This is a genomic window from Novosphingobium aquae (genome assembly GCF_037572715.1).
GTDB lineage: Bacteria > Pseudomonadota > Alphaproteobacteria > Sphingomonadales > Sphingomonadaceae > Novosphingobium > Novosphingobium aquae.
In genome coordinates this window covers 1-115,343 of sequence record NZ_JBBHJY010000011.1, presented here as the reverse complement: position 1 = coordinate 115,343, position 115,343 = coordinate 1, and the positions used below count along the sequence as shown (strand labels likewise).

The 115,343-nt window shown below is 63.9% G+C and carries 101 protein-coding genes, 1 pseudogene and 1 riboswitch (1 of these 103 running past the window's edge); of the genes and pseudogenes, 39 read left to right on the top strand and 63 right to left on the bottom strand.

What is annotated here, in order from left to right:
* The 3 genes in view from WG900_RS18545 to WG900_RS18535 are tightly spaced (at most 19 nt apart) and all read left to right on the top strand, a layout consistent with a single transcriptional unit that may run on beyond the window.
* On the top strand, positions 1–1,446 hold the 3' portion of the coding sequence (locus WG900_RS18545) for a class I adenylate-forming enzyme family protein (protein ID WP_339969595.1). Its footprint begins 111 nt before the window's first position; the window shows 1,446 of its 1,557 coding nt (coding positions 112–1,557); its start codon lies beyond the left edge, outside the window; its stop codon occupies positions 1,444–1,446.
* A 19-nt stretch (positions 1,447–1,465) separates the two neighbouring features.
* Positions 1,466–2,704 carry a thiolase family protein gene (locus tag WG900_RS18540; protein WP_339969593.1) on the top strand — a complete coding sequence of 413 codons (1,239 nt, stop codon included), beginning with the start codon at positions 1,466–1,468 and terminating at the stop codon, positions 2,702–2,704.
* A 5-nt stretch (positions 2,705–2,709) separates the two neighbouring features.
* The gene (locus WG900_RS18535) at positions 2,710–3,588 is read left to right on the top strand and encodes an SMP-30/gluconolactonase/LRE family protein (RefSeq protein WP_339969624.1); all 879 of its coding nucleotides are present in this window, start codon (positions 2,710–2,712) and stop codon (positions 3,586–3,588) included.
* A gap of 97 nt (positions 3,589–3,685) precedes the next feature.
* Here WG900_RS18535 and WG900_RS18530 read toward each other — a convergent pair whose 3' ends face one another.
* The 6 genes from WG900_RS18530 to WG900_RS18505 form a co-directional block, all read right to left on the bottom strand.
* Positions 3,686–3,838, bottom strand: a complete 153-nt coding sequence (locus WG900_RS18530) for a hypothetical protein (protein WP_339969591.1) — start codon at positions 3,836–3,838, stop codon at positions 3,686–3,688.
* A gap of 60 nt (positions 3,839–3,898) precedes the next feature.
* Positions 3,899–5,290, bottom strand: a complete 1,392-nt coding sequence (locus tag WG900_RS18525) for an alkaline phosphatase PhoX (protein ID WP_339969589.1) — start codon at positions 5,288–5,290, stop codon at positions 3,899–3,901.
* Positions 5,287–6,324, bottom strand: coding sequence for a phytase (locus WG900_RS18520; protein WP_339969587.1), 1,038 nt, complete (start codon positions 6,322–6,324; stop codon positions 5,287–5,289). The genes WG900_RS18525 and WG900_RS18520 overlap by 4 nt, the downstream gene beginning before the upstream one ends.
* A complete protein-coding gene (locus WG900_RS18515; protein WP_339969585.1) occupies positions 6,324–9,119 on the bottom strand; it encodes a TonB-dependent receptor in 2,796 nt (931 codons plus the stop codon). Before WG900_RS18515 ends, WG900_RS18520 begins: the two co-directional genes overlap by 1 nt.
* Before the next feature lie 297 nt (positions 9,120–9,416).
* Positions 9,417–10,637 carry an esterase-like activity of phytase family protein gene (locus WG900_RS18510; protein ID WP_339969583.1) on the bottom strand — a complete coding sequence of 407 codons (1,221 nt, stop codon included), beginning with the start codon at positions 10,635–10,637 and terminating at the stop codon, positions 9,417–9,419.
* A gap of 148 nt (positions 10,638–10,785) precedes the next feature.
* A complete protein-coding gene (locus WG900_RS18505; protein ID WP_339969581.1) occupies positions 10,786–12,102 on the bottom strand; it encodes a cytochrome P450 in 1,317 nt (438 codons plus the stop codon).
* A gap of 136 nt (positions 12,103–12,238) precedes the next feature.
* On the opposite strand from WG900_RS18505, the gene manD reads away from it, so the two are divergent.
* Positions 12,239–13,447: a D-mannonate dehydratase ManD gene (manD, locus tag WG900_RS18500; protein ID WP_339969579.1), complete on the top strand. Its 1,209-nt coding sequence runs from the start codon at positions 12,239–12,241 to the stop codon at positions 13,445–13,447.
* A gap of 33 nt (positions 13,448–13,480) precedes the next feature.
* Here the strand turns inward: manD and WG900_RS18495 are convergent, their stop codons facing one another.
* Positions 13,481–15,007: a class I adenylate-forming enzyme family protein gene (locus WG900_RS18495; protein WP_339969577.1), complete on the bottom strand. Its 1,527-nt coding sequence runs from the start codon at positions 15,005–15,007 to the stop codon at positions 13,481–13,483.
* Between the two features lie 213 nt (positions 15,008–15,220).
* On the opposite strand from WG900_RS18495, the gene WG900_RS18490 reads away from it, so the two are divergent.
* Genes WG900_RS18490 through WG900_RS18480 form a run of 3 tightly spaced genes read left to right on the top strand, consistent with a single transcriptional unit; the run spans position 15,221 to position 18,976 of the window.
* On the top strand, positions 15,221–17,338 hold the full coding sequence (locus WG900_RS18490) for a PQQ-dependent dehydrogenase, methanol/ethanol family (RefSeq protein ID WP_339969575.1): 2,118 nt from the start codon (positions 15,221–15,223) through the stop codon (positions 17,336–17,338).
* Positions 17,339–17,366: 28 nt separating this feature from the next.
* A complete protein-coding gene (locus WG900_RS18485) occupies positions 17,367–18,239 on the top strand; it encodes an amidohydrolase family protein (protein ID WP_339969573.1) in 873 nt (290 codons plus the stop codon).
* The gene (locus tag WG900_RS18480; protein WP_339969571.1) at positions 18,239–18,976 is read left to right on the top strand and encodes an alpha/beta fold hydrolase; all 738 of its coding nucleotides are present in this window, start codon (positions 18,239–18,241) and stop codon (positions 18,974–18,976) included. The genes WG900_RS18485 and WG900_RS18480 overlap by 1 nt, the downstream gene beginning before the upstream one ends.
* Positions 18,977–19,052: 76 nt before the next feature.
* On the opposite strand, the gene WG900_RS18475 is transcribed toward WG900_RS18480, so the two are convergent.
* The gene (locus WG900_RS18475) at positions 19,053–19,352 is read right to left on the bottom strand and encodes a hypothetical protein (protein WP_339969569.1); all 300 of its coding nucleotides are present in this window, start codon (positions 19,350–19,352) and stop codon (positions 19,053–19,055) included.
* Between the two features lie 56 nt (positions 19,353–19,408).
* On the bottom strand, positions 19,409–22,309 hold the full coding sequence (locus tag WG900_RS18470) for a M16 family metallopeptidase (protein ID WP_339969568.1): 2,901 nt from the start codon (positions 22,307–22,309) through the stop codon (positions 19,409–19,411).
* Positions 22,310–22,522: 213 nt separating this feature from the next.
* On the opposite strand from WG900_RS18470, the gene WG900_RS18465 reads away from it, so the two are divergent.
* Complete coding sequence (locus tag WG900_RS18465) at positions 22,523–23,224, top strand: DUF4197 domain-containing protein (protein ID WP_339969566.1); 702 nt, start codon at positions 22,523–22,525, stop codon at positions 23,222–23,224.
* Between the two features lie 99 nt (positions 23,225–23,323).
* On the opposite strand, the gene WG900_RS18460 is transcribed toward WG900_RS18465, so the two are convergent.
* Positions 23,324–24,901 (bottom strand): DUF4139 domain-containing protein, encoded by a 1,578-nt coding sequence (locus WG900_RS18460; protein ID WP_339969564.1) that lies wholly within the window; start codon positions 24,899–24,901, stop codon positions 23,324–23,326.
* Positions 24,902–24,908: 7 nt separating this feature from the next.
* Positions 24,909–26,420: a DUF4139 domain-containing protein gene (locus WG900_RS18455; protein ID WP_339969623.1), complete on the bottom strand. Its 1,512-nt coding sequence runs from the start codon at positions 26,418–26,420 to the stop codon at positions 24,909–24,911.
* Positions 26,421–26,563: 143 nt separating this feature from the next.
* On the opposite strand from WG900_RS18455, the gene WG900_RS18450 reads away from it, so the two are divergent.
* Together WG900_RS18450 and clpB are read left to right on the top strand one after the other, a co-directional pair.
* Complete coding sequence (locus tag WG900_RS18450; RefSeq protein WP_339969562.1) at positions 26,564–26,707, top strand: hypothetical protein; 144 nt, start codon at positions 26,564–26,566, stop codon at positions 26,705–26,707.
* Between the two features lie 117 nt (positions 26,708–26,824).
* The gene (gene clpB, locus WG900_RS18445; protein WP_339969560.1) at positions 26,825–29,404 is read left to right on the top strand and encodes an ATP-dependent chaperone ClpB; all 2,580 of its coding nucleotides are present in this window, start codon (positions 26,825–26,827) and stop codon (positions 29,402–29,404) included.
* Here clpB and WG900_RS18440 read toward each other — a convergent pair.
* The gene (locus WG900_RS18440) at positions 29,401–30,366 is read right to left on the bottom strand and encodes a TauD/TfdA family dioxygenase (RefSeq protein ID WP_339969558.1); all 966 of its coding nucleotides are present in this window, start codon (positions 30,364–30,366) and stop codon (positions 29,401–29,403) included. The genes clpB and WG900_RS18440 overlap by 4 nt on opposite strands.
* A gap of 50 nt (positions 30,367–30,416) precedes the next feature.
* Between WG900_RS18440 and WG900_RS18435 the strand changes: the two genes are divergently transcribed.
* On the top strand, positions 30,417–31,391 hold the full coding sequence (locus tag WG900_RS18435; RefSeq protein ID WP_339969556.1) for a hypothetical protein: 975 nt from the start codon (positions 30,417–30,419) through the stop codon (positions 31,389–31,391).
* A gap of 78 nt (positions 31,392–31,469) precedes the next feature.
* Here WG900_RS18435 and WG900_RS18430 read toward each other — a convergent pair whose 3' ends face one another.
* Positions 31,470–34,622, bottom strand: coding sequence for a TonB-dependent receptor domain-containing protein (locus WG900_RS18430; RefSeq protein ID WP_339969554.1), 3,153 nt, complete (start codon positions 34,620–34,622; stop codon positions 31,470–31,472).
* 325 nt (positions 34,623–34,947) lie between these two features.
* On the opposite strand from WG900_RS18430, the gene WG900_RS18425 reads away from it, so the two are divergent.
* From WG900_RS18425 to WG900_RS18400, 6 genes are all read left to right on the top strand, one after another.
* Positions 34,948–35,733, top strand: a complete 786-nt coding sequence (locus tag WG900_RS18425) for an SDR family NAD(P)-dependent oxidoreductase (RefSeq protein ID WP_339969552.1) — start codon at positions 34,948–34,950, stop codon at positions 35,731–35,733.
* A gap of 13 nt (positions 35,734–35,746) precedes the next feature.
* Complete coding sequence (locus WG900_RS18420; RefSeq protein WP_417598511.1) at positions 35,747–36,385, top strand: TetR family transcriptional regulator; 639 nt, start codon at positions 35,747–35,749, stop codon at positions 36,383–36,385.
* A complete protein-coding gene (gene mtnP / locus WG900_RS18415; RefSeq protein ID WP_339969548.1) occupies positions 36,382–37,242 on the top strand; it encodes an S-methyl-5'-thioadenosine phosphorylase in 861 nt (286 codons plus the stop codon). Before WG900_RS18420 ends, mtnP begins: the two co-directional genes overlap by 4 nt.
* Positions 37,242–37,871, top strand: coding sequence for a maleylacetoacetate isomerase (gene maiA / locus WG900_RS18410; protein WP_339969546.1), 630 nt, complete (start codon positions 37,242–37,244; stop codon positions 37,869–37,871). Before mtnP ends, maiA begins: the two co-directional genes overlap by 1 nt.
* A gap of 108 nt (positions 37,872–37,979) precedes the next feature.
* Positions 37,980–38,438 carry a MarR family winged helix-turn-helix transcriptional regulator gene (locus WG900_RS18405; protein ID WP_339969544.1) on the top strand — a complete coding sequence of 153 codons (459 nt, stop codon included), beginning with the start codon at positions 37,980–37,982 and terminating at the stop codon, positions 38,436–38,438.
* On the top strand, positions 38,435–39,445 hold the full coding sequence (locus WG900_RS18400; RefSeq protein WP_339969542.1) for a fumarylacetoacetate hydrolase family protein: 1,011 nt from the start codon (positions 38,435–38,437) through the stop codon (positions 39,443–39,445). Before WG900_RS18405 ends, WG900_RS18400 begins: the two co-directional genes overlap by 4 nt.
* A gap of 78 nt (positions 39,446–39,523) precedes the next feature.
* On the opposite strand, the gene WG900_RS18395 is transcribed toward WG900_RS18400, so the two are convergent.
* From WG900_RS18395 to WG900_RS18365, 7 genes are all read right to left on the bottom strand, one after another.
* Positions 39,524–40,528: a type II secretion system F family protein gene (locus WG900_RS18395; protein WP_339969540.1), complete on the bottom strand. Its 1,005-nt coding sequence runs from the start codon at positions 40,526–40,528 to the stop codon at positions 39,524–39,526.
* A gap of 19 nt (positions 40,529–40,547) precedes the next feature.
* Positions 40,548–41,519: a type II secretion system F family protein gene (locus WG900_RS18390; protein ID WP_339969538.1), complete on the bottom strand. Its 972-nt coding sequence runs from the start codon at positions 41,517–41,519 to the stop codon at positions 40,548–40,550.
* A 67-nt stretch (positions 41,520–41,586) separates the two neighbouring features.
* Positions 41,587–42,885 (bottom strand): pilus assembly protein CpaE, encoded by a 1,299-nt coding sequence (locus WG900_RS18385; RefSeq protein WP_339969536.1) that lies wholly within the window; start codon positions 42,883–42,885, stop codon positions 41,587–41,589.
* A gap of 6 nt (positions 42,886–42,891) precedes the next feature.
* Positions 42,892–43,548 carry a CpaD family pilus assembly protein gene (locus WG900_RS18380; RefSeq protein WP_339969534.1) on the bottom strand — a complete coding sequence of 219 codons (657 nt, stop codon included), beginning with the start codon at positions 43,546–43,548 and terminating at the stop codon, positions 42,892–42,894.
* 13 nt (positions 43,549–43,561) lie between these two features.
* Positions 43,562–45,130 carry a type II and III secretion system protein family protein gene (locus tag WG900_RS18375; RefSeq protein WP_339969532.1) on the bottom strand — a complete coding sequence of 523 codons (1,569 nt, stop codon included), beginning with the start codon at positions 45,128–45,130 and terminating at the stop codon, positions 43,562–43,564.
* A gap of 3 nt (positions 45,131–45,133) precedes the next feature.
* Positions 45,134–46,153 carry a Flp pilus assembly protein CpaB gene (gene cpaB, locus WG900_RS18370; protein WP_339969530.1) on the bottom strand — a complete coding sequence of 340 codons (1,020 nt, stop codon included), beginning with the start codon at positions 46,151–46,153 and terminating at the stop codon, positions 45,134–45,136.
* Between the two features lie 71 nt (positions 46,154–46,224).
* Positions 46,225–46,713: an A24 family peptidase gene (locus WG900_RS18365; RefSeq protein WP_339969528.1), complete on the bottom strand. Its 489-nt coding sequence runs from the start codon at positions 46,711–46,713 to the stop codon at positions 46,225–46,227.
* A gap of 114 nt (positions 46,714–46,827) precedes the next feature.
* On the opposite strand from WG900_RS18365, the gene WG900_RS18360 reads away from it, so the two are divergent.
* The 4 genes from WG900_RS18360 to WG900_RS18345 all read left to right on the top strand — a co-directional run bounded on the left by WG900_RS18360 (position 46,828) and on the right by WG900_RS18345 (position 49,885).
* Positions 46,828–47,790, top strand: coding sequence for an alpha/beta hydrolase (locus tag WG900_RS18360; protein ID WP_339969526.1), 963 nt, complete (start codon positions 46,828–46,830; stop codon positions 47,788–47,790).
* Between the two features lie 7 nt (positions 47,791–47,797).
* Positions 47,798–48,886, top strand: a complete 1,089-nt coding sequence (locus WG900_RS18355; RefSeq protein WP_339969524.1) for an NAD(P)/FAD-dependent oxidoreductase — start codon at positions 47,798–47,800, stop codon at positions 48,884–48,886.
* A gap of 57 nt (positions 48,887–48,943) precedes the next feature.
* Positions 48,944–49,120 (top strand): YegP family protein, encoded by a 177-nt coding sequence (locus WG900_RS18350; RefSeq protein WP_339969522.1) that lies wholly within the window; start codon positions 48,944–48,946, stop codon positions 49,118–49,120.
* A 132-nt stretch (positions 49,121–49,252) separates the two neighbouring features.
* Positions 49,253–49,885 carry a hypothetical protein gene (locus tag WG900_RS18345; RefSeq protein WP_339969520.1) on the top strand — a complete coding sequence of 211 codons (633 nt, stop codon included), beginning with the start codon at positions 49,253–49,255 and terminating at the stop codon, positions 49,883–49,885.
* Positions 49,886–49,905: 20 nt separating this feature from the next.
* On the opposite strand, the gene WG900_RS18340 is transcribed toward WG900_RS18345, so the two are convergent.
* Together WG900_RS18340 and WG900_RS18335 are read right to left on the bottom strand one after the other, a co-directional pair.
* Positions 49,906–50,538 (bottom strand): trimeric intracellular cation channel family protein, encoded by a 633-nt coding sequence (locus WG900_RS18340; RefSeq protein WP_339969518.1) that lies wholly within the window; start codon positions 50,536–50,538, stop codon positions 49,906–49,908.
* Positions 50,535–50,996 carry a hypothetical protein gene (locus tag WG900_RS18335; protein ID WP_339969516.1) on the bottom strand — a complete coding sequence of 154 codons (462 nt, stop codon included), beginning with the start codon at positions 50,994–50,996 and terminating at the stop codon, positions 50,535–50,537. The genes WG900_RS18340 and WG900_RS18335 overlap by 4 nt, the downstream gene beginning before the upstream one ends.
* Positions 50,997–51,151: 155 nt before the next feature.
* Here WG900_RS18335 and WG900_RS18330 point away from each other — a divergent pair, with 155 nt between their 5' ends.
* Together WG900_RS18330 and WG900_RS18325 are read left to right on the top strand one after the other, a co-directional pair.
* Entirely contained in the window at positions 51,152–52,468 is a 1,317-nt protein-coding gene (locus tag WG900_RS18330; RefSeq protein WP_339969515.1) for a cytochrome P450, read from the top strand.
* 12 nt (positions 52,469–52,480) lie between these two features.
* Positions 52,481–53,764, top strand: coding sequence for a cytochrome P450 (locus WG900_RS18325; RefSeq protein ID WP_339969513.1), 1,284 nt, complete (start codon positions 52,481–52,483; stop codon positions 53,762–53,764).
* On the opposite strand, the gene WG900_RS18320 is transcribed toward WG900_RS18325, so the two are convergent.
* From WG900_RS18320 to WG900_RS18270, 11 genes are all read right to left on the bottom strand, one after another.
* Positions 53,765–54,439 carry a PepSY domain-containing protein gene (locus tag WG900_RS18320; protein ID WP_339969511.1) on the bottom strand — a complete coding sequence of 225 codons (675 nt, stop codon included), beginning with the start codon at positions 54,437–54,439 and terminating at the stop codon, positions 53,765–53,767. It abuts the gene before it with no gap.
* A gap of 24 nt (positions 54,440–54,463) precedes the next feature.
* Positions 54,464–54,670 (bottom strand): hypothetical protein, encoded by a 207-nt coding sequence (locus WG900_RS18315; protein WP_310530889.1) that lies wholly within the window; start codon positions 54,668–54,670, stop codon positions 54,464–54,466.
* Between the two features lie 90 nt (positions 54,671–54,760).
* On the bottom strand, positions 54,761–56,248 hold the full coding sequence (locus WG900_RS18310) for a DUF4403 family protein (protein ID WP_339969508.1): 1,488 nt from the start codon (positions 56,246–56,248) through the stop codon (positions 54,761–54,763).
* 74 nt (positions 56,249–56,322) lie between these two features.
* Positions 56,323–57,132, bottom strand: a complete 810-nt coding sequence (locus WG900_RS18305; protein WP_339969506.1) for a hypothetical protein — start codon at positions 57,130–57,132, stop codon at positions 56,323–56,325.
* Positions 57,133–57,137: 5 nt separating this feature from the next.
* A complete protein-coding gene (gene lpdA, locus WG900_RS18300) occupies positions 57,138–58,535 on the bottom strand; it encodes a dihydrolipoyl dehydrogenase (RefSeq protein WP_339969505.1) in 1,398 nt (465 codons plus the stop codon).
* 95 nt (positions 58,536–58,630) lie between these two features.
* Positions 58,631–59,857: a 2-oxoglutarate dehydrogenase complex dihydrolipoyllysine-residue succinyltransferase gene (odhB, locus tag WG900_RS18295; protein WP_339969503.1), complete on the bottom strand. Its 1,227-nt coding sequence runs from the start codon at positions 59,855–59,857 to the stop codon at positions 58,631–58,633.
* Positions 59,858–59,866: 9 nt separating this feature from the next.
* Complete coding sequence (locus WG900_RS18290) at positions 59,867–62,692, bottom strand: 2-oxoglutarate dehydrogenase E1 component (protein WP_339969501.1); 2,826 nt, start codon at positions 62,690–62,692, stop codon at positions 59,867–59,869.
* Positions 62,693–62,829: 137 nt separating this feature from the next.
* On the bottom strand, positions 62,830–63,720 hold the full coding sequence (gene sucD, locus WG900_RS18285) for a succinate--CoA ligase subunit alpha (protein ID WP_339969499.1): 891 nt from the start codon (positions 63,718–63,720) through the stop codon (positions 62,830–62,832).
* 69 nt (positions 63,721–63,789) lie between these two features.
* Positions 63,790–64,749 carry a malate dehydrogenase gene (gene mdh, locus WG900_RS18280; RefSeq protein ID WP_339969497.1) on the bottom strand — a complete coding sequence of 320 codons (960 nt, stop codon included), beginning with the start codon at positions 64,747–64,749 and terminating at the stop codon, positions 63,790–63,792.
* 260 nt (positions 64,750–65,009) lie between these two features.
* The gene (locus WG900_RS18275) at positions 65,010–65,324 is read right to left on the bottom strand and encodes a hypothetical protein (protein WP_339969495.1); all 315 of its coding nucleotides are present in this window, start codon (positions 65,322–65,324) and stop codon (positions 65,010–65,012) included.
* A 126-nt stretch (positions 65,325–65,450) separates the two neighbouring features.
* Positions 65,451–66,596, bottom strand: coding sequence for a cell wall hydrolase (locus tag WG900_RS18270; protein WP_339969493.1), 1,146 nt, complete (start codon positions 66,594–66,596; stop codon positions 65,451–65,453).
* 172 nt (positions 66,597–66,768) lie between these two features.
* A riboswitch (cobalamin riboswitch) is annotated at positions 66,769–66,958 on the top strand.
* Positions 66,959–67,054: 96 nt separating this feature from the next.
* On the opposite strand from WG900_RS18270, the gene WG900_RS18265 reads away from it, so the two are divergent.
* The 4 genes from WG900_RS18265 to WG900_RS18250 are packed head-to-tail and all read left to right on the top strand — an operon-like array spanning position 67,055 to position 71,386.
* The gene (locus WG900_RS18265; RefSeq protein ID WP_339969492.1) at positions 67,055–68,863 is read left to right on the top strand and encodes a TonB-dependent receptor plug domain-containing protein; all 1,809 of its coding nucleotides are present in this window, start codon (positions 67,055–67,057) and stop codon (positions 68,861–68,863) included.
* The gene (locus WG900_RS18260; protein WP_339969490.1) at positions 68,863–69,690 is read left to right on the top strand and encodes an ABC transporter substrate-binding protein; all 828 of its coding nucleotides are present in this window, start codon (positions 68,863–68,865) and stop codon (positions 69,688–69,690) included. The genes WG900_RS18265 and WG900_RS18260 overlap by 1 nt, the downstream gene beginning before the upstream one ends.
* Entirely contained in the window at positions 69,687–70,667 is a 981-nt protein-coding gene (locus WG900_RS18255) for a FecCD family ABC transporter permease (protein ID WP_339969488.1), read from the top strand. Before WG900_RS18260 ends, WG900_RS18255 begins: the two co-directional genes overlap by 4 nt.
* The gene (locus WG900_RS18250) at positions 70,664–71,386 is read left to right on the top strand and encodes an ABC transporter ATP-binding protein (RefSeq protein WP_339969486.1); all 723 of its coding nucleotides are present in this window, start codon (positions 70,664–70,666) and stop codon (positions 71,384–71,386) included. Before WG900_RS18255 ends, WG900_RS18250 begins: the two co-directional genes overlap by 4 nt.
* Before the next feature lie 146 nt (positions 71,387–71,532).
* Here the strand turns inward: WG900_RS18250 and WG900_RS18245 are convergent, their stop codons facing one another.
* From WG900_RS18245 to ccoN, 18 genes are all read right to left on the bottom strand, one after another.
* Positions 71,533–72,660, bottom strand: a complete 1,128-nt coding sequence (locus WG900_RS18245; protein ID WP_339969484.1) for a ThuA domain-containing protein — start codon at positions 72,658–72,660, stop codon at positions 71,533–71,535.
* Positions 72,660–74,351, bottom strand: coding sequence for a GMC family oxidoreductase (locus WG900_RS18240; protein ID WP_339969482.1), 1,692 nt, complete (start codon positions 74,349–74,351; stop codon positions 72,660–72,662). The genes WG900_RS18245 and WG900_RS18240 overlap by 1 nt, the downstream gene beginning before the upstream one ends.
* A gap of 15 nt (positions 74,352–74,366) precedes the next feature.
* Entirely contained in the window at positions 74,367–75,005 is a 639-nt protein-coding gene (locus WG900_RS18235) for a gluconate 2-dehydrogenase subunit 3 family protein (RefSeq protein ID WP_339969480.1), read from the bottom strand.
* Positions 75,005–75,862: a sugar phosphate isomerase/epimerase family protein gene (locus WG900_RS18230; protein WP_339969478.1), complete on the bottom strand. Its 858-nt coding sequence runs from the start codon at positions 75,860–75,862 to the stop codon at positions 75,005–75,007. Before WG900_RS18230 ends, WG900_RS18235 begins: the two co-directional genes overlap by 1 nt.
* Complete coding sequence (locus tag WG900_RS18225) at positions 75,859–77,157, bottom strand: MFS transporter (RefSeq protein WP_339969476.1); 1,299 nt, start codon at positions 77,155–77,157, stop codon at positions 75,859–75,861. The genes WG900_RS18230 and WG900_RS18225 overlap by 4 nt, the downstream gene beginning before the upstream one ends.
* A 26-nt stretch (positions 77,158–77,183) precedes the next feature.
* Positions 77,184–78,230, bottom strand: coding sequence for a sugar phosphate isomerase/epimerase family protein (locus WG900_RS18220; protein WP_339969475.1), 1,047 nt, complete (start codon positions 78,228–78,230; stop codon positions 77,184–77,186).
* A 13-nt stretch (positions 78,231–78,243) separates the two neighbouring features.
* On the bottom strand, positions 78,244–79,377 hold the full coding sequence (locus WG900_RS18215; protein ID WP_339969473.1) for a Gfo/Idh/MocA family protein: 1,134 nt from the start codon (positions 79,375–79,377) through the stop codon (positions 78,244–78,246).
* The gene (locus WG900_RS18210; protein WP_339969471.1) at positions 79,374–80,294 is read right to left on the bottom strand and encodes a ThuA domain-containing protein; all 921 of its coding nucleotides are present in this window, start codon (positions 80,292–80,294) and stop codon (positions 79,374–79,376) included. Before WG900_RS18210 ends, WG900_RS18215 begins: the two co-directional genes overlap by 4 nt.
* Before the next feature lie 133 nt (positions 80,295–80,427).
* Entirely contained in the window at positions 80,428–81,741 is a 1,314-nt protein-coding gene (gene hemN / locus WG900_RS18205; RefSeq protein WP_339969469.1) for an oxygen-independent coproporphyrinogen III oxidase, read from the bottom strand.
* A 31-nt stretch (positions 81,742–81,772) separates the two neighbouring features.
* Positions 81,773–82,006, bottom strand: coding sequence for a hypothetical protein (locus tag WG900_RS18200; RefSeq protein WP_339969467.1), 234 nt, complete (start codon positions 82,004–82,006; stop codon positions 81,773–81,775).
* Complete coding sequence (gene ccoS, locus WG900_RS18195; protein WP_339969465.1) at positions 82,003–82,155, bottom strand: cbb3-type cytochrome oxidase assembly protein CcoS; 153 nt, start codon at positions 82,153–82,155, stop codon at positions 82,003–82,005. Before ccoS ends, WG900_RS18200 begins: the two co-directional genes overlap by 4 nt.
* A complete protein-coding gene (locus tag WG900_RS18190) occupies positions 82,152–84,287 on the bottom strand; it encodes a heavy metal translocating P-type ATPase (RefSeq protein ID WP_339969463.1) in 2,136 nt (711 codons plus the stop codon). Before WG900_RS18190 ends, ccoS begins: the two co-directional genes overlap by 4 nt.
* Positions 84,284–84,769: a FixH family protein gene (locus WG900_RS18185; protein ID WP_339969461.1), complete on the bottom strand. Its 486-nt coding sequence runs from the start codon at positions 84,767–84,769 to the stop codon at positions 84,284–84,286. Before WG900_RS18185 ends, WG900_RS18190 begins: the two co-directional genes overlap by 4 nt.
* A 2-nt stretch (positions 84,770–84,771) precedes the next feature.
* Positions 84,772–86,205 (bottom strand): cytochrome c oxidase accessory protein CcoG, encoded by a 1,434-nt coding sequence (gene ccoG, locus WG900_RS18180; RefSeq protein ID WP_339969459.1) that lies wholly within the window; start codon positions 86,203–86,205, stop codon positions 84,772–84,774.
* 11 nt (positions 86,206–86,216) lie between these two features.
* Positions 86,217–87,158, bottom strand: a complete 942-nt coding sequence (gene ccoP, locus WG900_RS18175; RefSeq protein ID WP_339969457.1) for a cytochrome-c oxidase, cbb3-type subunit III — start codon at positions 87,156–87,158, stop codon at positions 86,217–86,219.
* Positions 87,151–87,321, bottom strand: coding sequence for a cbb3-type cytochrome oxidase subunit 3 (locus tag WG900_RS18170; RefSeq protein ID WP_339969621.1), 171 nt, complete (start codon positions 87,319–87,321; stop codon positions 87,151–87,153). The genes ccoP and WG900_RS18170 overlap by 8 nt, the downstream gene beginning before the upstream one ends.
* Positions 87,321–88,097 (bottom strand): cytochrome-c oxidase, cbb3-type subunit II, encoded by a 777-nt coding sequence (gene ccoO / locus WG900_RS18165; RefSeq protein WP_339969455.1) that lies wholly within the window; start codon positions 88,095–88,097, stop codon positions 87,321–87,323. Before ccoO ends, WG900_RS18170 begins: the two co-directional genes overlap by 1 nt.
* Before the next feature lie 14 nt (positions 88,098–88,111).
* Positions 88,112–89,767 carry a cytochrome-c oxidase, cbb3-type subunit I gene (gene ccoN / locus WG900_RS18160; protein WP_339969453.1) on the bottom strand — a complete coding sequence of 552 codons (1,656 nt, stop codon included), beginning with the start codon at positions 89,765–89,767 and terminating at the stop codon, positions 88,112–88,114.
* Positions 89,768–90,053: 286 nt separating this feature from the next.
* Here ccoN and WG900_RS18155 point away from each other — a divergent pair, with 286 nt between their 5' ends.
* The 6 genes from WG900_RS18155 to WG900_RS18130 all read left to right on the top strand — a co-directional run bounded on the left by WG900_RS18155 (position 90,054) and on the right by WG900_RS18130 (position 98,135).
* The gene (locus WG900_RS18155; RefSeq protein WP_339969451.1) at positions 90,054–90,728 is read left to right on the top strand and encodes an OmpW/AlkL family protein; all 675 of its coding nucleotides are present in this window, start codon (positions 90,054–90,056) and stop codon (positions 90,726–90,728) included.
* A gap of 170 nt (positions 90,729–90,898) precedes the next feature.
* On the top strand, positions 90,899–92,293 hold the full coding sequence (locus WG900_RS18150) for an aromatic ring-hydroxylating oxygenase subunit alpha (protein ID WP_339969450.1): 1,395 nt from the start codon (positions 90,899–90,901) through the stop codon (positions 92,291–92,293).
* A gap of 258 nt (positions 92,294–92,551) precedes the next feature.
* A complete protein-coding gene (locus WG900_RS18145) occupies positions 92,552–94,408 on the top strand; it encodes a flavin-containing monooxygenase (protein ID WP_339969448.1) in 1,857 nt (618 codons plus the stop codon).
* Between the two features lie 13 nt (positions 94,409–94,421).
* Positions 94,422–95,828 carry an aromatic ring-hydroxylating oxygenase subunit alpha gene (locus WG900_RS18140; RefSeq protein ID WP_339969446.1) on the top strand — a complete coding sequence of 469 codons (1,407 nt, stop codon included), beginning with the start codon at positions 94,422–94,424 and terminating at the stop codon, positions 95,826–95,828.
* A gap of 104 nt (positions 95,829–95,932) precedes the next feature.
* Positions 95,933–97,354, top strand: coding sequence for an aromatic ring-hydroxylating oxygenase subunit alpha (locus WG900_RS18135; RefSeq protein ID WP_339969444.1), 1,422 nt, complete (start codon positions 95,933–95,935; stop codon positions 97,352–97,354).
* An 85-nt stretch (positions 97,355–97,439) separates the two neighbouring features.
* The gene (locus WG900_RS18130; RefSeq protein WP_339969442.1) at positions 97,440–98,135 is read left to right on the top strand and encodes a Crp/Fnr family transcriptional regulator; all 696 of its coding nucleotides are present in this window, start codon (positions 97,440–97,442) and stop codon (positions 98,133–98,135) included.
* Between the two features lie 114 nt (positions 98,136–98,249).
* Here the strand turns inward: WG900_RS18130 and WG900_RS18125 are convergent, their stop codons facing one another.
* From WG900_RS18125 to secB, 5 genes are all read right to left on the bottom strand, one after another.
* Positions 98,250–98,687: a hypothetical protein gene (locus WG900_RS18125; protein WP_339969440.1), complete on the bottom strand. Its 438-nt coding sequence runs from the start codon at positions 98,685–98,687 to the stop codon at positions 98,250–98,252.
* Positions 98,688–98,812: 125 nt separating this feature from the next.
* A complete protein-coding gene (locus tag WG900_RS18120) occupies positions 98,813–99,490 on the bottom strand; it encodes a DUF4136 domain-containing protein (RefSeq protein ID WP_339969438.1) in 678 nt (225 codons plus the stop codon).
* Positions 99,491–99,635: 145 nt separating this feature from the next.
* Positions 99,636–100,652 (bottom strand): tryptophan--tRNA ligase, encoded by a 1,017-nt coding sequence (trpS, locus tag WG900_RS18115; protein WP_339969436.1) that lies wholly within the window; start codon positions 100,650–100,652, stop codon positions 99,636–99,638.
* Between the two features lie 5 nt (positions 100,653–100,657).
* Positions 100,658–102,277, bottom strand: coding sequence for a murein biosynthesis integral membrane protein MurJ (murJ, locus tag WG900_RS18110; RefSeq protein WP_339969434.1), 1,620 nt, complete (start codon positions 102,275–102,277; stop codon positions 100,658–100,660).
* Between the two features lie 25 nt (positions 102,278–102,302).
* A complete protein-coding gene (gene secB, locus WG900_RS18105) occupies positions 102,303–102,821 on the bottom strand; it encodes a protein-export chaperone SecB (protein WP_339969432.1) in 519 nt (172 codons plus the stop codon).
* Between the two features lie 246 nt (positions 102,822–103,067).
* Between secB and WG900_RS18100 the strand changes: the two genes are divergently transcribed.
* The 3 genes from WG900_RS18100 to WG900_RS18090 are packed head-to-tail and all read left to right on the top strand — an operon-like array spanning position 103,068 to position 105,540.
* Positions 103,068–103,736 carry a Tim44/TimA family putative adaptor protein gene (locus WG900_RS18100; protein ID WP_339969430.1) on the top strand — a complete coding sequence of 223 codons (669 nt, stop codon included), beginning with the start codon at positions 103,068–103,070 and terminating at the stop codon, positions 103,734–103,736.
* 10 nt (positions 103,737–103,746) lie between these two features.
* On the top strand, positions 103,747–104,952 hold the full coding sequence (gene mltA, locus WG900_RS18095) for a murein transglycosylase A (RefSeq protein WP_339969428.1): 1,206 nt from the start codon (positions 103,747–103,749) through the stop codon (positions 104,950–104,952).
* Complete coding sequence (locus WG900_RS18090; protein WP_339969426.1) at positions 104,953–105,540, top strand: Smr/MutS family protein; 588 nt, start codon at positions 104,953–104,955, stop codon at positions 105,538–105,540.
* Between the two features lie 17 nt (positions 105,541–105,557).
* On the opposite strand, the gene WG900_RS18085 is transcribed toward WG900_RS18090, so the two are convergent.
* Positions 105,558–106,952 carry a serine hydrolase domain-containing protein gene (locus tag WG900_RS18085; RefSeq protein ID WP_339969424.1) on the bottom strand — a complete coding sequence of 465 codons (1,395 nt, stop codon included), beginning with the start codon at positions 106,950–106,952 and terminating at the stop codon, positions 105,558–105,560.
* Positions 106,953–107,110: 158 nt separating this feature from the next.
* Here WG900_RS18085 and WG900_RS18080 point away from each other — a divergent pair, with 158 nt between their 5' ends.
* Positions 107,111–107,761, top strand: coding sequence for a DUF47 domain-containing protein (locus WG900_RS18080; protein WP_339969422.1), 651 nt, complete (start codon positions 107,111–107,113; stop codon positions 107,759–107,761).
* A gap of 24 nt (positions 107,762–107,785) precedes the next feature.
* Entirely contained in the window at positions 107,786–108,784 is a 999-nt protein-coding gene (locus WG900_RS18075; RefSeq protein ID WP_339969420.1) for an inorganic phosphate transporter, read from the top strand.
* A 223-nt stretch (positions 108,785–109,007) separates the two neighbouring features.
* On the opposite strand, the gene rimO is transcribed toward WG900_RS18075, so the two are convergent.
* Positions 109,008–110,390, bottom strand: a complete 1,383-nt coding sequence (gene rimO, locus WG900_RS18070; protein ID WP_339969418.1) for a 30S ribosomal protein S12 methylthiotransferase RimO — start codon at positions 110,388–110,390, stop codon at positions 109,008–109,010.
* A gap of 71 nt (positions 110,391–110,461) precedes the next feature.
* Here rimO and WG900_RS18065 point away from each other — a divergent pair, with 71 nt between their 5' ends.
* Positions 110,462–110,878, top strand: a complete 417-nt coding sequence (locus WG900_RS18065; protein ID WP_339969416.1) for a DUF1761 domain-containing protein — start codon at positions 110,462–110,464, stop codon at positions 110,876–110,878.
* Between the two features lie 11 nt (positions 110,879–110,889).
* On the opposite strand, the gene WG900_RS18060 is transcribed toward WG900_RS18065, so the two are convergent.
* The 5 genes and pseudogenes from WG900_RS18060 to WG900_RS18040 all read right to left on the bottom strand — a co-directional run.
* Positions 110,890–111,729, bottom strand: a complete 840-nt coding sequence (locus WG900_RS18060) for a M23 family metallopeptidase (RefSeq protein WP_339969414.1) — start codon at positions 111,727–111,729, stop codon at positions 110,890–110,892.
* On the bottom strand, positions 111,726–112,487 hold the full coding sequence (surE, locus tag WG900_RS18055) for a 5'/3'-nucleotidase SurE (RefSeq protein ID WP_339969412.1): 762 nt from the start codon (positions 112,485–112,487) through the stop codon (positions 111,726–111,728). The genes WG900_RS18060 and surE overlap by 4 nt, the downstream gene beginning before the upstream one ends.
* Positions 112,487–113,764 (bottom strand): serine--tRNA ligase, encoded by a 1,278-nt coding sequence (serS, locus tag WG900_RS18050; RefSeq protein ID WP_339969410.1) that lies wholly within the window; start codon positions 113,762–113,764, stop codon positions 112,487–112,489. The genes surE and serS overlap by 1 nt, the downstream gene beginning before the upstream one ends.
* A gap of 62 nt (positions 113,765–113,826) precedes the next feature.
* Positions 113,827–114,033, bottom strand: coding sequence for a YgaP family membrane protein (locus tag WG900_RS18045; protein WP_339969408.1), 207 nt, complete (start codon positions 114,031–114,033; stop codon positions 113,827–113,829).
* Between the two features lie 473 nt (positions 114,034–114,506).
* Positions 114,507–114,689, bottom strand: a pseudogene (locus tag WG900_RS18040) (transposase); the annotation flags it as partial.
* Between the last annotated feature and the right edge of the window lie 654 nt (positions 114,690–115,343).

Here is a 115,343-nt window from a genome sequence, read left to right as displayed (position 1 = left end):
CGGGTCGCCCATGCCTTGCTGGCGCTCGGCCTGCCAAAGGAAACCAAGGGGGCCGTCTGGTCGGGCAACGATGTCACCGCATGGGCCTGTTCGCTGGGCCTGTGGCGGGCGAACATGACCTGGATCCCAATCAATGCGCGCAATGCGGCGGAGGACAACCGCTTCCTCCTCGATGCCTTCGATTGCGAGGTGCTGTTCTTCCAGCAGGCCTTCGCCGATATCATCGCCGAGATCCGTCCCAGCCTGCCCAAGGTGCGACACTGGGTCTGCATCGACAGCGACACGGCCGATGCACCGTCGCTGGAAAGCTGGTGCGGCGGTCAGCCCGCGGCCAAGCCCGATGTCGCCTATGACATGGACGACGTGTTCGTTATCATGCCCACCGGCGGCACCACGGGCGCGCCCAAGGGGGTGATGAACACCCACCGCGCGGCGCAGACCTCATTCGTCCATGTCATGCTGACCTGCACCTATCGCGATGGCAGCCTGCCGGTGAACCTTGCCGCCGCACCGATGACCCATACGGCGGGTCTGCTCTCCTTGCCCTGCACGGCGCAGGGCGGGACGGTTGTGGTCCTGTCGAAGCCCGAACCGGCGCTGCTGATCCAGGCCATCGTCCGCCACCGCGTCACCGAATTCTTCCTGCCGCCGACCGTGATCTATGCGCTGCTCGAAGCGCCGGGGATCGAGAAGGTCGATTTCTCATCCGTGCGCTACCTGCTTTACGGCGCGGCACCGATGTCGGTCGACAAGCTGAAGAAGGCTATCGCGCTTTGGGGCCCGGTCCTTGCCGGCGGCTATGGCCAGAGCGAGGCCATGGGCACCATCTGCAACCTGCGCCCCGACGAGCACCTGATAGGCGGGCAGCTTGCATCAGACGAGCGCCTGTCCTCGGTCGGACGGCCCAACCCGCTGGTCCGGGTCAAGATTATGGATGACGCCAACTGCCCTCTCCCGCGCGGCGAAACAGGCGAGATCTGCGTGCGCGGCGATCTCATCATGAAGGGCTATTACAAGGCCCCGGACAAGACCGCCGAGACCATCGTAGATGGCTGGCTGCATACCGGCGACATCGGCCACATCGATGCCGAAGGCTATGTCCACATTACCGACCGCAAGAAGGACATGATCATCACCGGCGGCTTCAACGTCTATCCCAGCGAAGTCGAACAAGTGATCTGGAGCCATCCGGCGGTGCAGGACTGCGCGGTGATCGGCGTCCCCGATGCGAAATGGGGCGAGGCGGTCAAGGCCGTGGTCGAGCTGAACCCCGGGCAATCGGCAAGTGTCGAGGACATTATCGCCCTGTGCAAGGACAAGCTGGGCAGCGTGATGGCGCCCAAGTCCGTCGATTTCATCGATCGTCTGCCGCGCAGCCCGGTCGGCAAGGTGCTCAAGAAAGACCTGCGCGCCACCTACTGGGCCGGACGCTCCACTAAAATCTGATTTTTGCAAGGATATTCCCATGACCGACATCTACATCGCCGGCATCGCCATGACTGTGTTCGGGCGTCATCTGGAACGCAGCCTCGAAGACCTCGCGCGCGAAGCATTGGACGGGGCGCTGAAGGATGCCGGCTGCGCCGTCGGTGACATTGGCGCAGCCTTCTATGCCGGGATCACCAATGGTCCGCTGCAAGGGCAGTTTGCCATCCCCGGACAAGTGGTGCTGAGCCGTCTCGGGGTGGAAGGCGTGCCGGTCTACAACGTCGATAACGGCTGCGCGGCAGGCAGCTCGGCCTTCAACCTTGCGGTGCAGAGCCTGAAGGCCGGCACCACCGACGTGGCGCTGGCCATCGGCGCGGAAAAGATGAACGTCGCCGACAAGCTGATGGTCCTCAAGCTGATGGAAGCTGGCTGGGACGTTGGCCGCGCTGACGAGAACTATGCCCGGTTGGTCACCATGGGCGATGGCATCACGCCGCCGGAAGGCTCGGAATCGGACAAGCCCTACAGCAAGTTCATGTCGATCTACGCCGCGCTGTGCCGCAATCACATGAAGAAGCACGGCACCACCCAACGCCAGATCGCGGCGGTATCGGCCAAGAACCACGGCCACTCGGTTCACAACCCCTGGTCGCAGTTCCGCAAGCCCTTCTCGATCGACGACGTGCTGGCCGCTCCGCCGATCACCTATCCGCTGACCCTGCCAATGTGCGCGCCGGTGTCCGACGGCTCGGCCGCCGCCATCGTCTGCACCGAGGAGGGCCTGAAGCGCATCGGCGCGGACCGCAGCCGCTGCATCAAGGTGGCGGCAAGCGTGATCCGTTCTGCCACGAGCCGCACGATCGACCAGCCCGAACGCAACCTCGCCCGCCTCGCTGCCAATCAGGCTTACGAGATCGCCGGACTCGGCCCGCAGGACATGCACGTTGCCGAAGTCCACGATGCTGCCGCCATGGGCGAGATCATCCAGGTCGAAAACCTCGGCTTCGTCGAACATGGCCAGGGCGGCCCGGCGGTCGAGCGCGGTGAATTCACCATTGGCGGGCGCTTGCCGGTCAATCCTTCGGGCGGGCTCGAATCCAAGGGGCATCCGCTAGGCGCAACCGGCATCGGCCAGCTCTATGAACTGGTCACGCAGCTGCGCGGCGAAGCCGGCGAGCGCCAGGTCGAAGGCGCGCGCAACGCCATCCAGGAAAACGGCGGCGGCATGATCGGAATCGAGGAAGCGGCGGTCGCCATCCACATTCTTACCAAGTGAGCGAGATGCAGACCACGGCATCGCCAAGACCAGACGTTCTCGTCGAAACAGGCCGCGGGCTTCGCTTCACCGAGAGTCCGCGGTGGCACAAGAACCGCCTGTGGTTCCTCGACATCCACGATTCGGCGATCAAGGCGGTCGACCTGTCGGGAGCCCTCGAAACGATTGTCGCGTTGCCGTTCAAGCCTAATGGCTTTGGTTTTCTGCCCGATGGATCCGTGCTGGTGGGCGATGCGCTCAACCTGCAGGTCATGCATTGGGACGGCGCGGACCTGCGCCTCCATGCCGATCTGAGGGATACTGCCGTGTTCTGCCTGAGCGACGGCGTGGTCGATGCGCGCGGACGGATCTATGTCGGGGATATCGGCTACAACTTCTGGGACCTGGCAGCCGCGCCGGTCAACAGCTGCGTGATTGCGCGGATCGATCCCGATGGCACCGTGCACAAGGTGGCCAGCGGACTGTCCTTCCCTAACGGCATGGTGATCACTCCGGACGGCAAGACCCTGATCGTTGCCGAGACCAATGCCCACCGGCTGACGGCCTATACGATCGCTGAAGAGGGGAGCCTGACCGACCGGCGGGTCTTCGCGCAGTTCGATCAATCTGTGCAGCCCGACGGTATCTGCCTCGATGCGGAAGGCGCGGTATGGCTGGCCAACCCGGCCGGGCAGCCCAGCCTGCTTCGCGTGCGCCAAGGTGGCGAAGTGACTGACCGCATCGCGCTCGAAATCCATGCCTATGCGGTGATGCTGGGCGGGCCCGAACGCCGCCATCTGTTCATCTGCACATCCGCTTCACACGATCCCGCACAGATTGCGCAAGATCCAAGCGCCGCCCTGTTGGTCATGGACGTGGCTGTGCCGGGCGCTGGAATTCCCTGATCTGACTTCAGCTCGCAACGCAGCATGTACCTGGGCGGATTGCCAAGGTCCTGCCGTGATCACCGCAAGCAGCGTGCCTGACCGGTTGATCATGTCATTACGATAAGATCGCATCGGCGGAGCTGTACAAACCGAAAAGGCCGAAACCGCAGACCGGTTTGAGTTTGCCCGCGGCTTCTAAACCGGCCGAACAAACCGCACCAACAATCTGCAGCACCGAAGGGCTGCCCTTGTCGGCCGGCTTGATCAACTGGATGGCAAGCGCGGCAGTGCGCCGATCAGTGGCGCCCCGTCGCAATCAGTGTCGCTATCACGTGACGAATTTGCGCCATGGTCCGGTGATCGCCAGCGTCCGCCCCGGCTTGTAGACATTGACGAACAGCGTCGTGCCATCTGGGGAGAAACAGGCTCCGGCAAGCTCCGTATCGGCATTGAGCCGCGCCAGAGCATAGACCTTCCCCTCTGGCGTGACACCGCGCAGATGATTGATCTTGCTGCCGGCCCGGTCCTCGCAGACGATGAGGTGCCCCCAGGGGGCGACGGTAATGTTGTCGGCATAGTCCATGACCAACGGGTCGGTGGATTCCACGAAGAGGTCGAGCCGTCCGGGTTCGTCTCCCTCACGCGCGGTGCCTTCGAAGCGCGAGGGTTCATAGCGCATGATCTGGCCGCATTGGCCCGCACCACCCGAGGTGCAGGTGAAGAACATCTGCCGCCGGCGATCGCGCGTCCAGCCCAGATGAATGCCTTCGCCGCGGGCGAACTGGACGCCGCCGGCAGCCAGACCCCGCAGCCGTAGATCGTCCGCCGGGCTTTCGACATTGTCGAGATCGATCCAGCGCGCCTTGCGTGACTGGCCGGCCACCATGTCTGCCGATAACCAGTTACGGCTGTCCGTGCCGCCATCGACAAAGGCGAGTGCCTGTAATTTTCCGCCCTTGGCCAGCTGCCCGCGCACCATGGGGATGAAGCGATAGAACAGGCCGTCCGGCATGTCCTCGGTCAGATAGACGATGCCGGTGGCGGGATCGACCGCTGCGGCTTCGTGGCGGAACCGACCCATGGCTTTCAACGGCTGCGCCGCAACAAGGCCCTTTGCGCCGGCAGGAACTTCGAAGATCCAGCCATGGCTCTGCCCGGTGTTGGGCGCGGAAACCAGCGTTTCCTCGCAGGTCAGCCAGGTCCCCCACGGCGTTGCTCCCCCGGCGCAATTGGTCGAGGTGCCGGCGAGCGAGAGGTGCTGCGACACGACAGTCGGCGTCTTGGAGTCCAGGACCAGAGTCGACGTTCCGCCCGGCAGGACCCGGCCATTCGCGCCCTTGTCGAAATGGGCCGCCGCCGCGAGACGCGCCTGCAGGGCCGCGTCATCGCGCGCTGGGCCCAGATGATGGTCGGCAAAGCCCAGTTCGTGGTTGCGCACCAGCGCGATCCGCCCGCCGCCCAGTTGCAGGCAGCCCATGCCGTCGAACTTGTCCGGAGTGAAGAACCCGTCGTCCATGCGGTCACCCGCGCGCGACAGTACCGAATAGGAGAAGCCTTCAGGTAGGTCGAACAGGCCTTCGGGATCGCGGCGCAGCGGGCCATAACCGGGAGCTTCGCTGTGATCGGAACCGCTTTCCTGAGTACGCGCTAGTCGCGCGCATCCACCGAAAGCAGTGATGACTGCTGCAGAGGCCGCAAACGTACGCCGGTCGAGAATCATCGAGGTTTCGCCTTCTGCCCGTACTTCAGCTGCTTCATCACGTCGCGCCATGATACCAGCTTGAAATTTTGCGCGGCCGGCGCGTTGTGGCCGTCCTGCGCGATGAACAATCCGCCGGGATAGTGCCGCCCGAAACTGCCTTTGGCCAGTTCGATGCCATCGGTTTCTTCGGTGGCACCGAACATTCCGGCAGCGATGCGGAAACGCCCTGCCGGCTCCATCCCGGGCAGGCGGTAAAGCGCGTAGGCATTGTCACCCTGGCTCGATGCCACCAGCCAGCCGCCGCGCTTGCCTTGCGGCCAGAGCGCGAGGCCCTCGACATCGGCGACGAGGTGCTGCCCATCGACGGGGCCGACGAGCCGGCCTTTGTTGCTTCCGGATTCACGCGCATCGAAGGCCCAGATACCGCGATCTTCCTCACCGACATAAAGCATGGCGCTGCGGGGATCGACCACGCAGCCTTCTGTCTGGGTGGCGAGCTTGAGGGTGCGGAGCCAGCGCGCTTGCAGCTTGCCGTTCGTCAATGTGATCCATGTGTGGACGATGCTACCGTCCTTCAGCACCGAGAACGCATCGAAGCCGCGCCCGCGGCGCAGCAGGCAGACTCCGTAAGCCTCTCCAGCGCCGCCATCGACATCGCCCAGCGGCACCAGCAGCGCGCGGCGCGTGTCGAGGCGGTAGAGTTGCAGGCGGGCCGCAGCCACATTGTTACGGTCGCTCGCCACGACGATAACGCCGCTGCGCCCGAGATCGACTAGCGCGACATTGTTGACCCGGCCGGCGGGGATGAAGCTGCGCACCTTGCCGTCAAAGCCATAGACATAGAGTCCTGCCTTCTTGTCGGTTGCGACGATCAGGCTCTGCGATGGCCTTGCCGCATTGCGCCAGACCGCCGGATCGTCCGCAGCATCATCGTTTGCCGTCCCCACGGGCGCGGTCTCCCCGCGTGCGGTGACAGAGACGGTTTGCGCCTGCGCGGCACCCCCCGCCAGGCAGAGCGCCAGTGCAGGGAATGCCAGCCAGTTGCGCGGCATCAGAAGTTGACCCGGATGCCGCCCGAATAGCGGCGGCCAAAGCGTTCCCATTCGATCGTCTGGTTGTTGGTGAACGGGGTTGGCGCGCCTGTCGCGGTCAGCAGGTTGCCCGGTTCGGAATAGCGACGGCCCGGCTTGTTGAGCAGGTTCGTGGCATCGAAATAGATCTCGAAATTCTTGGTGATCGCATAGCGGGCCGAGAAATCGAGCTCATCATCCGCAGCCCAATAGGTATCGCCGCCGTCGGTCAGATCGTCGGCAATGCCATCCAACCAGGTGCTGCGGCGCTGGTATTGCAGGCGCAGTGACAGGCCATATTTCTCGTAATAGGCGCCGACATTGTAGACGAGGTCGGAGGTGCCGGGCAGCCGCACCTTGCGCGCCGGGATCGCACCCAGCGCCGGCTTGGTCACTTCGCTCTCATTCACCGTGGCATTGGCGCTGATGCCGAAGCCGCCCATCCAGTCGGGCAGGCCCAGACTTTCGGTCCATGGCTCAAGCTGGAGCTGCGCGGCGACTTCGAAGCCGAAAATGCGGCCCGAACCGCCGTTGGTGATGCCTGAATAGGCATAGCCCGAACGGTCGATGCCATTGCTGTCGAGCGCCGATGAACCGAAGGTGCGCGTCTGGCGGTATAGTACGTCCTCGACCTTCTTGTAGAACACGCCGGCCATCAGGTAGCCCTGCGGGCGGACATACCATTCGAAATAGGCATCGACGCCGTAGGCCCGCTCGGGCTTGACGCCCGGGTTGCCGCCCGAAATCGTCTGGTTGGTATCGTTGACCACCACGTTGGGGCGCATCTGGTCATAATCGGCCCGCGCCGCACCGCTGTTGAACGACAGGCGCAACTTCTTGGTATCGTCGACATTGACGTTGACGTGCAGGCTGGGGAAAGCGAGCGTCTGATCGCTCTCGGCCGTGACCAGACCGGTCGCGGTACCGACAGTCGCCGTGGCAATGCCCCGGTTCTTGACATGCTCGACGCGAACGCCGCCCAGGATCGAGCCCCAGCCGTATTTCACCGTGCCCATGACATAGCCGGCATAGACCTGCTCGCGCACGTCATAGATGTTGGCGGTGTTGGGCGTGAAAGTGAAGTTGGCCTGGGCAGAATCCGAATACTGCCGCATCTTGTCGGTGTCGAAATAGCGGAAGGTATAGCCCATCGGGATCTTGCCGAGGAACGCCTGATCAAGGCTGAACTGGTTGTAATCGGTCGGAATGCCGATTGCGGTGAACTGGCCTGCGGTGTTAAGCAGGATCTGCGATTCATCGACCACCTTGGTGCGCTGGTCGAACTGAAAGCCCAGCTTGATCGTCGCTTCGCCGCCCAGCATGGAGCCTTCATGCGCCAGCGAGAGCTTGCCGGTGTAGGCCTTGGTCGTATCGACCGCATCGAGGATGGTTAGCTGCGACAGCGGCTTGGTGAAGCTGTCGATCGCCGTCACCGGCGTGCCGGCCTGATACCGTGTCGGGCTGGAAAGCTGCAGCGTGGTGAACAGCAGCAGGCGCGCGCGGTTGGGGTCGGTGAAGTCATAGCTCACCGTCGGGCGCAGCGTGCGGGTCGACGGGCTGTCCCAGTTTGCCTCGCCGATGACCGAGCGGTCGTCCTGCGATTCGGTGTAATTGCCCAGCCAGTTCAGCTTCCAGCTGTCGCCGATGGTGTGCGTGCCTTCGAGCGTGTTGGTGAAGATCGACTGGCGAAATGCGCGCAGTGTCGATCGCTGGCGGATGTCGATGCCGTAGATCGTGCCGGCCAGCGGCGTGTTGCCGATGCAGACATCGGCATAGCCGGTGTTCGCCGGCGTGGAGTTGGCGGCAATGGTGCAGGCAGCAGTGTTGGCCACCTGATCGGACTGCCGATCATCGAGATCGAAGCGATAGTTGTCGCGCGCTTCGTCGTCGGTGAAGATCGTGTAGACCGACCGCAGCGAGATCGTGTTGTCGGCGTCGGGTTTCCAGTCAATCCGGCCTGATGCGGACCAATTGCGGCGGGTCAGGCGATAGAGCTTGTTCTCGGTTTCCTGCGCCCAGAAACGGGTGTCATTGCCGGGGCGCTGATCTTGCGAGACACGCTCCCAGTCATGCTCGAAGTTGTCGGTAATCATGCCGCGCTGGTAATAGCTGCCCGAAAGCAGAACGCCGATCTCGCCGCCGCCCAGCTGAAACCGGTCGGAGATGATGGCGGAGGCTTCATAATCCTTCTGGCTGCCCAGTTCGGCAAACCCCGCGCCCAATTTGCCGGCAAAGTGAAGGCCCGAATAGTCGAAGGCGGAACGAGTGATGACATTGACGTTGCCCGAAACCGTCTCGCCCGGCATTTCCGGGGTGACTGCTTTCGAGACGATGATTTTTCCGGCAATGGCTGACGGCACCGAATCGAACCGTGCGTCGCGGCCTTCGGGGCTGACGATGTTGATCCCGTCGAAGCTCAGCGTGGTCCAGTAATTCGGCGCGCCGCGCAGGCTGATATAGCGCGCCTGCCCCTGATCGCGTTCAACCGCGACGCCCGGCAGGCGGCCTGTGGCTTGGGCGATGTTCTGGTCGGGCAGGCGGCCTACCGAGTCCGATGCCGCCACAGAAACCAGCGAATCCGAATTCTTCTGGACCTCAAGCGCAGCCGCTTCGGATTCGGCGATCGGGCGGGCCCCGGTAACGATGATTTCCGGCGCGGCTTCCGCCACTTCCTCTGCACCGACATCCGCAGCCTGAGCCTGCGCGGCAGGCCAAAGCAAGGTGGCGCTCGCCAGAAAAGCAAGGCGCAGGCGCGCAACGGCTGAAAATTTGGACATTCTGTAACCCCCTGGTCAATAGATGATGCGGGGGCACTAGATTGTTTCAGTGACTCGACGGGGACAGTTATGGGTCGTCGAGATAACGGATTTGCGACCGCTTTCTGACACGCCTGTGATTTGAGGGGCGGCGCAAGCCCTTGCGGCTAGGGTGACCGGCCAAGCGGTCGACCGTGGTGGATGGTAAGATCAATTTTTTCGCGGTCATGGTCGATTCGCAAGAGGACAGGGGTGAACTTTCCATCACCGGAACGATCAGACCCACCACCACCACCACCACCACCACCGACCTCATCGTCACCCGTGATGCAGGGCGAATTTCCAGAACTGGGTTTCCGCACCTTCGATGCCGTAGTCGCTGTCATTGGCGAGGAGCAGGCTGCCGTCGCCAAGGACCAGCATACCTTCCATGTCACCGCAGACCTCGGTGTGTTCATCGCTCGACAGGACCAGTTGCTTGGCCATCACTGGTGCGCGGCCAGTCTGGCCCAATTGCTCCAGCGTGGGGCGATGGTCCGGATCGAGCAACTCCGCGGGCGTGCTCGCCGTGTCGCCGGGCCTGACGCGGTAGATGTGGGTGGACAGCGTGACCCGCTCCAGCACCAGCAAGCTGCCATCCTGCAGGCTGGCGAGTTCGCTGACCTTCACATCGCTCTTCGCTACAGGGCCGGCGGCGCAGTCCCGCACGAACGCCAGCGGGGCGTCCAACGGATAGATATATTCGGCGCGAAATTCTGCCGTCTCGGGATCGAGCGCCCAGATGCGGACCGTGTCGCCATTTTCGTGGGCTGCCCGGTCGGGGTGAGCCAGCGGGCTCTGAAAGGCTGCGTAAAGGGTTGCACCAGCGCACGACAGGGCGAGCGCTTCGATTCCCCGGTTCAGTTTGCGGGCAAGGCTGATCGCGGGAAGGCCTTCTTCGGCCGGAATCGATACCCCTGCGAACAGGTGCCCCGCCCCCTGGGGGACGATCCGCTTCTGGACCACACCGTCCGCGCCGACCAGCAGGAGTGAGGGGCCGTATTCCTCGGCGATCCAGAAGCGGCCATCGGGCAGTGCGGCAATACCTTCGGTGTCGACGCCGTTCGCCGTCGGGACAAACGCCTTGCCATCGATGGCGAAGACCGGCTCGGTCTCCATGCCGGCCAGTGTCGGCGGCGCAAGGCCGGACAGCGGTGTGCCATCGGGTGCGCGCAGGGGCAGGATGGCTTCGAGTTCGACCCTGTCACCCACCAGCCGGAACCGCGCGATTGCTGGGCCGGCACCGGGCAGCGGCATGATCTTTGCGCCCTCTACCTCGGCCAGCGGCGCGAGGTGGGCAAGGCCATAGCGCCGCACGGCATCGGCTGGCTTGATATTCGGGCCCCGGTCACCCACGCCCCAGAACACGCCCGCCGGATCTCCGGCGCGCTGGGTCAGCCCGGAGGTCAGGCTGGGGGTCAGGACCATCGTGCCCACCGGCATAAGCAGCTGGGCAAGCAGCTGGTCGGTCCAGCCAAGTCGCTGCGGGGTCAGTTCCAATGCCTACTGCCGCCGGTTGGCGGGCGCCTTGGCGGCCCATCGTGCGGAAACGGCGTAAATCGCTTCGGCCATCGCGGGGATCCTCGTCCTGAGTCACCCCCGCCTTGGCCCAAGCGGCGGGACTGTTTCAAGCCCGTTCTGCGCCAGCCTAAATAAGAAAGCCCGGCGCGGGTGTGAACTTCACTCGCAGCTCGGACAAGCCGCGGATGATGAAGCTTGGCTCGAAATCGAAGTCGCGGTTGTCGCGCGGGCCGTGGACGTCTTCATCAAGATCGATGTTCGATGTCATCGCGAGGAACTTCTCGAGGATGATGCGAACTTCGGCGCGGGCGAGCGGAGCCCCGGCGCAGACGTGCTTGCCCCGGCCGAAAGCGATGTGTTCCTTGATCTTCGGGCGGTTGAGCCGGAATTCCTCTGGATTCTCCCAGCGGCGCGGGTCGCGGTTGCCGCCCGAAAGGCCCATTAGCACCTTGGTCCCGGCCTTGACCGGCAGGTCGCCGATTTTGGTGTCGCGACGGGCAAGGCGAGAGAGTTGCTTGGTCGATCCTTCCAGCCGCAGTGTCTCCTCCAGCATCGCAGGGACCAGCGAGGGGGCGGCGCGAAGCTGGTCCTGCAGGCCGGGGACGTCGATGATGTAGCGCATTGAATTGCCGAGCAGCTTGGCGCTGGTGTCCTGCCCTGCGCCATACATGAACACGCCCAGCGTCATCAGGTCCATCATCGATGGGCGGGTGCCATCAGCATATTCGGCCTGCGAAAGCTCGGTCAGGATATCGTCGCGCGGGGCGGCCTGCCGTTCGCTGATGTAGCGATAGAAATAGCCGGTCATCGCCACCATCGGATGGGTGTCGCCTTCATGCGTATTGAGGCTGGAATCGAGGTTGCCCGGCGCCGGCGAGGCATCGATCAGATCCATGAAGTGCTGGCGGTCTTCCTCAGGCACGCCCAGCAGGTCGGCGATGACCATGGTGACGAAAGGCGTGGCAATCTCGCTGATCAGGTCGCATTCGCCCTTGGCCACGACTTTGCGGGCCATCTCGTCCGCATAGGCATCCATGAAGAGCTCGTTCGCCTTGAGCCGCGAAGGCGTGAACAGGCGATTCATCAGCGAACGCAGCTTGGTATGCGGTTCATCGTCAAGCATCACGACCTGATCGCCGCCGAGGAACTTCGAGCGGTTCTCCTCGATCTGGGCGGTGATGTCGGAACCCTGCGGTTCGAACGGCAGCGGCGCGGCGGCACCGGCCAGCCCGATGATGGCTGAGAAATCGTGGTGGTTGTTCAGCACCTCGACCGTTTCGTCGAAGCCCGTGACGATCAGGTAATCGCGCCCTTCCGGCTGCCACACGGGACCATGCGCGCGCACCGCCTCGAAAAAGGGATAGGGATCCTTCGCGATGGCATAGTCGGTGAAGTAATCGCGATTTTCAAGGGTCACAGGCGTCTCTCCGAATTTATGATACATTATGGATCATAAAAGGTTGAGGGGATCTGCGTCAAGTGGGCAGCATCACATTCGCAGGTGCGTTGCAGCCTCGATGCTTGACAGAATCCCATGGTCGCGCCAATTGGTCTTACCAGATTGAGGGGCAAGGGACGCGATGAAGATTACAGCAGCACGGGTCATCGTGACCTGCCCGGGACGCAATTTCGTCACGCTCAAGATCGAGACCGATCAGGGCGTCTACGGCATTGGTGATGGCACGCTCAACGGCCGCGAACTGTCGGTGGTTGCCTATCTTGAGGAGCACGTGATCTCCTGCCTGATCGGCATGGATCCGCGCCGGATCGAGGACGTGTGGCAATACCTTTACAAGGGCGCCTACTGGCGGCGCGGCCCGGTGACAATGCGGGCGATCGCGGCGGTCGACATGGCGCTGTGGGACATCAAGGCGAAGATGGCGGGCATGCCGCTATACCAGTTGCTCGGCGGGCGCAGCCGCGACGGCGTGATGGTCTACGGCCACGCCAACGGCAGCGACATTGCCGAGACGGTCGATGCCGTGGGCCAGTATATCGACATGGGCTACAAGGCGATCCGCGCGCAGACCGGCGTGCCCGGAATCAAGGACGCCTACGGGGTCGGACGCGGCAAGCTCTATTACGAACCGGCCGATGCCAGTCTGCCCTCGGTCACCGGCTGGGACACGCGCAAGGCGCTGAACTATGTTCCCAAGCTGTTCGAAAAGCTGCGCGAAACTTACGGCTTCGACCATCACCTGCTGCACGATGGCCACCACCGCTATACTCCGCAGGAAGCGGCTAACCTCGGCAAGATGCTCGAGCCCTACCAGCTGTTCTGGCTGGAGGATTGCACCCCGGCGGAGAACCAGGAAGCCTTCAAGCTAGTCCGCCAGCACACGGTAACCCCGCTCGCCGTGGGCGAGATTTTCAATACGATCTGGGACGCCAAGGACCTGATCCAGAACCAGCTGATCGACTACATCCGCTGCACCGTCGTCGGCGCAGGCGGGATCACGCACTTGCGGCGGATCGCCGATCTGGCAGCCATGTACCAGATCCGCACCGGCAGCCACGGCGCGACTGACCTGTCGCCCGTCACCATGGGCTGCGCGCTGCACTTTGATACGTGGGTGCCCAATTTCGGCATTCAGGAATACATGCGCCACACGCCCGAAACCGACGCGGTTTTCCCGCACGATTACCACTTCGAGGCGGGCGAGCTGTTCTGCGGCGAAACCCCCGGCCACGGCGTCGACATCGACGAGAAACTGGCGGCTAAGTATCCCTATAAGCCCGCTTACCTGCCGGTTGCGCGGCTCGAAGACGGGACGATGTGGAGCTGGTAAGGTCGGTAAGGTCGGTAAGGTCGGTAAGGTCGGTCAGGTTGCGGCCAACCGCGCCTTGACCAGTTCGGCCAGCTCGCGCCGCGCGACCTTGTTCGAATGGAGCAGCGGCACCTCGGCGCGGGTGATCGGCACCCAGCGGCGCGGCACCTTGTAGCCGGACAGCTTGCGGCGCATCTCGGCCTCGACCGCCGCGAAGTCGGGTGAATGCCCTTCCGCCGCGATCACCGCCGCGACAACTATCTGCCCGCGATCATGGTCAGGCACGCCGAACACGTAAGCCGCCTCGATGCCTTCCAGCGCCATCAGTTCCATCTCGACCTCGGCGGGAGAGACGTTCGATCCGGCGGTCTTGATCATGTCGCCGTCGCGTCCGACGAAGTGGATGCGATTGCCTTCGACCTCGCACATGTCGCCGGTGCGGTAGTAGCCGTCGGGGGTGAAATAGGCGTCGCGCTCGATCTTGTGCAGCCCGGGCGTCACCGGATAGCCGCGCACCTGCATTTCGCCCATGCCGCCGTCAGGCACCGGCTGGTTGTTCTCGTCAGCGATGCGGATGTCATAGCCATCAGCGAAGTGATCGAGCGGCGCACAGAGCGGTCGTCCGGCGGCGCGGAATTCGTCTCCGGCGTAGGAATAGGGACCGAGCGTCTCGCTCATGCCGAGGCCCCACCACGGCTTTGGCTGGCGCGACAGCATGGCGAGGTCGGTCTCGGTCAGCACCGATCCCATCGCCACTCGGCTGTTGTTGAGTGTCTTGCCCGGGCAGACGCATGTCGCTCCGGCCTGCAGCGCGGGCATCAGGTACATCATCAGGCCGCCGATCCAGAACATCGGCAATTGCGCGGTGACGTCCTTGCCCTGTTCGATGTTCAACATGCCGCGCAGGTAGGCAGTACGGAACAGCACCGGGCCGTGATTGTGCCGCACGCCCTTGGGCAGGGCCATCGATCCTGAGGTGTAGATCTCCACCATCTGGTCGGCAGGGTGGACTTCGGATTCTACCGAGAGGAGCACGTCCTCGCTCACCAAGTCCGCATCGCCGGTGATGACGCTCAGATCGATCATCTGCGCGGGCAGGCCATCGCCGGTCGATGCCGCCCAGCGCAGATACGGAACCTCCGCCAGCGCAAGCGGCCCGCTGCCCGGTTGATCCAGCGCAGGCTGTGCTTCGGCCAGTCGCTTGGCATAGTCATAACCCATGAAACGGCGCTGCACGATCAGCCCGCCCACGTCCGACTGGCGCAGCACGCGCACCAGTTCGCCCGCGCGGATCATGGTCGAGATCGGCACGGCGACTGCGCCGATGCGCGCCGTGGCCGCCAGCATCAGCGCGAAGCCGGGTCCGTTGCCGTATATGAAGCCGACCCGCGATCCCTTGCCCACTCCCCGCGCCAGCAGTCCGCGCGCGAGGTCAGCGGACTGCTGTTCGAGCGCGGCGAAAGTGATTTCCTCCGGCTGCCCGTCATCGCCATCGGCCCGCACCGCCACGGTATCGCGATAGGTTTCCGCAGCCGCGCGGATCAGTTGCGGAAAGGTGCACGCGTCTTCGGGCTTGGCCAATGGTATTCTCCCGCCGGCATCGCTGTGCAGGCGGCGCAGACTTCGCGCGGCGCAGAGCGGCTGGCAAGGGCCGACCGACAAATTCGCCTCTGCGGTGCGCGACGGGGAGGGCCGGCTTGCCGGTGTGGGAAAGTGCCGGGCGGTTCGCTCAGACCATCGCCGCGCCGCTGCAATGCTGCTATCATGCGGCGGTTCGGGAGGGAGTTTGCCAGCATGATGCGTTTGTTCGCCCGCACCGCCGTAATGCTCGGCGCAGTCCTGCTCGCCTCCTGCACGCCGCGCGCCAGCGGTCCGGCGACTGAAGGCGTGACCGATGCCATGCTGGTCAATCCGCCCGAGGGCGAATGGCTGTCCTATGGCCGCGACCCTTCGGAGCAGCGTTTCTCGCGTTTGAAGGTGATCAACGACGGCAATGTGGGCCAGCTCGGGCTCGCCTGGGCCGCAGAAATGGAAACCGCGCGCGGACAGGAAGCTACGCCGCTGATGCATGACGGCACGCTCTACGTCACCACCGCATGGTCGATCCTCAAGGCCTATGACGCGAAGACCGGGCGGCTGAAGTGGAGCTACGATCCCAAGGTGCCGCGCGACACGCTGGTGCGCGCCTGCTGTGATGCGGTGAACCGGGGTGTCGCGCTCTATGGCACGTCCGTCTATCTTGCCACGCTCGATGGCCGGCTGATCTCGCTCAAGCAATCGAACGGCGCGCTGATGTGGTCAGCGCTCGTCGTGCCGAACCAGCAGGATTACACGATCACCGGCGCGCCGCGCATCGCGAACGGGCTGGTGCTGATCGGCAGCGGGGGAGCGGAATACAAGGCGCGCGGCTTCCTCGCGGCTTACGATCACCGGACGGGCGAGCAGGTCTGGCGCTTCCATACCGTGCCGGGAAATCCCGCCGATGGACAGGAAAGCGCGGCGCTGGAAAAGGCCGAAAAGACCTGGGCCGGCAAGTGGTGGGAACTCGGCGGCGGCGGCACGGTGTGGGATTCGATCACTTACGATGCCAAGACCGGCCTAGTGCTGTTCGGCACCGGCAATGCAGAGCCGTGGAACCCGGCTGCGGCGGGACGACAGGGGGATTCGCTCTACACCTCGTCAGTCGTCGCGGTGCGCGCGGATACTGGCGAATACGTCTGGCACTTCCAGGAAACGCCCGAGGACCGGTGGGACTACGACAGCAACGCCCAGATCACGCTGGCCGACATCGAGATCGGCGGCAAGCTGCGCCATGTCGCGCTGCACGCGCCGAAGAATGGCTATTTCTACGTGCTCGACGCGGCGACGGGCGAGTTCCTTTCCGCCGGCGCTTTCTCGCCGCAGAACTGGACCACCGGGATCGATGCCAAGACCGGCCGCCCTGTGATCAATCCCGAGGCGCGTTATGAAAAGACCGGCAAGCCCTTCATTGGCATGCCGGGCGTCGCCGGCGCCCATTCGTGGCAGCCGATGAGCTACAGTCCGGCCACCGGGCTGGTGTACATTCCCGCCAACATCGCCGCATTTCCCTATCTTGCAGCGCAGGGCTGGAAGCCGAGCGAGATCGGCTTTCAGCTTGGCCTCGATTCCGCCGCTGTGGCCATGCCCGCCGTGCCGCAGGTCCGCGCCGGGGCCATGGCCGCGACGACCGGAGCCCTGCTCGCGTGGGATCCGAAGACGCAGAAGGCGGCGTGGTCCGTGCCGCACGCCGGCCCGTTCAACGGCGGCACCCTGGCGACAGCGGGCAACCTGGTGTTCCAGGGCGACGCGGCGGGGAGTTTCAGTGCCTATGCAGCGGACAAGGGCCGCAAGCTCTGGTCCTTCCCGGTGCAAACAGGCGCGATTGCCGCGCCGATGTCCTACGCCATCGATGGCGAGCAATATGTCGCGATCCTCGTCGGCTGGGGCGGGCTGTGGGACCAGTTCTCCGGCGTGCTGGCGCACAAGAGCGGGGCCACGCGCAACATCAGCCGGCTGTTGGTGTTCAAGCTGGGTGCCAAGGGGCAATTGCCGGCGCCCGTGCCGCTCAGCAAGCTGCCGCTCGACCCTCCGGCCTTCACCGGGACCAAGGAGCAGGCTGCACTCGGGGCCGGGTTCTATGCCCGCTATTGCACCGCCTGCCACGGTGATGCGGCGGTGGCGGGCGGGCTCAATCCGGACCTTCGCCGTTCAGCGGTGCTCGGCAATCCGAAGACGATGCAGGCGATCGTCCATGACGGCGCGCTCTCGCCCAAGGGCGGCGGCAATGGCATGGTCTCGTTCAAATCGGCGCTCAAACCTGCCGACATCGAGGCGATCCGCCAGTACCTGATTCTCCGCGCCAATGAAGACAAGGCGCTGGGCGAGAAGTAAGAGCCTGGGGGCTAGCAAGGAATTCCGCGTGACCATCGACCTGTCCAAGATCCGTGCCATCGACATGCACGTCCATGCCGAAGTCTCGTGCCATGATCCCGAAGACCCGGTGATGGGCAAGTTCTTCGACGCCGCCAGCGCCTATTTCAAGGCCCCGCGCGAACGGCCCAAGATGCCCGAGATTGCGCAGCTGTATCGCGAACAGAACATCGCCTTCTGCCTGTTCACCGTTGATTGCGAGAGCGGGCTGGGCGCCAAACGCGTCTCGAACTACGAAATTGCCGAATTCGCCTCGCAGAACGCCGACATCTGCATACCCTTCGCCTCGATCGACCCGCGCAAGGGCAAGCTCGGCGCGCGTGAGGCGCGGGACCTGATCGAGAATTACGGTGTGCAGGGCTTCAAGTTCCATCACATCATGCAGGACTGCGACCCCGCCGACCGCGTCGGCTACCCGATCTACGAAGTCATCGCCGAGCACCGGCTGCCGGCGATCTTCCACACCGGCCATTCGGGCATGGGCACGGGAATGCGCGGCGGCGGCGGGGTGCGGCTGAAATGGGGCCAGCCGATGCTGGTCGATGATGTCGCGGTCGATTTCCCCGACATGAAGATCGTGCTCGCCCACCCGTCATGGCCGTGGGTCGATGAAAGCCTGTCGATAGCGCTGCACAAGGAGAACGTGTTTATCGACCTGTCGGGCTGGTCGCCGAAATACTTCCAGCCGCAGATCATCCAGTACGCCAACACGCAGCTGAAAAAGAAAATGCTGTTCGGCAGCGATTTCCCGCTGATCCATCCCGACAAGTGGATAGAAGCAGCCAGGACAGTGGGCTTCAAGGACGAGGTTATGCCCGGCATCATGAAGGACAATGCGGCAAAACTGCTGGGTCTGGCCTGATGGCGGGCTTCATCCTGATCCACGGTTCGTGGCACGGCGGCTGGTGCTTTGACCTGCTGGCCAAGGAACTGCGCGCGCGTGGGCATGAAGTTGATGCGCCGACTTTGCCCGGTATGGGCGGCACCAAGGATGAGCTTGAGGCAGTGACACTGGACGGCTGGGGCCAGTTCGCCGCCGGTCGCTGCCGCGCGATGCGGGAGAAAGTCGGCGGCGCTCCGGTCATCCTTGCCGGGCACAGCCGGGGCGGGCTGGTGATCTCCACCGCTGCCGAGATTGACCCGCAGGCGATGGACGGCCTCGTCTATATCTGCGCGATGATGCTTCCTGCTGGCATGAGCCGGGCCGAATTCAAGGCGCTTGAAGGGCCAAACCTGGACTTTGATGCGATCATCATTTCGGTCGAGGACGGCGCGGGGACCATCGTCGATCCCACGCGGGCGGGGGCGGTTTTTGCTCAGGCCAGCCCGCCGGAGCTAGTCGAACAGGCCTTGCCCAAGCTCACCATCGAGCCGCACGGCGTGCGCTCCACGCCGGTACCGGTCACGCCGGAACGCTGGGGCTCCGTGCCGCGCATCTACATCGAATGCACACTGGACCGGACGATCCCGATATCCAGCCAGCGCAATATGCAGGCTCTGTGTCCGGGCGCGGCGGTCATCACGTTGGAGGCCGATCACAGCCCCTACCTGTCGCAGCCCATGGCGCTGGCCGACGCGCTGGAAGCTGTGCTTCCCTAAAAGAAGGCCGGTCCATAATGAAAACCCGGAGCACTTGCGGTGCCCCGGGTTCCCGATTTCAGCAATGTGGCTGGGTTCAGCCAGCGCGGCTGCCGCTCAGCGGCATCGAGCCAAATGCGCCTGCCTTGACGTCGCCCGTGATCGTGTCGCCATCAACGGTCGCGGTGCAATCCAGCGTCATCGGCATCGGCACCTTCATGTCCATTGACCAAGTCAGCGTGTTGCCTTCGACCTTGCCGTTGTTGACGTCCATCGCGCCCATGCCGCCGGCGAGCGATCCGGTAAAGGCATCGCCAGCGACGACGACGGTGAAGGTGCCGCCCTGATCGCCCATCGGGGTCTTCACATTGACGTTGTAGGTTCCGGCAACTGACATTTCAGGTCTCCTCAAACAGGTTTGTGGCGCGTTTCAACGCGTTTGCAGGCCCGCTGTCAATTGCCCGAAGCGGCGGCGGCGCGGACCTCGACCGGCAGGCCGAGGCCCTTGAGCTGCGGCTCGACCACCTTGCGATCCCCGACAACGACGAAGACCAGCCCCTCGGCCTGAAGATAGGTCATGGCCGCCATGTTGAGTGCCGTAGCGTCAATGGCGCGGTAGCGGCCGGGCAGGGTGACGTAATAGTCATCCGGGCGGCCCAGCCGGTCGTTTGCCATTATCGCGCCGAGCACTTGTCCGTTGGTCTGGAAACGGTTTGGCAGCCCGCGAATATTTCCGTCGGTGACGCGGTTGTATTCGACCGAATTGACGGGTTTCGTCGCCGGGAAGGCCTTGATGTTATCCAGCAGCAAGCGAATCGAATCGCCGGTGCGGTCGGACTGCACCGGTGCTGAAATGGTGAAGCTGCGCGGACCGACGGGGGCCGACACGCCCGAACGCACGCCATAGGACCAACCCTTGTCTTCACGCAGGTCTAGGTTGAGGCGGCTGAGGAATCCGTTGCCGAGAACCTCATTGGCGAGGTCCAGCGCTTCCTTGTCCTGATCGCGGCCAGTGAGCGCCAGCACGCGGCCGGCAACGATGACCGATTGCGGTGAATTGGGCCGGTCGATCAGTACGATGCGCGGGTTTGGAGCAGCGACAGCGGCCTTGAGCGGCTTGGCCGGGGCGGCGCTGGCAGGCACGCGCCAGCCGGAGAACGCTTTTTCGAGCAGCGGCTTCAATTGCGCCATTGTCACGTCGCCGACCACGGTGATCTTGGCGAGGTCGGGGCGGAACCACTTGGCATGGGCCGCCGAAAGAGCAGCCGAGGTCAGCGCGGCCAGCGTCTCGGTTTCACCCAGTCCGTCACCCGGCAGACCATAGGGATGGCCGGGGCCGAACAGGATCGGCGAGAGGCTGCGCGAGGCCAGCGCGGCGGGGTTGGCCTTGACCTGCGCGAGGCGCGACAGTTGCTGCGTGCGGACGCGGCTGACTTCGCCCGGATCGAAGGCTGGGTCCAGCGCCACATCGGCCATCAGCGCCAGTGAGGGGGCGAGGTTGGCGCTGAGCGCGTCGAGCATGACCGACGATGAATCGAGCGCGGCACCGGCGGAAATCGTCGCGCCCAGCCGCTCCTGCTCTTCGGCAATCTGCACCGAACTGCGGGTGCGGGTGCCTTCATCGAGCAGCGAGAGCATCAACTGCTGCGTGCCCGGCGTGTCGAGGACATCAGCGCTGGTACCAGCGTCGATATTGAGTGCCACGACGACCTTGGGCACCGCCGTGCGGCGCGCCAGAGTTACCGGGATGCCGTTCGACAGCGTGCTGCGCTCGATTGCCGGGAAGGCAAGTTCACCCACCGGGGCCACAGGCGGCGTGGCGCGCGGGGCGGATTTGGCGATGGCCGGAACCGCCACCTTGGGATCCTTGGCGCGCGCCGGGCTGGTCGCCTCGTCGCCCCAGCCGCCCATGGTGTCGCCCTTTTCGGTGCGGGTGCCGGGCACGACATTGATCGCTGCAGACGGGCGCCCCATCCACTTGGCAACGGCGGCGCGGACCTTTTCCGGAGTCAGCGCGGCGAGCGCAGCAAAGTCCTTCTTGTACTGCTCCGGATCGTTCGAATAGAGCGCGCCTTCCGCCAGCGTCGAACCCTTGCCGCCGAACCCGCCAACCTGCTCAAGCGCACCAATCTGGCCGCTGACGGTGCGGGTGGCCGAACGGCGCACCTCGTCTTCGGTCGGGCCTTCGGCGATGAACCTGGCGATGACATCGTCGAACGCCTTTTCGGCCACGGCGCGGTCGACGCCGGGCTTCACGTCCATCTGCGCCTCGATGAAGCTGAGCTGTTCGTGAAGCTGCGTGCTGGCCGAAACCGACACCGCCTGCTGGCTGCCGCGCACCAGCGCATTGTCGAGCCGCGAGCTCGATAGCCCGCCAAGAATGTCGAGCCCAACGACCAGCGCGGTCGCGTCCGCGTCATTGAGGCCAGGGCCGGTCCAGTTGCGGGTGAGCCGCAAGGTCGGCACCTGATCGGCCATATCGCGCACTACCGGGGCGGCGAGCGTGACCGGGCCGGCTTGCACACGCGGCGCTTCGGGGCCGCGCGGGATCGCGCCGAAATACTTCTCGATGAGCGGGCGCGCGGTCTTCGCGTCGATGTCGCCCGACAGCGCCAGCACGACGTTGTTGGGGGCATAGTTGTCCTTGAACCACTGGCGTACATCACCCAGCGTCGCGGCATCAAGATCGGCCATCGAACCGATGGTCGAGTGGCGATAGGGATGGCCGATGGGCAGCAGCACGTCCTGCGTGACATAGTTCGACAAGCCATAGGGCCGGTTGTCGTTCTGGCGCTTTTCGTTCTGCACCACGCCGCGCTGCTTATCGAGCTTGTCCTGCGTAACCGCGCCGAGCAGGTGGCCCATGCGGTCGCTTTCCATGAACAACGCGAGGTCGAGCGCGCCGGTGGGCACAGTTTCGACATAGTTGGTGCGATCAAACCAGGTGGAGCCATTGGTTGAGGTCGAGCCCGCAGCTTCAAGCGGCTCGTCGAAATTGGCTACGTTCTCCGACCCGCCAAAGAAGATGTGCTCATAGAGGTGGGCAAAGCCGGTCTTGCCCTTGGGTTCGTGCTTGGAGCCGACGCGGTAATAGGTGGTGACGCCAACGATGGGGGCCTTGCGATCGGTGTTGATCAGCACCCGCAGGCCGTTGGACAGGGTGAATTCCTCGTAGGGAATGTCGACCGCCTTGACGAGATCGGCGAGCGCCGCGGGCTGGGGCTGGGCGGGGGCGGCGGCGGCCGGTGCGGCATCGGAGACGGAGGCCGGGCGCTGCGTCTGGCCAGAGCAGGCGGACAGCGCGAGGGCGAGCAGAGAGGGGATAATGAGCGAACGAACGGGCAGACGGCGCATGGGCTCTCCGGGAAATGCGGGAATATCAAGCCTGCACCTTACCGAGTGACCGGCCAAGGGCCAGCAGATATGTCAGCCCTTTTCGACAAGCAGCATAACTGCGCCGCCTAACGACTTTGCCGCTCGCGCGCCGGATGTAACGTCATGAAACACGCGGTTGAATTGGCGGCTCCGGTATGAAACGTTACGCGCCAGGGAACCGGGAGCATTTGAATGGAAAACCGCCACTTCACTGACCGCCGCCACATGATCGCCTTGATGGGTATGGGCGCGCTGATCCTGCCCGTCGCGGCGCGGGCGCAAGTGCTGGGCGGGCTGGGCCTTGGCTCGGGGCTGACCTCGCTGCTTGCCAAGGCAAGCGATTCCTCGCTCGACAAGCTTTCGGTGCCGGGGGGCTTTTACAACGACAGCGCGATCCGCATCATGCTGCCGCTGGTCGGCGGCGCGGGCGGGACAATCGGCAAGCTGCTCGGCGGGGCGGACAAGCTGGGGCTGACGGACGGAATCACGCGTAAGCTCAACGATGCGGCGGGCTTGGCAGCCAAGGAAGCCAAGCCGGTATTTCGCGCGGCGATTGACCAGCTCAAGCTGACCGACGTGCCAGGCATCGTCGGCCAGAACGACGGCGCGACCCAATACCTGCGCCGCAGCTCGGGCGATGTGCTGCGGGGCAAGTTCCGTCCGCTGATCGATGCCGCGCTGGTGCGGGTCGGCGCATTCGGAGCGCTGGACCAGCTGGGCAAGACCAATTCGCTGGTGCGCGCCGCTGGCCTCACGCGGGACAAGCTGGCGGGTTCGGTGACCGATCAGGCGCTGAACGGGATCTACAAGTATATCGCCGGCGAGGAAGGCCGTTTGCGCTCCGATCCGCTGGGCAAGGCCGGCGGGCTGCTGAAGGGCGTGCTAGGGAATTGAGCCACACGTCATCCCGGGCGTGCCCCGGGATCGCTGGCCTCATGGCGAGAGGTTCTCGCAATAGCTCCAGCGATCCCGGATCAAATCCGGGACGACGGCTTACTTCAACGCCTTCGCCTCCGCCACCGTCCAGCGCAGCCGGGTTTCGCTGCCGGGAGCCAGCGTCATCGCCCAGATCTGCTTGCCGGGCTTCCTGATCATCTTGCCGGGCAGACCCTTGTAGATCCGGTCATCCCCGGCTGCGAATTCCAGTTCAAAGCGCACTGCAAACGGGTTGGCATTGCGCACCACAGTGGTGACCGCGGCAGGCTTGCCCTTGACCCGCGCTTCCTCTTCGCTGCGCACGGTGAAGCCGGTGGGTTCACCGAATTCGAATTCGACTTCTTCGCCCACCGCCTTGTTGCGGGTGGAGGTCTCGCCAACGACCTGCCGGCCCAGTTCGCCATCCTGATAGACCACGACCTGCCCGGCGGGCAGCGGATCGCCTAACCCCTCGGTTTTGCGGTTCTGGAAGCGGAACAGCATTTGCGGGTCGTCCGCCTGACCATAGACACGGCTGCGATAGACCAGATCGCCCTTGACCTTGGGGGCATTGAGGAAGGCCACCTGCTTCTGCGCGTTCGAAGCCACGGTTACCGGGATCGGAATGCGATAGAGCTTCAGATCGCCCAGCGCTTCCGAAACGGCGGTTACTGCGATGGGCAAATCCATCGCCTTTTCCTCGCGGCGGCGGGCCGTGACGATGATGTCGTCGGACATGGCAGACATCGCCATAGCCATCGGCGGAGGTGGCGGCGGTGGTGGCGGCATCGGGCCTTCGGAAAGCGGGATCTCGTGCGTGCGGCCCGCGGGCCAGCAGTTCGCCCACTTGTTGAGCCAGCGGGCTTCGTCCTTGGCGCGCTGGCCGGTATCGTCGTGGGTTTCGTAGGATCGGTTGATCTCGCCCGCCACGGCGCTGGTCGTGGCATCGACAAAGCTGGTTTCATCGGCGCTGGCCATGGTCAGCCAGGACAGCAGCGACATAGATTGCCCGTCGGGACTGAGCACCGCGACATAGCTCGCGTCCCAGTCAAACCCGGTGGCGATATAGGCGAGCGTCACCGTCGCCTTGCCGCCCGGCTGATCCTTGGTGGTCATGGTCAGGACCGGCTTGGCGGAAAGGTCGGCCGGGGCGCCGGGATAGATCAGCGTTTGGTTGAGTCCGCTGCAATAGACCGCTTCGGAGCCCTTGGCGGTGGTCACCACCAGCCGCTGGGCAGCGGAGCGCACGGTGGCGCGCTCCTCGGTAACGGCACCAGTGACCGGATCGGTGCGGCGCAGGATTACGGCCTGCCCGGTGAAATTGTCGACCAGTCCTTTCTGCGAAAGCAGCGCGGCATCACGGTTCTTTTCGCGCGGGCTGGTGCCGAACAGGATCGCCGATTGCGGCACGATCCCGCCGGCAACGCCTTCAAAGCGGATCACCACTTCGCCGGGCGGCAGGTCGACCACGCGGGTTTCGGCGATCAGGGCGAAAGCACCGGGGCTGCCTTTGTTGATCGCATTGCCCGCCGCGCGCTGCGGGTCGCGGTAGATGGTGACTGCCACGCTGTCGGGCTTGGCCGAGACGACAAGCGGCATCTGCGCCAGCGCGGGGCTGGCGATCAGGGCGAGAATCAAGGCGAGCAGGCGGCGCACCACCCAGTCACCACGGCGTCAGAAAGGTAACCGTCAGTTCGGTCTTGCCATTGGCCGGGACAGGCACTTCCCATGTCCGTCGGTCAGCGCTTTCCTGAGTGCCGGGGATCGATTCATCCACCACCCGCAGATCGCGCCACCACCACCACTGGTTCAGTCCGCCTTGCGCGACATCGACCGTCACCGGCACGTCGCGCGCATTGGTCACGATGTAGCGCATCTGGGTGCGCCAATAGGTCTTGGGCCGTTCGGCGGAGACTTCCTTCACCGAGCCATCGGGATAGGTGATCTTGTAGCGGGCATATTTCTCCCACTCGTCGAGCGTGATCTGCTCACGCATTTCCATGACCGGCTGGACCTTGACGTCGAACGCCTCGCCAGTGCGGAGTGCAAGGTTTGATCCGCCGGGGGTGTGGCCGATGCCGCTTTCGCCGATGAACTGCGCCTGCCCCTTCGAATCGCGCATGTAAACGCGCACCGTGCCTGCCGGCAGCGCCGCGCCGACCCCCCCGGAGCGGGCGTTGGAGAACTTGAGGATCGAACTGGCGCTGACCGGCTGGCTCTGGTTGCCCATCCAGCTGTTGGAATATTCATAGCCTTTGCGCGCCGGCACGCCCGATACGTCGAGGAAGCTCACCTGCTTGGTCTGGGCATTGGCAATCGTGGTACGGCCAGCGATCGGATAGACGTGAAAATCGCCGAGCTGCTGCCCGCCGCTTTCGGTGCCGGGACGATTGCCGCGCGGGCGGGACGGTGGCGGCGGCGCGTAGCCGCCATTGTAGCCCTCATACTGGTTTACTTGCCCAACGCTGCCCGCGACCATCAGGACATTGGCACCGGTGAAAGTGGTGCCAGTGTTGTTGGTCAGCGTCACCCAGCCCTGAACGTCGATCTTGCCGGCCTTTTCATCGAACAAGGTGACGTAGTCGGCCTTCCAGCCCATGCCGGGGGTGAGGTAGGACAGTGTCAGCGGGCGCGGGCCGGTGGTCTTGGCGTCCATCGTCACCGACAACGTTGGCCGCGCGCGCAGGTTTGGCGGGATGGCGTCAAAGATCACCCGCACCGGCAGGCCATCGTCGCGCAGCACTTCAATCCGCTCACCGATCTTGAGCACGACGCCGCCGTTCGCCGCCATGACCAGCGCCCGCTCGCGCGTTTCCGCGCCGGTGGCGGGGTTTGTGCGGACCAGCGTGATCGTCTGCCCCACGGCCTTTTCCATCAGCGCCGCCGGGGTCAGCAGGTCATAGTCGAAGTTCTGCTCAACCACGCCAAAGCCTTCGCCCGACAGTGTCACCGTTTCGGCGCGGATCATGGCGGAGACGTCAGGGAATTCCTGCCGGCTGCGGCCATTCGGCAGCGAGACCTGCCGCACGTCCTGGACCAGTGCGAGGTTGTTGTTGTAGATCGTCACCGACACGTCGCCCTGCGCGGAACGCGGAGAGGGGGCGGCATTTTGCGCCGGGGCACTGGCAGGCAGCACTGCCAGTCCAGCTAGAAGCGCAAGCCTGATCAGTCGCATATCCGTCCCCTTCGGCAGTTTCGATTCGAGACCATGCCGCAAGCCGGGCAGCATGGCGAGCAGGATCGCGGTCGATCTTTGCTTCACCCAGAAGGCCTTAGCTCTGCTGAACCGTGGCTTAAGCACGTCGGCTTGCGAATCCGGTGCAGCAATCTAGTGTCGCGGTCCGGACCGGCACGCGCGCGGGCCTGCTGCCCGCCGGAGCGGTTCGCAATGGCGGCACGGTCACCGGTGAGCGCGACACCACGCCGGATGTCATCAGCGTGCACCGAGCATTGCCGGCATGAAATTAGAAGGGGCGGCTCGGGAAACCGGGCCGCCTTTTTTTCCATCTTTTTGATCGAGGTCCTTGTGTTGCCCATTAGCAACACTACCTTGCGGTGTAACAGGAGGCTGATACACCCATGAACCTCGAAAAATTTACCGACCGCGCCAAGGGCTTTCTCCAGTCGGCGCAGACCGTTGCGATCCGCATGAACCATCAGCGCATCGCGCCCGAGCACCTGCTCAAGGCGTTGCTTGAGGATGGCGAAGGCATGGCCTCGGGCCTGATCCAGCGCAGCGGCGGCAATGCCCCGATGGCGCTGGTCGAAGTCGACAAGGCGCTCGGCAAGATCGCCTCCGTGACAGGCGGCGGCGCGCAACAGACGCCCGGTATCGACAACGATCTCGTCCGCGTGCTCGATGCCGCGGAGCAGGCTGCGACCAAGTCTGGCGACGCCTATGTCACGGTGGAACGGATGCTACTCGGCCTCGCTTTGGCGAGCACAACGGCGGCGGGGCAGGCGCTGAAAGCTGCAGGCATCACGCCGCAGGGGCTGGAAGCTGCGATCACTGCGCTGCGGGGCGGTAAGAAGGCTGACAGCGCATCTGCCGAGGAAACCTACCAGGCGCTCGAAAAATTCGCCCGCGACCTGACGCAGGCGGCGCGCGACGGCAAGCTCGACCCGGTCATCGGCCGCGACGAAGAAATCCGCCGTACTATCCAGATCCTCGCCCGCCGCACCAAGAACAACCCGGCGCTGATCGGCGAACCCGGCGTCGGCAAGACCGCGATTGCCGAAGGCCTCGCGCTGCGCATCGCCAATGGTGACGTGCCCGACAGCTTGAAAGGTCGCCGCCTGATGTCGCTCGACATGGGCAGCCTGATTGCCGGTGCCAAGTATCGTGGTGAATTCGAGGAACGGCTGAAGTCCGTGCTCGACGAAGTGAAGGGCGCCGAGGGCGACATCATCCTGTTCATCGATGAAATGCACACGCTGATCGGCGCGGGCGCGTCGGAAGGGTCGATGGACGCGGGAAATCTGCTCAAGCCGGCGCTGGCGCGCGGCGAACTGCACTGCATCGGCGCGACCACGCTCGATGAATACCAGAAGTACGTAGAGAAGGATCCAGCGCTGCAGCGGCGTTTCCAGCCGGTGTTTGTCGGTGAACCCACGGTCGAGGACACGATCTCGATTCTGCGCGGGCTCAAGGACCGTTACGAACTGCACCACGGCGTGCGCATTGCTGACAACGCAATTGTCGCGGCGGCAACGCTGTCAAACCGCTACATTGCCGACCGTTTCCTGCCCGATAAGGCGATCGACCTGATGGATGAGGCCGCCAGCCGCATCCGCATGGAAGTGGAAAGCAAGCCCGAGGAAATCGAAGTCCTCGACCGGCGCATCATTCAGCTCAAGATCGAGGAACTGGCGCTCGCCAAGGAGAACGATCAGGCATCGAAGGATCGCCTCACCGCCCTGCGTGAGGAGTTGGCGAACCTTGAGCAGCAGTCAGCTGAACTGACGACGCGCTGGCAGAACGAGCGCGACAAGATCGCAGCGGAAGGCGAGCTCAAGGGGCAGCTTGAAGCCGCGCGGCTTGAATTGGAGCAGGCGCAGCGCGCGGGTGACCTCGCCCGGGCGGGCGAACTGACTTATGGCCGCATTCCGGAGCTCGAAAAGCAGCTCGATCTGGCTGACGGCAGCGCCGGCAATGCCCTGCTGCGCGAGGAAGTGACCGCGGACGACATCGCCGCCGTCGTCAGCCGCTGGACTGGGGTACCGGTCGACCGGATGCTGCAAGGTGAGCGCGAGAAGCTGCTCAAGATGGAAGAGACCATCGGCAAGCGCGTGATCGGCCAGCAGGACGCGGTGATCGCCGTGTCCAAGGCCGTGCGCCGCGCGCGCGCCGGATTGCAGGACCCGAACCGGCCGCTGGGCAGCTTCCTGTTCCTCGGCCCCACGGGTGTCGGCAAGACCGAACTGACCAAGGCGCTCGCCGGCTTCCTGTTCGACGATGACACAGCGATGGTGCGCATCGACATGTCCGAATTCATGGAAAAGCACGCGGTCAGCCGGCTGATCGGCGCGCCTCCGGGCTATGTCGGTTACGACGAAGGGGGCGTCCTCACCGAAGCCGTGCGGCGGCGGCCCTATCAGGTCGTGCTGTTCGACGAGGTCGAAAAGGCGCACCCCGACGTGTTCAACGTGCTGCTGCAAGTCCTCGACGATGGCCGCCTGACCGACGGGCAAGGCCGCGTGGTCGATTTCACCAACACGCTGATCATCCTCACCTCGAACCTCGGCAGCCAATACTTGGCCAATCTCGAGGACGGGCAGTCAGTCGAGTCTGTCGAGCCTCAGGTCATGGAAATCGTGCGCGGGCATTTCCGCCCCGAATTCCTCAACCGTCTGGACGAGATCATCCTGTTCCACCGCCTCGGCCAGGACCACATGGCTCCGATTGTCGAGATTCAGGTTGGCCGCGTGGCCAAGCTGCTCAAAGATCGCAAGATCAGCATCGACCTCAGCGATGCGGCGAAGCGCTGGCTGGGCCGGGTCGGTTACGATCCGGTCTATGGTGCGCGGCCATTGAAGCGCGCGGTGCAGCGTTACCTGCAGGATCCGCTGGCGGAAAAACTGCTGGCGGGCGAAATCCCGGACGGATCGAAGGTGACCATCGACGAAGGTGACGGCGAACTGGCGATTACGGTCGGCTAGGCTACCCGAGGATTGGCGGGTGGTGCGAAATCGCGCCGCCGCCATGGCGCGTCGGGCACTTCCTCCGGATCAGGCTGGGCGCAGGCCAGATAGCCGAAGTAGGTGATGATGTGCCGCTCGGCGGGATCGTCGATCGGTCGGCGCCCGTGCATGAAGCGCGTGTTGTCGAGCATGACGACATCGCCCGTCTGCCACGCGACCGGATGGCTCAGCCGGTCGCCGCGGGCCTTGATCGCCTGCAGCCAGTCCTCTGGCACCGGCGTGTAATCGTCAAGCAGCGGGAAGTCGCCGCGCCCGTTGTAAAACCGCGCGAAGAGCAGGAAATTGCCGAAGGCCGGCTCGTCAGTGAACATCGGCTTGTGCAGCGCCGGGCGCGAGAACAGCCGCGCAATGGAGCCGTCGCTCATGCGGCGGAATTCATAGGGGCAAGAGGGCGGAGGCGCGGCGAGCAGCGCGTCATTCGGACTTGGCGTGCCGAGCCAGAACTGCATTAGCTCCGGCCATGTCGGCATGGCATAGACCAGCCGCCGGCCTGACAGCCCGCGCTGGACTTCCGGCGGCAGGGCGGCGGCAAGAGCGACCCCGTCGCAAACCGTGGTCTCTCCGCCTTGCGCGGGCGGCTGCATGCAGATGAAGAACGCGGTGTCGGGCTTCCATGGCTCGCGGCTGAGTTCAGGGTGCAGCGGAAAGGCGTCGCCGCCCAGGTTCACACTCTGGATCGTGCCTGTCGTGTCGATCGTCACACGGCCGGGCGATTCGTTCTTCACCGCCGTCGGACACAGAGTGCGGGTGAAGCGGGCAAAGGCATCAAGATCGGCGTCAAACCCGCGCAGCAGCAGCGCGCCGTGCGCCTTGTAGAGCGCGATCACTTCGCCGTGGGCCAGCGTATCGATCGTCCGCTCGCCCTCGGCTTCGATCCTGACCAGCGGAAATTGGGGCAAGGGCAAGTGGACGCGGGCCATGATGAGCAGGGTGATAGCCGAGGTGCCGGGGCCGCGCTATAGGCGGTACCATGGCCATGACGCTAGCTGACCTCGTTTCCTCACCGGACAATTACCTCCATTCATTCGAGGGCGACGAAGCGCTCTTCGTGCCGATGGACCGCGCGGCCTACCGCCGCTCGATCTTCCTCGATGCGCGGATTTCACCCGCAGGCGACGGTGCGATGCGCGTGCCGCTTGCCATGCTGGCTGGCGGGTGTGGCGACAGCCAACCGGCGATGGGCTGGATTTTCCATGTCGCCCATTGCGGCTCGACGCTGCTGGCACGCGCGCTTGAGGGTCTCTCGGATGCGCTGGTGCTCAAGGAACCGGCGGCCCTGCGGCAACTGGGTTTCGCGCCCGATGATGTGGCGCTGGACCTCGTCCTCGCTATGCTGGCGCGGCGCTATGATCCTGACGTGGCGACCGTGGTGAAAGCCAACGTGCCGGTGAACTTCCTCCTGCCCGACATTGCCGCGCGCCGCCCGCAGGACAAGGCCATCGCGCTCTACTGGAACCTCTCGGACTATCTCACTGCCATCCTGCGCAGCGACAATCACCGCCAGTGGCTGCGCGGCATTACCGACCATTTCGCTGCGGAGATCGCCCTGCCTTCCGGCGCATCCGACGCCATCCGGGCGGCAGCCTTGTGGCGCGGGCAGGCGGAGCGCTTCCTTGCGCTGGCGCAGGCCATGCCGCGGACCGCTACGCTCGATGCGGCGCTGTTGTTTGCCGAACCCGCGCGCGCTGTCGCCCTTGCCGCGGCGCACTTCGGCCTGCCGGTGTCCCCTGCCGAGGTCGGGCGGGTCGTCAACGGGCCGCTATTCGCCACCTATTCTAAGCGGCCCGATGTCGCCTTCGACAACGCGGACAGACTGGCCCGCGCCAAGGCAGATTCAAGCGGGCTGGGGCAAGAAGTTGTCGCCGCCAGATCATGGATTGCGCAAGATGGGCAGTCACTGCAATCACTGACCGACGGCCTTTCGGGGCGCGATCTCTTCGCCTGAACCGGCTCGCGCGCAAAAAGAAAGGGCGGGATACTTCGATCCCGCCCTTCCCCTTTTCATTCAATATCCGACATGCGATTAGAAGCGCTTCCGCACCGACATGGTGAAGCGGCGGCCCAGGGAATCGTTGATCGAACCCGGGATGATGTAGCCAAAATATTCCTGCCCAATGCGGTTGGTCAGGTTCGTAACCGCGATACCTAGGCGGAACTTGTCAGCAGTATCGAACCAGATCGACGCATCAACCGTCACGTAGGGATCATAATGGTCGAACTCGCGCGTGTCGTTCGGGTTGCCACCGCGGTTGGTGTAGGAAAGGGCTTGCGTGCCAACATAGTTGATATTGGTGCTAATGCCCCATGCCTTGTTCGAGTAGCGCAGGCGCATCTGGCCCTGCCACTTCGGATCGCCAAGGAGGCCTTCCGACTGGACTGGCGCGATGCCGGTGATGTCAACGAGACGATTGCGCAGGTAGAAAAGGTCTCCGCCCAGTTCGAACGAACCATCCATGCCGAGGCTGTTAAGCTCGGTGATGTAGTCAAGCGTCGCCTGAACACCATCCATCTTGATCTGCTTGCCGTTCACGAAGCCCGAGGTAACGCCCGGGTTTGCTGCATCCGAAATAACCTGACCTGTCGCGTCACGCCTTATCAGCGAGCAGAAGCCGTTGCCATTGGCTGGATCGGCAGTGTTAAAGTCCGGATTGTCGAAACAGGACTGAGTGATCGTCGCGACAGTCAAGCTCGAGATCGGGTCCTTGATTTTGATGTTAATGTAATCGACCGTCAGCGTCAGATTGCGAACGAAACGGGGGCGAATGATCACACCATAGCTGAAGCTGTCAGCCACTTCATTGCGCAGGTTGGGGTTGCCTCCGTTCAGGCCTGGAATGGTCGCACCAGCCGCGGCGAGCGGCGTGGCAGTCGGGAACTTGGCGAGGAAGGCGTTGCAGTTCGCGGTACGCGTTGCTGGAACCGGGCCAGCCGCAATATTGGTTGGCGAACAAAGATCAGGCACGGTCGTGAATACGTTTGTGACCGGTGAATAAAGTTCAACGATTGCCGGCGCACGGAATGACCGGGTATAGTTGCCCCGGAACTCTATATCGCGGATTGGGGCGAAGCTGCCGCCTGCCGACCACGCGTTGAAGCCGCCATTGACCGAATTGTTCACGTGGCGAACTCGACCATAGGCTTCAAGTTTTGAGAAGATAAAGTCATTGTCCGGAGTAATGATCGGAGCCAGGACTTCGCCGAAAAACTCGTTAAGTGTATATTTGCCAGAGGTCGCAGCAATGCCCACCGAACGGCCCAGCCCAGCCTGCAAGAACGAGTCAGGAACGAAAGCGCCCTCTTCTTCATGGTGTTCGTAACCGGCGTTGAACGAGACCGGGTTACCAAACAGGTCGAACGGAGAACCACCGACGTTCACGTTGGCGACGAACTGCTCGAGGCGAGTCTTGGCCAGCGTCTGTTGGATGACGTAGGCACGTGCTTCGGCGGAAGGCGCACCTTCACCAAATAGGCTCAGCGGACGGCAGTTCGCATCGGCGACCGGGGCTGTGGCCAGACCGCCAACGATAGCGGTCGTGCCGCAGTTGTTGATCGCATTAACGAAGTTTTGCTGGTTGATGTTCTGGTTGTAATCCCAGAAGTCATTCCGGCCGTAGTTCACGTAGGCTTCGAAGTTGTAATCGCGTCCGGCCAGCGAGAAGTCTCCGTCGAAGCCGACGACGCCGCGGTAGAGCCGATTGCGAGAATTACCCGTAAGGTCGGCAAGATCCACGTTTGCACGGCTGAGTTGGAAGGTGGTCGTGTAACCATTTGCTGCCAGCACGCTCTTGGCTTGCGCGCTCAGGCGTGGGTCGTTGACGCTGAATGTGAGGGCGCTGGAAACGCCGCCGAACAGGGTCGCGTTAAACGTAGGCTGCTGGACAAGCTCGTTGCCCTTGCCTTGGAAGAACATGCCTTCAGCGAAGAACCGGATATTGTCGGTAAGGTCATAGGTGAAGAACATGTTCGCGTTAATGCGCTCGAGATCCGAAGTGATCTGTGAGAAGTCGTTAAAGCTGAATCCGTCACCGCCAGAAGAACGCGAGGTGGTGCTTCCGGTGCCGTTGGCATTCACCAAGCGCGAGATAAACGGAATGCCCGGGTTGTAGGGGACCAGGTTGCCGCTTGGGTCGAAGGCGAACTTAAAGATGCCGGCACCGTTCGAAAGCACGCCGCCGCGGCTGAGCTGGGGCAACGTGACGTTGCGCGCCAACACGCTGCCGGGGATGCCGTCGCTGGTGGTGTCGTTGAAACCGATGCCCGTATTGACGCGGCCATCCGTAGCAGGAGTAATGTTTGCCGAGTTGCGGAACAGGTTGGCGAGCAGGTTGGCGGAGGTAGCGGACGTGCAGACGCCGGTGGCGCTGAAGGTTGAGCAAGGGTTGGTCAGGTTGCCAAGGTTCTCGCGATAGAAGCCGCGCGAATTGAACAGGACTCCATCAACATGCTCGTAACTGGCGGCCAGGGTCAGGTTGCCGCGGCCATCGGCGAAATCGAAACCGCCGGCGCCAGCGAAGCTGTAGCGGAAGTTGTCACCTTCTTCGGTGACGCCCGCGCTGGCGCGGACTTCAAGGCCCTTGTACTTCTTCTTGAGGATGATGTTGACGGTGCCTGCAATCGCGTCGGTTCCGTAAACTGGTGCGCCGCCAATTGAAACGCGGTCGATGCGATCGATAAGGATTACCGGAATGGTGTTAAGGTCGACCTGCGTGCCGGGCGAGGCGTTGCCAAAAATCGTTGTTACGTTCGAGGAAACCACGCGGCGGCCGTTTAGCAATGTCAGACTGCGATTGGAGCCGAGGCCGAAGCTGTTGATGAAGTTGACGCCTTGACCGAATGAGCCCTGCGCACCAGCCGGCGTAACTGAACCACGGAAGCCGGGGATTTCGTTAAGTGCGTCGGCCGCATTAGTGATCCCGCGATCATCAATGTATTGGCTGGTGACGGAAACCGTCGGCTCGGAATTGGCGAGCTGCGGCTGGCGAATGCGTGAACCGGTAACGACGATGGTGCCAGCTTCCTCCGCGTCGCAAACGCCGTTTGCATCCTCGTCAATGCAGTTTGCGGCCGCCGCTGCCGCATCTTGCGACCATGCGGCGCTCGGAGCGAACAGGCTCGCAAGGGCGAGCGGCAGCGCGGCGATTTCAAGGCGAAGTGCAGTTTTTTGGTTGAAGTTCACGTTTATAGTCCCCTTTGCCTCACGGCCGCAGGAATGTGCGGGCAGAGAAAACAGCAGAGGATGGCGATGACAATCCAGAGGAAGGTTCGCGGCAGTCCCCGACCGCTCAATACGACTTGGTTGTCTTAGGTTGGGAACGGTTTCAAATGAAATCCTGACGGTTTGTCGAAATCAGAACCTGATGTTGCAATTTCACAACAGAGTTGCGGCTGGATCGTGTCTGCGGGATTTAACTGGACCTGCGTTTGTGCGGTTGACCGAAAGCCATCCGCCCGCTTAAGCGACCCATTAAACCAGACATTGATGACCGAAGGGACTTAATGCCATGAAGCTCGATTCCACCGTTTCCGCAGTCGTCACCGGCGGCGCTTCCGGCCTTGGCGAAGCCACGGCCCGTGCGCTGGCCGCGCAGGGCGTCAAGGTCGCGATTTTCGACATGAACGCCGAACGCGGCGAAGCGGTTGCCGCTGAACTGGGCGGCGTGTTCTGCCAGGTCAACGTGGCCGACGAGCAGAGCGTGATCGACGGTTTCGCCAAAGCGCGTGCCGCCAACGGGCAGGAGCGCGTGCTGGTCAACTGTGCCGGCATCGCCACGGCCATCAAGACCGTCGGCCGTGACCGCGAAACCGGTGCGGTGAAGCCCTATCCGATGGACTCGTTCGAAAAGGTCATCGGCATCAACCTGATCGGGACCTTCCGCTGCATCGCCAAGTGCGTCGAGGGCCTGCTCACGGCTGACCCGATCGATGCCGACGGCCAGCGCGGCGTGATCATCAACACGGCCAGCGTCGCGGCGCAGGACGGCCAGATCGGTCAAGCGGCCTATACCGCGTCGAAGGCCGGCGTGCTCGGCATGACCCTGCCGATCGCGCGAGACCTGATGAACGAAGGCATCCGGGTCAACACGATCCTGCCGGGCATCTTCGAAACCCCGATGATGAAGTCGCTCCCCGAACCGGCGCAGCTCGCACTCGCCGCCGCCGTGCCGTTCCCCAAGCGCCTCGGCAAGCCCGAGGAATATGCCCAGACCGCGCTGTTCCTGATCGGCCATGACTACATCAATGCCGAGCACGTCCGCATGGACGGCGGCATCCGCATGGGCCCGAAGTAAGACCGGGGTGAAGGTGGATGCCGTGATCAGCAAGAGCGACCTTGCCGCTCCTCCCGGCGCGCGCGAGCAATTGCTCGACACGGCCTCCGCCATCATGCGCGAGGGCGACATCGTCGATATCTCGCTGTCGGACCTGTCGCGCCAGTCGGGGCTCAACTCGGCGCTGGTGAAGTACTATTTCGGCAACAAGGCCGGCCTGCTTAAGGCGCTGATCGAGCGTGAATGGCTTGCCATCGTCAAGTCGGTCGAGGCGCTGCTGTCGAAGGATTTCGACGCCGAAACCAAGCTGCGCATCCACATGGAAGGCGTGGTCGATAACTTCTTCCGCACGCCTTACACCCACCGCCTGCTGATGCGCCTGATCCGTGAAAGCGAGCCTGAGGAAGCGCAGCGGCTGGCTGATACTTACCTCAAGCCGCTGCTCGATGCCTATGAGAAGCTGATCGGCGAAGGCGTGGCTGCCGGCGTGTTCCGACCGGTTGATCCGCAGCTGTTCTACTTCACCGTCATCGGCGCGGCTGACCGGTTTTTCTCGGCGCGGCTGGTGCTTAAGTACTGCTCGGCGACCGACGTGCTCGACGAGGCGCTGCGAGACCGCTACCGTACTCACCTCAACGACTTTGTTGTGGCTGGAATTCTGGTGCAGCGGTGATCTGGCATTTGGGCGTGATTGGCGGTTCGGGTCTCGCAGAGGGGCTCGATCTCGATGATGCGCAGGAAATTGCGGTGTCATCGCCGTTCGGGACACCTTCGGGGCCAGTCATCACCGGCAAGATCGCCGGCAAGCGCGTCACTTTCATCGCTCGCCATGGCAAGGGCCACCGGCTGACACCATCGGCGGTCGATTACCGCGCCAACATCGACGTGCTGAAGCGCTGCGGCGTGACCGACGTACTCTCGCTCTCGGCCATCGGTTCGCTGGCCGAGGATATGGCGCCCGGGCATTTCGTCGCGGTCGACCAGTTCATTGACCGCACACAGGGCCGGTGCGGCAGCTTCTTTGGCGAGGGCCTTGTCGCCCATGTCAGTCTGGCCGATCCGGTCTGCGCGCGGCTGTCCAAGCTGGCGGCGGACGCGGCCGAGGCTTCCGGGGCGACCGTCCACCGCGGCGGCTGTTACATCGCCATCGAAGGCCCGCAATTCTCGACCCGCGCCGAAAGCCGTCTCTATCGCCAGTGGGGCGCGCAGGTCATCGGCATGACCGCCATGCCCGAAGCCCGCCTCGGGCGCGAAGCAGAGCTGCCCTACGCCGTTCTGGGCATGGTCACGGACTATGACTGCTGGCGCGATGGCGAGGCCGTTGCTGCGAGCGAGGTTTTTGCCGTGATGAAGGCCAACGCCGCTCTGGCGCGCGAAACCGTCCGCAAGCTCGTGGTCTCGCTGCCGAAAAAGCGCAGCGCCAGCCCGGTCGATACCGCGCTCGATGGCGCCATCGTCACTGCGCCGGGCGCCCGCGATGGCAATCTGGCGGCGATGCTCGATGCCGTCGCAGGAAGGGTGTTACGCTGATGGAACTGACCTTGCATGACTATTGGCGTTCCTCAAGCGCGTTTCGCGTGCGGATCGCGCTCAACCTGAAGGGCGCCGATTACCGCGGGGTCGAGGTTGACCTGCTGGCCAATGAACAACTTGCCGAGGGCTATGCGGCAGTCAACGCGCAGAAGCTGGTCCCCGCGCTCGAAGTGGACGGGCAGGTCATCACCCAGTCGCTGGCGATCATCGATTGGCTCGACGGGGCGTTCCCGGTGCCACGGTTGATTCCCGAAGATCCGCTGGAGCGCGCCCGGACAATCGCGCTGGCGCAGATCATCATTGCCGATACCCAGCCGCTGCAGAATCTGCGCGTGCTCAAGTACCTGCGCGCGCAGTTCGGCGCTGATGATGCGGCGGTTGACCAGTGGGCACAGCACTGGATTGGCGAAGGGCTGGCCGCGCTCGAAGCACAGGCGCCCGAAGAGGGCTATTTTGGCGGCACGGCGCCGAATATCGTCGATGTCGTGCTGGTGCCGCAGATCATGAATGCGCGCCGCTACAAGCTCGATCTTGCGCCGTTTCCGTGCCTGACGCGGATCGATGAGGCAATGCACGCGCTTGATGCCGTGGCACAGGCAAAACCCGAGACGCTGCGCCCGGCTTGAAGCCTGGGCGACCTGCCAGGAGTATTACGCGACCTCCAATGGCAGTATTACGCAGATCTTGTGAATCCGCTTGCGCGCCCATGTGGTTGCATTAGAAATAGTTTCACCATGCCGAACATTCCGCGCCTCACCGATTTCCTGCCATACCTGATGGCAATCACGTCTAACGCGGTCAGCAGCCGCATCGCGGATGAATACCGATTGCGATTTGGCCTGCGCATCCCCGAATGGCGGGTGATGGCCGTGCTGGGCGATGGCGGCTCGATGACGCAGCGCGAAATGGTCAATGCGACGGTGATGGACAAGGTTGCGATCAACCGCGCCTGCAAGGTGCTGGAAGAACGCGGACTGGTGGCACGCAGCCCCAATCAGCGCGACGGCCGTTCGCACCATCTGGAACTGACCGGGGAAGGGCGCGCGCTATATGCGCAGGTCATGCCCATGACTTACGAGATGTTCGAGCGGATTTTCACCCGCATCGAACCCAGCGAGCAGGAAGCGCTCAAGACACTGCTGTCGCGCATCCGCGACGGCGTGCAGGCCATCGACCAAGGGAACCCGGCATGAAACTCGCAAGCCTTTCCGGAGGACGCGACGGGCGTCTCGTTGTCGTGTCGCCCGATCTCGCCTGGTATGCCGATGCCTCCACCGTCACGCCTACGCTGCAATCGGCGCTGGATGACTGGGACCGGTTCGAACCGCAATTGCGCGCGCTGTCGGAGAACCTGGAGCATCACTCGGTCCCGCTTGAAAGGTTCCACGAACGCGAGGCGCTGGCCCCTCTGCCGCGCGCCTATCAGTGGGCCGATGGCTCAGCCTATGTCAATCACGTCGAACTGGTGCGCAAGGCGCGCGGGGCGGAAATGCCGGACACCTTCTGGCATGATCCGCTGATGTACCAGGGCGGCAGCGACGACCTGCGCGGCGCGCGTTCACCGATCGTCCTCGCTGACGAGGCGTGGGGCTGCGACATGGAAGCGGAAGTCTGCATCGTCACTGGTGACGTTCCGCAGGGCATTTCGGCCGCCGATGCACTCGGCAAAGTCTTGTTGGTCGGGCTGGTCAACGATGTTTCGCTGCGCAATCTGATCCCCGGTGAACTCGCCAAGGGCTTCGGCTTTGTTCAGTCGAAGCCGGCGACGACTTTTTCACCGGTGTTCATCACGCCCGACGAACTGGGCGCTGGATGGAAGGATGGCAAGCTGTCCGGCGTTGTCGAAGTCGACCTCAATGGCGAGGCGTTCGGCCGCGCAGATGCGGGCGAGGAGATGATCTTCGATTTCGGCACGCTGATCGCCCATCTGGCCAAGACCCGCAACCTTGGTGCTGGTTCGATCATTGGGTCCGGCACCGTGTCCAACCGCGACGCCGATGGCTCGCCCGGCCGCCCGGTGAGCGAAGGCGGGCGCGGTTATTCGTGCATCGCCGAGCAGCGCATGGTTGAGACGATCCTGACCGGCGAGGCGAAGACCGGCTTCATGAAGCACGGCGATGTCGTGCGGATCGACATGCGTGATGGCCACGGCCATTCGATCTTCGGTGCGATCGAGCAGGAGGTCGTCGCTCCCGATTAAGTCGAAAGTCTGTGAATAAACGAAAGAGGGCGATCCTTGCGGATCGCCCTCTTTTTTCATTCGGCTGCCGTGACCGGCTTAGCCGTTGTGACCCTTGAAGCCGTCCATCAGTGCACAGCCTGCCGGGCCGATGATGACGATGAACAGCACCGGAAGGATGAACAGGATCAGCGGCACGGTCATGATCGCCGGAAGGCGCGCGGCCTTTTCTTCGGCGCGCATCATTCGCTCGTTGCGGAATTCGGCGGACAGCACGCGCAGGGCCGAGGCCAGCGGCGTACCATAGCGTTCGGTCTGGATCATCGTCGTCACCACACCGCGCACCGCTTCGAGGTCGACACGGTAAGCGAGGTTTTCGAAGGCACTGCGGCGTTCGTTGAGGAACGACAGCTCGATCGAGGTAAGCGTGAATTCATCGCCGAGTTCGGGATAGGCGCGGCCCAGTTCGCGGGCGACACGGCCAAAGGCGGCGTCGACGGTAAGGCCGGCCTCCGCGCAGATGACCAGCAGGTCGAGCGCGTCTGGCAGGCCCTTGCGAACCTTGTGGGTGCGCTTCTGGATGATGTTCTTCAGCCAGATTTCCGGGCCCTTGTAGCCCAAGCCAAGCGCCGCAGCGAAGAAGGCGAGCTTCTTGATCGGCGTCCAGTCCGGAAAAGCGTTGAACACATAGACCGTCAGCGCCGCGATGGTGCCCAGCACGATCGGTAGCACCATGCGGGCAAAGATGACCGCGACGGCATATTCCTTTTTGCGGATGCCGGCCTGCGCCAGCTTCTGCTGGATAAACTGGACCTGGCTTTCCTGAAGGACCTTCAGCTTGTCGAGCGTGTCCTTCATCTTTTCGGTCGTCTGGTTCTTGCGAACCAGGCTCTGGCGGCGCTTCGATGCGTCCTTGACGATGCCGGCCTTGAGTTGCTCGCGCCGCTCGTTCAGCGCCTTGACGCGCTTGGCCATGGGATCGCGGATGGTGACCGCCGAATAGATGGCGAACATCATGGCCACGGCAGCCACCGCGATCAGGATCGAGCCGACCCAGATTACGTCGATGCCGAGAACGGTTGGTCCAGGCGGGGTCTTCAACATGATGGTTGTCTTTCCTCGCTCAGATTTCGAAGCTGACCATTTTGGCCATGATACCGACGCCGATGGTCATCCATACAAGCCCGCCAAGGCCTGCCATGATCAGGCGGTCGTCTTCAAAGAACTGTCCGATGTAATCGGGGTTGACCCACCACAGCAGCGTGAAGACCACGAAGGGCAGCGAGCCGACGATGTAGGCCGAGGCCTTGGATTCCGAGCTCATCGCGCGGATCTTGAGCTTCATCTGGGCGCGCTTGCGCAGCACGTCGGCCAGGTTGCTCAGCGTTTCCGCCAGGTTGCCGCCGGTCTCGCGCTGGATGGCAAGCGTGATGCAGAAGAACTGGAATTCGGGGATGCCAAGCCGGTCGGCGGTTTCCTGGAGGGCGTCCTCCATGGTCTTGCCGATGCGGATCCGTTCGGTGATCATCTTGAACTCCTCGCCAACCGGGCCCGGGACTTCGCCCGAGATGATCTGCAGGGTTTCGGTGACCGGAAGACCCGAACGCAGACCGCGCACGATCAGTTCGATGCCGTCGGGAAACTTTGAGATGAACGCGTTGAGGCGGCGGCTGATCATGAAGCCCACGGCCATGTGCGGCAGGCCGGCACCCAGCAGCAGGCCGGCACCCAGCGACAGCATCGCGGCGTGCGACTTGATGTAGATGATCACTGTCATCGTCAGGCCGATGCCCAGCGACGTGTAGAGGTAGTTCTGCAGCGACCAGCCCTTGCCGGTGCGGTTCAGGCGCAGCATCAGCGCTTCGACCCGCGATCCCGATCCGGCGATCTTGTGCATCTTGGGCTTGCGCGCCGCCACGGCCTTGCGCAGCTGCGCCTCGACCTTGTCGACCGTGCTGTCCGAGTGGCGATAGCGCACCGCCTGGAGGCGGCGATTGCCCTCCTTGACCGGATTGGGGCCGGACAATGCCGACCAGCCAAGCACCATCATGGCCATCAGGCCGGCGGCGATCAGCAGAAGTTGCAACAGGCTCATGCGCCTATACTCCGCCTTGGTTCATATGGGGCCGGCTCATGCCGGCCCGCGAAATTCACGGGGAAGGTCAGGCCACCTTTTCGGCGACCTTGCCCTTGCCCTTTTGCTTGCTGGCCAGCATCGACTTGAGGTCGAACTTGCCCAGCAGCGACTTCTTCGCCGGCGTGCCGGCGACCACTGCAACTTCCTCGGCATCGCCCACGCCCAGGATCTGGCTGGCGACATCGCGGACGACCTGCGCAGACTTTGCCGTGCGATTGGCTTCGGCGAAGGTCTGGCCAAGCTTGGCGGCATTGGCCGCGCCCTTGATGTCGAACGGCACGACGAAGTTCACCTTGCGCTCGATCGAGGCTTCGAAGTCCGCGCGGCTGATTTCCTGAACGCCGGGCTGGACCTTGTTGGCGACAACGATGGTTTGGGCATGGGCGGCATTCGCCTTCAGCCACGAAAGCAGGCGGATCGCATCACGCGCCGATGCCAGAGTGAATTCGGTGGCCAGAACCACCACGTTCACATCCGCCATCAGGTGCGGGAAGTTGATCAGCATGTTGCGCGGCAGATCGATCACCGTCATTTCGAACGCCTGGCGGAATTCTTCTTCCAGCTGCACGAAGGCGGTGCCGTCGGTCATCAGCGGCGAATTGATCGGCGCTTCTGCGGACAGGATCGACAGGTTGTCGTTCGCGCGGATCATGGCGCGTTCGATGAACAGGCCGTCGATGCGGCTCGGGTTCTCGATCGCGTCGGTCAGGCCGCGGCCCGGCTCGAGATCAAGGCTGAGCGCACCCGTACCGAAGTGCACGTCGAGATCGAGGAGCGCGGTCGGCATCTTGTGATCGGTCGAAAACAGCCAGGCCAGCGAAGTGGCGAGGAGCGAGGCTCCGACACCGCCGCGCGTGCCGACAACAGCGGTCGACACATGGCGCTTGGCCGTCGTGCCATCCGCGTGGCGGGGCTGCGAGAACACGGCCTGCGCTTGGATCAGCGCATCGCGCAGCTGGCCGGGCGAAAGCGGCTTGAGCAGGTAGTCGTGGATGCCGCTGGCGACGAGGTCGCGATAGAGGCGCACGTCGTTGACCTGGCCAACCGCGATCACCACCGTGCCGGGTTCGCAAACCTCGGCGAGGGCGTTGATGTCGTTGAGCGGATCGCCGCTTTCCGACAGGTCGACCATGAGGATGTTGGGGCTGGCCGAGATCGACAGGGACTGGACCGCATTGCGCAGGCCGCCCTTGTTGCACTTCTCGGGCTGCCAGCCCATTTCGATGACGACCGGGCGCAGGACTTCCAGCGCCGCTTCGTCACACAAGAATGAGGCGAAGGGGTCGCGGTTGCCGGGCATCGAGGCTTTCCATGGCGCGTTCATGGTGAATTACTCCCCTTTGCTCGACTGCTTGTTGACAGTCGTTCCGCCGTTGCCGGTCGGCTTGGCTTCACGATACCCTTCGATGGCCCGGTTCGAGGTCATCACGGTGGTGGTGCTTGGGCCGTTTGTACCCTTGATCAGGTCTTCCGGGTTGGCGACCATGGCCGCCATATTGCCGTTGACAGCGCAGCCAAAGCCACTCGCCGTGGCATTGTGCATGTTGGTGTCGGACTTGGTGCCCCAGTCAGGGCAGCCGCGGACCGATGCCGAGGTGCGCGACACGACCACCCGGACCGTGCCCGGATTGACATAGCCGGGCGTGGCCGGGGCATCGCCGCTCAGCAGCATGCTGAAGCGCGAGGCTACGGCTTCGACCGAGGCGCGATTGGCGCTGGACCCGGTCGGATCGTCAACGCTGATCTTGTCACCGTAACGCAGGTCAAGTGCTTCGAACCAGCCCGACAGGCGGCGCTGTTCGGACGGGGCGAGGCCCGTGCCGTTGGACACCAGGTCCATCGTGTAGTTCGTGCGCTGGACCACCGGTTGGTGGACGCTTTCAAGGCCGCGGTTCACTGGGACGCCGGGGCTGGTGCAACCCGCAAGGCCGCTGCCGAGGGTGAGGAGGAGGGCGGTGGCCGCCGTGCGATGGAAGATCTTGGTCATGGTGCTACCTTCCTCAATTCAGCGAGAAGCCGGGGCGTGCATCGCTGCCCGCGTCGGCGGTCTTCGGCTTGGACGTCTTCTTGGCCTTGCTGGCCGGCTGCTCCGGTTCGAGCAGTTCGCCGACCTTGGGTGCGACATTGGCATCAGGCACCTGGGTGGGCTTCGGACGATCGCCGCCGGTCTTGCCGTCGGACTGCACGTTGCCGAGCAGCTGCTGGCCAAGGTTGGCGGCCTGGAAGCCGTCGGTCGGCAGCTTGATGTCGTTGGCGTTGACCGGGTGAACCAGATACGGCGTCACGACGATCACCAGCTCGGTCTGTCCCTTGCGGAATTCATTCGAGCGGAACAGGTTGCCCAAGATCGGCACATCGCCAACACCGGGTGCCTTGTCGATGGTCGACTGGGCGTTGTTGCTCATCAGGCCGGCGATCATGAAGCTCTGGCCCGAGCCGAGTTCCACGGTCGTTTCGGCGCGGCGGATGGTCAGGGCCGGGATCTGGAAGCCGTTAAGCGTCACCGCGCCTTCCGAAGAAAGCTCGGACACTTCCGGGCGGACGCGGATCGAGATGCGACCATTGGCCAGCACCGTCGGCGTATAGGCAAGGCTGACACCGAAGCGCTTGTATTCGACCGAAGTCGTACCCAGACCCTGACTGATCGGGATCGGATATTCACCGCCGGCAAGGAAGTCTGCGGTTTCGCCCGAAAGCGCCGTCAGGTTTGGATTGGCCAGCGTGGTGATCAGGCCGTCGCGCTCGGCAAGGTCAAAGGCCGCGCCAAGATCGAGGCCCAGGAACTTGCCGAAGCCGCCCAGCGTGGTCTTGCCGCTGACGCCGTTGAAGGCGATCTTGCCCGGCGTCGTCGCAGTGGGCTCGGTGATCTCGATCGCGTTCGAGCGGCCGCTGGCCACGCCGAACTTGAAGCCGCTCGTGCTGTCGCTGCTGAGCAGGTTGCCGCCGATGGCGCGGACCAGCGAACGGCTTACCTCGGCAAAGCGGACCTGCAGGTTGACCTGCAGCGGCGTGGCCGTCTTCAGGCGGGTAATGACATTGGCCTTGCCCATGAAGGCTTCGACGAGGCGCTTGGCTTCGGCGGCATCTTCGGGGGCGGCAACCGTGCCCGTCAGCAGGACCGTGTCCGTGCCGAAGGTGTTAACGCCAATCTTGGCGTCGGGCATGGCGAGGTGCAGCATCTGATCGACGCTATCGAGACCCGAGTTGACCCGGACATTGGCTGACCAGATGATCTGGCCGGCAGCGTTGCTGGCATAGACCGTGGTCGTGCCGCCGGCCTTGCCCATCAGATAGAGCTGGCTGGCCGACTTGATCTGCACGTCGGCGACCTTATCGTCAGCGACGAAGACGTCTGCCATGCGGCCGGGGACGTTGATCAGCTGGCCGCGGCCGATGGACAGCGGAATGTCCTGCACGGCGCGGGTAACCGACTGGGCCTGGACAGTGCCGGCCGGCGTCAGGGCCAGGGGCACCGAAACGCATGCAGCGGTAAGCAGGGTGGTGAGCAGGCGTTTCATGGTCTTGTCCCTCGAAATCGCGGCGGTGTGGTGAAGGGCTGGCGTGGTCATGGCTTACTTCCCGATCTCTTCCGCGGTGGTCGTCTTGCCGCGGGTGACGCGGACGACGGGGCCGACGCGAATTATGGGGAAGCTGCCGGCAGGCGCCGCGCTCATGACGTTGCTGGGAGCAGGGCGACCGGCAGACCGGGCGCTGGGCATCGACGTGCGCTGGAAGCGCGATACGTCGCCACCGGTCGAGAACGAGCCCTTCGATTCATCAGGGCGGTTCATCGCCATGGTCAGGATGCGCTCTTCCTCTTCCTTCGACACGCCGGTCGGGATCTTGACCGCACCGCTGGCGACGAGGCGTTCGAGCTCGGCCTGATTGTCGGCGATCGAGCGCAGCGCCAGGCTGAGCGTGCCGATCGTTTCGGCAACCGCGATCTTCTCGGCGATCTTCGGCGTCACTTCGAGCGTGACCGTGCGGAATTCGCGGACCACCGTCTTGCCTTCGACAACTTCGCTGTCGGTGGCCTGGTCGGTGGCGAGAACACGCAGGTTCTTGAGGATAGTTTCGGTTGCCTTCAGGGCCTGGGCGTCTTCACCGGTGCTGCGCACGGTCTGCGTCAGCATCAGGTCGATGTGATCGCCCGGGAAGATGAAGCCGGCCACGCCGGTACGGGCCGAAACGTTGATCGTGATGGCGCGCATGCCGGGGCCAAGCGCCGCCGCAAGGAAGCCGCGATCACCGGGCTTGACCAGCGAACCCTGGGTCACCGGCGCGCCGGCGGTCATCGGGTTGCGCACCACCGTACCGAGCAGCTTGGCCATGTCGGCCTCGCCTTCGATGAAGTAGGCGTCCTGCACCATTTCCTTGGGCCACATCTGGAAGGCGATCGAATCGGCGGTGATGATCGTGCCGACCGGAAGCGCGCGCTGGGCGACCAGCACCTTCGGGCCTTGCGGAACCGCCTGCTGGGCGGCTTCTGCCTTGGGCGCGGATGCGCCGGCAAACAGGCTACGAGCAGCCAGCGCGGTTCCGATCGCAATGACCAGTGCGCCAAGCAGCAGCAGGAGTTTCTTCTTGTCCATGGCTTTTCAAGCCCCCTTTGGGATTTCCCGGATACAGTCCGGAGAATGGTGCCAATTGGTTAAAATCAGGTTCACCCTGCCGTGGTCGCGGCCAGCATCGGCAAGCTCTTGTCCATAAGGGTGAGCAGTCCGGCGCTCGCTATCGCGATTCCGTAAGGGATAGCGGCCTTGCCCTGCTTGCGCAGAGCCATCCGCCAGGCGGCGATTGCAATCGTCAGGACACCGCCAATCAGAGCCATCACGATCACAAGGAAAAGGAAGTCTGCGGGGCGCACCCACAGGGCGAGCGCGGTGAGCAGCTTGACGTCTCCGCCGCCCATCATCCGCACGGCAAACAGGCCGGCAGTGATGACGAAGGTGGCAATGGCCAGCCCGAACTGCATTCCCACGTCCGGCCACAGCGAAAGGCCGCTTGCCCACCAGAAGGCAGGAGCGGCAAGCGCGATGGCGGCATTGAGCCAGTTGTCGATCTGGCGGCGCTTCACATCCGTGAAGGCGGCAACGAGCAGCGCGATTGCCAATGCGCCAATCAGCCCATAGGAAAGATACTCGCTACGCAAGGCTGGTGCCCCCCGGAAATACTGTGAACCCCACTGTTCACCGGGAGGTCTAGCGATCAGTAATTACCAAATAGTAACCAGAGGCCTGAGGCTGGAATTAGGGATGCATACGAGGTGAGCGAAGCATCCCGGCAAGACTTTGATGGTCGCACGATCCCGGCCAATGCCCTGGAATCCTTGTGGAAGGCCCCTGATGGCCACGCCATTCGCCGGATCGACTGGCCGGCGGCCTCGCCGCCGCGCGGTTCAATCCTTTACTTTCCGGGGCGCGGCGACTTTTACGAAAAGTACCTCGAAACGCTCGCCTACTGGAATCACCGGGGCTGGCAGGTAACCGCTGCCGACTGGCGCGGACAGGCAGGATCGGGCCGGCTGGGCAGCGATGCGGTGACCGGGCATATCGGCGATTTCGCCATCTGGATCGATGATCTTGCCGCCATGTGGCACGAGTGGAAGGCGGCGACGCCTGGCCCGCACGTGCTCGCCGCGCATTCGATGGGCGGGCATATGGTGCTGCGTGCCCTGGTCGAGCGGCGCGTTGATCCCGATGCCGTCGTGCTTTCGGCACCGATGCTGGGCTTCCATAGCTACGGCCTCCCGCTGGCGGTGCTTCACTGGGCCGCGCGGCTGATGTGTGCACTGGGCGACCGCCGGCGACCCGCTTGGAAGTGGAGCGAGAAGCCCGGGCAGGTTCCCGAAGGCCGTGACCTGCTCCTCACCCACGATGCCCGCCGCTATGAAGACGAGATGGTGTGGCGCGAGCAGCGCCCTGAGCTGGTCATGGGGCCGGGATCATGGGGCTGGGTGGAACGCGCCTATGCCTCGGCCCGCGCCATGTTTGCGTGCGGGCGGATCGAAGCCGTGCAGGTGCCGGTGTTCCTTGTCGGCACGAGCGAGGACAAGCTGGTCAGCCCCGCCGCGATCCGCGAGGCGGCGCGGCGCTTGCCCAACAGCGAACTCCTTATGCTGGGCGAGGAGGCTCGCCACGAAGTCTTGCGCGAAGTGGACGCGGTTCGCGATCCCATCCTGACGGCGATTGACGATTTCCTTGACCGCAAGGCTCCGCGCCGCGACTGACACGACCATGACCGAACGTTTCGACATCATCGTTGCCGGTGCCGGAATGGCCGGAGCCAGCCTTGCCGCACCGCTGGCGGCAAGCGGCGCACGGGTGCTGCTGCTCGAAGCGGAGGACCGCCCCGGCTATCACTCGACCGGGCGCTCGGCGGCGTTCTGGACCGAAAGCTATGGCGGCGCAGGCGTGCAGCCGCTGACCATGGCGTCGGGCGATCCGCTGCGCGAAGGCGGCTACCTGACCGAACGCGGCGCGCTGACCATCGCGCGGCGGGGGCAGGAAGCGCAGCTTGAAGCGTTTGCCAGCGAGTTCGAAGGGCTGGGCGTGCGCGTCGAGCGGCTGGGGCGCGAGGCTCTGCTCGCGCGAATTCCGGGGTTGCGCGATGACTGGACCACCGGCGCGCTCGAACCCGATTGCAGCGACATCGACGTCGCCCGGCTTCACCAGGATTACCTCGCCGCCGCGCGCCGCTCCGGGGCGGAAATGTGGACCCGCGCCCGCCTCGTCCGCGCTGAACGGGATGGCGAGGGCTGGCTGGTGACTTGCGAGGATGGGCGCACCGCGCGTGCCGACCTGCTGGTCAATGCCGCCGGAGCATGGGCCGACGAAGTTGCCCAGCGTGCCGGGGTTACGAAACTGGGTTTCACGCCGATGCTGCGCACCATCGCCCAGATCCGCACCCGGCCCGAGCCGCCCGAGGACTTGCCGCTGGTGCTCGATCTGAACGAGAAGTTCTACTTCAAGCCCGAGGCCGGCAAGCTCTGGCTGTCGCCGCATGACGAAGTGCCGGTGCCGCCCTGCGATGCCGCGCCGGAGGAGCTGGCGGTGGCCGAAGCGATCGACCGGTTGCAAAACGTTGTAAACTGGCAGGTCGAACGGGTGGAGCACAAGTGGGCCGGCCTGCGCACTTTCGCGCCTGATCGCTTGCCGGTTTACGGCATCGATGCGCACGAGCCGCGCTTCTTCTGGTTCGCAGGACAGGGCGGTTTCGGCATCCAGACCGCCCCTGCCGCCGCGGCGCTGGCTGCCGCGCTGATCACCGGCAGCGGGGACTTTCCGGTCGATCCTGCGCCCTATTTGCCCGGCAGATTCTCCTAGAAATCGCGGATTTGCGCGCTAAACTGCGGACCGGGACCTTAGGGAAAGGGATGCAGCATGGCTCACCGGTTTGAAATCCGCCAGAACAAGGCGGGCGAGTACGTCGCCTATTTCTGCTACAACAGCGAAACGATCTTCTGGACCGAAGGTTATTCCAGCAAGGCCAGCGCCAGGAACGCGATCGATTCAATCCTCAAGAACGGCCCCGGCGCGCCGGTCGAGGACAAGACCTGACTGGCCCAAATCGTTCAGCCTGATGAAAGCCGGTGGGGCATAGCCGGCGTATAGGACGATTGCCCGAATGCCGGAGTCGCCCGCATGGTGCGGGCTTGCGGCCACTGCGGGTAATCTCAGGGGAATACGCCCATGAAGATCGGGTTTTCTGGCAAGTTTGCCGCTTCGCTTGCCGCTTTCACCATGCTCGCCACGCCGGCTTTTGCCGCTGCCGGACCGGCCCATGCGCCGCGCGCCACGTCATCCGCTGCGCTACCACATGATGCCGCGGCCAATCACGGACGCGGTGGTTGGGGCAACAACGGCTGGGGCAACCGCTGGAATGGCGGCTGGGGCCGTCGCCACAATGACGGTATCGACGGCGGCGATGTGCTCGCCGGTGTGCTCGTGCTCGGCACGATCGCCGCGATCGCTTCTGCCGCGAGCAAGAGTTCGAAGGACAAGCGCGAGCGCGAAGAAGACGCGCGCCGCGGTGACGACAGCTGGCGCTATGGCGACGATTCGCGCGACGATGGCCGCTCTGCCGACATGGACCGTTCGTCCGACCTGGGCCGCAGCGTTTCGCTCGACACCGCAGTCGACAGCTGCGTCGCCGATGTCGAGCGCGGCACCAACCGCGTCGATACGGTCGATAACGTCAACCGTCAGGGTGATGGCTGGCGGGTCGAAGGCCGCACGCAGGGCGGGGCCTCATGGAACTGTTCGGTCGATGCATCGGGCCGGGTCAAGGGCGTGACCACGGACGATCCCCGCCCGCGCTATTAATCCGCCTTGTTGATCAACACCTAATCCTGGCGCTGCCCCCGGCCATAGGCGGGCAGCGCCAGTTTTCTGCGGATCGCCAGCCCGCGAAGGGCAAAGCCGGCGGTCATGGCGATCGGCCAGGCCATGGCCCGCTCCAGCCCCGACAATGCCGCCGCCAGAGTGGCCGATAGCGCCGCTGCCGTGACGTAGAGCTCGGGCCGCATCAGGATCGACGGCCGCCCGGCGATGACATCGCGGATGATGCCGCCAACGCAGCCGGTGATCACCCCCATCAGCACGGCCGGCACGATCGGCACGCCGTAAGCCAGCGACTTGGCAGTGCCGATTACCGAATAGGCGGCCAGCCCCGCGGCGTCCGCCCAGTCGAGCAGTTCGCCGTCCCACCAGCGCGTCGGGGTGAACCAGGCAACGAAGGCGGTCGCCAGGCAGACCGGCGCAACCCACGGATCGTGAATCCAGAACACCGGCGCGCCGATCAGCAAGTCGCGTACCGATCCGCCGCCAACGCCGGTAATCAGCGCGAAGAACGCCATTGTCACAAAGGTTTGCCGCAGTTTCGCCGCCAGCAGCGCGCCGCTCAATGCGAACACCGCGATACCGGCAAGATCGAGCGCGGCGGGGATCGATGCGAGGGGAAGGACGGGCGGGCTCATTTGGCGGCGACTGGCTTGAATACCACGTCCGCGCCTTTACCATCCGATGCCGCATAGCCGCCGGCCTGCCAGCGCCATTTGCTGTCCATCGATTGGACCGCGCCGTTCGGCGTGCCGCGCATCGATCCGGTGAAGCTGATGCCCGCTGGCACGGCGCTGGCCTTGCCGTGGCCCACTCCGCCCAAGGTATTGAAATAGGTGAAGACTATCGCATCGCCGTCGCGGCTGTAGATCGTCTCGCCGGCATAGACGACCTTGCCGTCAACCGTCACGCTGTGCCGGTCGCGCACGTGCTTGCGGCCATAGATGCCTTCGAAGCAGTGCCGGTCGGTCGAAGAAGGGCCGACGCTGGCGATGTAGCAGCGACCGACGAGGCGATCGAACATCGTCAGGCCCTGCGGCGGGGTCGCCTCTGCCCCGGCCATCGCCGTGCCGCTGAGCGCGATTGCAAGGGCCATAAATCGTGCACGCATCGGCATTGCATAGGGCATAATCAAGGAAATCCAAGCAAGGGCGCGCAGCCTTGCGTCGGGGTGCCCTTCTGCCGGATTGACAAACAGGGTTACGACTGCTTTTGTGATACACAATAGATCATAATTTGGGAGTGCTGAGAGTGGGTCGGGATTTCGCGCAGGTCGATTTTTACACCGACGAGGCACTGGTCGAGGAAACGCACGAGTACTTCCACTGGCTGCGCGAACAGGGCCCGGTGGTGAAAATGCCCGGGCGCAATGTTTATGCCGTTACCGGGTTCGATGAGACCATCCAGCTCGCGCTCGATACCGAGCATTTCAGCACGATCAATTCGGTGATCGGCGCCGAAGTGAAGATCCCCTTCGAGATCAAGGGGGACGACATCCGCGCCGAATTGGAAGCCGCGCGGGGGAAGATCGAGTTTTCCGACCAGATCACATCGCAGCAGGGCAAGCGCCATACCGACCTGCGTTCGATCCTCGCCCGTCTGTTCACACCAACGCGGCTGCGCGAACTGGAGCCGAGCTTGCGAACCACGGCGGACAGCCTGATTGGTGAATGGGTGGCTGATGGCAAGGTGGAGGTCGCCACGCAATATGGCGGGCCCTATGCCACGCTGGTCATCGCAGACGTGCTCGCCTTGCCGGAGGATATGCGCAACCGTTTTCGCCGGATGCTTGATGGTACGGTGCCGGTGAAAATCGGGGCCACCCGTGAGGAGATGATGAAGAACCCACTGGTGGCGCTCGGCAAGGACCTGTTCAAGCTGCTGGCCAAGCGGCGGATCGCCAACCAACCGCTGATGGCGCCGTTTGCGCGCGCGCTCGGCAAGCGCAATGACGTTCTGAATGACGTCGCCACCGCGCGGTTCCCCGATGGCGCCAAGCCCTCGCTGGTCGACATCACCTCGCTATCCGCCTTCCTGTTCGGCGCCGGGCAGGACACCACCAACCGTCTGCTGTGTACCTGCCTCAAGGTCATCGCCGAGCGCGCGGACGTGCAGCAGGCGCTGCGCGATGATCCGAAGCGCATCCCCGACTTTATCGAGGAATGCCTGCGGCTTGACGGCGCGGTCAAAAGCGGTGGGCGCATCTGCCAGAAGACCACCACGCTTGGCGGCGTTGAGATCAAGGCGGGATCGATCATGATGTATTCGCCGATGGCCGCAAACCGCGATCCGCGCCGGTTCGAAAATCCCGATGAATTCGTCTTCGACCGCCCGAAGATCCGCGAACATGTTGCCTTTGGCCGCGGCGCGCACACCTGCATCGGTGCGCCGCTCGCTCGCCGCGAGGTGACCGTCAGCCTTGAGCGGCTGCTCGCGCGCATGGGCAATATCCGCCTGTCCGAAGCGCATCACGGCCCGCCCGGCGCGCGCCGCTTCAAGCATGAGCCGACTTACGTGCTCAATGCGCTGCACGATCTCCACCTTGAATTCGATCCGCTTCCAGCCTGAGAGGCCCCGGCCATGTCTTCGATAACTGCCCAGTCCGATTTCTTCACTGACCGCGAAGTCCTGCTCGATCCCTATGGCTACTTCGAAAAGCTGCGCGAGCATGGCCCGGTGTTCCGGATGCCGAACCGCGACGTGGTCATCGTCACTGGCTTTGCCGAGGGCGTGTCGGTGCTGCTTAACCACACCGACTACTCCTCGGTCATCAATCCCGAGCCGCTCGCGCCGCTGTCCTTCGTGCCCGAAGGTGACGACATTTCCGAACAGATCGCGCAGGCCAAGCCGGCCAATCCCTCGCTCGAACTGCTGGTGACCTATGACGGTGATCGGCACACGGCGGCACGGCACTTGCTCAACCCGCTGTTCGTGCCTTCGCGGCTGAAGGCCAACAAGGACTTCATGGCGCGCTACGCCGATGCCATGGCGCAGGACATGGTGGCGCGCGGATCGTGCGAACTGATCAATGAAGTGGCGACGCCCTATGTCACCATGGTCATCGCCGACCTGCTCGGCGTGCCGGAAGAAGACCGCCAGAAGTTCCGCGACGTGATCGATGCAGGGCCGCCGCCCGGCAACATGGACACCGCTGGCGAGGACCAGCAGGCACCCAAGGGCAGCAACGCGCTGATGTTCATGGCCGGGTTCTTCTTCCAGTATCTGACTGACCGCCGCGCCAACCCGCGCGAGGACGTCATGACCGAGCTGGCGCTGGCGCGCTATCCCGACGGATCACTGCCTGACATTGGCGAGGCGGTGAAATCGGCGATGTTCCTGTTCGCTGCCGGGCAGGATACGTCAGCGAAGCTGCTCGGCAACGCGTTCCGTTTCCTCTGCGACCGGCAGGACATCCAGCAGCAGCTGCGCGAGGACCGTTCGCTGATCCCCGGTTTCATCGAGGAGATGATGCGGCTTGAAGGTTCAACCAAGGCGACCTTCCGCCTGTCCAAGCGGCGCACGAAGATCGGCGATTTCGAGATACCGGCCGGCCAGCGCGTGGTCATCGCCTTGCCGGCCGCCAACCGCGATCCGCGCCGCTGGGACGATCCGCATGAGTTCAAACTGGGCCGCCCGCGCATCAAGGAACACATCGGCTTCGGTCGCGGCGCGCACACCTGCGCCGGGGCGCTTCTGGCGCGGGTCGAGGTGGCAGCCCTGCTTGACAGGTTCCTTGAGCACACCAGAAGCTTCGATCTCGCCGATGCGCACCACGGTCCGCGTGACAACCGCAAGGTCGATTACGAGGCGAGCTATATCATTCGCGGGATCGAGCGTCTGTTCGTGGAATTCCAGCCGGCCTGATCAGGCGGCAGGCTTTCGGCGGCGCCGTCGGAACAGCAGGGCGGTGCCGAACAGGGACATGACCAACGCCAGCCCGCCGAAGGTCCAGATCCACAGGTTATGGGCATTCTCACGCTCGCCCGGGTCCATGATGTGCAGGCCCCAGAGAAAATCGTAGAAGCGCCACCAACCGGTGCGCAGAGCCAGAACCTCGCCGCTATCGGCATCGATATAGATATGCGTGTCACCGCTGAATGACGCCCGCCACGAAGGGCGCGAACGGCGCAGATCGAGCGGCGCGTCGCGTTCGGCGAATTCGCGCAGGCTCTCGAGCTTTTCGGGTCCGGCATAGACGGCCAGAGCGATGCGGCGGGCCTCTGCCTCATCAACGTGCGCAAGCATTTCGCCTGTCCGTGCATCATAGCGGCGGACGGACTTGTCAGCGCTGGTAACGATCCACACCGCGCGGCCCACCGAATCGATCAAGGCGATCTTGGCGATCTTTCCCGAAGCGCGCGGCGCGACAAGGCCCGCGGCATCGACGGGAGCCGCCGTCCGGCGCAAATGCTCGCCGCGAACCTCGTCAATCGGCTTTGCCGCCATTACGAGGCCGCTGACCAGCCAGATCAGGATGGGCAGGCTGACAACCCAGCCCAGCCAGATATGCCAGCGGGCCAGACGTTGCATTCTGCGCATGGGCGCGCCTTGTCCCTCGGCCCCTTATTCCTCGACCAGCGCCTGCACCTTGGTCAGCACGCCCTGAATGCGTTCGGCGGCTTCGGTGAAGGTGGCGACTTCCTCGCGCGCATTGTTGCGGCCGCGGGCTTCCTTGGCTGCTTCGAGATAGCCTTCCATGTCCGCCTCAAGCGCGTCGGACAGGATTTCGAGCTCGTCCTGGGTGAGCTTCAGCGTAACGGTGGCGGCCATGTTCGTCAGGTTCCTTGGAATTGAAGGCTGCGCCATAATGCCCTCGCGCGCAGGGGGCAACCGGCTTGGTTCAGCAATTGCCGCGCAACATCAGCGGATCGAGACCAGTTCGATGGAGGCCGTGCCGGTGCCCCAGACGGGCAGGTACAGGCCCTGGCCGGCAGCCTTAAGGGAATCGGTGCGGATTTCATCGATGCGTGCGCGGATCAGCAGCTTGCCTTCGCGCTTCTCGTCGATCGCGCTGCTGACCTTGAGCATCAGTTTGTTGTAATCGCGCCCGAAGTTCTGGCCCAGCGCATCGCCGATGGTCTGGGCAACCGCCGGGGTATTCGCCAGCGCCAGCAGCAGCTTGGTGCCCGTATCGTTGCTCTTGCCGGTAACCTCGACCGCGCTGAAAGTGACTTGCTGGGTGTTGGGCGGATTGACCGGCATCCCCGTCAGCCAGATCATGCCTTCGGCGCGCGGGAACTGGTTCGCTACATCCTGCGCCGTGAAATTGACGCCCACCGCGATGCGGCCGCCGGTGGTGCCATAGAGCGTGACCTTGCCGAATGTCGCGTTCACCGCACCTACGCCCGGCACCTCGAACGGGCGGGCAGACCGCTTGACCAGCGCCTTTTGTACGACGGGTTCAAGCTGCGCGTAATCCGCGATGACCGGGATGAAGAACAGCATCCGGCCCGGCGGCCCGGCAAGCCGGCGCAGCGGCGGCAAAGGGCTGGCGGCGGGGTCGGCGGGACGGGGGCCGACGAAGGTTTGGGTCAGCGCCTTCATGCCAAGGTTGATGCGCAGCCGGTTGCCTTGCACCGTATAGCCGCCAAACTGCAGTTCCTGCGGGGTAACGCGCATCCACACCGGCGGGTTTGATCGGTTGAGCTGCAACGAAGTGAAGGCCTTGCCCCAGGCCGCCTGCACGTGTTCACGTACCTGCAGCTTGGCCAGTTCACGCGGCAGGGTCTGTTCCAGCCGGGCAATGACCCCGCGCAGCTTGGCATCGGCCTTGCTGGTGAATTCAATACGCTCGCCCATGAAATCGATGCCCGGCTCGCGCGTCCAGTCATAGGCGATGTCGACCTTCGCGCGCGGGTTCCAGTCGGTTCCCATGTCGAGTGTTATCAGCGCCCGTACCTGCGCGTTTGCCGTACCGGTCTCCTGCTTGATGATCCCGGCGATGCGCTGGGCGCGGATTACCGCCCTGATTGGCATGGTGACAATGATCTGGTGGCCTTTGCCCGATATCGCGAGCGGCCCGCGCGTGACTTCGCCCACCAGATCGCACTTGATCTTCGGGGTCTTGATCTTGACCACCAGCACCTTGACCTTGCTGGGCGAAACGCAGGTCTGCCCGGCCTTGTTGATCGTCCACAGGCGCTTGGGGACAGCAGTTTCAAGCGCTGCGCGCAGCTGTGCAAGGTCGGCCTCCACCGGCACGGCGATCAGCGAGGATTGCGGCGGAATCACCACCTTGTCATTCGATCGGGGCGGAGCGACTTCGGCCTTGTCGTTAGTGCATCCCGCAAGAGTGAGCGCGGCAACGATTGCCAGCCAAATCCCTCGGACCCTGATCCCTGTTGTCATTCACCCGCCCCGCTCGCTCGATCTGGAGAGAACGCGCGTAAGGTGAAGCGGTTCCTGTCTGCGTGCAACCGTTGTCAGACAGGGGCGGGATTGGGCCGCGCCCGGCCGAGCAGGCCCAGCGCGATGCCGTATCCCAATATCGGCGCGGCGCCATAGCCGATCAGCGGGGTCGGGAAGGGGCCGAGCAGCGATGCAGCGGCAAGGCCTAGCAACCAGCCGGCAAGAGCAGCCCCTTCAAACCGCCTGCCAGCGGAGGTGAGAGCGGGGGCCGAAATTGCTGCCAGCAAAGCCAGCGGAATCAAGAGGCCCGGCAGACTGCCATGGCGCCAGATGTTCTGCAGCACAGTTTCCACAAACGGCACGGGTTCAAGCCGGTCAGGCCTGATAGCGGTGACGCCGAGCGCTGCTGCGGATGCCGCGAAAGCAATCAGTCGGTCCCAGCGGAACTCGAAGAACAAGGCGAGGCCGATCGCGCTGGAAAGGGCCAGCGCCGCGCCCATGTCGGGCTGAAGCATGACCAGCCCGGCCATGACAATCGCCGCCGCCGTGCCGAACCAGTCCGCCCGACGCTGGAATGCCACGAGGAATGCAGGGCCGAACAGGGCTGCCGCATGGAGTCGCAAGGGTCCGATGGCGATCCAGCGGTGAACCCCGTCGACATCCGGGCCGAAGACAATCGATGCTGCTATGGCGAGCGGGGCGAGCCACAGAGCCACAAGCTCCAGCTTCTGGCTCGGTGTGCGCCATAGGACAGCGGCAATCGCCAGGGCCAGACAAGCCGCCAGCGCGTTCACAGCCGCAAACATTGGCGGCGCGCCGGCCGTCAGCATCCAGACAATGCCGCCAGCGACCGCAGCGAGATACGCGGCGATCGCTGCGCGCATGGGCATCAGATGTGGATCGGCTTGCCGGTCACCGCCATCGCGGCTTCCTTGATCGCTTCCGAATGGGTCGGGTGAGCGTGGCAGGTATAGGCGATGTCTTCGGACGTAGCGCCGAATTCCATGGCGAGCGCAGCCTCGGCGATCATCGTTCCGGCAACGGTGGCGATGCACCACACGCCCAGCACCTTGTCGGTCTTGGCGTCGGCGATGATCTTCACGAAACCGTCGGGTTCATGGTTGGTCTTGGCGCGGCTGTTGGCCATCATCGGGAACTTGCCAACCTTGATTTCGCCGCGCTCTTTCGCCTGTTCTTCGGTCAGGCCGACGCCGGCGAATTCGGGCTTGGTATAGACCACGCCGGGGATGACATCATGGTTCACGATGCCGGTCAGTCCGGCGATGTTTTCGGCCACGGCAATGCCCTCGTCTTCGGCCTTGTGCGCCAACATAGGCCCGGGAATGACGTCGCCGACAGCCCAGACGCCGTCAATCTTGGTGCGGAAATCGTGGTCGGTCTCGATCTGGCCGCGCTGGTTGCGCTCCAGCCCGATGACTTCGAGGCCGAGGCCGTCGACATTGGGGCGGCGGCCGATGGAGACAAGCACCACATCAGCCTCAAGCGTTTCGGCGGCACCGCCAGCCGACGGTTCGACCGTGACGCTGGCCTTCTTGCCCTTGACCGTTACGCCGGTCACCTTGGTCGAAAGCTTGAGCGTCATGCCCTGCTTCTTGAAGATCTTGGCGGCTTCCTTGCGGACGTCGCCGTCCATGCCGGGGAGCAGCTGGTCGAGGAATTCGACCACCGTGACTTCCGCGCCCAGCCGGCGCCAGACCGAGCCAAGCTCAAGCCCGATCACGCCGCCGCCGATGACGATCATCTTCTTCGGCACGGCGGTCAGTTCAAGCGCGCCGGTGCTGTCCACGACAACGCCCTTGGCATTGTCGATCTCGACGCCCGGGAGGGGCGTGACCGACGAGCCGGTGGCGATGACGATGTTCTTGGCGGTCACGGACTTGCCCGCGACATCAACCGTGTGCGCGTCTTTGAACGCGGCGTAGCCCTTCAGCCAGTCGACCTTGTTCTTCTTGAACAGGAACTCGATGCCGCCCGTCAGCCCCTTGACCGAATCCTTGCGGCTCGCCTGCATGGTGTCGAGATCAAGCTCGGGCTTAACCTTGATGCCCAGCTTGGCCATCTCGCCATTGGCGGCGGCGTCGAAGTATTCGGAGGCATGGAGCAGCGCCTTCGACGGGATGCAGCCGACATTGAGGCAGGTCCCGCCCAGCGTCTCGCGCCCTTCGGCGCAGGCCGTCTTGAGGCCCAGCTGCGCCGCGCGGATCGCCGCGACATAGCCGCCGGGACCGGCACCGATGATGAGGACGTCGTAGTCGTATTCAGCCATTGTATTCTCCGTCATCCCGGGCTTGACCCGGGATCGCTGGCCGCTGGCTCCGGACTTGGGGCCAGCGGTCCCGGATCAAGTCCGGGACGACGTTATCACAAATCGATCAACAGGCGCGCCGGATCTTCGATAGCTTCCTTGATCGTCTTCAGCGCGGTCACGGCTTCGCGGCCGTCGATCAGGCGGTGATCATAGGACAGCGCGATGTACATCATCGGGCGGATGACGATTTCGCCGTTGCGGACGACCGGGCGGTCCTCGATGCGGTGCAGGCCGAGCACGGCGCTCTGCGGCGGGTTGATGATCGGAGTGGACATGAGCCCGCCGAACACGCCGCCGTTGGAAATGGTGAAGGTGCCGCCCTTCATCTCGTCCATGGTCAGCGTGCCTTCCTTGGCCTTCTTGCCATAGCCGGCAATGGCCTTTTCGATCTCGGCGAAGGACATCGAATCCACGTCGCGGACGACCGGCACGACCAGCCCGTTCGGCGCGGAGACCGCCACGGAAAGGTCGACGTAATCGAAATAGACGATCTCATCGCCCTGGATCTGGGCATTGACCGCGGGAATGTCCTTGAGCGCAAGGCACGATGCCTTGGCGAAGAAGCTCATGAATCCGAGCTTCACGCCGTGCTTCTTTTCGAACAGGTCCTTGTACTTCTCACGCGTGGCGATGACGGCGGACATGTCGACATCGTTGAACGTCGTCAGCAGCGCGGCGGTTTCCTGCGCGGACTTCAGGCGCTTGGCGATGGTCTGGCGCAGGCGCGTCATCTTGACGCGTTCCTCGGCGCGACCACCGGAGGAAGCGGGTGCCGGGGCGGGGGCTGCGGGGGCGGAGGCTGCCGGGGCTGGCGCAGCGCTCTTGGCGGCAGCGGCGGCAAGGACGTCTTCCTTCGTGATGCGGCCGTCCTTGCCCGAACCCTTGATGCTCGCCGGGTCGATCCCGTGTTCCAGCACCGCGCGGCGCACGGCGGGGGAGAGGGTGACAGGGTCTTCGGCAGCTACGGGGGCTTCGCTGGCCGACGCCGGGGCAACCGGGGCTTCGGTGCGTTCGGCCACCGGCTCGGCGCCGGCAGCGGGAGTGCCGTCCTCGATCGTGGCGATAAGCGCGCCGACGGCGACATTATCGCCTTCCTTTACGATCTGCGCGCCCATAACGCCGGCAACCGGCGACATGACCTCGATCGCGACCTTGTCGGTTTCAAGGCTGGCAATCGGCTCGTCGGCCTTCACCGCTTCACCCGGCTGCTTCAGCCACTGGCCGATGGTGGCTTCGGAAACGCTTTCGCCCAGCGTGGGGACTTTGACTTCAACGGACATGATGTTTCCTCAAGCCTTCTTCTGGCGACGGATTTCTTTGCGGACGGACAGTCCCAGTGCATCGGCGACGAGCGCGCCCTGTTCACTGGCGTGCCGCGTGGCGAGACCGGTGGCGGGGGAGGCGCTGGCCGTGCGGCCGGCATAGCGCGGACGCGTGACCTTGCAGCCGGCGTCCTTGAGCACGTCTTCGATGAATGGCTCGACGAAGGACCATGCGCCGTTGTTGCGGGGCTCTTCCTGGCACCAGACAACGTCTTCAAGGTTCTTCATGCGCGAAATGCGCAGGCCCAGCGGTTCGCCCGGGAAGGGATAGATCTGCTCGATCCGCAGGACGGTGGTATCCTCCAGCCCTTCGGAATCGCGTGCTTCCATCAGGTCGTAGCCGACCTTGCCCGAGCACAGTACCAGCCGCTTGATCTTCTCGTCCGCCGGCGGCGTGCGATCGGCCATGATGCGGCGGAAGTGGCTTTCGCCGATGAAGTCCTCAAGCTCCGACTTAGCCAGCGGGTGGCGCAGCAGGCTCTTGGGCGTCATGATGATCAGCGGCTTGCGGAACGGGCGGTGCATCTGGCGGCGCAGCGCGTGGAAGTAATTGGACGGCGTGGTGATGTTGCACACCTGCATGTTGTCCTGCGCGCAGAGCTGGAGATAGCGCTCGAGCCGGGCGGACGAATGCTCCGGCCCCTGACCCTCATAGCCGTGCGGCAGCAGCATCACGAGGCCGTTGGCGCGCAGCCACTTGCTTTCCGAACTGGCGATATACTGATCGATGATGATCTGCGCACCATTGGCGAAATCGCCGAACTGCGCTTCCCAGAGCACGAGGGTCTTGGGATCGGCGCTGGCATAGCCGTATTCGAAGCCGAGCACGCCGTATTCGGACAGCGGACTATCGTGCACTTCGAACTGCCCGTGCGGCACGGTGCTGAGCGGAACGTACTTGTTCTCGCTGGTCTGATCGACCCACACCGCATGGCGCTGGCTGAAGGTGCCGCGGCCCGAATCCTGGCCTGACAGGCGGACGGCATAGCCTTCCGACAAGAGCGAGCCATAGGCCAGCGCTTCGCCCGTTGCCCAGTCGAACCCGGTGCCATTGCGGAACATGTCGCGCTTGGCTTCAAGCACGCGTTCAAGCGTCTTGTGAATGGTCAGGTCCGCGGGAACTGTGGTCAGCGTGCGGCCAAGGCTCTCGAACAGCTTGTTGTCGATCCCGGTCGGCACGTTGCGGCGCGCGGTTTCGGGGTCGACCGGCTTGTTGAAGCCCGACCAGCGCCCGCCGAACCAGTCGGCCTCGTTGGCCTTGTAGCTCTTGGAACCGGTGAATTCCTGCTCAAGGTGATCGGTGAAGCCCTGGACGATCGTTCCGGCAAACCCAGCGTCGATCACGCCTTCCTGCACCAGACGTTCGGCATAAAGGTCGCTGACGGCTGGGTGCTGGCGGATCTGCTGGTACATCAGCGGCTGGGTGAAGCCGGGCTCATCGCCTTCGTTATGGCCGAAGCGGCGATAGCACCACATATCGACCACGACATCGCGGCCGAAGGTCTGGCGGTAATCGATCGCCAGCTTGCAGGCGAAGGTCACGGCTTCGGGATCGTCACCGTTGACGTGGATGATCGGCGCCATGACGCCCTTGGCCACGTCGGACGGATAGGGCGAGCCGCGCGAGAACTTCGGGCTGGTGGTGAAGCCGATCTGGTTGTTGATGATGAAGTGGATGCAGCCGCCGGTGTTGTAGCCCTTCACGCCCGAGAAGCCGAAGCACTCCCAGACGATGCCCTGGCCGGCAAAGGCCGCATCGCCGTGGATCAGCACGGGGAGCACCTGCTTGTGCTTGCCCTTGCCGATATCGTCGTGGAAATTCTGGTAGGCGCGGACCTTGCCGAGAACGATCGGATCGACCGTTTCGAGGTGCGATGGGTTGGGCATCAGGCTCATGTGCACCTTGATGCCGTCAAATTCGCGGTCGGTGCTGGTGCCGAGGTGGTACTTGACGTCGCCCGATCCGCCGACATCCTCAGGGTTGGCGGTGCCGCCCGAGAATTCGTGGAAGATCACCTTGTACGGCTTGGCCATCACGTTGGCGAGAACGTTCAGGCGGCCACGGTGGGCCATGCCGTAAACGATTTCCTTCACGCCGCGCTGGCCGCCGTACTTGATCACGGCTTCAAGCGCCGGAATCATCGATTCGCCGCCATCAAGGCCAAAGCGCTTGGTGCCGACGTACTTCTTGCCGAGGAACTTTTCGTACTGCTCGCCGCGGATCACGGCGGTCAGGATCGCCTTCTTGCCTTCGGGGCTGAAGTGGATGTGCTTGTCGGCGCCTTCCATGCGGTCCTGCAGGAAGCGGCGCTCCTCGACATCGGCGATGTGCATGTATTCGAGGCCGACCTTGCCGCAGTAATTGCGGCGCAGAGTCTCGACGATTTCGCGCACGGTGCCCCATTCGAGGCCGATGTAACCGCCAAGGAAAATGCGGCGATCAAGGTCGGCAGCGGTGAAGCCGTGGTAGGCCGGATCGAGGTCGGCGGGAATGTCCTGCTTGGCAATGCCGAGCGGATCCAAGTCTGCGGCTAGGTGCCCGCGCACGCGGTAAGTGCGGATCAGCATGACCGCGCGGATCGTGTCCGACGCGGCGGCTTCGAGCGCGCCTTCATCCAGCGCCGCGCCCGCCTTGGCCGTCGACGCCTTGATCGCCGCCTTCAGGTTCATCGGGTCGAGCGCCTGGGTCAGATCGTCTTCCGATGAGCCCCCGGCGAGCGGCCAGCCGCTGCGCTGCCAGCTTGGGCCGGGCTGCGGATCCGCGGGATAGAATTCGAAGCTTTCGTTGCCCATGATTCACCTAATCGGCAGCAGGGCGGCCCGGCTGCTTCAAGTTCTTGCTTGCAAGACCTGGGCGCTCCCGGGGAGGAAAACAGCCCTTGCCCTTGTTATGGTTGCTCTCGCCTGAAGGGTGCCTTCCGGCAAAACCCTCAGGCAAGCTCCTTCAGCAGCGCCGCGAGCGTGGTGCCGAGTTCGGAAGGCGAGGGGGAAACGCGGATGCCCGCTGCTTCCATCGCCGCAATCTTGTCTTCCGCGCCGCCCTGGCCGCCCGAAACGATGGCGCCGGCGTGGCCCATGCGGCGGCCCGGAGGAGCCGTGAGGCCGGCGATGAAGCCGACCATCGGCTTCTTGCGGCCACGCTTGGCTTCGTCCTTGAGGAACTGCGCGGCTTCTTCTTCGGCGCTGCCGCCGATTTCGCCGATCATGATGATCGACTGCGTAGCGTCGTCGGCGAGGAAAAGTTCCAGCATGTCGATGAAGTTCGTGCCGTTGACCGGATCGCCGCCGATGCCGACCGCCGTGGTCTGGCCAAGGCCGACCGCCGTGGTCTGGTGGACGGCTTCATAGGTCAGCGTGCCCGAGCGGCTGACGACGCCAACGCTGCCCTTGGAGAAGATGTTGCCCGGCATGATGCCGATCTTGCATTCGTTCGGGGTGAGAACGCCAGGGCAGTTCGGGCCGATCAGGCGGCTCTTCGAACCGGTCAGCGCGCGCTTGACGCGGACCATGTCGAGCACGGGAACGCCTTCGGTGATGGCGACGATCAGCTCGATCTCGGCGGCAATCGCCTCAAGGATGGCATCGGCGCAGCCGGCGGGCGGAACATAGATGCAGCTAGCGGTGGCGCCGGTGACGGCCTTGGCTTCTTCAACCGTGTCGAACTGCGGCAGGCCGAGCGATTCCGTGCCGCCCTTGCCCGGGGTCACGCCCGCGACCATCTGCGTGCCGTATGCCAGCGCCGCTTCGGTGTGGAAGCTGCCTGTCTTGCCGGTCATGCCTTGAGTAATGACCTTGGTGTTCTTGTTGACGAGAATGGACATTCGGGAAACTCCGGGGAAGGAAACGCGGCCGCGGCAATAAGCCGCGGCCGTTTGTTCAATCAGTCAGGATCAGGCGAGCGAGCCGTCGATGCCCTTGCAGGCAGCAACCAGTTCTTCAACGGCGTCGATCGAGACCTTGAGGCCGGCCTTGGCAGCATCGTCGAGAGCGATCTCGATCACTTCTTCCACGCCGTCCGAACCGATGACCACCGGAACGCCGACATAGAGGCCGTCGATGCCGTACTTGCCTTCAACGAAAGCAGCGCAGGGCAGGATGCGCTTCTGGTCGCCGAGGTAGGCTTCGGCCATCGAGATTGCCGAGGCTGCCGGGGCGTAGAATGCCGAGGTGCCGAGCATGCCGACGATTTCGCCGCCGCCGCCAGCCGTGCGCTTGATGATCGCGTCGATGCGTTCCTGCGTCGAGCGGCCCATCTTGATGAGGTCAGGCACCGGGATGCCCTTGACGGTTGAGTAGGAGGCCACCGGCACCATGGTGTCGCCGTGGCCGCCGAGTACGAAGCTGGTGACGTCACGCACCGAAACGCCGAATTCCTGCGCGAGGAAGGTGGAGAAGCGTGCCGAATCGAGCACGCCTGCCATGCCGACCACTTTGTTGTGCGGCAGGCCGGAAAATTCGCGCAGCGCCCAGACCATCGCGTCGAGCGGGTTGGTGATGCAGATGACGAAAGCGTCGGGCGCGTTGGCCTTGATGCCTTCGCCCACGGCCTTCATCACCTTGAGGTTGATGCCAAGCAGGTCATCGCGGCTCATGCCCGGCTTGCGCGGCACGCCGGCGGTGACGATGATCACGTCGGCGCCTGCGATGTCCTTGTAATCGTTCGATCCGGTGACGTTGACGTCAAACCCTTCAACCGGGCCGCACTGCAGCAGGTCGAGCGCCTTGCCCTGGGGAACGCCTTCGGCAATGTCGAACAGGACGACATCGCCCAGTTCCTTTTGCGCGGCCAAATGAGCCAGCGTGCCGCCGATGTTACCGGCGCCGATAAGGGCAATCTTCTTGCGAGCCATGTCTATCCACTTCCCAGCTGCGGGAGAATCTGGCGATCAAGGGCGTGCCGCACTAGTCCCGCTGGCATGACGGTGGCCCGGTTCAGAGGGTGCCGTAGGCGTGTGACATGGCGATTGCAAGTCGGGAAAGACTTGCATGTGCGCTTTTATATGCAATTGAGAAGCATTTGCAATAAGAGAATGCAGGCACAACCCTGCCATCTACGGGTTGGCTTGTCTCTTGGGGAAGTTTCTGCGCGTTCCGGCGCAGCGCGCGGCGATCAGGCCGGAACGCGGCTTTCAAGTCCGCGCGCCATGCGCCGGTCGAGCTGGCGGCAGATTGCCAGCCACTTGCGGCCGCTGGTGTCATCGCCGGCATCGAAGGCCTCAGCCGCTTCACGCCGCGCAACGGCGGCAGCGCCCATGCCGTGACGGGCAAAGTGCAGAAGGGTATCGCGCAGCACTTGCGGATCGCTCATCAGGTCACCGATCGGCCGCCCATTGTCGTTCGCGCCGCAAGACACGGCCCGGCGCTTGAAGATGCGCGCGAGGATAGCGTCGTTACCGGTCCGGGAAGCGGCGAAGGTGAGGGCCATAGGGGGGGCGCGCCTGTGTTGTTGCTCTTGGACCACCTCTCTAGAACAGGGACGCCAAGGCTTCGTCTACGCCTATGGTTTACGGGAGTTTACCTTGGTGCCGGGATTGACCTCAGCGCCCGTAGATCAAGTCCCCGGCTGGGCGATCCACTTGCCCGATTCCTGATATTCGGGGCGGATGCCCTGCGCTTCGGGCAACTTTTCGCCGCGATACTGCTTGTCACCGCCGCGCGCCTGCACATCGGGCGAATAGCTGGGCGCGGCCATCGGGCGCGCCGGAGCAAGACTGCCACCGGTCGGAACGACGGCGCCTTCCTGCGCGGTCTTGAGGCCTTGTTCATAGGCCTTCTGGATCTGCAGCGGATCGACGACCGACGGATCGGCCTTGTCCTGCGCCAGAGTAGAGCGTGGATGCGGCGCGGGCAGGGGCTCGCCGCCAACATAGGCGGTGCGGAACGCGCCGGGAGTGCCGGCCGGCCCCTTGAAGCGATAGAACCGGTGCGCGCCGATCGTGCCGAGGTAATTGAGGCTGGGCGCCCAATAGGGATGGACCGCGATGGTATGGTAATGCGTCGCCAGTCCCACCGGCGCATAGACATAGCCCGACAGCGCGGCGCGGGCGACGTTCTCTGCGCGCAGCCAGAACATCCGGCTCGGCACGCGGTTCAATGCGCCGTCGCAAGTGAACGAGAACTGGCACCCGGTGGTGCGTTCGGATCCCTGGAACACCACGCCGCAGACCGTGTTCGGATAGGCCGGATGCATCACGCGGTTGAGCACGACCTGTGCCACGGCGCGCTGGCCGCCATCGGGCTCGCTCGCGGCTTCGTAATAGATCGCCTGGGTCAGGCAGGTCAGCGCGCGGCTGCTGTCCGTCAGGTTGCCGTTAAGCCGGAGCGCGCGCGCGGTCGGTCCGCCGAACGGATCGACGCCGCCAGCCTCTGAATCCCACTGAGCCCCGGTATCGAGCGGCTGGGTCGGCTCTTCGGGCGCGAGGTAATAAAAGGCCGAGCCGGGGAACGAATCTCCGGTCCGCTCGAACGGCATCGGTTCAAGCTGGACCTGGGCCCTGCCGGCATTGCCGATGGCGAAATCAGACCATGAACTGGGCGCAGCAATGGCCGGGAAGGCAACCGCTGCAAGCAGCAGGCCGGAGCGCTTGCCGATGTGCCGCCGCCGCCGCTGCGCACCCAGGCCGCCCGCGTGCCGGGGCAACCGCGCGGCAAAATCGCGCGGCGGCAGTTCGGCAGAAAGGTCGGCACTTGGGGACATCTGGCGGGCAGGCTCCATTGGCGTGTTCGATACGCGCCTTCGCGCGTACCCCAGCGTGCCCCTGCCGCGCACGTGCGGATTCCGCGCCGTACCGGAAGGGGACAGTCCTACCCTGTAAGTTGAATCGGTTAATGAACCTCCCCGCTTGCACCCCTGCAAAGCGGCGCGTAAGGGCGCGGGCGACGTCATGGGTTGTCCGGTGCAAATCGGACCTAAGAGGGAAGCGGGTTCCAATCCCGCGCTGCCCCCGCAACTGTGACCGGGGAGCTTGCGCTCATCATGCCACTGGCCGTCAGGCTGGGAAGGCCGGGCGCAGGCGGTGATCCGGGAGCCAGGAGACCTGCCGATGATGGTCGTTCCGCAGCCGGGCGGGGTGTACCGGATGCAAGCGTGGGCTCGCCAATAAGGGCGGGTGGCCTCGCCATGGACGACGTTCGTTCATGGTTGGAGGTTTTTACGTGAAATATCTGTTTTTGCTCGGTTGTTCTCTTGCCGTTGTCGCGCCTGCATGGGCCGCTGATGGCGACGAGGAAATCACTGTCCTCGCCACGGGTCTCAGCCAGCCGGTCGACAGCACTGGTCAGGCGATCAGCGTGGTCGATGCCGAAGAACTCGCCTCGATCCAGGGGCCTGACATTACTCGCGTGCTGGAACGCTTGCCCGGCGTCACGCTGACCCGCAACGGCGGGCTGGGATCATTCACCGGCGTACGCATCCGCGGCGCCGATGCCGAACAGACCCTGGTGCTGATCGACGGCGCGCGGGTGGCGGATACGTCCTCTCCCGGCAGCGGCTTCGACTTCGGCACGCTACTTTCCGGTAACGTTGAAAAGCTTGAACTGCTGCGCGGATCGAACAGCGTGATCTGGGGTTCAGACGTCATCGGCGGCGTGATTGCCGTGACCACCAAGGCCAGCGAGGGCGTAGAGGCTTCGGCCGAATACGGTGCCTATGACAGCTTCACCGGATCGGCTTCGGGCGGGGTGAAGACCGGGGCGCTCTCGCTTTCGGTCAGCGGCGGCTATGCCCGCAGCGACGGCTTTTCCGCGCTGGCCGCCGATGCCGAGGCAGACGGCTTCGAGCAGTGGCAGGCCGGCGGACGCGCCGCGCTCGACATCGCCAGCGGCCTCTCAGCCTTTGTCGATGCACGCTATGCCCGGTCGGAAGCGGGAATCGATTTCTCCTTCGCCAACGATTACGTCCAGACCACCAAGCAGGCATCGGGCCGGGCGGGGCTGCGCTATGCCTCCGAGGCGCTGGACCTGACGGCGGCTTACAGCCTTGCCGATACCAACCGCGCCTATGACAGCGCGTCCTTCGGCTACGCCTATGACAGCCGCAACCAGCAGGCGGAGCTGCGCGGCAAGTGGAAGCTGGCCGGGCCGGTCGCAGTGCTGTTCGGAGCGGGCCATGTGTGGGACCGCTATGAGGGCACGTTCGACACCCGCCAGACGGCGCGGCAGGCGAACGGATATCTGCTGGCGGACTTCACGTCCGGCAGCGCCAATTTCGCTGCCGGGGCACGGATTGATCACCACAGCCGCTTCGGAGATGCCTGGACGATGGGGGCCAACGGTTCAGTCGGGATCGGCGGCGACTGGCGGCTGCGCGCCTCCTATGGCGAGGGCTTCAAGGCACCGACGCTCTACCAGCTGTTCGGCTTTGCCGGGAACCTCGGCCTCGAACCCGAGCGCAGTCAGTCCTACGAAGCGGGTATCGAGAAGGGTGACCGGTCATCGCCGCTGCACTTTGCCGCCACGGTGTTCCGCCGCGATAGTCGCAACCTGATCGTCTACGATGCCAATGCAAATGCCGGCTGGGGCGGCTACCTCAACCAGAGCCGCACCCGCGCCAGCGGGTTCGAGCTGGAAGCCGATGTTCGTCCGGTGGAGGTGCTCCAACTGCGCGCCGCCTATTCCTATGTGAAGGCCACGAACCGCACCACGGGCCGCGACCTCTATCGCCGCCCGCGCCATGCGCTGAGCCTGTCGGGTGACTGGACCACGCCGCTGGGCGGGCTGGTGATCGGGGCGGATACACGCTTCGCAAGTGAATCGGTCGACGATCCGTTTGGCGATACCAACCCCGCCAACGACGTGCGATTGAAGGGCCATGTCGTGCTCACCCTTCGTGCCAGCTTGCCGGTGACCGATCAGATCGAAGTCTTTGGCCGCGTGGAGAACGTCGGCGATGCCGATTATCAGGCGGTCGCGGGTTACAACACGCCGGGACGCAGTGCCTATGCCGGCCTGCGGGCGCGGTTCTGATGAAGCGGGCGTGCGTGCTTCTCGCGCTGGTGCTGGCGGCCTGTTCTCCAGCGCCGGTCGCCCGCGCGCCCGCCACTTCGCTGCCCAGCATCGTCAGCCTCAATCCCTGCACCGATGCGATTCTGGCCGAGGTTGCCGACCCCGTGCAGATCCTTGCCATTTCCGCATGGAGCCACGATCCCGCGTCGAGTTCGATGGACCCCGCGCAGGCGAGGCGGTTTCGGGCGACGAATGGCTCGGTGGAAGAAGTGCTGGCGCTGCGGCCCGACCTGATCGTCGGCGGAACCTTTACGCCGCCGGCAACGCGCAGCGCCTTTGCCCGGCTGGGTTGGCGGCTGGAAGAACTGGGCATTGCCGCGACGGTTGAGGAGAGCATCGCGCAGGTGCGTCATCTTGCGACGTTAACGGGCCATCCCGAACGCGGCGAAGCATTGGTTGCCCGGATCACTGATGCACTGGCAAAGGCCGCGCCGCCGCCGGGAGCGAGTCCCGTCCAGACCGTGCTGTGGGAGCCGGGCGGCATCGTGCCGGGTGACGATACACTGGTCGCTGACGTCATGCGCCGCGCGGGGCTGGCGAATTTCAGTGCGAGCAAGGGCATGAAGCAGGCGGATTACCTGCCGCTTGAGCGCCTTCTCGCTGATCCACCGGAGCTGGTGCTCACCGCCGGCAATCCGCGCGCCGAGGAAAACCGCCTGCTTGGCCATCCTGCCTTGGCGCGCCTGACGAAGACTCGCCGCGAGGCTGTCGACCCATCCTTGCTTTACTGTGGCGGTCCGACAATCATCCGCGCCGCCCGCCGTTTTGCCGAGGTGCGCGGAACATGACCCGCCTCAACATGACCCTGGTGTTGCTGATTGTGCTGGCGGTGCCGCTGTCGCTGCTGGCCGGGCAGGTGTGGATCAATCCGTTCGACCTGGCGGTGCCCAATGCCCGGTCCATCCTGTTCGAACTGCGCTTGCCGCGCGCCGTTCTGGCGCTGGCGGTGGGGAGCGGCCTCGGCGCGGCAGGGGCGGCGATGCAGGGCTATCTGCGCAATCCGCTCGCCGATCCGGGCCTGTTCGGCATCGCGCCCTGTGCAGCACTGGGGGCGGTTCTCTCGCTGTGGACTGGATATGCGGTGAGCGCCTGGATCCTGCCGCTGTTCGCGCTGGCCGGGGCAGCGATCGGCATGTTGCTGCTCAGCCTGATCGCCGGGCGGAACGGCGGCGTTGCCACGTTCACGCTGGCCGGAATGATGCTCGCCAGCCTCGCCGGCGCATTGATGAGCCTTGCCATCAGCCTTGCGCCTTCGCCCTTTGCCCTTTCCGAAATCGTCACATGGCTGATGGGCGCAGTGGCTGACCGGTCGTGGAACGAGGCGTGGATTGCCGTGCCGGGGGCGCTGCTGGGGATAATCGCGCTGCGACTGGCCGGGCGCGGGCTCGATGCCCTGCTGCTGGGCAATGCGGTGGCGCGCTCGCTCGGGATCAATCTGTCGCGTTTGCAGGCGCTGCTGGTCATCGGCGTTGGCCTGACCGTGGGGAGCGGTGTGGCCGTTGCCGGGATCATCGGCTTCGTCGGGCTGGTCGTGCCTCACCTCGTGCGCCCGCTGACCGACCGCCGCCCATCGAGCCTGATCGTGCCGAGCGCGCTGGCCGGGGCGCTGCTGCTGCTGATCGCCGATTGCCTGTGCCGCGTAGTGCCGCTGGCGGGGAGCGAATTGCGGCTGGGCATCGCGCTCAGCCTGATCGGCGCGCCGTTCTTCCTCGCGCTGCTGCTGAGGATGCGGCGCGGCACTTCGGCGGATGGAGGCTGGGCATGACTCTTTCGGCCAACGCACTGGAACTGCCCGGACGGTTGGACGGCATATCGCTAACCCTGCGGCCCGGCGAACTGACGGCTATCGTCGGCCCGAATGGCGCAGGGAAGAGCAGCCTGCTCGCTTGCCTCGCCGGATTACTCGATGGCGGCGAGGTTCGGCTGGACGGCATGGCGCTAGACGAGGCCCACCCCCACGACCGCGCCAAGGCCATCGGCTTCCTGCCGCAAACACCCGAAGTGGCGTGGGACGTGACGGTTGAAACGCTGGTTGCGCTGGGTCGGCTGCCGTGGCCGGGGGCGCCGGGCGGCGCAGCCATCGAAGCGGCTATTGCGGCGATGGACCTCGAACACTTGCGCGTACGCCGCGTATCGCGCCTGTCCGGCGGCGAACGCGCACGGGCCCTGCTGGCGCGGGTGCTGGCCGGGGAACCGAGCTGGCTGCTGGCGGACGAACCGCTCGCCAACCTCGATCTCGCCCACGCCGCCGCGCTGATGGGCAAGCTGCGCAAACAGGCGCGCGAAGGCCGCGGCGTGGTCGTCGTGCTGCACGATCTGGCCGCGGCGATGAACCATGCCGACCGCGTCGTGGTGCTGGCGGACGGCGGAATCGCGGCTGACGGCACACCTGCCGAGGCCATGACGCCGGACTTGATCGGCGCGGTGTGGAAAGTCCGCGCCCGCTGGCTTGGCGAGCCGGGCGCGAAGGCCCTTTCGATCTGAAAGCGCGGATTTTTTACAGGGTTTGACGCAGGTCAAGGTTCTCAGAAACGGGGAGGCTTAGCCCGACATTGCAGGTCCTTTCAGGGCCTCGTTTCTCCCCGCCTAGGAGCGGCTGTCTCACGTGAACAGCCGCTCTCTTTTTTTGCCTAGCGTGCGGGGCACGCCTTCTTGTTGCTCGCCGCCCAGTCAATGCCTGCCTCCAGCAGCGCGAGCGCCTGCGGCTGGGTATAGGTCTGCGGCATGTGGCCGATGGAAGAATAGAACATTCTGCCCCTTCCGATGCAGTTGGTCCAAGCCAGCGGGTGATCGTTGCCCATGTCGAGATAGCCGTCAGGGCCCATCGGGCTCTTGCGGGTATAGGACCCTTCATCCAGCGAGGCGATGACCTGCGCACCGGCGGCGCGCGGGCTGGTCTTGAAGGAATACCATTCGTCGGTCATGCGCCATTCGCGCGGCAATTTCGCTGCCTTGGCGATCGGATGATCGGTGCTGACGATCACGCGGGCTTCCTGAAACTGCGGGGCCATCGGGTGTCCGGTGAAGCGTGCGCCGATCAGCTTGTCGGCATACCAGTCCCAGAAATAGGCCGGATCGCCTGCGCTGCCGTGCATTGCGGCAAATCCGCCGCCCTTGGCGAGGAAGCTCTGCAATGCCTTGCGCTGGCTCAGCGTCAGGATGTCACCGCTGATGTTGTTCCAGATGACGGCATCGAACTGGCCCAGCGTCCTGGCATTGATCGCGCCGCCCTTTTCAGTGAAGGCGATGGCCCAGCCCTTGCGCTCCGCCATGGCGGTCAGCGCGGCGTGGGCCGCTTCGACCGATGGCACGTCTTTGAAGCCGTTAATCTTTTCCATCACCAGCAGACGTACCTTGCCCTTGGGCATGGCGGGGAAGGTGGGCACATCGTTGTCAAAGCGCTGGCAACGAGCCGCCTTGTCCGCCGCCGTCACCGGCAAAGCGCGCAGCTCCTTGTCGATCTCGGCAACCTTGTCCGCCGACATGCCGGTGAAGCGGGTGGCGGATTCGGCGGTTAGGATCGAGGCGAAGCTGGGCGTCTTGGTACCGGCGAAGTTCGGCGGCATCTTGTCAAGCCGGCCCGGAGCATGCTTGTCGATCACCGCCTTGGCCGCCGGGCTGAGCAGCACGTCGATCAGCGGCGATTGTGCCGAGAAGGGAACGTCGCGGTTCGGGCAATCGGTGACCGGGCCGGCGATTGCGGGGGCGGCAAGCGCCAGCCCGGCCAGCGCCGCTGCCGTGGTGAGAACAACCTTCATCAAATCTTGCCTTCCTTGAGGAATTCCACGGCATGGTGCGCGGCGCGGGCCGAAAGCGCCATGTAGGTGAGCGACGGGTTCTGGCAGCCGGACGAGGCCATGGCGCCGCCATCGGTGCAGAACAGGTTCGGCACTTCGTGGGCCTGGTTGTACTTGTTGAGCACCGAGGTCTTGGGATCCTTGCCCATCCGCACTGTGCCCATTTCGTGGATGCCGAGGCCGGGGGTGCCCGGTTCCGTGGCTTGGTTGACAACGACGCCGCCAGCGGCCTCGATCATCGCCTTGCCGTCTGCCAGGATGTGCTTGACCATGGCGTGTTCGTTCGGACCCATCGTGCATTCGATGTGCGGGATCGCGATGCCCCACTTGTCCTTGCGGGTGGGGTTCAGCGTGACGCGGTTTTCCGGGTTGGGCAGCATTTCGCCGAAGCCCGAAATGAAGGCCATCCACGGACCGAACTTGTGCATGCCTTCCTTGTATTCCTTGCCGATCGTGCCGGGTTGGTTCTGGCCCTTGCCGGTCATGCGCATGGCGCCGCCCTGATAGCCATAACCGCGGACATAGCCTTCGCCAGGTTCCGTGACGTTGCGGAAGCGCGGGATGTAGATGCCGGTCGGGCGGCGTCCCTTGTAGTACGAATCCTTCGGACCGTTCGGCAGGATGCCGGCGGTGGACAGCGCGTACATGTGGTCCATCAGGTTGCGGCCGACTTGGTCCGATCCGTTGGCGAGGCCGCGCGGATTGGCATCGTTGGCCGAATTCAGCAGGATAGTTGCCGAGTTGATCGACGAGGCATTGAGGAAGACGATCTTGGCCTCATAGGTCTTGCCAACCTTGGTCACGGCATCGATCACCCGCACGCCTGTGGCCTTGCCGGTCTTCGGATCGGTGACAACCGAATGGACGATGGCATTGGTGATCAGCGTCAGGTTGCCGGTCTTGCGCGCTGCCGGCAGCGACGAGGTCAGCGTTGAGTGCATCGCACCGAACGAGCAGCCGCGTTCGCAGATCGAGCGGTTCTGGCAAGGGCCGCGGCCCAGTTCTTCGTGGTGCGGCTTGGCTTCGGACAGGTTGGCGTTGCGGCCGATGATGACTTTGCGGGTCGGGAACTTCGATTCCACCGCCGACTTGAGCATCTTTTCGGCGTCGTTCATTTCCCACGCCTTGAGGAACTTGCCATCGGGAAGCTGGGGCAGGTTTTCATAGCTGCCGGCCACGCCGATGAACTCCTCGACGTGATCGTACCACGGGGCCAGATCGGCATAGCGGATCGGCCAGTCGACGCCGTAGCCGTCCTTGGCATTGGCCTCGAAATCGATGTCGGACAGTCGGTAGGACTGGCGGCCCCACATGATCGAGCGGCCCCCGGTGTGATAGCCGCGGATCCAGGTGAACGGCTTGTCCGCCGGCGTTGAATAGGGGTGGTCGCTGTCCTTCACCCACATATGCTTGGTGGCGTGATTGAATGCATAGCATTGGCTCTGCACGTAGTAGTCGCGCGCAACCTCTTCTTCAGGCACGCGGTTGTTGTTGGGGAACTCCCACGGCATCGTCATGTCCGTGTAGTCCTTGGCGGGATCGATGTCGTAGCCCCGTTCGAGCATGAGGACCTTGAGGCCCCGCTCGCACAGTTCCTTGGCGGCGATACCGCCGCTCATGCCCGAACCGATGACGATTGCGTCGAATGCCATGGAAATATTCTCCGTTCAGCCGAGACCGCCGACGCCAGCAAAGGGTCGGGTCTGGGGGGTAATCTTGAGCGAGGGGACGAACGGTCCGGGGACGTGTTCGTAAATGACTTCCTGGGTCATCGCGACTTCGGACGTGTAGTAGAGGGTGATGATCAGGTCTTTGAGTTTGGCATAGGCGGGATCGGCAACGGCGGGACCCGCCATCATCGCCGCGAGGCCCGTCAGCTTTTCCTTGCGCGGCACGGTCTTGAGCGCGGCCTTGTCATAGGCAATGAGCAGTTCCTTGCGGCGGGCTGGGGTCAGCGCGGCGAAGGGCTTCTTGTCCGCATCCAGCGCCATCTTCTCGATGCCGGGAAGCGCGCCGAGGATCTGCGCCTTGGTGGCGGGCGAGGCCCAGTTGATCATCAGGCTGTCGAGCTGCTGCGGCGCCTTGGTGAACACGGCGCCGGGGGTGTCGGTGGCGGGGATAAGCGTATCGGCCAGTGCAGTGACCAGCGCCATCTGCGACGGGCTGAAGAACTTCTTCGCCGCCGGCTTGCCCCTGGCCTTCTTTTTCGGGGCGGCCAGCGCTTCGAGCGGGAGCGCTGTCGCGCCGATCAGCGCGGCGATCGAGGCCAGCGCACCGCGCCGGTGGATGGAAAATGCGTCAGTCATCAAGCCTGCTCCCAGCAGTCACGGATATAGGAATAGCCCTCGGAGTAGACCTCCTCGGGGCTGGCGAAGAAATCGCGCCACACGCGGGTGGCAGCGGCGAGTTCGGGCAGGGCCTTGCCGAAGGCTTCGATCGTCAGCCAGCCATCATAGCCAAGGCCCTTGAGCTCGCCGATCGTCTCACGGATCCTGGCGTGGCCGCGCCCCGGCGTTCCGCGATCGTTCTCGCTTATGTGCACGTGATTGACGTGACCCTTGCCATAAGCGGTGCGCAGCGCGGCGAGCGGGTCCTTCTCCTCGATGTTCGCGTGGAACGTGTCGTAAAGGATGCCGAAGCCGTCTTCATTCAGACGCTCAAGGTAGCTTGAGCTTTGCTCGCAGGTGTTGAGCAGGTAGCACTCAAACCGGTTGAGTGGTTCGAGCGCGCATATCAGGCCAGCATCGCGTGCCTTCTGCGCCACTTGACCATGCACCCCGGCGCAGCGCTCCAGTTCGTCTTCCGTGGGGCCTTTGCCCGAGAACACACCGAGCGGCTGGAACCACGGCCCGACCAGCGCCTGTGCGCCAAGCGCCTCGCAGCAGTCGATCACGCGATTGAGGTGATCGACGCCTGCTGAACGTGCCGCCGCATCGGCGGAAACCGGAGAATGCGCTTCGTCCGGGATCAGCGCCACGGCTGTGCGTTGCAGGCCGAGATCATCAAGGATCGCGCCAAGCTTTGTAAAGTGCGAAACGTCTGACGGATCGAACACCGGCACTTCCACGCCGTCGAAGCCGGTTTCCTTGAGCGCGCGCAGCACCGGCACGTGGCTCTCGTCCACGTGGCCGGTCCACAGCAGCAGGTTCATGCCGATTTTCATTTGGTGTTCCGATTGCGTTCGAAGAACCACACCAGGCCGAAGATCACGAACAGCACGACCGGGATGATCGCGATCGTCTGGAACGAGGTTTCGGCGGCGTAGGCGAGCACGCTGTGCATTTCCGGCGTGCCCGACTGGAGAGCGTCGAGCGCTTCTTTGCTGCCTGCCTTGACGAGCTTGGCATTGTCATAGATCTCGCCCAGCTTGGGCAGGACAAAGCGGATCGCCAGTGCGCCGGCAAAGCCGATCAGGCCGATGCCCCACGGACCGCTGCGCGGGAAACGGCGCGATACGGCGGCGAGCATGGTGGGCCACATGAAGCAGACGCCGAAAGCCCAGAAGGTCGCCGCGACAAGTGCAGTAACCGCCGAATTGGCAGTGCTCAGCAAGTAGAGCCCGATGGCGGCCGGGATCGTGCTGAACCACAGCAGGCCCATGTCGGAGAACTTGTGATCGAGCGCGCCGGCGAAATGCCGCATCACGAACATGATCGCCGAGACATAGACCAGCACCAGGATGCCCGAGAAGCCGACCGTCTCGGTCAGCGTCACGTCAACCCATGCGCCCGGAGCCAGTTCGGCCGAGGCGGTGAGGAACATGATGGCGAAGAAGGTCCAGAACGTCGGCCGCTTGAACGGTTCGGCCATCATTTCGCTGAATGTCACGCCCTGCGCGGTGCTTTCGGTCTTCGGAAATTCATGGCGCAAGGTCCACAGTGCGAGGACGATGCCAGGGATGATCGGCAGGGCAATCAGCACTTGCCAGCTGAGGTTCAACTGCTTGAAGAACAGCACCGAAAGCAGGCCGCCAGCGACGATGCCTGCCGGCCACCAGGCGTGGAGCGTGTTGAGCTTGCCGGTCTTGTCATTGGGATAGATCGTCGCGGTGATCGGGTTGATCGAGGCTTCGGTTGCGCCCCAGCCGAAGCCCCAGATGATCATGGCAATGTTGAGCATGGTATAGACCGATCCGCCGGCATTGGCCGACATCAGCACCAACGCCGGGCCGACGATGAAGCAGGCGGCGGCGAACAGGATCACCTTCTTGGCACCGAAGCGGTCGAGCAAGGGGCTGATCACCAGCAGGCTGAGCGCGAAGCCGAGGAAGCTGTTGCCCAGAACCGTGCCGATCATCGCGCCCGAATGCTGCGCATCAATAGGATCGAGGAGCGATGTCTTGAGCGCACCGGCAGCCCCCGCACGGATCGAATTGGCCAGCGCCGCGGTGAACAGCGCAAGCACGCTGATCCAGAAAATCGACCGGTGATTGGCCGGTGGGCCTGCCTGCTTGTCCATTCTCACTCTCCCCTATTCCTCTTTTATCAGTCCAGCCCGAGCACTTGCCGGACAAAGCCCAGATCCGCCCCAGTTCCGGCGAAATCGTCAAACGCCTTGTCGGCCTTGCGGATCATGTGGCGGGCAATGAAGGGTGCGCCTTCGGCCGCTCCCTGTTCCGGGTGCTTGTAGGCGCATTCCCATTCCAGCACGGCCCAGCCATCATAGCCGTAGTGGCCCAGCTTGGTGAAGATCTGCGTGAAATCGACCTGCCCGTCGCCCAGGCTGCGGAAGCGGCCCGGGCGCTCGGTCCAGCCCGAGTAGGAGCCATATACGCCGGCCTTGCCGTTGGGGCGGAATTCCGCGTCCTTGACGTGGAAGGCCTTGATCCGGTCATGGTAGAAATCGATGAACTGCAGGTAGTCGAGCTGCTGCAGCACGAAGTGCGACGGATCGTAGAGGATGTTGGCGCGCGGGTGGTTGTCCACCACTTCAAGAAAACGTTCGAAGGTCACGCCGTCGTGCAGGTCCTCGCCCGGGTGCAGTTCGTAGCAGGCGTTGACGCCGCATTCGTCGAACACGTCAAGGATCGGCTTCCAGCGGCGGCCCAGTTCGGCAAAGCCCTCCTCGACCAGACCGGCGGGGCGCTGCGGCCAAGGATAGACCGTGTGCCACAGCAACGCGCCCGAGAAGGTCGCGTGGCTGGTGCAGCCGAAGCGCTGGCTGGCCTTGGCCGCCTTCTTCATCTGGTCCACCGCCCATTCGGTGCGGGCCTTGACGTTGCCGTGGACCGATGCCGGGGCAAAGCCATCGAACAGCGCGTCATAGGCCGGGTGACTGGCGACAAGCTGACCCTGCAGGTGGGTGGAAAGCTCGGTCACCTCGACGCCGTTGGCGCGGCAGATACCGGCGATTTCGTCGCAGTAGTCCTGGCTCTCTGCCGCCTTGTCGAGATCGAACAGGCGCGCGTCCCAGGTGGGGATCTGCACGCCCTTGTAGCCGAGGTTGCCCATGTACTTGGTGATCGCACCCAGCGAATTGAACGGCGCTTCGTCTCCAGCGAACTGGGCGAGGAAGATGGCGGGACCCTTCATTGCAAAACCCTCTTCAAAGATCGACCCAGACCGCGCCGCGGCGGCTGGATTCAAGGCTGGCGGCAAGGAACTTCATGCCGGCCAGCGTGTCTTCCATCGTGGCATAGCCGGGCTCACCGCTGGCAGCGCCGCGCAGTTCGTTGCCGAAAGCCTGATAGATGTTGGCGAAAGCTTCAAGATAGCCTTCCGGATGGCCACCCGGTGTGCGCTGGATGCTCAGCACTTCGGGCGAAAGGTAGGCGCGGTTGGCACCGGCGTTCCAGATCTCAGTCGGCTTGTCGCGGTAACCGATGCGCATGGTGTTCGGCTGTTCCTGCCGCCAGTGCAGTCCGGCCTCGTCGCAATAAACGTCGATGGCGAGGTCGTTGATGTCGCCGACCAGCACCTGTGATGCCGTCAGAGTGCCCTTGCCGCCGCCCGAAAGATGGAACAGCGCCGCGCCGTCATCGTCGATGAAGCGGCCGTCCAGCATGGTCAGTTCGGCGCAGATGCGGGTGATACGCTCGCTGGTGATGAATTCGGCAAGGTTGGCGGCGTGGGTGCCGATGTCGCCAAAAGCGCCGGCATCGCCCGACTGCTTGGGATCGACGCGCCATGCGGCCTGCTTGTTGTTTTCAAGGTCGGCAGCGCGGCTCAGCCAGTCCTGCGTGTACTTAACCGCGACGCGGCGGACCTTGCCGAACTTGCCTGAAGCGATCAGCTCGCGCGCCTGCTTGACCAGCGGGTAACCGGTATAGGTGTGAGTTACGGCTATACGTCTTCCGGTGCGGGCGGCGGCATCCGCAATGGCCTTGGCGTTCTCCATCGAATCCGCGAGCGGCTTGTCGATGATGACGTCGAACCCGGCCTCAAGCGCGGCGATGGCAGGCGCGGCGTGCATGTGATTGGGGGTGACGATCGAGACGGCCTCGATCCGCTGGTCAGCGGGAAGCGCGAGTTCCTTTTCGATCATCTCGGCAAACGAGCCGTATGCCCGCGCCGGATCAACGCCGAGTTCAATCCCGGATGCGCGTGACTTTTCCGGGGTCGACGAAAACGCCCCCGCCACCAGTTCCCAATTGCCCGCAATCCGCGCGGCAATGCGGTGGACCCCGCCGATAAAAGCGCCTTGTCCGCCGCCGATCATGCCATACCGTATAGGCTTCACTTGCCCTGCTCTCCCACTGTCGGTTTTGCCGCACTGGATGGCGCAGCGCCGCATTCGTTGCCATTCAATTTGAGCACCCAGCCAACAGAATTGGCCATCAGCTGGCGGTTTTCCGGCTCGGCCCAGCTTTCTGCTCGGTGCCCAAAAGCTGAATAGACAAAGCGGCCTTTTCCGACGCAGCGCGACCAGACCATCGGATGGTCGCCCATGCGCAGATCCTTCTTGAACATGCCGACCGGATTATAGGTCTTCTCGTCAACCGTGATCAGGACATGCGCGCCGGCGGTGCGCGGCGACTTGTCGAACGAGTACCATTCCTCGATCCGCTGCCACGTAGCAGGCAGGCCTTGCGCGGCGGGATGGGCCTTGTCCTCGACATTGACGGTCGCGGTCTGGAACTGCGGGTCCATGGTGTGCTGGGTGAATGTCGCGCCGATCAGGTCATTGATGTACCAGCCCCAGGCCTGGTGCGAATTGTCACCCGCGGCATGGACGCCGACATAGCCGCCGCCCTGTTCGAGCCACGCCTTGAACGCAGCCTGCTGGGCGGGGGTGAAAACGTCGCCGCTGACATTATTGAACACCACGGCGTCAAACCTGGCGAGCACTTCGGGCGAGAAGGCCGCGCCGTTCTCGGTCTGGAAATAGCCCCAGCCCTTCTGCTCGGCGAGATCGGCGAAAAAGGCGTTGCCAGGCGGAATCGATTCTTCGTGGCGGAAGGCGTTGGTCTTGGAAAAGACGAGGATCGCCGGGCGCGGCAGGTTGGCCGGGATGGCGGGCGGGGTCGTTTCATGGACGTGCAGTCCGCCGAGGAACACGCGCTGAACTGTATCCCAGTTACGCCACAACAGCACGGCAAATACCGCCAGCATTGCCAGCAGCAGCCACATCACGACCTTGAGGACTTTGCGCAGCATCGATTCTCCCTGCCGGCCAAATAAACAGAATCTTGATTCTATTTCTAGTCCGAATCTCAAGGAAATCGGCCTGACCAAAGCCTGATAGCAAGGTCTTTAGGGAATTCAAATATACGATTGGTCTATTTTTATATTAAACCGCAGAGCTGAAGCGGTGCTGGCTCTGGCCGCGGTATCCATCGAACAGTGCGGCGATGGTGCGGGCATAGGGGAGGCCCCCTGCCGCGATCGTCAGCCATGCGCCGTCGATGCTGGCCAGCCCGCGATCGATGAAGGGGGCGAGCTGGGGGGCCAATGATGCGAGCCACGCCGCGCCGACTTCCGCGCGGCCATGGCACAGCAGCGCCTCGATCACCGCGCCGCGCCGGCGGTCATCCTCGCTGCGGATGACGCCCAGCATGCCGGGTAGCCGGTCCTGACTGATCATCATGCCATACCGCCCGGCGTTCTTCTCGTTCTGGACGATGACCTGCGGGAAGCAGCTGATCGCGGTGGAGCCAAGCCCGACGAGGACGTCAGACCTGTCATCGGTAAAGCCCTGAAAATTGCGCTTCAGGCTGCCATCTTGCACCGCCTTGGCCATCGGGTCACCGGGCAAGGCGAAGTGGTCGAAGCCGACCTGGACATAGCCTGCCTTGGTGAAGTGCTCGAAGCCGAACTGCGCCATAGCGAAGCGCTCGGCCTGATCGGGCAGGACAGTCGCGTCGATGCGGCGCTGGCGCGGGATCATATGCGGCACGTGAGCATAGCCGAACAGCGCGACCCGGTCCGCGCCGAGCGCGACCGTTCGGTCAAGGCTGTCCTTGAGGTCGTCCATCGTCTGGCCGGGAAGGCCGTACATAAGGTCGAAGTTGAGCGAGGTCACCCCGGCGCGGCGCAGCAGGACGGTCGCCTGCTCGATCTGCTCGGCAGGCTGGACGCGGCCGATGGCGGCCTGAAGGTTGGGCGCAAAGGTTTGCACGCCAAGGCTCGCTCGCGTCACGCCGACAACCGCCATCACCGTTCCCCAGGCCGAGGTCAGGTGGCGGGGGTCGATCTCCACTGACCACTCGGGGCTTTCCAGCGGCATGTGCAGCGTCAGCGCATCGGCGAGCCGGACGAAGTCGGTCGGCTGCAAGGCGTTCGGGCTACCGCCGCCAAAGGCGATGCGGCGTACCCGGGCATCCTTGCCCAGCTTCACACCGGTCAGCGCAATTTCGTGGTGGAGCGCGTCGAGATAGGCCTCAAGCCGGCTGCGCTTGTTGGCCGCGGCCGTGTTGCAGCCGCAGTACCAGCAGATCTGCTCGCAGAACGGGATGTGGATATAAAGTGAGATGTCGCCGGAAACCTGCGCCAGCGCTGCTTCCTGCTCGGCCAGGCCGACCCGGTCGCTGAACTCCACCGCAGTCGGGTAGGACGTATAGCGCGGCACCGGCACGCTGAGCAGTTCGGGATAGTAAGGCCACATGCAGCTTAGATTGCAGACGGACGTGCGCCGTTCATTGCGGCGCATCAAATTGGCGCTGAAGCTTCTTGCGATTGCCGCCGGAATGGCACGCCTTGGCGCAGCACGGGGCGGGATCGGACTTGCCGGGCAGCGGCAATTCGATCGAGCGGACCACGCCGTTGCCGCTGCAGATGAGCATGGTCATGCTCCAGGCCTGCGCCGGTGCCGGGGCGAAAGCGGCCGGGATCAGCGCGGCAAGGCCGAACAGGGGGCGTAGCGAAATCACGGCAGGGGGCCTTCCTCGTCAATCAGGATGCGGTTGGCCGCGCCGTCCATGTCTTCGTATTGCCCGCGCCGGAGTGACCAGAAGAAGGCGCCGAGGCCGATGCTTCCCATAATCAGGGCGAGCGGCAGAAGGAGAGCGATCGAGTTCATCGGGCGGCCCTTGCCAGACGGAGCGAATTGGCGACGACGATCACCGAGCTTGAGGACATCGCCGCTGCCGCCATCAGCGGGGTCAGGTATCCCGCCATGGCCAGCGGCACGGCGAGCAGGTTGTAACCGATGGCGAGCACGAAGTTCTGCCGCACCACCGCCATCGTCCTGCGTGATGCCGCCACAGCGCGGGGCAGGGCGAGCAGCGATTCGCCAAGGAACACCATGTCGCTGGCGCTGCGGCCAACGTCGCTGGCCGAACCCGGCGCAATCGAAGCATGGGCGGCGGCGAGGGCGGGGCCATCGTTGAGCCCATCGCCGGCCATCAGCACGCGTTCCCCTGCGGCTTGCAGGCGGGCGATAGCATCCTGCTTGTCGGCGGGACTGGCAGCGCACTGGGCCGTGAGGCCAGTGTCGCGGGAGATCGTTGCCACGGCGGCGGCGTTGTCGCCCGAGAGGATCGAGGCTTCGATGCCCATCGTCTTCAGGCGAGCAATGGCGGCGGCGCAATCGGGGCGCAGCGCATCCGCGAAGGTGATCAGGCGCACCGGCTCGCCGGTAATGTCGAGCGCGGTGGCCATCGACTGGCTCGCATCCGGGCGGCGCAGCGCGACCTTGCGGCCGGCGTGGTGCGCAGACATGCCGTGCCCGGCAATCTCTGTGATGTCTTCTAGCGTAACCGCCGTCACCCCGCGCTGCGCCAGTGCCTCGGCCAGTGCACGGCTGAGCGGGTGCGAGCTGTTCGAAGCGAGTGACAGGGCGATGGCTGCGGACTTAGGTGACAAGGCATCCAGCGCGCGTGGATCGGGGACCGGTCGGCCCAGCGTCAGCGTGCCCGTCTTGTCGATCAATAGGCGGGTAACTTGCGCCATGCGTTCGAGCGCGGTCGCGTCCTTGACCATGACGCCCTGCTTCATCAGCGCGCCCGAGGCGACGACCTGCGCGACCGGCACGGCGAGGCCAATGGCACAGGGGCAGGTGATGATCAGCACCGAAATCGCGATGACCAGTGACTGGTACCAGCCGGCGCCCATGACCAGCCAAGCGATCCCGCTGACCAGCGCAAGCGCGTGGACGGCAGGCGCATAGAGCTTCGAAGCACGGTCGGCGATGCGGACATAGGCCGAGCGTGATTGCCCCGCGGCTTCCATGACCCGGGCGATCTCGGCGAGCGCCGTGCCTTTGCCTGCTCGGCTGACTTTCACGTCGACCGGGGCATCGAGATTGAGCGTGCCGGCGAGTACTTCGTCGCCCTGAGTGGCGGGGATAGCGGCGCTTTCGCCCGTGAGCAGCGAGCGGTCGAAGCGGCTGGCTCCGGCAGAAATTGTGCCATCCGCCGCCAGCCGTTCGCCGGCGGCAATCCGCATGACCATGCCAGGAACGAGATCGCGCGCGGCGAGCCATTCGATCGTGCCAGATCGCCCGACAACCAGCGCGCCGGGAGCAGCCTGCCGCATCAGGGCATCGACCCCGGCGCGGGCGCGGTCGCGCATCATCGCGTCGAGCGTGCGTCCGGCGAGGAGGAAGAACAGCAGCATCAGCACGCCGTCGAACCAGGCGGTGTGGCCGCCGCTGAACGTCTCGAAGAGGCTGAGCGCGGTGGCCAGAGTGACGCCGATGGTGATCGGCACGTCCATATTGGTGCGCCAGTTCCGCACCGCGCTCCACGCCGAACTGAAGAACGGCATGCCCGAATAGACGATGGCCGGAACCGCGATCAGCGCCGAAAGAAGGTGGAACATCTCGCGCGTGGCGCCGTCGGCACCGTTCCACACGCCCACCGACATCTGCATCACGTTCATCGCGGCAAAGGCGGCAACGGCGAGCGGGGCGAACAGCGCGCGGGCGGCAGAACGCGGCGGGGCGTCGTCGTCCTCGCGCGGCTGGCTGGCAAAGCCCGCGCCGGAGAGCGCGGCGACGATCCGGGGCGTTGTAACGCTGCCGGCATGGCTGACGCGCACTTGCCGCGCGGTCAGGTTGACGCGGGCCGAAGCCACGCCCTCAATGGCGCGCAGCGCGCCCTCGACCTTGCCCATGCAGCCCGCGCAATGCATGCCGGGCACGACGAGGATCGTCTCGAGCAGGTCCTCGGACGGCTGCGACTGGCGCCCGGTCTGGAGGTGCGCGTTCATCGCACATCCTGTTCGGTGCGGAATCGATCCGCCCCCGCAGCGACTTCGATGCGCAATGTCCAGCGGCCCGGTGCCAGTGCTTCACGCGACAGGAAGGTGCCGTCCGCGCTGCGCTCGAAGGTGAAATCCTGCGACTTCTCAAAACCCAGCGGGTGGCGCGCAGTGGCAGTGATCGCCACGTCCTGCTTGCCGGCGAAGGCGATCGCAATCCGGTTGTCGTCCAGCCGGCGCGCCTGCGCGGTCCAGCCGAGCGCCTTTTCCTTCGCGGCCTCGTCAAGCCAGGTGTTGAACTTCTGGCTGGCGACATAGGAATTGTCGACCACCTGTCCGCCGAAGCTGCGCGAAGCCAGGGTGGCCATGGTGAAGTTCACCGCGACGATCACGCCAAAGAAGCAGATCATCACTGCTGCCATGTGGCGGCCGGTGAAGGTCCGGGGTGGTGAAGGCTTAGGTTTGAGAGGCTGGGGACTTGCCTTGCTCATGGTCATTCTCCGGGGGTGCTGAAGTGCGTTTCGGAACGGTCGCCGCCGCCTTCGGCATCCTGTGCGGCAAGGACGAAAGCGAAATCCTGTCCGGCGGTGCCGGCAGGGGCCATGACATAGGCGCGGACCGGCAGGGTGGTATCCGGCGGCACGTCGATGGAAAGTTCACGCGCCGCCTTCTCTCGCGGCATGGAATCGGTCCACATCACCGCGCCGGGCAGGCCTTCAATCGTCACCTTCATCGGGCGCGGGCGGTTTTCCATGTTCTTGAGCTTGAAGGTCCAGGCATTGCGGACCTCGCCCTGACTCAGCAGCATGAAGGGCGGGTTGCGATCCTTCTGGATGGCCAGATCGATGTGCTTGCGCGTGCCGAGCGCGAAGAGCAGGCCGGCGCCAATGGCGCACCAGATGGCAAGGTAGACCAGCGTGCGCGGGTGCCAGATCAGCTTCAGGTGCGAAGTGGCGGGGGCACCGGCCTTTTCGCGCTCGGAATCCTCAAGCGTGGCATAGTCGATCAGTCCGCGGGGGCGGCCGATGTCCTTCATCACGCGGTCGCAGGCATCGATGCACAGCGCGCAGGTGATGCAGCCGATCTGTGCGCCCTCGCGAATGTCGATCCCGGTCGGGCAGACGGCAATACACTGGCGGCAATCGATGCAGTCACCAAATGCGCCGGGGTTCTTCTCGGCCTTCTTGATCGAGGCGCGCGGCTCTCCGCGCCAGTCCTTGTAAGTGACGATCAGGCTCTTTTCATCGAGCATGGCCGACTGGATACGCGGCCAGGGGCACATGTAGATGCACACCTGTTCGCGCATGAAGCCGCCAAACCAGAAGGTTGTCGCGGTGAGCACGGCGACGGTGGAATAGGCGATAGAGGCAGCCTCACCGCTCCAGAATTCGCGCCACAGGGTCGGCGCGTCGGCGAAGTAGAGAATCCACGCGCCGCCGGTAGACATCGCGATAGCGAGGTAGATCGCCCACTTGAAACCACGCCGCGCAATCTTGGCCGGACCCCATGGGGCGGCTTCAAGCCGAAGCTGGGCATTGCGGTCGCCATCGAGAAACCGGTCGAGATGCTGGTAGAGGTCGGTCCACACCGTCTGCGGGCAGGCATAGCCGCACCAAGCGCGCCCGACGGCGCTGGTCACGAGAAACAGACCAATGCCCGCCATGATCAGCAGACCCGCCACAAGGTAGAATTCCTGGGGCCAGATCTCGATCGAGAACATGTAGAACCGGCGATTCGCCATATCGATCAGCACGGCCTGATCGGGCGCATAGGGACCGCGATCCCAGCGCAGCCACGGCGTGACGTAATAGACCGCAAGGCAGCCCAGCATCACCAGCCATTTCAGGCGGCGGAACTTGCCGTCCACCTTGCTGGGGCAGACGGCCTTGCGCTTCTCGTAAAGCCCAGTGGCGACCGGGGTGGACATTTGACTGGCCTTTATTTGCCCTGTGCGGCGGTTGCAGCCGGGGGGACGGCGGCGGGGACTTCAGGGGCAGGGGTGAACTTTTCACCCCCACCGAGCGAGTGAACGTAAGCGGCAAGCATCTTGATCGTCACCGGATCAAGGCGCGTGCCCCAGGCCGGCATCTGCCCGGCATGGGCGACGTTCACGCTGGCGCGGACCTGTGACGGGTTGCCGCCATAGAGCCAGATGGCATCGGCAAGGTTGGGTGCGCCGAACTGGCGCAGGCCCTTGCCGTCCGGCCCGTGGCAGGTGGCGCAATTGGCGGTGAACAGCGCCGCGCCCGAACCGGTTGGAGCTGCCTTGCCCGTCAGCGACAGCACGTGGTTGGTGACGTCAGTGACTTGCGCCGGGGTCAGGATGCCGTCCTTGCCGAAATTGGGCATCAGGCTCATCCGGGTGGCGGCATTGTCGGGCGAACGGATGCCATGGATCAGCGTGGTTTCGATGGCCTTCAGGTCACCGCCCCACAGCCAGTCGTTATCGGCCAGGTTGGGGTAGCCGGCAGCGGTGCCGGGCGCACTGCCTCCGCCCTGCGCGCCGTGACACTGCACGCAGTTGACGCGGAAGGCTGCCTTGCCGCCGGCGACTGCAGCCGCCAGCAGTTCGGGCTTGCCGCCCAGTTCCTCGATGGGAACATTGGCAAGATCGGCGCGGACCTTGGCGTGAATGGCATCGCCTGCTGTTGTTTCTGCGGCGAGCTGCCCGCGGCTGGTCCAGCCCCACAGGCCCTCGGTGCCTTTCGACAGCAACGGGATGGCGGGATAGACCACCACATAGCCGATCGCGAACAGGATTGAGGCGTAGAAGGTCAGCACCCACCAGCGCGGCAGGGGCGTGTTGAGTTCCTCGATGCCATCCCATTCGTGGCCGACGGTTGCCGTGCCGGTGGCTTCATCGATCTTTTGGTCAGCCATTGTCGTCTTCCTTGAAGATGCTCATCGCAGCGTCATGGTTGCGGCTTTTCGCGCCGGGGCGGAACGGCCAGAGGGCGCATGTCCCGAAGGTCACGACCATGAGCAGCAGGCCCCAGCTGTCAGCCAGCTGGCGAAGGGTTTCGTAAGTCGAGTGCGGGGACATCACCGGCCCTTCTCCTTGGCAAGGTCTTCCTGAGCCTTGACGGCATTGACGTCGACCATGGTCCCCAGCACCTGCAGGTAGGCGACCAGCGCGTCCATTTCGGTGAGGCGGCTTGGATCGCCGTCAAAGTCACGCACTTGCGCCTTGGGATACCGCTTGGCGACATCGCCGGCGTTGAACGGATCGGCCTGGCCGACAAGGTCCTCGTTCGCCTTGGCGATCTGGTCCTTGGTGTAGGGCACGCCAACGTAGGACAACGCGGTCAGGTCAGCCGGTGCATCGCCGACCTTCAGATCGCGGGCCTTGAGGAAGGCATAGGGCGGCATGATCGATTCCGGCACCACGGCGCGCGGATCGGTCAGGTGTTGGACGTGCCATTCATCCGAATAGCGCTTGCCGACGCGGGCAAGGTCCGGCCCGGTGCGCTTGGAGCCCCACTGGAACGGATGGTCGTACATCGATTCCGCCGCCAGGCTGTAGTGGCCATAGCGCTCCACCTCGTCGCGGAAGGGGCGAATCATCTGGCTGTGGCAGGTGTAGCACCCTTCACGCACGAAGATGTCACGGCCCGCCTGTTCAAGCGGCGTGTAGGGGCGGACCCCGGCAACCTTCTCGATCGTGTTGTCGATCCAGAACAGCGGCGCGATTTCCACGATGCCGCCGATGGTCACGACAAGGAAGCTGAACACCGCCATCAGGGTGATGTTGCGCTCCAGCTTCTTGTGGCCGGAGAAGATGTCCTTTTTCTCAGAGGACATGGCTTTATCAGAAGACATGGTTTCGGTTCCTCTCAGGCGGCAGCAGGAGCGGCGGGGGCGGGCAGCGGGTGATCGCGGGCAGCGTCAAAGCTGGCATCGCCCATCGGCACTTCCACGCGCAGTTTGCCGGCGATCGTCTGCCAGATGTTGATCACCATGATCACGGCCCCGGCGAGGTACATCAGCCCGCCGACAGCGCGCAGGATGAACATCGGGTGCAGCGCAGCGACGGTTTCGACGAAGGAGTTCACGAGGTAGCCGTCGGCTCCGTACTCTCTCCACATCAGGCCCTGCATGATGCCGGCAACCCACATCGAGGCGGCGTAGAAAACGATGCCCACGGTGGCCAGCCAGAAGTGCCAGTTGATCATCCGAAGCGAATAGATCCGCTCGCGCTTCCACAGGCGCGGTGCGAGGTAATAGAGTGTGGCGAAGGTCACCATGCCGTTCCAGCCCAGCGCGCCGGAATGAACGTGGCCGATGGTCCAGTCGGTATAATGCGACAGCGCATTGACCGAGCGGATCGACATCATCGGGCCTTCGAAGGTGCTCATGCCGTAGAAGGCGAGGCTCATCACATACATGCGGATGATCGGATCGGTGCGGATCTTGTCCCAGGCGCCGTTCAGCGTCATCAGGCCGTTGATCATGCCGCCCCAGCTCGGCATCCACAGCATGATCGAGAAGACCATGCCCAGCGTCTGCGCCCAGTCGGGCAGCGCGGTGTAGAGCAAGTGGTGCGGACCCGCCCAGATGTAGAGGAAGATCAGCGCCCAGAAGTGGATGATCGACAGCCGATACGAATAGACCGGGCGTTCGGCCTGCTTGGGCACGAAGTAGTACATCATGGCAAGGAAGCCGGCGGTGAGGAAGAAGCCCACCGCGTTGTGGCCGTACCACCATTGGACCAGAGCACCCTGAACGCCTCCCCACACGGGGTAGGACTTGGAGCCCATCAGGCTGACCGGAATGTTCAGATTGTTGACCAGGTGCAGCAGCGCCACGGTCAGGATGAAGCTCAGGTAGAACCAGTTGGCGACATAGATGTGCGGTTCCGCGCGGCGCGCCAGCGTGGCGACGAAGACCACGAGGTAAGCCACCCAGACCACGGTCAGCCACAGGTCGACGTACCATTCCGGCTCGGCGTATTCCTTGCCCTGGCTGATGCCCAGCAGGTATCCGGTCGCGGCGAGCACGATGAACAGCTGGTAACCCCAGAACACGAAACGGGCGAGGCCGGGGAAGGCCAGCCTCGCCCGGCAAGTGCGCTGCACCACGTAAAATGACGTGGCGATAAGCGCATTGCCTCCGAACGCGAAGATCACGGCCGAAGTGTGCAGAGGCCTGACCCGCCCGAAAGTCGTCCATTCCATGTCGAGATTGAGCGCCGGGAACGCGAGCTGCAACGCGATGAACAGACCGGCGGCAAAGCCCGCCATGCCCCAGAACACCGTGGCGATCACGCCCCAGCGGATCACTTCGTCGTAATACTTGCCGCGATCCTCCGGCACGGGCGCCGCGCCTGTATAGTCCGCCCCGCGCAATACGAAGACGAGGGCGATCAGCGCGGCCAGCGCGACGATTCCCATGTGGACAGCGAAGCCCCAGTCAGCCGATGCGGCTACTGCGACGATGGCGAAAAAAAGCACGACCAGCCATAAGCCGGCGCGCGACACAACACGTTCCATGAGGCCTTCCCTCTCAGGACAATATGACAGTGCCGGCGGGCGATCCCCGATGGGAATATCCCGTCGGCACGCATCGGCCCTGCGCCCCTTGCCGCGCTGCAACATTGACCCGGATCAAATTGCCGGCGCGGGGAAGAATATTTCGCATTCGCGCACGATTTTGCGCTCGATCAAGAATTCGGCTGATCTCGGTCAATGCCGGGGTGCGTGATCTGGGCAAGAGACGGCCCCGACGCCGCACAAAACCTCGCATGGGGCGGGGAAGCGGCCAAAAATGAGGGATATCATGAAGAAGATCGCGATCACCGCCGCGCTGCTCGCAGCTGCTGCCGTCTCTGCGCCCGCCCAGGCCGGCGACGCCGCTGGCAAGTGGCAGGTCAAGGTGCTGGCCACCGGCGTTCTGCCTGATGGCAAGATCAACACCGGCAAACCCGTGATCAACGCCGGCGTGCTCAACGCGACGAACGACACGCAGGCGAACGACAATGTCGTGCCAACGCTGGCGGTGGAATACTTCGTCTCGCCGAACTTCTCGCTCGAAACGATCTGCTGCTTCACCACGCACCACGTATCGGTAACCGGTACGCCGGCGCTGTCGAACGCGATGGATCACGTGATGATCCTGCCCGCCACGCTTACGCTGAAGGCGCATATGCCAGTTGGCGCGTTCAAGCCTTATGTCGGTGCGGGCGTGGCCCACTTCTTCGTCTTCGGTGAAAAGCCGGGCTCCAGCCTGCCTGCTGCCGTGACTTCGGCCAAGCTTGACGACACCTTCGGTGCAGTCGTTCAAGGCGGCGTGGACATCGCCGTGGGCGAAAGCGGCATGGGTATCAGCCTCGACGCCAAGAAGTACTTCATCCAGCCGCGGTCGCACTTCTATGCCGGCGCTGTCGAAGTGCTCAGCGCCCAGCACAAGCTCAATCCCTGGGTGATCAGCGGCGGCGTTTCCTACCGCTTCTGATTGGCTGATTGATCTTTGCGAGCCGGCAGGGGGACACTCCGGCGCGCAAGCGGGGACGCGTATCGCCAATGCGATGCGCGTCCTTCGCTTTTTTGCGCGGGGTCAAAGCTTCCATCCTGCTGCCCGCGCCATCCACTGCGGCAAGCCCAAGCGGCACTCAGGAGGATGCGATGAACGAGATGACCACTTTCGTCGACCGGTCGAACAATCAAATGCCCGCCGAACGCCACGGCGTCGAAGCCTATATCAGCCCCGAATACGCCCGCGCCGAACAGGACAAGCTGTGGCGCAAATGCTGGCTGCAGGCGGGCCGGCTTGAGGATATTCCCGAGGTCGGCAACTTCATCACTTACGATATCCTGACCGATTCCGTCCTGATCGTGCGGGCCAAGGACGGCACCGGCCCCGGCGCGATCAAGGCCTTCGCCAATGTCTGCACGCACCGTGGCCGGCGGCTGGTCGATACGCCCAAGGGCGAACGCAATGCCCACGGCAGCCGCGCCAATTTCGTCTGCGGCTTCCACGCCTGGACCTTCGACGTCACCGGCGACAATGCCGGGGTCTGCTCCTACATACAGCAGAAGGGCGAATGGGGCGGCGTGCTGAATGACGCCAATACCCGGCTGGGCGAATTCAAGGTCGACACCTGGGGCGGGTTTATCTGGATCAACCTTGATCCGGGTGCCGAGCCGCTGCGCGATTACCTTGAACCTGCCGCGACGATGCTCGATCCGTTCCAGTTGCAGAACATGCGCACCCGTTGGCGCTATTGGACGGTGTTCGACTGCAACTGGAAAGTCGCGCTCGAGGCGTTCAACGAGACCTATCACGTTGCCGGCACCCATCCGGAGTTCATGGCGTTCGGCGATTTCACCGGCTGGGGCCGCCAGCAGGGCAAGCACAGCCACATCGGCTATGACCTGCCCAAGGATGCCGACCCGACCTTGGGCGAGAACAAGGGCAAACTGCGGCTCGGCACCGGCGATCCGCGCGTCGCCACGGCGGAAATGCAGAAGTACACCTGGGAAGGGGTCAACACCAACACGACCCAGACGCTTTACGAAGTGGCCCAGACGCTGCCCGACGTGCTGCCCGAAGGCACGCCGCCCGAAGAGGTATTGAAATACTGGCTCGAAACTGCCCGCGCGAAAGATGCGGCGCGCGGCGTGGTCTGGCCGACGGTCGATACCGCACATACGGCGGCGAGCGGCACCAGCTGGCAGATCTTTCCCAACCAGCAGATCGGCCACGCGGTGAACAACATGCTCTGCTACCAGGCGCGGCCGTGCGGTTTTGACCCCGACAAGTGCTATTTCGAGGTCGCGGTCTATGAGCTCTATCCGGAGGACGGCGCCCCCGAAACGCAGTGGAGCTACCTCGCGCCCGACCAGTTCCCGCACGTGCTGCAGCAGGATTTCTCCAACATGGCGGCTGTTCAGCAGGGGATGAAGAATGTCGGCTTCCGGGGGAATATGCCCAACCCGAAGAACGAGGGCGCGGTGACGAGCCTGCACCGCAATTTGGCGAAATACATGGGGACGGGCGCGCCGGAAATGGTGCGGTAGGCCTGCCCACCCCCTCTCGTCATCCCGGCGCAGGCTGGGACCCAGCAGGCCTATAACCCGTTGCGCAGCGGCTCCGCGTTTTTCTCTCGCGGGAAAGGGCGCTGCCGCGTCCGTCTTGTCGCATTGGGTCCCGGCCTGCGCCGGGATGACGAGAATGGTGCGGCGCGCACTGTTTGACCCAAATCAACGCACCCCCTTCCGCGACTCGCTAGCCACTAATCAACAACACTGTTGATTAGATGTTGCTGGAGAGCTGCCATGTCGATCTACAAGCCCACTGTCTGCCCCGAAGTCACGCCTGAGCAGAAAGCCGCACTGCACGCGAAATATCTCGCCGAGCGCGATCGGCGCCTGAAGAAGGATCACAACGACCAGTACGTGCCCGCCAGCGGCAAGTGGAAGGACATCTACGAGGTCGATCCCTATACCTCCGTCGCCCCGCGCGATGCGATCACCGGCGAAACCGACTGCGTGATCCTGGGTGCCGGCTATTGCGGCATGATGGTTGCCCACCAACTCAAGAAGGCGGGCATCGACCAGTTCTACAACGTCGATCACGGCGGCAACTTCGGCGGCACCTGGTACTGGAACCGCTATCCCGGCATCCAGTGCGACAATGACAGTCTGGTCTATATGCCGCTGCTGGAAGAGACTGGCTACATGCCGTCCAAGAAGTTCGCTGACGGCTACGAGATCCACGACCATTGCCAGGTGATTGCAGATCAGTTCGGCCTGCGCGAAAACGCCCTGTTCCACACTCTGATTGAAAGCCTGAAGTGGAACGCCGAGACCAACCGCTGGCATGTCGGCACCAATCGCGGCGATGACATCAAGGCGCGTTTCGTGGTGCTGGCCATGGGACCGCTCAACAAGCCCAAGCTGCCCGGCATCCCCGGGCTCGACCAGTTCAAGGGCAAGGTGTTCCACACCGCGCGCTGGGACTATGACTATACCGGCGGCGAATGGCGCAATCCGGAGCTGACCAAGCTGGCTGACAAGAAGGTGGCGATCATCGGCACCGGCGCCACGGCAGTGCAGGTAGTGCCCTACCTCGCCAAATATGCCGCGCAGACCTATGTCGTGCAGCGCACCCCTTCGACCATCGATGTGCGCAACAACCGCCCTATCGATGCCGACTGGTATGCCAGCCAGGAACCCGGCTGGCAGGAAGCGCGCATCCGCAACTTCCACCATGCCGCGATGGAACGGCTGGCCCCCGGCGAACCCGATCTGGTCGAGGATATCTGGACCGAGATCAGCAAGAACGTGAATGCCGAACTGGAAGCCGAGGGCTGGCCCGAGGAAACCGCCGAACAGTTCTTCGCCCGCCGCGAAACCATGGATTACCGCGTGATGGAGCGGCTGCGCGCCCGCTGCGACATCGTCAAGGACCCCGCCACGGCCGAAGCGCTCAAGCCCTATTACCGCTATCTGTGCAAGCGGCCGGCCTCGAACGACGATTTCTACCCCTGCTTCAATCAGGACAACGTGACCCTGATCGACGTCGCCGAAACGCAGGGCCTTGAGCGGTTGACCGAGAACGGCTTCGTCCACAACGGCGTCGAATACGAGATCGACTGCCTGATCCTCGCCTCGGGCTATGAAGTGACCAACGACCTTGACCGGCGCTGGGGCATCAAGACGATCGAGGGCGAGGGCGGCCTGTCGATCTACGATTACTGGCGCGAGGGCTTCCAGACCTATCAGGGCATGACCGCGCACCGGTTCCCCAACATGTTCTTCACCGGCTTTACCCAGGCCGGGGCCAACGCGTCGAATTCCAAGACCTTTATCGATCAGGGGTTCCACATCGGTTACATCGCCAGCGAGGCCCTGAAGCGCGGCGCGGTGCGGATCGAACCCGATGCCAAGGCGCAGGAAGATTATATCAAGCTGCTGCGCTCGATCGCGGTCGATACCTCCGAGTTCGCCAACGAATGCACGCCGAGCTATTTCAACAACGAGGGCGACCAGAAGAAGAAGCGCGGCATATTCGGCGAGCCATGGGGGCATGGCTATTACGCCTTCACCGACATGCTCGCCGCCTGGCGTGAGGCGGGTGAGCTGGAAGGGCTGAACCTCTCGTTCGAACCCGTAGCCGAACCGGCCGAGTGAGGGAGCCAGCGCCATGAACAAGCCCGAGAAGATCGTTGCGGAAGACCTTTCCGAAGCCGTCACCTACCCGCCCGAGGCCTTCATCAGCCGCGAATATGCCGAGGCCGAGCCGGACAAGCTGTGGTCAAAGGTCTGGCAACAGGCCGGCCGCGTCGAAGAGCTGAAGGCGGTGGGTGACTACATCACCTACAACATCTGCCACGATTCGATCCTGATCGTCCGCGACACACCTGAAACACTGAAGGCCTATCACAACGTCTGCACCCACCGGGGCCGGCGGCTGGTCGGCAACAATACCGGCGGCGGACCAAAGACCGTGGCGCAGGACAAGGGCGCGCATTCGGCCCGGGGCAGCCAGATGAAGTTCGGCTGCAATTACCACGCCTGGACCTTCGACCTTGCCGGCGATGCCATTTACATCCCGGACAAGGAAGACTGGCAGGGTGCGCTCGACAATGTCTGCACCAGCCTGACCCCGGTGCAGGTCGATACCTGGGGCGGGTGGATCTGGATCAACATGGATCTGGACGCCGGGCCTTTGCGCGAATGGCTGGAGCCGGTCGCCTCGCTGATTGACCCGTTCGAGTTCGAGAAGATGCGCTACCGGTTTCGCTACTGGGGCATTTTCGACTGCAACTGGAAGGTGGCGCTGGAGGCTTTCCTTGAGCCATACCACGTGCAGGGCACGCATCCGCAGCTGATCAAGTACGGAGATTTCTACTCGTTCTCGAAGGCCTTCGGTTTCCACGGCCAGACCGGTTTCGATTCGAAGGCGCACCGCGATGCGGGGACGGCAGTCGAAACCTCGGTCCACCGCGCCGCCGGAGACGGTGATCCGCGCACGACCATCGCCCAGATGCAGGCCGAATACTGGGAAACCATCGGCGCATCGACCTCGGAAACGCTCGTCAAGACCGCCCAGCGCCTGCCGCTCGAACTGCCCGAAGGCACGCCGGCGGGTGAGGTTCATCAGTACTGGATGAAGATCGCCAAAGAGGCCGACGCTGCCCGAGGGGTGACCTGGCCGGACCTCAGCGACGCGCAGGTTGCCGCGGCTGGACTTGCCCTTTCGATCTTTCCCAACGTCAACTTCATCCCGGGGCCGACCTTCAGCCTCGCCTACCGGGTGCGGCCATGGGGCACCGATCCCGACAAGTGCATTTTCGAAGCCGTTGCGCTTGACCGCTTCGGCGAGGGTGAAGAACCCGAGACCGAGTGGACCTTCGTCGAGCAGGATCTCGACAAGTGGCCTTACGTCATCGCGCAGGACATCTCGAACATGGTCGAGATGCAGCGCGGCTACAAATCGCGCGGGTTCAAGGGCAACCTTCCCAACCCCTGGCAGGAACGCAAGGTCACCAACCTGCACCGCGGCCTCGCCCACTTCATGGGCACGGGGCACCTGAAGCGCATTGACTGAAGCAGGTGGGCCAATCGCCGGGGCGTTGCCGCGATTTGCGGAAGATCAAGGCCTCGGCGGGGGGGCTGCCGCAGGTTCAGGACATAATTTGAGAGGATACCAAGATGGCCGATTTCGACGCGCGCGACAGCCTGATTGCCGCCGGCAACCCCTTCAAGGTCACCGATCCGGAGAAGATTCCGGCAAAGCGCTTCTACGACGAGGAATACTTCCAACTCGAAAGCGATGCGGTGTGGAACCACTCGTGGCAGATGGCGACCCGGTTGGAGAACATCCCCAATATCGGCGACTGGACGGAATATACCATCCTCGGCAAGTCGGTGCTGGTGGTGAACACCAAGACGGGCGTTAAAGCCTATGCCAACCACTGCCGCCACCGCGGCGTTCCCGTCGCTGGCGGGAAGGGGAACGAACACGGCAACTGCGCCAAGACCGGCTTCATCTGCCCGTTCCACGGCTGGCGCTGGAACATGGATGGCGAGAACACATTTGTTTACGGCAAGCATCTGTTCAATCAGGACGTTCTCAATCACGAAGAGCTTAACTTGATCCCGGTGCGCTGCGAAACGCTGGGCGGCGAGGCTTATATCAACTTCGATAATTCCGCGCCAAGCTTGCGCGAGTGGATGGGCCCGATCGCCGATGCGCTCGACGTGCGCAACATGGCCGATATGCGCGCCGAATGGTGGTACGGCACCGTGCTCCCGTCGAACTGGAAGATCGCGATGGAGGCCTTCCAGGAGGGCTACCACGTGATGAAAACCCACCCGCAGTTGCAGCACGCAACGCCGGTGCTCTACAACGCGCGCTATGGCGACGAGACCGGCGGCCTTGGCCCCGGCATCGACCCTCAACTGACGACCCGCCAGCACGTCGACCAGCATTTCCGCCAGATGGAACTGCTCAACGAAGGCATGGCCGGGCTGATCCATACCAAGGAAGTGGAAATCGCCCGCAGCCTGGTCGATGCCGAATTGCCCGAAGACCCGGCGATTGGCGTGCCGATGTGGTTCGGCATGGTTCAGGATGCGATCAGCAAGCAGCTCAAGGCTGCAGGCGAAAACGTGCCTGACCTCAACGCCGTGTGCCAGTCGCACCCGGTCGAGGCGCTGCAGTTCCTGTTCCCCAACCACTTCCTGCTGATCTACTTCACCGGCATGACCAGCTACCGCGTACGCCCGCTGACGGCGGAAACCTGCCTGTTCGAGATCTGGTCGCTGACCCACATGGCACCGGGTACCGAAACTCCGGTGCCGATGGATCCGATTATCTTGCCGTTCGATTCCAAGGACTTTCCCAAGATTCCTCAGCAGGACTATTCGAACATTCCGATCCAGCAGAAGGGCATGCATTCGCCCGGTTTCGAATACATGCGCCTGTCGAAGGACCGTGAAGGGCTGATCAGCAACAACCACCGCACCATCGACGCGATGATCGAGGGCAGGCCGCTGAGTCAGGTGGCGCAGGCGGTGCACAAGCTGGCCTATAATTTCGACGGCGCGATCATCGAGGATCTGGGCTTCTGACTTGGTATGCCCGGGCGATTGTTGTGATCGCCTCGCAGCACTTGTGATTGCCGGTCGAGCCGCACTCTGATAGGTCCGGCCGGCAATGTCCTCCTGCGATACCTGCCTTGTCCGCAATCGCGCCATCTGCTCTGCCCTTTCGGGCGCAGAGGTTGAGGCGCTGAACACGATCGGACGACACCGCACGCTCGAACCCGGGCAGTCGCTGATCTGGGAAGATGACGAGTCCATTCTCGTCGCCAATGTGGTCGAAGGGGTGCTCAAACTCTCCACCGGCACCGAAGACGGGCGCGAACAGATTGTCGGCGTAGTCTATCCGGCGGACTTCATCGGACGGCCTTTCGGCGGGCGCACCGGCCATTCGGTAACGGCCCTGACCAGCGCCAAGGTCTGCGTGTTCGGTCGTCGCGATTTCGATGAATTCGCCCGCAACCACCCGGCGCTTGAACACAAGCTGCTCGAACGGACGCTTGCCGAACTCGAACGCACCCGCAGCTGGATGCTGCTGCTCGGTCGCAAGTCGGCGAGCGAGAAGGTGGCGACTTTCCTGATCGACATGTCCGAACGGCTGGTGGACACGGGCTGCGAAGGCGATGGCGCGTCCCTGTCGCGTTTCGAACTGCCGTTCTCGCGCCAACAGGTTGCCGACGTGCTTGGCCTGACGATCGAGACGGTCAGCCGCCAGTTCACCCGCTTGAAGAGCGAAGGCGTGATCGACCTGCCTTCGCGGCGCGAAATCGTGATCCGCAACCGCGACGAACTGGAAGCCCAGGCGGGTTAACCCACCCCGTCATCCCGGCGCAGGCCGGGATCCAGTCTAAGCAAATAGCAGTCGTCGCTTTACGACGGCTTTCTTTTCTCCGCTGGGTCCCGGCCTGCGCCGGGATGACGATAATTACTTGGTCGGCTTGCCCTTGGGGGCATCCGTGTCGCCCTCATCCTCGTAAACGACCGGCAACTTGGGCGCTGACTGGCGCGGGGCCTTGGTCCACTTGGCCTTGGCCGGGTCCTTCACGGCACCCACGATGATCTCGTAATCCTCTTCCGGCACCGCCTGCTCGGCGGCTGCGGGCGCGTCCTGCGCTGCGGCGGGCAGGGCGGCAAGGGTCGCCGCACCCATGGCGAGCGCGGCAAGCGCGGCGCGGGCCGGGACCTTGTAGCTGACGCAGACCGATCCTTCACATGCCGCTAGAAAAGCACGGCGATCGGGCTCGTTCATCGCGGTGAGGTCATGCACTTCGCGCTGGCACATGCGGCACATGGAGCCGTCCATCAGTTCGGCAAGCTGCGACTTGTAGGGGCACGGTCCGGTAACCACAGGGAACTTGCTCATCCCGACTCTCCCCCTGTTTGATGGAATACTATACCATCAGTTCGGGTTAGCAAGTGGCGGGCGCACAAGCGAAAACGGGCCCGCCGCAGTGGCGAGCCCGTTTGAAATCCGGCCCTGTATCGGGCTTACTTGCGCTTCTTTTCCGGAGCGACAGTGATCCGCACAGTCTCGCCCGAGCGGCCCGGGAAGTCAGTGAACATGGCCTCGACCAGGTTTGGCACCAGATAGCCCAGCCGGTTCGAGGTCGATACCGCCTCGGCCTTGCCTTCGAACAGTCGGCGGCCATCGGTGCGGCTATCGATCTTCATCTCGATGCCGCTGGTATAGACGGTGTAGCTGTCCACGCCGCCGTCGAAGAACGGATCGTGCCAGCCGTAACCCCAGGCACCGTATGGGCGGTAGCCGAACGAACGGTAGGGGCGGCCATAGAAGCCGCCGCGGCCATAGCCGTACCACGGACCCCAGAACGGATCGCCAGCGAACCCGGTGGAGCGCACACGCTCCCGCCCCTTGTCGACGCCATAGTCGAAGCGGACGAGCAGGTTGGCGTTCTCAGGACGGGCAGGCGAATAGCCGAGCGAGGCCATGCGGGCCTCGACTAGACGGGCGTACTGCGAAAATTCCAGCCCACCAGCGAGCGCGGGATCATCCGCGACAACGGCAAAGGTCTGGCCGGCCGGGGCCGGAAGCTGCGATTCAAAGCGCTTCACATTGGCGGTCAGGCCGCTTGTGCAGGCGGAAAGCGCCAGCATCAGCGGGGCGGCGACCAGCGCGAAACGAAGACTGTGGCGGCGTGTATTCATCTCTTGTCCCCAAGACTTGATCCGAAGAAGGCGAGGACGTGGCCGAATGGCCGCAAAGACGCCGAGTCTTCGGAATACATGAACTTGCCTTAAGTTCCCGGCGCTGAACAGGGGTTGAATGTTTAGCGCGGCTCCGTGCGGTTCATCAGCGCACGAGCCCCAGCGCGGCGTAAGTGGAGTCCAGTGTCGGCATGGCCAGCGCGCGTGCCTTTGCCGCGCCGGCGCGCAGGATGGCGTCGAGCGCGGCGGTGTCGTCCTTCAGCGCGATGAAACGCGTGTTGATCGGTGCCAACTTAGTGACCAACAGTTCGCCCAGCGCCGGCTTGAACTTGCCGAAACCTTCGCCGCCGAACTCGCCCAGCACTGCTTCTACGGTCGTGCCGGAGAGCGCAGCATAGATACCGACAAGGTTCGCGGCTTCGGGGCGCCCTGCGAGGCCATCCTTGTCGGACGGCAGCGGCTCGGGGTCGGTCTTGGCCTTCTTGACCTTCTGCATGATCGTGTCGGCCTCGTCGGTGAGGTTGATGCGGCTCATGTCCGAAGGGTCAGACTTCGACATCTTCGCAGAACCATCGCGCAAGCTCATGATTCGGGCGGCTTCGGGCGGGATGATCGGATCGGGCAGGGTGAAGACCGGCGCGTCTTCGGATGCGAAGTCGTTGTTGAACTTCTGCGCGATGTCGCGGGCCAGTTCGAGGTGCTGCTTCTGGTCCTCGCCCACGGGAACATGGGTCGCCTGATAGAGCAGCACGTCGGCGGCCTGCAGCACGGGATAAGTGAACAGAGCGATGCTCGCGCCCTCACGGTTCTTGCCCGCCTTGTCCTTCCATTGCGTCATGCGGTTCAGCCAGCCCATCCGGGCCGTGCCGTTGAGCAGCCATTGCAGCTCGGCATGCTGGGGCACCTGTGCCTGGTTGAAAAGGATCGACTTGTCGGGATCGATCCCGCAGGCGACCAGCGCGGCGACCATCTCGCGCGTGTTGGCGGCGAGATCAGCCGGTACGTGCGGCATCGAAATGGCATGAAGATCGGCAAGGAAATAGAGCGATTGCCCGCCATTTGCAGCGACATCATCCTGCATCTTCACCCAATTGCGGATCGCCCCCAGGTAATTGCCGAGGTGGAGATTGCCGGTGGGCTGGATGCCGGAAACGATACGCATGGGTGTTACTCTACTTCCAAAATCTCGTCGTCAGACTTGTTGCGCTTGGGACGGCGGCGCTTGAGCAGCTTCACGAGGTCCTCGTCAAGTGCGCCGGAAATCCATGCGACGGCGAAGAAAACCACCATGCCAAGGCCAACCAGCGCGGAAAGCGACCAGACGCGGTCGAACACCGAACCGGCATAGCGGTCTGCCATCAGCGGCATGGCCCACCACAGCGCCACGCCCATCGCAGCGGTCGCCACCAGTTGGCGCGCGATGCGGCCGCCCAGCTTCGCGGTGAAGCGGAACCAGCCGCGCTTGTGCAGCATGGCATAGAGCAGCAGGCAGTTGAGGCTGGCCGAAGCGGCAGTCGCGGCGGCGAGGCCGACAATGCCATAGCGGTTCACGACATAGAGGTTCACGGCCACGTTGAAGATCAGCGAGGTCAGCGCGGTCCACACCGGGGTGCGGGTATCTTCCCGCGCGAAGAAGCCAGGGTTGAGGATCTTGACCACGACATAGGCCGGCAGTCCAGCGACAAGCGCGACGACAATGTTGGCCATGATCGCGCCGTCAGCAGCGGTGAACTTGCCGCCCACGAAGAACGCAGTGCAGAAGGCCGGGGCGCAGACGGCCAGCGCCACGGCGGCGGGCAGGGTCAGCAAGGTGGCAATCTCGAACGCGTTGGTCTGCAGCCGCTGCGCTTCCTTCGCATCGCCAGTGTGGATGTGGCGCGACAGCATCGGCAGGATCGCCGTGCCCAGCGCAATGCCGACAATGCCCAGCGGCATCTGGTTGAGCCGGTCCGCCAGCTTGAGCAGCGACAACGAGCCCTGCGGCAGCGAGGTGGCGAAGAACGTGTCGACCAGCTGGCTGATCTGATAGATTCCCGCGCCGAATGTTGCTGGCAGGATCAGCGCGCCCATGCGCCGCACTTCGGGGGTGAGTTTGGGCATGGTGACCTTGAGCCGCACTCCGGCGCGGCGGCTTTCCCACCAAAGATAGAGGAACTGCGCGACGCCCGAGAGCGAGACAGCGCCGGCCAGGCAGTAGCCCACCACGGTATCGTCCGTGCTGCCGCCGCGCATTTCGCGCCCCAGCAGGATGCCGCTGATCAGGAAGATGTTGAGCAGCACCGGCGCAAAGGCCCCCGGGCCGAAGCGCGAACGGGCATTGAGCAGGCCCGAAAGCATGGCGACGAGGCTGATGAAGAACAGGTAGGGGAAGGTCATGCGGCTGAGCAGGACCGAAAGCTCGAACTTGCCGGCGACATTGCCGTATTCGCGCGCCAGCAGCCAGACGATGCCGGGCATGAACACCATGGCCAGCGCGCTGAAGCCGAACAGCACCCAGACGAACACCGCAAGCACGTCGTCAGCGAACTTCTCTGCCGCTTCCTCGCTGCCGGGTTTGCCGTCGGAGCCATGGAGCGCGCGGCTGTACATCGGCACGAAGGCTACGCTGAACGCGCCTTCGGCAAACAGCCGGCGGAACGTGTTGGGCAAGGTGAAGGCGAGCTGGAACGCGTCTGCCACCAGCCCGGCGCCAAGCACGCGGGCCAGCAGCATGTCACGGGCAAAGCCGAAGACGCGGCTGATCGCCGTCAGCCCGCCAATCGTCCCGACGTTCCTGATGAGGCTCATGCCGGAACGCCCTCCTTAGCGGTTATCAGGCGTTGCCTGCCGGCTCGGCCTGCGCGGTGTCCTGCGCGGCGGCAAGCTGCTGCGCATAGAGACCGTTGAAGTCGATAGGGTCGAGCATCACCGGCGGGAATCCGGCATCGCGCACGGCATCGGAAATGATGCGGCGGGCGAAGGGGAACAGGATGCGTGGCGCTTCGGCGTAAGTGAAGGCGTGCATGGCTTCGGCGGGAAGTCCGCGCATGCCGATCAGGCCGCAATAGGTCAGTTCGACGATGAAGGCGGTGCCGGCTTCGTGCTTCGAGGTGAGCTGGATGCGCAGCTTCACTTCGTGGATTTCGCCTTCAACCTGGTCGGCCTCGACGTTCATCTGCACGTCAAGCTGCGGCGCGTCCTGCCACTGGAATGACATCGGCGAATTGGGGTTCTCGACCGAAAGATCCTTCACATACTGCGAAATGACGCCAGCGGCGGGGCCGGTGTCTTCGCCGTTGGGGACGGGCGAATCGAGATCGAGGTCGGTGATGACGTTGCCTTCGTCGGCCATTTTTCGAAGTTCCTGCAAAAATTGGGAGGGATCGGTTGCCGGCGCGCCTAGCATCGCGCGCGAAAGGCGGCAACCTTCCGATGTGTTGCTACCCCCCGGGGCAGCCCCGTGACTTCTAGGCATCAACTGGACGCGAAATCGTGCCTTAATGTCGCTGTCCACGCGTTGTTCATTTGTCAACGATACCTATCTGGGGTTAGGAAGAGCCAACACGCGTGCTTGCGCGCCTGGAATGAAAGTCCTGCTGTGACCGTTCAGATTGTAATTCTTGCCCTCATCGCAGCCTTCCTTGGTCTGCGTCTCTATTCGGTGCTCGGCCGCCGCGCAGAGCACGAGGAAGAGACGATTTCCGGCCGCGTTGATGGCGCTGCCGATTCCAAGGTCACGCAATTGCCGCTGCCCAAGCCGGGCGACCGCGCGCAGGGTCCGAATGGCCAGTTGCGCGAAATTCCGGGGGTTCTTGCTCCCGCTGAACGCGCGCTGCGCGAAATCGCCGCTGCCGATCGCCGGTTCGACCTGATGACCTTCCTTGCCGGCGCTGAGGGTGCCTATCGCATGGCGCTCGAAGCGTTCTGGCGCGGTGACAAGGAAGACCTGTCGCACCTGTGCGATTCCGATGTTTATGAAGGCTTCAGCGGCGCCATCGATGCGCGCATTGCCGCTGGCGAAGTGCTCGACAACCGCCTCGTGCGCGTCGAGGAAGCCGTGGTGGTCGATGCCAGCTACAATGCGCCGATGGCCCGCGTCACCGTGCGCTTCACGTCCGACATTGCCGCTGTCACCCGCGATGCCAATGGCAACGTGGTTGCCGGTTCGCTGACCGACGCGGTTGAGGCGATCGACATCTGGACCTTCAGCCGCAACCTGAAGTCCGCCAGCCCGGACTGGCTGATCGACGAAACCGACGAAGGCTGAGGCAGCGCTGGTGGGGGGCTGGTTCGGGCGGATTGCCGCCATCGCTGCGATCACCTCGCTCTCTGCCTGCAAGATCATCCCCGACGCGGCCGGGCCGGCGAACTATCCGGTCGTCAATGTCCCCGTAGTTCCGCCGCCGGCCGCCACCGCAGCCCAGCTTGGCGTGCGCGCCGGCCCGGCCATCGATACGTTGAACCTGTCCGGCGGGCGCGCCACGAGCGCCTTGCGCTCGTTCTTCGAAAGCTGCCCGCGCCTGCTGACCCGTACCGACACCAGCGGACTGACGCGAAGTGCCGACTGGAAAGCGGCCTGCGACGCAGCGAAGACATGGCCGGCCATTGACGCGCCCGGATTTTTCGCGCGCCATTTCGAAGCGGCGAAGGTTGGCGAGGGCAGGGCCTTCACCACAGGCTATTACGAGCCAGAGATTGCGGGCACCCGCACGCCGCAGCCCGGCTTTGCCGTGCCGGTCTATCGCCTGCCGCCTGACCTGATCCGCGCCTGGCCAGCCGAAACCCCGCTCGAACAGCGCACCGGCACCCCGCCGCTGGGCCGCTATGACGAGACGGGCAAGTTCGTGCTCTACCACGACCGTGCGGCCATCGAGGACGGGGCGCTGGCCAACAAGGGCCTTGAGATCGCTTACGCCGCCGATGCAATCGAGTTCTTCTTCCTCCAGATTCAGGGCTCCGGCCGCCTGCTCGCGCCGGACGGCACAGTCATGCGGATTGGTTATGCCGGACAGAACGGGCGCGACTACGTGGGCATTGGCTCATTGATGCGCCAGCGCGGTCTGGTCGGCGGGACGGGGCAGTATCCCACCTCGATGCAGGGGCTGATGGCGTGGCTGCGGGAGAATCCCGAAGGCGGCAAGGCCATCATGCGGGAGAACCTATCGTACATCTTCTTCCGCGAGATTACCGGCGACGGCCCGCTGGGCGCGCTGGGCGTGCCGGTGCGCGGGCAATCGAGCGTGGCTGCCGATCCAGCCTTTACCCCGCTGGGTGCGCCGGTCTGGCTGTCGGTTGACCGGCCAGAGGCCAGCGGACTTTGGGTGGCGCAGGACACAGGCGGCGCGATCAAGGGCGCAAACCGCTTCGACACGTTCTGGGGTGCCGGCCCGACCGCGCGGCAGATTGCCGGCGGCATGACCGGGCGCGGCGAGGCGCTGCTGTTCCTTCCCAAGGGCACATTGGCGCGTCTGGGCGCGCAGTAAATGAAACCCCCGCGCGGCCTGACTGCGGAAGAGGCCGCGCTGTGGTCGCGCGTGGCCGCGACGGTAAAGCCGCTTCGACCGTTGCGAAAGGCAGCGGCGGCCACCGCTCCCGTCGCACCGGAGGGCAAGGGGAAGGCCCCGCCGCCGCCTCTGCCGGTCAAGCGCAAGGCAGCAATTCGTCCGTTCAGCCCGCCGCCGGTGCAGCCGCCGCGCGACCCTCCGGTGGCAACTCACCACGGCCTCGACGCCAGTTGGGACCGCAAGTTGGCGCAGGGCACTGTCGCGCCCGATTTCACTATCGACCTGCACGGCCATACGCTCGACACGGCGTGGAACCGGCTTGAACATGGGCTCATGCTGGCGGAAAGTCAGGGCGCGCGGGTGATTCTCGTGGTTACCGGCAGGCCGCGCCCGGTGGATCGCGGCGCGGCGCATTCGGGCGGCCAGCGCGGCGTGATCCGCGCCAAGTTGCTCGACTGGCTGGCGGCAGGCAGCCATTCTTCGCGGATCGCGGCAGTGCGCGCAGCCCATCGCCGGCATGGCGGGGCGGGCGCGCTTTATCTGGTGCTCAGGCGGGCCAAAGTGTGAGCCCCCGAGCCTAGGCCTCAATCGGTCAACATGAACTGCTCCCAGCGGCCCTTATCGCCGGGTTCGGCATAAGTGCTCAGGTACATGGTCCGCGATGGCCAGGTGACCTTGTAGACCCGGTTGACGAAGCCGCCGCGCAGGCGGGGGGAGCGGGTCGGCTCGATCGAAGTCGGTTTGCCCAGTTTGACCAGCGAATCACGGTAATCGCCCAGCGCGGTCGGGGTGAAATAATAGCGCGCGCTTTCGGTGAAGCGCAGCGGTTCGAATTTGCCTTCCGCCAGCGCGGCAAGATCGTCGCGGGCATCTTCGGTGCGCGCAGCCTCGGGCACGCTGGCCTGCGCATTGGCCGGCAGGATGATCTCGGTCACGGCATCGTTGATCTTGGTCTGTGCGCCGCCAAAATCGGCGTTGGTCAGCACGGTCACCGCCGCGCGCGTGTCAGGCCAGACGCGGTTGAGCGACAGGAACCCCACCGATGCGCCGCCATGATCGACCAGCGTGCGCCCGTTTGCCGTCACGCGGAACACACCAAGCCCGTAATTGCTGTTGATGCCATTCGTCAGGATCTGCGGGCGCTCCATCTCCTCCCAGTCTTCCCGTGGCAGCAGCGTCCGGTCGATCCGGGCGATGTTCCATTTGGACAGCTCTTCGGCCGACATGGCCAGTTCGCCCGCCGCCCACAGCCAGCCGCGCGCTGCCGGTTTTACCGGGCGCACCGGGCCAAGGGCGAAGCGTTCGTGCCCTACGGGGAACGCCGGACCATGCGTCGAATCGAGCGGCACAGGGCTGATGCCAAGCGGTTTGAACAGCTTCTGTTCGAACTGGTACCACAAGTGCGCGCCGCCGACCTTTTCGGCGATCATTCCCGCCACGACATAGCCGGTGTTCGAGTACTGCCAGCGCGTGCCGGGTTCATAGTCGAGCGGCTTCTTTGCCCAACGATCGACGATGCCGCCGGGCGCAGTTGGTTTTTCCATCGCCGCGAAGGAATAGTCCTGCGGCCAATAATCCTGCAGACCCGACGTGTGATTGAGCAACTGCCGCAGGGTAATGCGGTCCGCCCCGGTCACCTCGGGCATGTACTTGGCGACCTTGTCATCCAGGCTCAGCTTGCCCTCGTCCTCAAGCAGCAACATCAGCGCACCGAGAAACTGTTTGGAGATCGAGGCGATCTGGAAGCGCATGTCGGCTCGGGCCGCCGGCTGGCTGCCCGATGCCTTGCCCCAGGCCTTTGACAACACGATCCTGCCGTCCCGCACCACGGCCACCTGTGCCGCCGGAACGCCGGTTTCGGCCAGCACCTTTGTGACAGCGGCATCGATCTTCGCCGATTCCTCAGGAGTAAGCGCCTGGGCGAGGACGGGGAGCGGGGCGAGCAGGGCGGCGATGGCCGCGAGCGATGCAATCTTCATGGGGGCGGAGCGTAACCGGGCCAGCGGATTAGTCCACATCGCAGTTTGTCGCGCCATTGTCACAGGACTGTCATGAAACTAGCCCGTGCGCGGATAGGATCGATTCGGACCACTGCAGTGAGCCGGCCTGGCTCTGGCCAGCGTTTCGAGGGGGATGCATGATGTTTGCTTGGTTCCAGCGTTTGTTGCCGAAATCTGGCGATTTTTACGAGCTGTTCGAAGGCCACGGCGCCAACATTGTCGCAGCCGCCATCGCGCTGGACGGACTGGCGCGCGGGCAGGGCGATCCCCATGTCGCCATCGCCACGATCCGTGACCGCGAGCATGACGCCGACGACATCATCCGCAAGACCCTGCACGAGGTACGCCAGACCTTTCTCGCGCCTTTCGACCGGGGCGCGATCACCTCGCTGATCGGCGCGATGGACGATGTCATTGACGAGATGCAGTCGGCCGCCTCGGCCATTGAGCTTTACGAATTCTCGGCCTTTGACCCGCACATGCAGGAAATCGCCGGGATCGCGCTGTCCGCCTCGAACATCATCGCCGAGGCCCTGCCGATGCTGCGCGATCTAGAGAAGAATGGCGAACGCCTGCACAAGCTGACCGGTGAACTGGTCAGCCTCGAAGGCAAGGTCGACCTTTTGCACGATGCCGGGATGAAAGAACATTACCAGCGCGCCAAGGGCGGCGGCAAGACGCTGGATTTCATCGTCGCCAAGGAAATCTACAAGCACCTCGAACGCATCGCCGATGCCTTTGAAGATGTCGCGAACGAGATTGACTCGCTCGTCATCGATCACGCCTGATCACGCCCGCACAGGAGAACGGCAATGCACGAGCTTGCCATGCCCTTGCTTATCGGCCTCGTCATCATGGCGTTGGCTTTCGACTTTCTCAACGGCTTGCACGATGCGGCCAACTCGATCGCGACCGTGGTCTCCACGCGCCTGCTGTCGCCGGTTGCTGCCGTGGTCTTTGCCGCTGTCGGCAACTTTGCCGCCTATTGGCTGGTCGGGCTGCACGTGGCGGAAACCATCGGCAAGGGTATCATCGATCCCGATACGGTGACCCCGGCAGTCGTGTTTGGCGCGCTGGTCGGGGCCATGTTCTGGAACATCGTCACCTGGATCAAGGGCATACCATCCTCGTCCAGCCACGCACTGATCGGCGGCTTGCTGGGCGCCGGCATTGCGCATGGCGGCACCGAAGCAGTCGGTGGGCCCAAGACGATCGAGACATTCCTCGCAATCTTCATGTCACCGCTGCTCGGCATGGCAATTGCCATGGCGCTCGTCCTGCTGACCTCGTGGATCTTCCGTGCGTTTCAGCCGCGCAAGGCGGAGAGCGTGTTCAAGGTGATGCACCTGTTCTCGTCCGCCGCCTATTCGGTCAGCCACGGCGGCAACGATGCCCAGAAGACCATGGGGATCATCTCGGTGCTGCTCTATTCGACCGGACATCTGAGCGGCGGTTTCCATGTGCCCGGCTGGGTGGTCCTGTCGTGCTATGGCGCGATCGCGTTGGGGACGCTGTCGGGCGGCTGGAAGATCATCAAGACGATGGGCACGGGCATTACCAAGCTCAATCACCACACCGGCTTCTGCGCCAGCACCGCGGGATCGATTGTAGTCTTCGGCGCATCGTCGGTCGGCATCCCGATCTCGACCACTCACGCCATCACCGGTTCGGTGATCGGCACCGGCGTTGCCCGCCGGGCCAGCGCGGTACGCTGGGGCGTGGCGGCGAACGTGGTCGCGGCCTGGTTCATCACCATCCCGATGAGCGGCCTGGTCGGCGCAGGCTTCTATATGCTGACCAAGCTATTCTGAGGCGGTTTGCTTTGGCCAGTTGAACGGGGCCGGGCGTATGTCTGGCCCCTTTTCGTTGCTCCAATCCGCTGAACCAAAAAAAGGGCCCGGTCCTTGCGGGCCGGGCCTTTGAAAAGTCTTTTTGGGAGAGGATGCCTGAAAGGCCCGTCCCTTATGAGTAGCAAATCGAAATGCTGCAAGTGCGAAAAGAGCGGCAGCAATTGCGTTCTTTGCAACTGAGCGTTCAGTTTCCTGCAATCACACCATAGAGGTCGTGCGCGTCCGAATCTTCGATCAGCGCCTGAACCACGTCACCGGGGGCAAGGGCCGCGGGCACTTCGCGCAGGTACACCGCGCCGTCGATCTCGGGCGCATCGGCCTGGCTGCGACCGGTTGCGCCGATGTCGCCGTCTTCGTCAGGCTCACCCACTTCGTCGATGATCACCGGGATCGTCCGTCCGACCTTGGCGGCGAGCTTGGCGGTGGAAATGCGCTCGGTCACTTCCATGATCCGGGCATAGCGATCTTCCTTGACCGCTTCGGGCACGGGATCGGGCAAATTGTTCGCCGCCGCGCCTTCGACAGGTTCGAAACGGAACGCGCCGACGCGATCTAGCTGGGCTTCCTCCAGCCATTGCAACAGATATTCGAAGTCCGCCTCGGTCTCGCCGGGGAAGCCGACGACAAAGCTGGAGCGGATCGCGATGTCAGGACAGATCGCCCGCCATGCTGCGATGCGTTCCAGCACCTTGGCCTCGTTTGCCGGACGCTTCATCGCGCGCAGCACGCTGGGGCTGGCGTGCTGGAACGGAATGTCGAGATACGGCGTCACCAGCCCTTCGGCCATCAGCGGGATCACCGCATCGACGTGGGGGTAGGGATAGACATAGTGCAGCCGCACCCACGGCGGGGTGCCATCGGGGCAGCGCAGGTTGCCCAGCTCGCGGGCAAGGTCGGTCATGTGGGTACGGACCGGGCGGCCCTTCCACTGGCGCTCTTCATGCCGCACGTCGACGCCATAGGCCGAGGTATCCTGACTGATCACCAGCAGTTCGCGCGTTCCCGCCGCAACCAGCTTTTCCGCCTCTCGAAGCACGGCATCGATACGCCGGCTGGCGAGTTTGCCGCGCAGGCTGGGGATGATACAGAAGGCGCAGGCGTGATTGCAGCCCTCGGAAATCTTGAGATAACTGTAGTGGCGCGGGGTCAGCTTGACGTCGGTTTGCGGCACCAGATCGATGAAGGGCCCCTGCGTCGGCGGCGCGGCTTCGTGGACGGCTTCGACCACGGCTTCGTACTGGTGGGCACCGGTTACTGCCAGCACGGCGGGAAACTTGGCGCGGATGACGTCCGCCTCGTTGCCCATGCAGCCGGTCACGATTACGCGCCCGTTTTCGGCAATCGCCTCGCCAATCGCGGCGAGGCTTTCTTCCTTGGCGCTGTCAAGGAAGCCGCAGGTGTTGACCAGCACGACATCGGCCCCGGCATAGTCGGGGCTCATCGCATAGCCATCGGCGCGCAATTTGGTGAGGATACGCTCGGAATCGACGAGCGCCTTCGGGCAGCCGAGGCTGACCATGCCGATCTTCTTCTGATCGGGAATCGTGGAGGGGATTAAAGAGGACATGGGCGCGGCCCCTACACCCGAATGGCGCGATTGGCCATTGCCAAGCGCGGGCGATGCGGCAAGATCGGCCAATGGAACCCATCAACTGGCTCGCAGTGATCCTTTCAGCCAATCTGGCCGTGGCGATCGGCTTTGTCTGGTACGGCCCGCTGTTCGGCGGAGCGGCGATGTTCGGGCGAATGGCCGGACAGCAGGTGGGGACGCGCGGCAAGGGGCCAGTCAGCGGCATGCTTGGCGCGATCCTGCTTCAGGCGCTGTCGGCCTTGATGCTCGCTCACGCCTTTGCGCGGATCGGCGCGGCAACGCTGGCGGTGAAGCCGTGGCTTTACTGGATGCAGGCAGGCGGCATTGCCTTGGCTTTTATTGGGCCGGCGCTGTTCATTTCCTATGCCCGCCACCGCCTGCCGATGCGCGAGGCGCTGGTCGATGCGGGCTTCTGGCTGGTGGTCTATCTGGCGACGGGCACGGTGTTCTGGGCCTTGGACTGACGGCTAGGCTATCAATCGCGCTCAGGCAGCAGCAGTTCGGGATCTACAGGCAGGTTATAGCGCCGCACTTCGAAGTGCAGTTCGGTGCGCTTGGTCTCGCCCGTATCGCCCAGCAGGCCGACGCGTTCGCCGGCCTTTGCGCGGTCGCCCTTCGTCACGGTAACTTTTTGCAACTTGGCATAGGCGCTGTGCCAGCCCTTGCCGTGGTCGATGACTACCAGGTTGCCGAATTTCTTCGGTTCATACCCGGCATAGACCACGCGGCCGGCAGCGACGGCGCGCACTGCGCTGCCCATGTCTCCGGCAAGGTCGATGCCCGTGTGGGAATTGCGTGATCCTGTCGGGGTAAAGCCGCGAATCACGGCGCCGGGCGCGGGCCAGCTGAACTTCAAGCCATTCGGCGCGGTTGCCAGCGACGGTGCTGCCGGGACGCCGCCCGGCTTGGCGGCGGGGCCGGGCGGCGGCGACGGGACATTGGCAATGGTCGGGATGGCCAGCTTTGTGTTGACCTTTACCCGCTTCTTCGGATCGATCGAATTGGCCGTGGCGATGGCATCCCACGGCACGCCATATTGCAGGGCAATGGCAAAGCCGGTCTCACCCGCCTTCACCGTATGGCTGCGGCGGCGCGGGATGACGAGCTTCTGGCCGGCCTTCAGAGCATAGGGTGCCTTCAGGCCGTTCGCCTCGATAATCAACACGCGAGGTACGACTGCGCGCTGCGCTACGCCCCCCAGCGTTTCTCCGGGCTTGACGACGTGGACTGTCTCGCTCGCCGGGTCGCTGTCCTGCGCCAGCGCAGTTCCGACAGGAACCGCGAACATCAGGGCGAGAACAGCAAAGCGTTTCATCCAAAGCGTTCCTTGAGCATGGCGAGCGAGGCATCGTGCGTGAGGTCGAGCTGCAATGGCGTGACCGAGACGTAGCCGTCGGCAATCGCCTCAAGGTCGCTGTCGTGGCCGGGGGTATGCTCGATCCCGTCCAGACCGAACCAGAAGTAGCGATAGCCGCGCGGGTCCATGCCTTCGACCACCGAACCACGCGCATAGTCATGGAAGCCCTGCCGCACTGCGCGAATACCCTTCACCTCGTTTGCGGCCAGCGCCGGGAAGTTGACATTGACCAGAGTACGCGGGGCGAATGACACGTCAATAAGGGATTTCAACAGTTTGGGCCCCCATTCCTCGGCCGCGGCGAAGGAAACTTCGTCGCCTATGCCTTCCTTGGAATAGACTTGGCTGAAGGCGATCGAGCGCACGCCGGCCAGCGCGCCTTCGATGGCTGCGGATACCGTGCCCGAATAGGTTACGTCATCGCCCAGGTTCGCGCCGCGATTGACGCCGGACAGGATCAGGTCGGGTGGGGCGGGGAGGACCTTCTTTAGCCCCATGGTCAGCGCGTCAGTCGGCGTGCCACTCACCGAAAAGCGCCGCTCGGCGTGCTTGTGCAGCCGCACCGGGCGGGTGAGGGTAAGGCTGTGCCCCGCGCCCGACTGCTCCTCGCTTGGCGCGCAAATCCATACATCGTCGGAAAACTGCCGCGCAATCCGCTCCAGCACGTTGAGCCCGGGGGCGTTGATGCCGTCGTCGTTGGTCAGCAGGATGCGCATTACGGCACCAGCCGCGTCACGCCGCCCATGTAGGGGAGCAGCGCGGCGGGCACGTCGACCGAGCCGTCTTCCTGCTGGTAATTCTCAAGCACGGCCACCAGCGTACGGCCAACGGCAAGGCCCGAGCCATTGAGCGTGTGGACGAACTCGGGCTTGGCCTTGTCACCCGCCGGGCGATAGCGCGCATCCATGCGCCGCGCCTGAAAGTCGCCGCAGTTGGAGATCGAGCTGATTTCGCGGTAAGCATCCTGTCCCGGCAGCCAGACTTCGAGGTCGAAGGTCTTGCGTGCGGTAAAGCCCATGTCACCGGCGCAGAGCAGGACCTTGCGGTAGGGCAGTTCAAGCGCTTCGAGGATCGATTCCGCCGCCTTGACCATCCGCTCATGCTCGGTCTCGCTATCCTCGGGACGGCAGATGGTGACCAACTCGACCTTCTCGAACTGGTGCTGACGGATATAGCCGCGCGTATCGCGACCGGCCGCGCCGGCTTCGGACCGGAAGCAGGGCGTGAGCGCGGTCATGCGAAGGGGCAGGGAGGCCTCGGGAAGTATCTGCTCGCGCACGGAGTTGGTGAGCGACACTTCGGCAGTCGGGATCAGCCAGCGTCCATCGGTGGTCTGGAACAGGTCCTCGGAAAATTTGGGCAGCTGACCGGTGCCGAAAGCTGCCTCGTCACGCACGAGCAAAGGAGTTGCACACTCGGTGTAACCGTTTTGCACCGTCTGCTGGTCAAGCATGAACTGCCCCAGCGCCCGCTGCAGCCGTGCCATCTGGCCGCGCAGAAACGTGAACCGCGCACCGGAAAGCAGGGCACCAGTCTCGAAATCGAGACCCAGCGCCGGGCCAAGATCGGCGTGTTCTTTCGGAGAAAAATCAAAGGATCGCGGGGTTCCCCAGCGCGAATCCTCGACATTATGGCTATCGTCCTCGCCCTCAGGCACGTCTGCGGCGGGAATATTGGGATGCCGGGCCAGCGCGTCCTGCAGTTCGGCAGTCAGCTCGCGGTCTTCTTGTTCCCATTCCTGAAGCGTGTTCTTGAGCCCGGAAACCTCGGCTTTCAGCGCTTCCGCTGTGTCCTTGTCGCCCTTGCCCATGGCCGCGCCGATGGCCTTCGAAGCCTCATTGCGGCGGTTTTGCGCCTCCTGCATCTTGGTCGCCACGGCGCGGCGCGCGCTGTCCAGCACCAGGATCGGGCCGGACTGCGGTTCAACACCACGGCGCGCCAGACCGGCGTCAAAAGCTTCGGGATTCTCGCGGATCAGTCGGATATCGTGCATGGCGCTGCGCTATGCCGCGCAGGGCCATGCAGTGCAAGCATGCTTCCCTAAATCCAGAGGGCCTACTTGCGCGGGCAGGTGCTCATGCCAACGATCGAATAGAGCGGGCACGTGCTGAGGAGCCCGGTGGCGAGTGGGATCAGGCCCAGCCAGCCCCAGTTGCCTACGGGCAAACCGAGGCGGTCTCCGACGAAAACGAGTGCGATTAGCATGACCCCTATGGCGATGCGCAGAGTGCGGTCGATACCGCCGACATTGCTCTTGAACATGACAAGTTCTCCTTCCAGAACGCAGCCTGTTTCGGCGCTGCCGCCCTTCGGCGCATTGATACGTATCAATTGCTGGAAGAAGGCGGAAATGGTGGGCGCGGCAGGAATTGAACCTGCAACCCCACCCGTGTGAAGGGTGAAATAGCTCTAGGAACTACGGATTTCCGCCATTCCATTAAAGAACAGAAGGGGTTTATGTCAGGAACGAAGCGAAATCTGCTGTCCATTTGCTGACCATTCCCGATATCATCTGAATTGGTTTGCGACCGAAGAGATGCGATGCGGCAGCTGCGTCCTAGACACGAAATAGCCTTGGATCTGCCGTGCTCCCTTGATTGTTAAATGTCAGAGGTTGAGTCCGGCTCCTTCATTGACGGTCCCCCGGCTTCGTGTCCGGGTTCAAGTTTAGCCTCCGGCCTTCATGCCGGGGTTAACCCCGGCAGACGAAGTAAATTCGGCTGGTGTCATCCAGCCAAACTGAGGTCGGTAACCGGTCGCTTGAGCTGCCGGATCTCATCCTCCCGTTGCTTGAGCCGTTGTAACTCCCCAACGCCCAGCCCGCCGTACAGCTTCTTTCAACGGCAAAAGGTCTGCTCCGAAATCCCCATCCGGCTGATCACTTCCGCCACAGGCGTGCCGGTCTCCGTCTGCTTCATCGCGTAGTCAATCTGCCCTTCGGTATATCAACTAATCTTCACGGCATGCTCCTTCAGCATCAAAAGTCACACTACTGAAAAGCTCTCATTCAAACCGGCGGATGAAATCGGGGGGACGTCAGATCATCAGGTTGGGAACGAAGTCTCGTGCCTACTGGAGCGGTGATTCCGTCGATCAGCGCTGTGAAAGGATGACAGCCTGCTCAGGTCCTTTCAGGTCAGGCCTTGTTTCCCCAGGGTTGGGAGATTTTTTGGAATACCTGAAGGTCGCTTCATTGGGTGAGCCGGCATGTGAATTCCGGTGCTTCGCAATAGGAACGCTCTTTAGCCACTTGAAGGGTACCACGCGCTTTTCACGCTCGACCTGCCGCGCAGACGTGGATCATGGAAATCCACAAATCTCGGATTTTCGGAGTTCGGTAACTCCACTGTGTAGTGAGAGAGGCAAGCGACTTTTGTTCGCTAATGGACTTTGTTGCGTAATTGAGGCTGAGGGATTCCTCGAGGGAATCAAATGTGTTAATGGCTGGTGATGCCCAAACCTGTTCCATATGTGGACGGCTCCCTCTTGCAAGAGGCTGAGCAGAATATTTTGATCGGATCGCTTGCTTCCATATGTACGGCCTTTGGGTGCGACCACATATAGTCGCTGGC

Coding starts and splice junctions, on each gene's coding strand:
- WG900_RS18540 (WP_339969593.1), top strand. CDS start 1,466: ATGACCGACATCTACATCGCCGGCATCGCCATGACTGTGTTCGGGCGT.
- WG900_RS18535 (WP_339969624.1), top strand. CDS start 2,710: ATGCAGACCACGGCATCGCCAAGACCAGACGTTCTCGTCGAAACAGGC.
- WG900_RS18525 (WP_339969589.1), bottom strand. CDS start 5,290: ATGATTCTCGACCGGCGTACGTTTGCGGCCTCTGCAGCAGTCATCACT.
- WG900_RS18520 (WP_339969587.1), bottom strand. CDS start 6,324: ATGCCGCGCAACTGGCTGGCATTCCCTGCACTGGCGCTCTGCCTGGCG.
- WG900_RS18515 (WP_339969585.1), bottom strand. CDS start 9,119: ATGTCCAAATTTTCAGCCGTTGCGCGCCTGCGCCTTGCTTTTCTGGCG.
- WG900_RS18505 (WP_339969581.1), bottom strand. CDS start 12,102: ATGTATCATAAATTCGGAGAGACGCCTGTGACCCTTGAAAATCGCGAT.
- manD (WP_339969579.1), top strand. CDS start 12,239: ATGAAGATTACAGCAGCACGGGTCATCGTGACCTGCCCGGGACGCAAT.
- WG900_RS18490 (WP_339969575.1), top strand. CDS start 15,221: ATGATGCGTTTGTTCGCCCGCACCGCCGTAATGCTCGGCGCAGTCCTG.
- WG900_RS18480 (WP_339969571.1), top strand. CDS start 18,239: ATGGCGGGCTTCATCCTGATCCACGGTTCGTGGCACGGCGGCTGGTGC.
- WG900_RS18475 (WP_339969569.1), bottom strand. CDS start 19,352: ATGTCAGTTGCCGGAACCTACAACGTCAATGTGAAGACCCCGATGGGC.
- WG900_RS18470 (WP_339969568.1), bottom strand. CDS start 22,309: ATGCGCCGTCTGCCCGTTCGTTCGCTCATTATCCCCTCTCTGCTCGCC.
- WG900_RS18465 (WP_339969566.1), top strand. CDS start 22,523: ATGGAAAACCGCCACTTCACTGACCGCCGCCACATGATCGCCTTGATG.
- WG900_RS18455 (WP_339969623.1), bottom strand. CDS start 26,420: ATGCGACTGATCAGGCTTGCGCTTCTAGCTGGACTGGCAGTGCTGCCT.
- clpB (WP_339969560.1), top strand. CDS start 26,825: ATGAACCTCGAAAAATTTACCGACCGCGCCAAGGGCTTTCTCCAGTCG.
- WG900_RS18440 (WP_339969558.1), bottom strand. CDS start 30,366: ATGGCCCGCGTCCACTTGCCCTTGCCCCAATTTCCGCTGGTCAGGATC.
- WG900_RS18435 (WP_339969556.1), top strand. CDS start 30,417: ATGGCCATGACGCTAGCTGACCTCGTTTCCTCACCGGACAATTACCTC.
- WG900_RS18425 (WP_339969552.1), top strand. CDS start 34,948: ATGAAGCTCGATTCCACCGTTTCCGCAGTCGTCACCGGCGGCGCTTCC.
- maiA (WP_339969546.1), top strand. CDS start 37,242: ATGGAACTGACCTTGCATGACTATTGGCGTTCCTCAAGCGCGTTTCGC.
- WG900_RS18405 (WP_339969544.1), top strand. CDS start 37,980: ATGCCGAACATTCCGCGCCTCACCGATTTCCTGCCATACCTGATGGCA.
- WG900_RS18400 (WP_339969542.1), top strand. CDS start 38,435: ATGAAACTCGCAAGCCTTTCCGGAGGACGCGACGGGCGTCTCGTTGTC.
- WG900_RS18395 (WP_339969540.1), bottom strand. CDS start 40,528: ATGTTGAAGACCCCGCCTGGACCAACCGTTCTCGGCATCGACGTAATC.
- WG900_RS18390 (WP_339969538.1), bottom strand. CDS start 41,519: ATGAGCCTGTTGCAACTTCTGCTGATCGCCGCCGGCCTGATGGCCATG.
- WG900_RS18385 (WP_339969536.1), bottom strand. CDS start 42,885: ATGAACGCGCCATGGAAAGCCTCGATGCCCGGCAACCGCGACCCCTTC.
- WG900_RS18380 (WP_339969534.1), bottom strand. CDS start 43,548: ATGACCAAGATCTTCCATCGCACGGCGGCCACCGCCCTCCTCCTCACC.
- WG900_RS18375 (WP_339969532.1), bottom strand. CDS start 45,130: ATGACCACGCCAGCCCTTCACCACACCGCCGCGATTTCGAGGGACAAG.
- cpaB (WP_339969530.1), bottom strand. CDS start 46,153: ATGGACAAGAAGAAACTCCTGCTGCTGCTTGGCGCACTGGTCATTGCG.
- WG900_RS18355 (WP_339969524.1), top strand. CDS start 47,798: ATGACCGAACGTTTCGACATCATCGTTGCCGGTGCCGGAATGGCCGGA.
- WG900_RS18350 (WP_339969522.1), top strand. CDS start 48,944: ATGGCTCACCGGTTTGAAATCCGCCAGAACAAGGCGGGCGAGTACGTC.
- WG900_RS18345 (WP_339969520.1), top strand. CDS start 49,253: ATGAAGATCGGGTTTTCTGGCAAGTTTGCCGCTTCGCTTGCCGCTTTC.
- WG900_RS18340 (WP_339969518.1), bottom strand. CDS start 50,538: ATGAGCCCGCCCGTCCTTCCCCTCGCATCGATCCCCGCCGCGCTCGAT.
- WG900_RS18335 (WP_339969516.1), bottom strand. CDS start 50,996: ATGGCCCTTGCAATCGCGCTCAGCGGCACGGCGATGGCCGGGGCAGAG.
- WG900_RS18325 (WP_339969513.1), top strand. CDS start 52,481: ATGTCTTCGATAACTGCCCAGTCCGATTTCTTCACTGACCGCGAAGTC.
- WG900_RS18320 (WP_339969511.1), bottom strand. CDS start 54,439: ATGCGCAGAATGCAACGTCTGGCCCGCTGGCATATCTGGCTGGGCTGG.
- WG900_RS18315 (WP_310530889.1), bottom strand. CDS start 54,670: ATGGCCGCCACCGTTACGCTGAAGCTCACCCAGGACGAGCTCGAAATC.
- WG900_RS18310 (WP_339969508.1), bottom strand. CDS start 56,248: ATGACAACAGGGATCAGGGTCCGAGGGATTTGGCTGGCAATCGTTGCC.
- WG900_RS18305 (WP_339969506.1), bottom strand. CDS start 57,132: ATGCGCGCAGCGATCGCCGCGTATCTCGCTGCGGTCGCTGGCGGCATT.
- lpdA (WP_339969505.1), bottom strand. CDS start 58,535: ATGGCTGAATACGACTACGACGTCCTCATCATCGGTGCCGGTCCCGGC.
- odhB (WP_339969503.1), bottom strand. CDS start 59,857: ATGTCCGTTGAAGTCAAAGTCCCCACGCTGGGCGAAAGCGTTTCCGAA.
- WG900_RS18290 (WP_339969501.1), bottom strand. CDS start 62,692: ATGGGCAACGAAAGCTTCGAATTCTATCCCGCGGATCCGCAGCCCGGC.
- sucD (WP_339969499.1), bottom strand. CDS start 63,720: ATGTCCATTCTCGTCAACAAGAACACCAAGGTCATTACTCAAGGCATG.
- mdh (WP_339969497.1), bottom strand. CDS start 64,749: ATGGCTCGCAAGAAGATTGCCCTTATCGGCGCCGGTAACATCGGCGGC.
- WG900_RS18275 (WP_339969495.1), bottom strand. CDS start 65,324: ATGGCCCTCACCTTCGCCGCTTCCCGGACCGGTAACGACGCTATCCTC.
- WG900_RS18270 (WP_339969493.1), bottom strand. CDS start 66,596: ATGTCCCCAAGTGCCGACCTTTCTGCCGAACTGCCGCCGCGCGATTTT.
- WG900_RS18260 (WP_339969490.1), top strand. CDS start 68,863: ATGAAGCGGGCGTGCGTGCTTCTCGCGCTGGTGCTGGCGGCCTGTTCT.
- WG900_RS18255 (WP_339969488.1), top strand. CDS start 69,687: ATGACCCGCCTCAACATGACCCTGGTGTTGCTGATTGTGCTGGCGGTG.
- WG900_RS18250 (WP_339969486.1), top strand. CDS start 70,664: ATGACTCTTTCGGCCAACGCACTGGAACTGCCCGGACGGTTGGACGGC.
- WG900_RS18245 (WP_339969484.1), bottom strand. CDS start 72,660: ATGAAGGTTGTTCTCACCACGGCAGCGGCGCTGGCCGGGCTGGCGCTT.
- WG900_RS18240 (WP_339969482.1), bottom strand. CDS start 74,351: ATGGCATTCGACGCAATCGTCATCGGTTCGGGCATGAGCGGCGGTATC.
- WG900_RS18235 (WP_339969480.1), bottom strand. CDS start 75,005: ATGACTGACGCATTTTCCATCCACCGGCGCGGTGCGCTGGCCTCGATC.
- WG900_RS18230 (WP_339969478.1), bottom strand. CDS start 75,862: ATGAAAATCGGCATGAACCTGCTGCTGTGGACCGGCCACGTGGACGAG.
- WG900_RS18225 (WP_339969476.1), bottom strand. CDS start 77,157: ATGGACAAGCAGGCAGGCCCACCGGCCAATCACCGGTCGATTTTCTGG.
- WG900_RS18220 (WP_339969475.1), bottom strand. CDS start 78,230: ATGAAGGGTCCCGCCATCTTCCTCGCCCAGTTCGCTGGAGACGAAGCG.
- WG900_RS18210 (WP_339969471.1), bottom strand. CDS start 80,294: ATGCTGCGCAAAGTCCTCAAGGTCGTGATGTGGCTGCTGCTGGCAATG.
- hemN (WP_339969469.1), bottom strand. CDS start 81,741: ATGTGGCCTTACTATCCCGAACTGCTCAGCGTGCCGGTGCCGCGCTAT.
- ccoS (WP_339969465.1), bottom strand. CDS start 82,155: ATGAACTCGATCGCTCTCCTTCTGCCGCTCGCCCTGATTATGGGAAGC.
- WG900_RS18190 (WP_339969463.1), bottom strand. CDS start 84,287: ATGAACGCGCACCTCCAGACCGGGCGCCAGTCGCAGCCGTCCGAGGAC.
- WG900_RS18185 (WP_339969461.1), bottom strand. CDS start 84,769: ATGAGCAAGGCAAGTCCCCAGCCTCTCAAACCTAAGCCTTCACCACCC.
- ccoG (WP_339969459.1), bottom strand. CDS start 86,205: ATGTCCACCCCGGTCGCCACTGGGCTTTACGAGAAGCGCAAGGCCGTC.
- ccoP (WP_339969457.1), bottom strand. CDS start 87,158: ATGGCTGACCAAAAGATCGATGAAGCCACCGGCACGGCAACCGTCGGC.
- WG900_RS18170 (WP_339969621.1), bottom strand. CDS start 87,321: ATGTCCCCGCACTCGACTTACGAAACCCTTCGCCAGCTGGCTGACAGC.
- ccoO (WP_339969455.1), bottom strand. CDS start 88,097: ATGTCTTCTGATAAAGCCATGTCCTCTGAGAAAAAGGACATCTTCTCC.
- ccoN (WP_339969453.1), bottom strand. CDS start 89,767: ATGGAACGTGTTGTGTCGCGCGCCGGCTTATGGCTGGTCGTGCTTTTT.
- WG900_RS18155 (WP_339969451.1), top strand. CDS start 90,054: ATGAAGAAGATCGCGATCACCGCCGCGCTGCTCGCAGCTGCTGCCGTC.
- WG900_RS18150 (WP_339969450.1), top strand. CDS start 90,899: ATGAACGAGATGACCACTTTCGTCGACCGGTCGAACAATCAAATGCCC.
- WG900_RS18145 (WP_339969448.1), top strand. CDS start 92,552: ATGTCGATCTACAAGCCCACTGTCTGCCCCGAAGTCACGCCTGAGCAG.
- WG900_RS18140 (WP_339969446.1), top strand. CDS start 94,422: ATGAACAAGCCCGAGAAGATCGTTGCGGAAGACCTTTCCGAAGCCGTC.
- WG900_RS18135 (WP_339969444.1), top strand. CDS start 95,933: ATGGCCGATTTCGACGCGCGCGACAGCCTGATTGCCGCCGGCAACCCC.
- WG900_RS18130 (WP_339969442.1), top strand. CDS start 97,440: ATGTCCTCCTGCGATACCTGCCTTGTCCGCAATCGCGCCATCTGCTCT.
- WG900_RS18125 (WP_339969440.1), bottom strand. CDS start 98,687: ATGAGCAAGTTCCCTGTGGTTACCGGACCGTGCCCCTACAAGTCGCAG.
- WG900_RS18120 (WP_339969438.1), bottom strand. CDS start 99,490: ATGAATACACGCCGCCACAGTCTTCGTTTCGCGCTGGTCGCCGCCCCG.
- trpS (WP_339969436.1), bottom strand. CDS start 100,652: ATGCGTATCGTTTCCGGCATCCAGCCCACCGGCAATCTCCACCTCGGC.
- murJ (WP_339969434.1), bottom strand. CDS start 102,277: ATGAGCCTCATCAGGAACGTCGGGACGATTGGCGGGCTGACGGCGATC.
- secB (WP_339969432.1), bottom strand. CDS start 102,821: ATGGCCGACGAAGGCAACGTCATCACCGACCTCGATCTCGATTCGCCC.
- WG900_RS18090 (WP_339969426.1), top strand. CDS start 104,953: ATGAAACCCCCGCGCGGCCTGACTGCGGAAGAGGCCGCGCTGTGGTCG.
- WG900_RS18085 (WP_339969424.1), bottom strand. CDS start 106,952: ATGAAGATTGCATCGCTCGCGGCCATCGCCGCCCTGCTCGCCCCGCTC.
- WG900_RS18080 (WP_339969422.1), top strand. CDS start 107,111: ATGATGTTTGCTTGGTTCCAGCGTTTGTTGCCGAAATCTGGCGATTTT.
- WG900_RS18075 (WP_339969420.1), top strand. CDS start 107,786: ATGCACGAGCTTGCCATGCCCTTGCTTATCGGCCTCGTCATCATGGCG.
- rimO (WP_339969418.1), bottom strand. CDS start 110,390: ATGTCCTCTTTAATCCCCTCCACGATTCCCGATCAGAAGAAGATCGGC.
- WG900_RS18065 (WP_339969416.1), top strand. CDS start 110,462: ATGGAACCCATCAACTGGCTCGCAGTGATCCTTTCAGCCAATCTGGCC.
- WG900_RS18060 (WP_339969414.1), bottom strand. CDS start 111,729: ATGAAACGCTTTGCTGTTCTCGCCCTGATGTTCGCGGTTCCTGTCGGA.
- surE (WP_339969412.1), bottom strand. CDS start 112,487: ATGCGCATCCTGCTGACCAACGACGACGGCATCAACGCCCCCGGGCTC.
- serS (WP_339969410.1), bottom strand. CDS start 113,764: ATGCACGATATCCGACTGATCCGCGAGAATCCCGAAGCTTTTGACGCC.
- WG900_RS18045 (WP_339969408.1), bottom strand. CDS start 114,033: ATGTTCAAGAGCAATGTCGGCGGTATCGACCGCACTCTGCGCATCGCC.